This window comes from Rhizobium sp. N324 (genome assembly GCF_001664485.1).
In the GTDB taxonomy this organism is placed as follows: Bacteria; Pseudomonadota; Alphaproteobacteria; order Rhizobiales; family Rhizobiaceae; genus Rhizobium.
On the sequence record NZ_CP013630.1, the window covers coordinates 4364345 to 4475661 of the forward strand.

The 111317-nt window shown below is 62.3% G+C and carries 111 protein-coding genes, 1 tRNA gene and 1 pseudogene (1 of these 113 cut by a window edge); 51 read left to right on the forward strand and 62 right to left on the reverse strand.

What is annotated here, in order from left to right:
* Nucleotides 1–154: 154 nt before the first annotated feature.
* From AMK05_RS20995 to AMK05_RS21020, 6 genes are all read right to left on the reverse strand, one after another.
* Nucleotides 155–508 (reverse strand): RidA family protein, encoded by a 354-nt coding sequence (locus AMK05_RS20995; protein ID WP_049733447.1) that lies wholly within the window; start codon nucleotides 506–508, stop codon nucleotides 155–157.
* A gap of 128 nt (nucleotides 509–636) precedes the next feature.
* Nucleotides 637–1506, reverse strand: coding sequence for a LysR family transcriptional regulator (locus AMK05_RS21000; RefSeq protein ID WP_171899838.1), 870 nt, complete (start codon nucleotides 1504–1506; stop codon nucleotides 637–639).
* Between the two features lie 130 nt (nucleotides 1507–1636).
* The gene (locus tag AMK05_RS21005) at nucleotides 1637–2701 is read right to left on the reverse strand and encodes an ABC transporter ATP-binding protein (protein ID WP_049733446.1); all 1065 of its coding nucleotides are present in this window, start codon (nucleotides 2699–2701) and stop codon (nucleotides 1637–1639) included.
* A gap of 10 nt (nucleotides 2702–2711) precedes the next feature.
* Nucleotides 2712–3551 (reverse strand): ABC transporter permease, encoded by an 840-nt coding sequence (locus tag AMK05_RS21010; RefSeq protein ID WP_049733445.1) that lies wholly within the window; start codon nucleotides 3549–3551, stop codon nucleotides 2712–2714.
* Entirely contained in the window at nucleotides 3548–4432 is an 885-nt protein-coding gene (locus AMK05_RS21015) for an ABC transporter permease (RefSeq protein ID WP_064840983.1), read from the reverse strand. The genes AMK05_RS21010 and AMK05_RS21015 overlap by 4 nt, the downstream gene beginning before the upstream one ends.
* Before the next feature lie 92 nt (nucleotides 4433–4524).
* Nucleotides 4525–5601 carry an extracellular solute-binding protein gene (locus AMK05_RS21020; protein WP_064840984.1) on the reverse strand — a complete coding sequence of 359 codons (1077 nt, stop codon included), beginning with the start codon at nucleotides 5599–5601 and terminating at the stop codon, nucleotides 4525–4527.
* A 261-nt stretch (nucleotides 5602–5862) separates the two neighbouring features.
* Here AMK05_RS21020 and speB point away from each other — a divergent pair, with 261 nt between their 5' ends.
* From speB to AMK05_RS21045, 5 genes are all read left to right on the forward strand, one after another.
* On the forward strand, nucleotides 5863–6924 hold the full coding sequence (gene speB / locus AMK05_RS21025) for an agmatinase (protein WP_171899812.1): 1062 nt from the start codon (nucleotides 5863–5865) through the stop codon (nucleotides 6922–6924).
* 84 nt (nucleotides 6925–7008) lie between these two features.
* Complete coding sequence (locus tag AMK05_RS21030) at nucleotides 7009–7806, forward strand: transporter substrate-binding domain-containing protein (protein WP_049733442.1); 798 nt, start codon at nucleotides 7009–7011, stop codon at nucleotides 7804–7806.
* 144 nt (nucleotides 7807–7950) lie between these two features.
* Complete coding sequence (locus AMK05_RS21035) at nucleotides 7951–8619, forward strand: amino acid ABC transporter permease (RefSeq protein ID WP_049733441.1); 669 nt, start codon at nucleotides 7951–7953, stop codon at nucleotides 8617–8619.
* A complete protein-coding gene (locus AMK05_RS21040) occupies nucleotides 8616–9263 on the forward strand; it encodes an amino acid ABC transporter permease (RefSeq protein ID WP_049733440.1) in 648 nt (215 codons plus the stop codon). Before AMK05_RS21035 ends, AMK05_RS21040 begins: the two co-directional genes overlap by 4 nt.
* A 169-nt stretch (nucleotides 9264–9432) precedes the next feature.
* Entirely contained in the window at nucleotides 9433–10404 is a 972-nt protein-coding gene (locus AMK05_RS21045) for an ornithine cyclodeaminase family protein (protein ID WP_064840985.1), read from the forward strand.
* A gap of 53 nt (nucleotides 10405–10457) precedes the next feature.
* On the opposite strand, the gene AMK05_RS21050 is transcribed toward AMK05_RS21045, so the two are convergent.
* The 5 genes from AMK05_RS21050 to tsaD are packed head-to-tail and all read right to left on the reverse strand — an operon-like array spanning nucleotide 10458 to nucleotide 13917.
* The gene (locus AMK05_RS21050; protein ID WP_064840986.1) at nucleotides 10458–11105 is read right to left on the reverse strand and encodes a class I SAM-dependent methyltransferase; all 648 of its coding nucleotides are present in this window, start codon (nucleotides 11103–11105) and stop codon (nucleotides 10458–10460) included.
* Nucleotides 11102–11533, reverse strand: coding sequence for an EVE domain-containing protein (locus AMK05_RS21055; protein WP_049733437.1), 432 nt, complete (start codon nucleotides 11531–11533; stop codon nucleotides 11102–11104). The genes AMK05_RS21050 and AMK05_RS21055 overlap by 4 nt, the downstream gene beginning before the upstream one ends.
* Before the next feature lie 3 nt (nucleotides 11534–11536).
* A complete protein-coding gene (locus AMK05_RS21060; protein WP_064840987.1) occupies nucleotides 11537–11830 on the reverse strand; it encodes a YciI-like protein in 294 nt (97 codons plus the stop codon).
* A gap of 9 nt (nucleotides 11831–11839) precedes the next feature.
* Nucleotides 11840–12823 carry an NAD(P)H-dependent glycerol-3-phosphate dehydrogenase gene (locus AMK05_RS21065; protein WP_064840988.1) on the reverse strand — a complete coding sequence of 328 codons (984 nt, stop codon included), beginning with the start codon at nucleotides 12821–12823 and terminating at the stop codon, nucleotides 11840–11842.
* A complete protein-coding gene (tsaD, locus tag AMK05_RS21070) occupies nucleotides 12820–13917 on the reverse strand; it encodes a tRNA (adenosine(37)-N6)-threonylcarbamoyltransferase complex transferase subunit TsaD (RefSeq protein ID WP_064840989.1) in 1098 nt (365 codons plus the stop codon). Before tsaD ends, AMK05_RS21065 begins: the two co-directional genes overlap by 4 nt.
* 72 nt (nucleotides 13918–13989) lie before the next feature.
* Here tsaD and hemC point away from each other — a divergent pair, with 72 nt between their 5' ends.
* From hemC to AMK05_RS21100, 6 genes are all read left to right on the forward strand, one after another.
* A complete protein-coding gene (gene hemC, locus AMK05_RS21075; protein ID WP_064840990.1) occupies nucleotides 13990–14919 on the forward strand; it encodes a hydroxymethylbilane synthase in 930 nt (309 codons plus the stop codon).
* A 7-nt stretch (nucleotides 14920–14926) separates the two neighbouring features.
* Complete coding sequence (locus tag AMK05_RS21080; protein WP_064840991.1) at nucleotides 14927–15634, forward strand: uroporphyrinogen-III synthase; 708 nt, start codon at nucleotides 14927–14929, stop codon at nucleotides 15632–15634.
* 68 nt (nucleotides 15635–15702) lie between these two features.
* Nucleotides 15703–16992, forward strand: a complete 1290-nt coding sequence (locus tag AMK05_RS21085) for a COG4223 family protein (RefSeq protein WP_171899813.1) — start codon at nucleotides 15703–15705, stop codon at nucleotides 16990–16992.
* Nucleotides 16993–16996: 4 nt separating this feature from the next.
* The gene (locus AMK05_RS21090) at nucleotides 16997–18607 is read left to right on the forward strand and encodes a heme biosynthesis protein HemY (protein ID WP_064840993.1); all 1611 of its coding nucleotides are present in this window, start codon (nucleotides 16997–16999) and stop codon (nucleotides 18605–18607) included.
* 17 nt (nucleotides 18608–18624) lie between these two features.
* Entirely contained in the window at nucleotides 18625–19110 is a 486-nt protein-coding gene (locus tag AMK05_RS21095) for a tellurite resistance TerB family protein (protein ID WP_064840994.1), read from the forward strand.
* On the forward strand, nucleotides 19079–19852 hold the full coding sequence (locus AMK05_RS21100) for a glutamine amidotransferase (RefSeq protein ID WP_064840995.1): 774 nt from the start codon (nucleotides 19079–19081) through the stop codon (nucleotides 19850–19852). Before AMK05_RS21095 ends, AMK05_RS21100 begins: the two co-directional genes overlap by 32 nt.
* A 30-nt stretch (nucleotides 19853–19882) precedes the next feature.
* Here the strand turns inward: AMK05_RS21100 and AMK05_RS21105 are convergent, their stop codons facing one another.
* Nucleotides 19883–21118 (reverse strand): MFS transporter, encoded by a 1236-nt coding sequence (locus tag AMK05_RS21105; RefSeq protein WP_064840996.1) that lies wholly within the window; start codon nucleotides 21116–21118, stop codon nucleotides 19883–19885.
* Nucleotides 21119–21257: 139 nt separating this feature from the next.
* On the opposite strand from AMK05_RS21105, the gene AMK05_RS21110 reads away from it, so the two are divergent.
* Both AMK05_RS21110 and AMK05_RS21115 read left to right on the forward strand, forming a co-directional pair.
* Nucleotides 21258–21548, forward strand: coding sequence for a YggT family protein (locus AMK05_RS21110; protein WP_003543619.1), 291 nt, complete (start codon nucleotides 21258–21260; stop codon nucleotides 21546–21548).
* Entirely contained in the window at nucleotides 21545–21856 is a 312-nt protein-coding gene (locus tag AMK05_RS21115) for a DUF167 domain-containing protein (protein WP_064840997.1), read from the forward strand. The genes AMK05_RS21110 and AMK05_RS21115 overlap by 4 nt, the downstream gene beginning before the upstream one ends.
* A 4-nt stretch (nucleotides 21857–21860) precedes the next feature.
* On the opposite strand, the gene ppa is transcribed toward AMK05_RS21115, so the two are convergent.
* From ppa to AMK05_RS21135, 4 genes are all read right to left on the reverse strand, one after another.
* Nucleotides 21861–22397 carry an inorganic diphosphatase gene (ppa, locus tag AMK05_RS21120; RefSeq protein ID WP_064840998.1) on the reverse strand — a complete coding sequence of 179 codons (537 nt, stop codon included), beginning with the start codon at nucleotides 22395–22397 and terminating at the stop codon, nucleotides 21861–21863.
* Nucleotides 22398–22543: 146 nt separating this feature from the next.
* On the reverse strand, nucleotides 22544–23050 hold the full coding sequence (locus AMK05_RS21125; RefSeq protein ID WP_003582861.1) for a GNAT family N-acetyltransferase: 507 nt from the start codon (nucleotides 23048–23050) through the stop codon (nucleotides 22544–22546).
* Between the two features lie 198 nt (nucleotides 23051–23248).
* Nucleotides 23249–25069, reverse strand: coding sequence for a translational GTPase TypA (gene typA / locus AMK05_RS21130; protein WP_064840999.1), 1821 nt, complete (start codon nucleotides 25067–25069; stop codon nucleotides 23249–23251).
* Nucleotides 25070–25226: 157 nt separating this feature from the next.
* Nucleotides 25227–27314, reverse strand: coding sequence for a M3 family metallopeptidase (locus AMK05_RS21135; protein WP_064841000.1), 2088 nt, complete (start codon nucleotides 27312–27314; stop codon nucleotides 25227–25229).
* A gap of 212 nt (nucleotides 27315–27526) precedes the next feature.
* Here AMK05_RS21135 and AMK05_RS21140 point away from each other — a divergent pair, with 212 nt between their 5' ends.
* Nucleotides 27527–27958, forward strand: a complete 432-nt coding sequence (locus tag AMK05_RS21140; RefSeq protein WP_064841477.1) for a hypothetical protein — start codon at nucleotides 27527–27529, stop codon at nucleotides 27956–27958.
* A gap of 105 nt (nucleotides 27959–28063) precedes the next feature.
* On the opposite strand, the gene AMK05_RS21145 is transcribed toward AMK05_RS21140, so the two are convergent.
* The 3 genes from AMK05_RS21145 to AMK05_RS21155 form a co-directional block, all read right to left on the reverse strand.
* Nucleotides 28064–28705 (reverse strand): LysE family translocator, encoded by a 642-nt coding sequence (locus AMK05_RS21145; protein ID WP_064841001.1) that lies wholly within the window; start codon nucleotides 28703–28705, stop codon nucleotides 28064–28066.
* A 124-nt stretch (nucleotides 28706–28829) separates the two neighbouring features.
* Complete coding sequence (locus AMK05_RS21150; RefSeq protein WP_064841002.1) at nucleotides 28830–29282, reverse strand: DUF6130 family protein; 453 nt, start codon at nucleotides 29280–29282, stop codon at nucleotides 28830–28832.
* 92 nt (nucleotides 29283–29374) lie between these two features.
* On the reverse strand, nucleotides 29375–29782 hold the full coding sequence (locus tag AMK05_RS21155; protein WP_064841003.1) for an organic hydroperoxide resistance protein: 408 nt from the start codon (nucleotides 29780–29782) through the stop codon (nucleotides 29375–29377).
* Nucleotides 29783–30178: 396 nt separating this feature from the next.
* Here AMK05_RS21155 and AMK05_RS21160 point away from each other — a divergent pair, with 396 nt between their 5' ends.
* Nucleotides 30179–30400, forward strand: coding sequence for a DUF2798 domain-containing protein (locus AMK05_RS21160; protein WP_064841004.1), 222 nt, complete (start codon nucleotides 30179–30181; stop codon nucleotides 30398–30400).
* 15 nt (nucleotides 30401–30415) lie between these two features.
* On the opposite strand, the gene AMK05_RS21165 is transcribed toward AMK05_RS21160, so the two are convergent.
* A complete protein-coding gene (locus AMK05_RS21165; RefSeq protein WP_064841005.1) occupies nucleotides 30416–31330 on the reverse strand; it encodes a LysR family transcriptional regulator in 915 nt (304 codons plus the stop codon).
* 278 nt (nucleotides 31331–31608) lie between these two features.
* Between AMK05_RS21165 and AMK05_RS21170 the strand changes: the two genes are divergently transcribed.
* The gene (locus AMK05_RS21170; RefSeq protein ID WP_064841006.1) at nucleotides 31609–32577 is read left to right on the forward strand and encodes a DMT family transporter; all 969 of its coding nucleotides are present in this window, start codon (nucleotides 31609–31611) and stop codon (nucleotides 32575–32577) included.
* 50 nt (nucleotides 32578–32627) lie between these two features.
* Here AMK05_RS21170 and AMK05_RS21175 read toward each other — a convergent pair whose 3' ends face one another.
* Nucleotides 32628–33296 carry an NUDIX hydrolase gene (locus tag AMK05_RS21175; RefSeq protein ID WP_064841007.1) on the reverse strand — a complete coding sequence of 223 codons (669 nt, stop codon included), beginning with the start codon at nucleotides 33294–33296 and terminating at the stop codon, nucleotides 32628–32630.
* Between the two features lie 172 nt (nucleotides 33297–33468).
* On the opposite strand from AMK05_RS21175, the gene AMK05_RS21180 reads away from it, so the two are divergent.
* On the forward strand, nucleotides 33469–34371 hold the full coding sequence (locus AMK05_RS21180) for a VWA domain-containing protein (RefSeq protein ID WP_064841008.1): 903 nt from the start codon (nucleotides 33469–33471) through the stop codon (nucleotides 34369–34371).
* Between the two features lie 56 nt (nucleotides 34372–34427).
* Nucleotides 34428–35651: an adenylosuccinate synthetase gene (locus AMK05_RS21185; protein WP_064841009.1), complete on the forward strand. Its 1224-nt coding sequence runs from the start codon at nucleotides 34428–34430 to the stop codon at nucleotides 35649–35651.
* Nucleotides 35652–35709: 58 nt separating this feature from the next.
* Here AMK05_RS21185 and AMK05_RS21190 read toward each other — a convergent pair whose 3' ends face one another.
* Nucleotides 35710–36933 (reverse strand): argininosuccinate synthase, encoded by a 1224-nt coding sequence (locus AMK05_RS21190; protein WP_003567353.1) that lies wholly within the window; start codon nucleotides 36931–36933, stop codon nucleotides 35710–35712.
* Nucleotides 36934–37110: 177 nt separating this feature from the next.
* On the opposite strand from AMK05_RS21190, the gene AMK05_RS21195 reads away from it, so the two are divergent.
* Nucleotides 37111–37962 carry an SDR family NAD(P)-dependent oxidoreductase gene (locus tag AMK05_RS21195; RefSeq protein ID WP_064841478.1) on the forward strand — a complete coding sequence of 284 codons (852 nt, stop codon included), beginning with the start codon at nucleotides 37111–37113 and terminating at the stop codon, nucleotides 37960–37962.
* A gap of 84 nt (nucleotides 37963–38046) precedes the next feature.
* Nucleotides 38047–38688 (forward strand): LysE family translocator, encoded by a 642-nt coding sequence (locus tag AMK05_RS21200; RefSeq protein ID WP_064841010.1) that lies wholly within the window; start codon nucleotides 38047–38049, stop codon nucleotides 38686–38688.
* Between the two features lie 55 nt (nucleotides 38689–38743).
* Here AMK05_RS21200 and AMK05_RS21205 read toward each other — a convergent pair whose 3' ends face one another.
* The 5 genes from AMK05_RS21205 to AMK05_RS21225 form a co-directional block, all read right to left on the reverse strand.
* A complete protein-coding gene (locus tag AMK05_RS21205; protein WP_064841011.1) occupies nucleotides 38744–39538 on the reverse strand; it encodes an ABC transporter ATP-binding protein in 795 nt (264 codons plus the stop codon).
* The gene (locus AMK05_RS21210; RefSeq protein WP_012559241.1) at nucleotides 39535–40413 is read right to left on the reverse strand and encodes an ABC transporter permease; all 879 of its coding nucleotides are present in this window, start codon (nucleotides 40411–40413) and stop codon (nucleotides 39535–39537) included. Before AMK05_RS21210 ends, AMK05_RS21205 begins: the two co-directional genes overlap by 4 nt.
* A gap of 121 nt (nucleotides 40414–40534) precedes the next feature.
* Nucleotides 40535–41488 (reverse strand): ABC transporter substrate-binding protein, encoded by a 954-nt coding sequence (locus AMK05_RS21215; protein ID WP_064841012.1) that lies wholly within the window; start codon nucleotides 41486–41488, stop codon nucleotides 40535–40537.
* 93 nt (nucleotides 41489–41581) lie between these two features.
* Nucleotides 41582–42808 (reverse strand): 23S rRNA (adenine(2503)-C(2))-methyltransferase RlmN, encoded by a 1227-nt coding sequence (rlmN, locus tag AMK05_RS21220; protein ID WP_064841013.1) that lies wholly within the window; start codon nucleotides 42806–42808, stop codon nucleotides 41582–41584.
* A gap of 247 nt (nucleotides 42809–43055) precedes the next feature.
* On the reverse strand, nucleotides 43056–43568 hold the full coding sequence (locus tag AMK05_RS21225) for an invasion associated locus B family protein (protein WP_064841479.1): 513 nt from the start codon (nucleotides 43566–43568) through the stop codon (nucleotides 43056–43058).
* Between the two features lie 335 nt (nucleotides 43569–43903).
* Here AMK05_RS21225 and AMK05_RS21230 point away from each other — a divergent pair, with 335 nt between their 5' ends.
* Nucleotides 43904–44464, forward strand: coding sequence for a sigma-70 family RNA polymerase sigma factor (locus AMK05_RS21230; RefSeq protein ID WP_064841014.1), 561 nt, complete (start codon nucleotides 43904–43906; stop codon nucleotides 44462–44464).
* Here the strand turns inward: AMK05_RS21230 and AMK05_RS21235 are convergent.
* Together AMK05_RS21235 and AMK05_RS21240 are read right to left on the reverse strand one after the other, a co-directional pair.
* Complete coding sequence (locus AMK05_RS21235) at nucleotides 44461–44853, reverse strand: YkvA family protein (protein ID WP_054182404.1); 393 nt, start codon at nucleotides 44851–44853, stop codon at nucleotides 44461–44463. The genes AMK05_RS21230 and AMK05_RS21235 overlap by 4 nt on opposite strands.
* A gap of 66 nt (nucleotides 44854–44919) precedes the next feature.
* A complete protein-coding gene (locus AMK05_RS21240; protein ID WP_064841015.1) occupies nucleotides 44920–45225 on the reverse strand; it encodes a 4a-hydroxytetrahydrobiopterin dehydratase in 306 nt (101 codons plus the stop codon).
* Between the two features lie 201 nt (nucleotides 45226–45426).
* On the opposite strand from AMK05_RS21240, the pseudogene AMK05_RS35615 reads away from it, so the two are divergent.
* A pseudogene (locus tag AMK05_RS35615) lies at nucleotides 45427–45872 on the forward strand (low molecular weight protein-tyrosine-phosphatase).
* Here the strand turns inward: AMK05_RS35615 and thpR are convergent.
* Nucleotides 45779–46372 carry an RNA 2',3'-cyclic phosphodiesterase gene (thpR, locus tag AMK05_RS21250; protein WP_064841016.1) on the reverse strand — a complete coding sequence of 198 codons (594 nt, stop codon included), beginning with the start codon at nucleotides 46370–46372 and terminating at the stop codon, nucleotides 45779–45781. The pseudogene AMK05_RS35615 and the gene thpR sit on opposite strands and share 94 nt — an antisense overlap.
* 67 nt (nucleotides 46373–46439) lie before the next feature.
* Nucleotides 46440–47084 carry an arylesterase gene (locus AMK05_RS21255; protein ID WP_064841017.1) on the reverse strand — a complete coding sequence of 215 codons (645 nt, stop codon included), beginning with the start codon at nucleotides 47082–47084 and terminating at the stop codon, nucleotides 46440–46442.
* Between the two features lie 72 nt (nucleotides 47085–47156).
* Here AMK05_RS21255 and AMK05_RS21260 point away from each other — a divergent pair, with 72 nt between their 5' ends.
* The 4 genes from AMK05_RS21260 (at nucleotide 47157) to AMK05_RS21275 (ending at nucleotide 51976) form a co-directional block, all read left to right on the forward strand.
* Complete coding sequence (locus tag AMK05_RS21260) at nucleotides 47157–47864, forward strand: ABC transporter ATP-binding protein (RefSeq protein WP_064841018.1); 708 nt, start codon at nucleotides 47157–47159, stop codon at nucleotides 47862–47864.
* Nucleotides 47861–50404 carry an ABC transporter permease gene (locus AMK05_RS21265; protein ID WP_064841019.1) on the forward strand — a complete coding sequence of 848 codons (2544 nt, stop codon included), beginning with the start codon at nucleotides 47861–47863 and terminating at the stop codon, nucleotides 50402–50404. The genes AMK05_RS21260 and AMK05_RS21265 overlap by 4 nt, the downstream gene beginning before the upstream one ends.
* 179 nt (nucleotides 50405–50583) lie before the next feature.
* Nucleotides 50584–51312: a Bax inhibitor-1/YccA family protein gene (locus AMK05_RS21270; RefSeq protein WP_064841020.1), complete on the forward strand. Its 729-nt coding sequence runs from the start codon at nucleotides 50584–50586 to the stop codon at nucleotides 51310–51312.
* Nucleotides 51313–51418: 106 nt separating this feature from the next.
* Nucleotides 51419–51976, forward strand: coding sequence for a GNAT family N-acetyltransferase (locus AMK05_RS21275; RefSeq protein ID WP_064841021.1), 558 nt, complete (start codon nucleotides 51419–51421; stop codon nucleotides 51974–51976).
* A 57-nt stretch (nucleotides 51977–52033) separates the two neighbouring features.
* Here the strand turns inward: AMK05_RS21275 and AMK05_RS21280 are convergent, their stop codons facing one another.
* From AMK05_RS21280 to acnA, 3 genes are all read right to left on the reverse strand, one after another.
* Nucleotides 52034–52435: a DUF2794 domain-containing protein gene (locus tag AMK05_RS21280; RefSeq protein ID WP_064841022.1), complete on the reverse strand. Its 402-nt coding sequence runs from the start codon at nucleotides 52433–52435 to the stop codon at nucleotides 52034–52036.
* A 348-nt stretch (nucleotides 52436–52783) separates the two neighbouring features.
* Nucleotides 52784–53524 carry a DUF1223 domain-containing protein gene (locus AMK05_RS21285; RefSeq protein WP_064841023.1) on the reverse strand — a complete coding sequence of 247 codons (741 nt, stop codon included), beginning with the start codon at nucleotides 53522–53524 and terminating at the stop codon, nucleotides 52784–52786.
* A 233-nt stretch (nucleotides 53525–53757) separates the two neighbouring features.
* Nucleotides 53758–56448 (reverse strand): aconitate hydratase AcnA, encoded by a 2691-nt coding sequence (gene acnA, locus AMK05_RS21290; RefSeq protein WP_064841024.1) that lies wholly within the window; start codon nucleotides 56446–56448, stop codon nucleotides 53758–53760.
* Between the two features lie 262 nt (nucleotides 56449–56710).
* Here acnA and ccmA point away from each other — a divergent pair, with 262 nt between their 5' ends.
* The 5 genes from ccmA (at nucleotide 56711) to AMK05_RS21315 (ending at nucleotide 59855) form a co-directional block, all read left to right on the forward strand.
* The gene (ccmA, locus tag AMK05_RS21295; RefSeq protein ID WP_064841025.1) at nucleotides 56711–57346 is read left to right on the forward strand and encodes a heme ABC exporter ATP-binding protein CcmA; all 636 of its coding nucleotides are present in this window, start codon (nucleotides 56711–56713) and stop codon (nucleotides 57344–57346) included.
* Between the two features lie 265 nt (nucleotides 57347–57611).
* Nucleotides 57612–58271 carry a heme exporter protein CcmB gene (gene ccmB / locus AMK05_RS21300; protein WP_064841026.1) on the forward strand — a complete coding sequence of 220 codons (660 nt, stop codon included), beginning with the start codon at nucleotides 57612–57614 and terminating at the stop codon, nucleotides 58269–58271.
* Nucleotides 58272–58318: 47 nt separating this feature from the next.
* Nucleotides 58319–59086: a heme ABC transporter permease gene (locus tag AMK05_RS21305; RefSeq protein WP_064841027.1), complete on the forward strand. Its 768-nt coding sequence runs from the start codon at nucleotides 58319–58321 to the stop codon at nucleotides 59084–59086.
* Nucleotides 59083–59250, forward strand: a complete 168-nt coding sequence (gene ccmD, locus AMK05_RS21310; RefSeq protein ID WP_064841028.1) for a heme exporter protein CcmD — start codon at nucleotides 59083–59085, stop codon at nucleotides 59248–59250. The genes AMK05_RS21305 and ccmD overlap by 4 nt, the downstream gene beginning before the upstream one ends.
* Nucleotides 59247–59855, forward strand: a complete 609-nt coding sequence (locus AMK05_RS21315) for a DsbE family thiol:disulfide interchange protein (RefSeq protein ID WP_064841029.1) — start codon at nucleotides 59247–59249, stop codon at nucleotides 59853–59855. The genes ccmD and AMK05_RS21315 overlap by 4 nt, the downstream gene beginning before the upstream one ends.
* A gap of 190 nt (nucleotides 59856–60045) precedes the next feature.
* Here the strand turns inward: AMK05_RS21315 and AMK05_RS21320 are convergent, their stop codons facing one another.
* The 6 genes from AMK05_RS21320 to AMK05_RS21345 form a co-directional block, all read right to left on the reverse strand.
* On the reverse strand, nucleotides 60046–60633 hold the full coding sequence (locus AMK05_RS21320; RefSeq protein ID WP_064841030.1) for a DUF2585 domain-containing protein: 588 nt from the start codon (nucleotides 60631–60633) through the stop codon (nucleotides 60046–60048).
* The gene (locus tag AMK05_RS21325; protein ID WP_064841031.1) at nucleotides 60630–61304 is read right to left on the reverse strand and encodes a septation protein A; all 675 of its coding nucleotides are present in this window, start codon (nucleotides 61302–61304) and stop codon (nucleotides 60630–60632) included. The genes AMK05_RS21320 and AMK05_RS21325 overlap by 4 nt, the downstream gene beginning before the upstream one ends.
* Nucleotides 61305–61382: 78 nt before the next feature.
* Nucleotides 61383–62954: a signal recognition particle-docking protein FtsY gene (gene ftsY / locus AMK05_RS21330; RefSeq protein WP_064841032.1), complete on the reverse strand. Its 1572-nt coding sequence runs from the start codon at nucleotides 62952–62954 to the stop codon at nucleotides 61383–61385.
* 17 nt (nucleotides 62955–62971) lie between these two features.
* Complete coding sequence (gene mtaB / locus AMK05_RS21335; RefSeq protein ID WP_064841033.1) at nucleotides 62972–64243, reverse strand: tRNA (N(6)-L-threonylcarbamoyladenosine(37)-C(2))-methylthiotransferase MtaB; 1272 nt, start codon at nucleotides 64241–64243, stop codon at nucleotides 62972–62974.
* Entirely contained in the window at nucleotides 64240–65145 is a 906-nt protein-coding gene (dapF, locus tag AMK05_RS21340; protein WP_064841034.1) for a diaminopimelate epimerase, read from the reverse strand. Before dapF ends, mtaB begins: the two co-directional genes overlap by 4 nt.
* A gap of 111 nt (nucleotides 65146–65256) precedes the next feature.
* Nucleotides 65257–65460 (reverse strand): hypothetical protein, encoded by a 204-nt coding sequence (locus tag AMK05_RS21345; protein WP_041683802.1) that lies wholly within the window; start codon nucleotides 65458–65460, stop codon nucleotides 65257–65259.
* Between the two features lie 419 nt (nucleotides 65461–65879).
* Here AMK05_RS21345 and ffh point away from each other — a divergent pair, with 419 nt between their 5' ends.
* The 11 genes from ffh to AMK05_RS21395 all read left to right on the forward strand — a co-directional run bounded on the left by ffh (nucleotide 65880) and on the right by AMK05_RS21395 (nucleotide 74428).
* The gene (ffh, locus tag AMK05_RS21350; protein WP_064841035.1) at nucleotides 65880–67454 is read left to right on the forward strand and encodes a signal recognition particle protein; all 1575 of its coding nucleotides are present in this window, start codon (nucleotides 65880–65882) and stop codon (nucleotides 67452–67454) included.
* 16 nt (nucleotides 67455–67470) lie between these two features.
* Nucleotides 67471–67791, forward strand: a complete 321-nt coding sequence (locus AMK05_RS21355) for a chorismate mutase (RefSeq protein ID WP_064841036.1) — start codon at nucleotides 67471–67473, stop codon at nucleotides 67789–67791.
* A 52-nt stretch (nucleotides 67792–67843) separates the two neighbouring features.
* A complete protein-coding gene (rpsP, locus tag AMK05_RS21360; protein WP_064841037.1) occupies nucleotides 67844–68212 on the forward strand; it encodes a 30S ribosomal protein S16 in 369 nt (122 codons plus the stop codon).
* Between the two features lie 116 nt (nucleotides 68213–68328).
* A complete protein-coding gene (gene rimM, locus AMK05_RS21365; protein ID WP_064841480.1) occupies nucleotides 68329–68898 on the forward strand; it encodes a ribosome maturation factor RimM in 570 nt (189 codons plus the stop codon).
* Nucleotides 68898–69599: a tRNA (guanosine(37)-N1)-methyltransferase TrmD gene (gene trmD, locus AMK05_RS21370; protein WP_064841038.1), complete on the forward strand. Its 702-nt coding sequence runs from the start codon at nucleotides 68898–68900 to the stop codon at nucleotides 69597–69599. Before rimM ends, trmD begins: the two co-directional genes overlap by 1 nt.
* Before the next feature lie 213 nt (nucleotides 69600–69812).
* The gene (gene rplS / locus AMK05_RS21375) at nucleotides 69813–70358 is read left to right on the forward strand and encodes a 50S ribosomal protein L19 (RefSeq protein WP_064841039.1); all 546 of its coding nucleotides are present in this window, start codon (nucleotides 69813–69815) and stop codon (nucleotides 70356–70358) included.
* A 145-nt stretch (nucleotides 70359–70503) separates the two neighbouring features.
* Entirely contained in the window at nucleotides 70504–71301 is a 798-nt protein-coding gene (locus tag AMK05_RS21380) for a transporter substrate-binding domain-containing protein (protein WP_064841040.1), read from the forward strand.
* Nucleotides 71302–71317: 16 nt separating this feature from the next.
* Nucleotides 71318–72130, forward strand: coding sequence for an amino acid ABC transporter permease (locus tag AMK05_RS21385; RefSeq protein ID WP_064841041.1), 813 nt, complete (start codon nucleotides 71318–71320; stop codon nucleotides 72128–72130).
* A 38-nt stretch (nucleotides 72131–72168) separates the two neighbouring features.
* Nucleotides 72169–72330 carry a hypothetical protein gene (locus AMK05_RS34715; RefSeq protein ID WP_003589725.1) on the forward strand — a complete coding sequence of 54 codons (162 nt, stop codon included), beginning with the start codon at nucleotides 72169–72171 and terminating at the stop codon, nucleotides 72328–72330.
* Between the two features lie 75 nt (nucleotides 72331–72405).
* A complete protein-coding gene (gene leuC / locus AMK05_RS21390; RefSeq protein ID WP_064841042.1) occupies nucleotides 72406–73815 on the forward strand; it encodes a 3-isopropylmalate dehydratase large subunit in 1410 nt (469 codons plus the stop codon).
* 259 nt (nucleotides 73816–74074) lie between these two features.
* Nucleotides 74075–74428 (forward strand): hypothetical protein, encoded by a 354-nt coding sequence (locus AMK05_RS21395; RefSeq protein ID WP_064841043.1) that lies wholly within the window; start codon nucleotides 74075–74077, stop codon nucleotides 74426–74428.
* A gap of 95 nt (nucleotides 74429–74523) precedes the next feature.
* Here the strand turns inward: AMK05_RS21395 and AMK05_RS21400 are convergent, their stop codons facing one another.
* Together AMK05_RS21400 and AMK05_RS21405 are read right to left on the reverse strand one after the other, a co-directional pair.
* Nucleotides 74524–75354: an aldo/keto reductase gene (locus AMK05_RS21400; protein ID WP_064841044.1), complete on the reverse strand. Its 831-nt coding sequence runs from the start codon at nucleotides 75352–75354 to the stop codon at nucleotides 74524–74526.
* A gap of 131 nt (nucleotides 75355–75485) precedes the next feature.
* Nucleotides 75486–76007 carry a L,D-transpeptidase family protein gene (locus tag AMK05_RS21405; RefSeq protein WP_064841045.1) on the reverse strand — a complete coding sequence of 174 codons (522 nt, stop codon included), beginning with the start codon at nucleotides 76005–76007 and terminating at the stop codon, nucleotides 75486–75488.
* 167 nt (nucleotides 76008–76174) lie between these two features.
* Here AMK05_RS21405 and AMK05_RS21410 point away from each other — a divergent pair, with 167 nt between their 5' ends.
* The gene (locus AMK05_RS21410; RefSeq protein WP_003582964.1) at nucleotides 76175–76858 is read left to right on the forward strand and encodes a response regulator transcription factor; all 684 of its coding nucleotides are present in this window, start codon (nucleotides 76175–76177) and stop codon (nucleotides 76856–76858) included.
* A 113-nt stretch (nucleotides 76859–76971) separates the two neighbouring features.
* A complete protein-coding gene (locus AMK05_RS21415; protein ID WP_064841046.1) occupies nucleotides 76972–77427 on the forward strand; it encodes a cyclic nucleotide-binding domain-containing protein in 456 nt (151 codons plus the stop codon).
* 6 nt (nucleotides 77428–77433) lie between these two features.
* Here AMK05_RS21415 and AMK05_RS21420 read toward each other — a convergent pair whose 3' ends face one another.
* The 6 genes from AMK05_RS21420 to tesB all read right to left on the reverse strand — a co-directional run bounded on the left by AMK05_RS21420 (nucleotide 77434) and on the right by tesB (nucleotide 85035).
* A complete protein-coding gene (locus AMK05_RS21420; RefSeq protein ID WP_064841047.1) occupies nucleotides 77434–78237 on the reverse strand; it encodes an exodeoxyribonuclease III in 804 nt (267 codons plus the stop codon).
* 102 nt (nucleotides 78238–78339) lie between these two features.
* Nucleotides 78340–79008 (reverse strand): outer membrane lipoprotein carrier protein LolA, encoded by a 669-nt coding sequence (locus AMK05_RS21425; RefSeq protein ID WP_064841048.1) that lies wholly within the window; start codon nucleotides 79006–79008, stop codon nucleotides 78340–78342.
* A 140-nt stretch (nucleotides 79009–79148) separates the two neighbouring features.
* Entirely contained in the window at nucleotides 79149–81836 is a 2688-nt protein-coding gene (locus AMK05_RS21430) for an FtsK/SpoIIIE family DNA translocase (RefSeq protein WP_064841049.1), read from the reverse strand.
* Nucleotides 81837–82117: 281 nt separating this feature from the next.
* Nucleotides 82118–83554 (reverse strand): ammonium transporter, encoded by a 1437-nt coding sequence (locus AMK05_RS21435; RefSeq protein WP_064841050.1) that lies wholly within the window; start codon nucleotides 83552–83554, stop codon nucleotides 82118–82120.
* A gap of 24 nt (nucleotides 83555–83578) precedes the next feature.
* Nucleotides 83579–83929, reverse strand: coding sequence for a P-II family nitrogen regulator (locus tag AMK05_RS21440; RefSeq protein ID WP_003543684.1), 351 nt, complete (start codon nucleotides 83927–83929; stop codon nucleotides 83579–83581).
* Between the two features lie 221 nt (nucleotides 83930–84150).
* A complete protein-coding gene (gene tesB / locus AMK05_RS21445; RefSeq protein WP_064841051.1) occupies nucleotides 84151–85035 on the reverse strand; it encodes an acyl-CoA thioesterase II in 885 nt (294 codons plus the stop codon).
* Between the two features lie 83 nt (nucleotides 85036–85118).
* Here tesB and AMK05_RS21450 point away from each other — a divergent pair, with 83 nt between their 5' ends.
* A complete protein-coding gene (locus AMK05_RS21450; RefSeq protein ID WP_064841052.1) occupies nucleotides 85119–86333 on the forward strand; it encodes a ubiquinone biosynthesis hydroxylase in 1215 nt (404 codons plus the stop codon).
* 17 nt (nucleotides 86334–86350) lie between these two features.
* On the opposite strand, the gene AMK05_RS21455 is transcribed toward AMK05_RS21450, so the two are convergent.
* The 4 genes from AMK05_RS21455 to AMK05_RS21470 form a co-directional block, all read right to left on the reverse strand.
* A complete protein-coding gene (locus AMK05_RS21455; protein ID WP_003589705.1) occupies nucleotides 86351–86539 on the reverse strand; it encodes a Trm112 family protein in 189 nt (62 codons plus the stop codon).
* A gap of 9 nt (nucleotides 86540–86548) precedes the next feature.
* Nucleotides 86549–87235, reverse strand: coding sequence for an LON peptidase substrate-binding domain-containing protein (locus tag AMK05_RS21460; protein WP_171899839.1), 687 nt, complete (start codon nucleotides 87233–87235; stop codon nucleotides 86549–86551).
* 173 nt (nucleotides 87236–87408) lie between these two features.
* Entirely contained in the window at nucleotides 87409–88383 is a 975-nt protein-coding gene (gene trxA, locus AMK05_RS21465) for a thioredoxin (protein ID WP_064841053.1), read from the reverse strand.
* A 56-nt stretch (nucleotides 88384–88439) separates the two neighbouring features.
* A complete protein-coding gene (locus AMK05_RS21470) occupies nucleotides 88440–88949 on the reverse strand; it encodes a prolyl-tRNA synthetase associated domain-containing protein (RefSeq protein WP_064841481.1) in 510 nt (169 codons plus the stop codon).
* 256 nt (nucleotides 88950–89205) lie between these two features.
* Here AMK05_RS21470 and AMK05_RS21475 point away from each other — a divergent pair.
* Nucleotides 89206–89280, forward strand: a tRNA-Gly gene (locus tag AMK05_RS21475).
* A 127-nt stretch (nucleotides 89281–89407) separates the two neighbouring features.
* Here AMK05_RS21475 and AMK05_RS21480 read toward each other — a convergent pair.
* Nucleotides 89408–90307, reverse strand: a complete 900-nt coding sequence (locus AMK05_RS21480; protein ID WP_064841054.1) for an HNH endonuclease — start codon at nucleotides 90305–90307, stop codon at nucleotides 89408–89410.
* Nucleotides 90308–90562: 255 nt separating this feature from the next.
* Between AMK05_RS21480 and AMK05_RS21485 the strand changes: the two genes are divergently transcribed.
* Nucleotides 90563–92005, forward strand: a complete 1443-nt coding sequence (locus tag AMK05_RS21485) for a M81 family metallopeptidase (RefSeq protein ID WP_064841055.1) — start codon at nucleotides 90563–90565, stop codon at nucleotides 92003–92005.
* Nucleotides 92006–92290: 285 nt separating this feature from the next.
* Nucleotides 92291–93625 (forward strand): glucoamylase family protein, encoded by a 1335-nt coding sequence (locus AMK05_RS21490; RefSeq protein ID WP_064841056.1) that lies wholly within the window; start codon nucleotides 92291–92293, stop codon nucleotides 93623–93625.
* A gap of 2 nt (nucleotides 93626–93627) precedes the next feature.
* Here AMK05_RS21490 and AMK05_RS21495 read toward each other — a convergent pair whose 3' ends face one another.
* The 6 genes from AMK05_RS21495 to hglS form a co-directional block, all read right to left on the reverse strand.
* Nucleotides 93628–94665, reverse strand: coding sequence for an ABC transporter ATP-binding protein (locus AMK05_RS21495; protein ID WP_064841057.1), 1038 nt, complete (start codon nucleotides 94663–94665; stop codon nucleotides 93628–93630).
* Nucleotides 94662–96242, reverse strand: a complete 1581-nt coding sequence (locus AMK05_RS21500; RefSeq protein WP_237352151.1) for an ABC transporter permease — start codon at nucleotides 96240–96242, stop codon at nucleotides 94662–94664. The genes AMK05_RS21495 and AMK05_RS21500 overlap by 4 nt, the downstream gene beginning before the upstream one ends.
* Before the next feature lie 152 nt (nucleotides 96243–96394).
* Nucleotides 96395–97417 (reverse strand): iron ABC transporter substrate-binding protein, encoded by a 1023-nt coding sequence (locus AMK05_RS21505; protein ID WP_064841059.1) that lies wholly within the window; start codon nucleotides 97415–97417, stop codon nucleotides 96395–96397.
* A gap of 200 nt (nucleotides 97418–97617) precedes the next feature.
* A complete protein-coding gene (gene amaB, locus AMK05_RS21510) occupies nucleotides 97618–99156 on the reverse strand; it encodes an L-piperidine-6-carboxylate dehydrogenase (protein WP_064841060.1) in 1539 nt (512 codons plus the stop codon).
* A gap of 65 nt (nucleotides 99157–99221) precedes the next feature.
* Nucleotides 99222–100505 (reverse strand): NAD(P)/FAD-dependent oxidoreductase, encoded by a 1284-nt coding sequence (locus tag AMK05_RS21515; RefSeq protein WP_064841061.1) that lies wholly within the window; start codon nucleotides 100503–100505, stop codon nucleotides 99222–99224.
* Between the two features lie 67 nt (nucleotides 100506–100572).
* Complete coding sequence (hglS, locus tag AMK05_RS21520; protein ID WP_064841482.1) at nucleotides 100573–101985, reverse strand: 2-oxoadipate dioxygenase/decarboxylase HglS; 1413 nt, start codon at nucleotides 101983–101985, stop codon at nucleotides 100573–100575.
* 101 nt (nucleotides 101986–102086) lie between these two features.
* On the opposite strand from hglS, the gene AMK05_RS21525 reads away from it, so the two are divergent.
* The 3 genes from AMK05_RS21525 (at nucleotide 102087) to AMK05_RS21535 (ending at nucleotide 104622) form a co-directional block, all read left to right on the forward strand.
* On the forward strand, nucleotides 102087–102995 hold the full coding sequence (locus tag AMK05_RS21525) for a LysR family transcriptional regulator (RefSeq protein ID WP_064841062.1): 909 nt from the start codon (nucleotides 102087–102089) through the stop codon (nucleotides 102993–102995).
* 68 nt (nucleotides 102996–103063) lie between these two features.
* Entirely contained in the window at nucleotides 103064–103300 is a 237-nt protein-coding gene (locus tag AMK05_RS21530) for an Lrp/AsnC ligand binding domain-containing protein (RefSeq protein WP_003567502.1), read from the forward strand.
* A gap of 146 nt (nucleotides 103301–103446) precedes the next feature.
* Entirely contained in the window at nucleotides 103447–104622 is a 1176-nt protein-coding gene (locus AMK05_RS21535; RefSeq protein WP_064841063.1) for a glycosyltransferase family 4 protein, read from the forward strand.
* Nucleotides 104623–104641: 19 nt separating this feature from the next.
* Here the strand turns inward: AMK05_RS21535 and AMK05_RS21540 are convergent, their stop codons facing one another.
* The 3 genes from AMK05_RS21540 to AMK05_RS21550 form a co-directional block, all read right to left on the reverse strand.
* Nucleotides 104642–107953 carry an oligosaccharide flippase family protein gene (locus AMK05_RS21540; RefSeq protein WP_064841064.1) on the reverse strand — a complete coding sequence of 1104 codons (3312 nt, stop codon included), beginning with the start codon at nucleotides 107951–107953 and terminating at the stop codon, nucleotides 104642–104644.
* A gap of 90 nt (nucleotides 107954–108043) precedes the next feature.
* A complete protein-coding gene (locus AMK05_RS21545) occupies nucleotides 108044–109222 on the reverse strand; it encodes a glycosyltransferase family 4 protein (RefSeq protein ID WP_064841065.1) in 1179 nt (392 codons plus the stop codon).
* Between the two features lie 46 nt (nucleotides 109223–109268).
* Nucleotides 109269–111317: the 3' portion of a glycoside hydrolase family 2 protein gene (locus tag AMK05_RS21550; RefSeq protein ID WP_064841066.1), read on the reverse strand. Its footprint extends 432 nt past the window's final position; the window shows 2049 of its 2481 coding nt (coding positions 433–2481); the start codon falls outside the window, past its right edge — the gene reads right to left on this strand; its stop codon occupies nucleotides 109269–109271.

Sequence of the window (111317 nt, forward strand, 5' to 3'; positions counted from 1 at the left end):
TGTGATTTCTTGAGCCACAAAAGGTCGTAACGCATCCGCAATCTTTGCCCCTAGCAAGACATATCGTTCTTCGACGAAATGTGGGCCATCCGGCTTCAAGAGCACTTCCGGTCCGGCTTCGCTGACAAGGTATGAAGATGACGAATGCCGCGCCTCAAATTTGCCCGGCCTCACTCTTTCGCGACGCGGCTACGTCAATACGGATGGCGCACATCGGCGGGAGATTCTTGTCCTCAAACGTTGCCCGCCGTGGCGTTCCGCTATCCGGCATCCAAGCATCCCAGGCTCTGTTCATTTCCTCGAATGAGGCAAGGTCCCTGAGCCAAATGTTGGCGAGAATGATCTCTGACTTGTCGGTACCTTCGCGTAGCAGCATGTCATTGATGCGCTCCAGTATTTCGTTGGTTTGCGCCGTCACGCTCGCTCCCCTCGTGAGGTTTGCGACCTGGCCGGGCAGATAGGCGGCATCTGCGAGGAGAGTTTCGTCAACTTTGGCTTGCCCCATCATCGTATTCGCAGACTTCCATGAATGCTTGAGATTGGGTCGTCGACCCTTCATCCGATCACTGTGGTGCTTCGCTCGCCATCGCGGTAGAGGGAATTAAATTGACCCGATATAATGGAAGCTGAACGCTCCTAGCTGGACAATATGGCCGTATGCCGCGAAATGAAGTCCACAAGGTAGCGCGCGCCTTCGGCCGTCTCGGACTGAGAATACAGACCGATCTCGATGCGCACCGGACCGGGCAGATCCGCCGATCGGTCAAGTGTCCGGCAGCCCTCCGGTTTTGTCGTGAGCATCATTGGCGCGATACCAATACCGACGCGAACCGCAGTCGCCATGGCCACGAGAGTCGATGCGACGCACGCCGTCTTCCACTTGATGTTCCGCTGAGACAGAGCCGCAAGCGTCGGAAGCGTCCAGGGACACTCCTCCTCGAACATAATGATGGGAAGCGGTTTTTCCGCATCCACCACGAAGTCGGATCTGACCGTCCACATCAAATATTCGGTCCAGATTAGGGTCGGTTTTCGCGACAGACAGGTGATGTCGCAAACCACCAGATCCAGCTTCCTGTCTTCAAACAGGCTGGCGAGGCGGCGATTCGGCTCGACAATGATGTCGATCTCGACCTTCGGGTTCTGGGCTCTGAAGTCACTAAGAATGTCGATCAGGTGGCCGGCTGCGAAGTCCTCAACGACGCCGAGGCGAATGCGGTCCTCGATCATCTTGCCTGTCAGCCTTTTCTCGACCTCGTCGCTGAGGGCGACCATTTCGCGGGCATAAGCCAGCATGATCTGCCCATGGCTCGTGAGTTCGAGGCCTTTTGACGAACGCGAAAACAGCGTAACACCGACAAGCTCCTCCAGCTTGCGAATCTGCATGCTCACCGCCGCCTGCGTTCTATTCAGCTTGACGGCAGCGCCATTGACGGTGCCGATCTCCGCGACGGTCAGAAATGCACGAAGCAGATAGGAATCGAGATCAAGCATCAGAAGCCGCATTCCATAGTTTGGGCGTTCGAGTGCTGAGGGCCTCTCTGCCGACAAGCGGATATTGGACGAACCATGTTCTTCCGGCAACTGGCGATCCTTAGACGGGGCGCAGTGCAAGCTGCGCCCCGTCAATACCAACTTATCGCGCGAAGAGAACGCATGCCGTGGGGGGAATGGAAACGCTGATCTCCTGCCCTCGCGCGAAGGCTATGTCTGGACGGTTCGGGCAAGCCGAGATTATGCGGTCGCCACTGACGAGGTCCAGAACGATATGCCTGAAGGCACCGAGTGTCACAACGTCGGCAACGCGTCCGGGCATGGCCCCAGCACCCGGAGCACCAGATGATATCTCGACGCTTTCCGGCCTCACGCAAATCTCGGCGGCACCTGAAAGGCTTCCGGTGGACGCGACCGGAAACTCCCAGCCGGATTCGGAGCGAAATTTGCGAGCCGTTCCGCCCGCGGCCGAAATCGAACCATGAATCCAATTCGTCCGCCCCATGAAATCCGCGACGAAACGCGAGTCTGGACGCCAATACACATCATCCGGCCTGCCGGATTGCATGATTTCTCCACGGTTCATCACGAATATGCGCTCTCCCAGGCTCATCGCCTCCTCCTGGTCGTGGGTTACCACGATCGCGGTCGAGCCGACCGCGGCGAGCACATCTTTCAATTCGGTGCGCAGCTCATGGCGAAGTTTGGCGTCGAGGGCCGACAGAGGCTCATCCAGAAGAACAAGGCTTGGATGGGTGGCGAGCGCCCGCGCAAGCGCAACACGCTGCTGCTGGCCGCCGCTCAACTGATGCGGCCGCCGCTGCCCGAAACCGACGAGCCGGACGAGCTCAAGCATCTCGGCAATGCGGCGAGGTATTTGCCCCGGCGGGTGGTTGCGATGGCGAAGTCCGTAGCCGATGTTCTGTTCGACGGTCATATGCGGGAAAAGAGCGTAGTGCTGGAACAGCAGCCCGACATTGCGCTCATAGGGTTTCAATCCGGCCATCGGCTCGCCGTCGATCAAGATCGAGCCTTTGTCGGGCCGCTCGAATCCGGCAATGAGCCGAAGAATAGTGGTCTTGCCGCAGCCGCTCGGTCCAAGCAGTGCGATTGTTTCTCCTGGGTTCACCGAGAAGGAGATATTACCGAGGGCGATCGTTTCACCGAAGCGCTTGCTGACCCCTTGAAATTCCACGGCAGAAATCATCGTATTGTCCTCATGAACGAAACAAACCCTGACCGACGACGGTGTCGAAGCCGACGACACGGTCCAGCACAACGATCAGCAACGCGGTGACGGCAATCAGGACCACGGCCGCCGCAGCGATCGTCAGATCGAAAGCCGCGCGCATGTTGCTGACCAGCGTAACAGGCAAGGTCGTTGCGGACGGATCGCTCAGAAAGAGACTGATCGATACGTCATCTATAGAAATTGCGAAGGCGAAGATCGCACCGGTGACAACGCCCGTCCGCATGAGCGGTAGGGTAATGGTCCAGAAGGCCTGGCGCTCGGTGGCGCCGAGAACCATCGCGGCTTCCGTCAATCGTTGGTCGCTGCCGAGAAGGCTGGCGAGACTGGTCCTTATGCAATAGGGCAACGTCACGATCACGTGGCCGAGGAGCAGGCGCGCCATACCATTTGTAATACCGGCCTTGGAAAGGAAAAGCAGCAGGCCGAATCCGATGACGACCGGAGGAACGATGAGTGGCGAGAGAAAGGCCGAAGTCAGCGCTGCCTTTCCTGGAAAATTGCCACGGGCAAGGCCGACAGCCGCTGCAGTTCCGATCGTGACGGACAGAACCGTCGTGAGTACCGCCAAGATGAGGCTGGTGCGTAGGCTGGTAAGGATATCCGCCTGGGAGACGAGCCGTTCGAACCAGTGAAGCGACAAGGCAGGTGGCGGCAGTGGACCGAGGTAGGTCCTGGCGTCGAAAGCCATGAGGCATGTTATCACCAACGGGATGGCGAGGAACGCCAATCCAAGGCCGATGACACCGTCGGCGAGGGAAACGGCGATCCGGTCTGCGGTTCGCGCTGCAAAAGATTGTCTGCTCATCGGGAAACCTTCCAGGCCTGCGCAAACGTTATGACAGCGACGACCGCCAAGGCCGCGGCAAGCATGACGAGCGAGATCGCCGCGCCGCTCGGATAGTTGGCGATATCGCTGAACCGGGTGTAGATGACGTTCGATATGAAAAGCACCCGGCCCCTCCCGAGCACCATGGGAATGACGAAGGCGCTGATCGCGAAAGTCAGCGAGACAAGCGTACTTGAGATCAGAGCCGGGAAGCTCAGGGGAAGCGTGATCGACAGATGGGCTTTCCATCCCGGCGCGCCGAGCGACTGGGCTGCATCGAGCAAACGCGGATCGATCGATTGCATCGCGCCAATCAGCGTTAGCGTTGCGACCGGTATGATCGAGTGAACCAGACCCACAGTAACGACGATATTGATATATTCGCGGCTGTTGGGCGAAAGGCCAAGTGTCAAGAGGAGGGGTCGGAAGATGCCAACCGACCCGAAGGTCAGTTCGATCGCGTATGTCTTGATCAGGACGCTGGATAGAACAAGCGTAATCAAAAAGCCGAGGGTGAGCGCGCGCATCCGCGGGGAAATGCGCCGCACGACAAAGTAGGCCAGCGGGAATGCCACAAGCTGACCGATGATCGCGGCAACTCCACCGATCCAGAAAGTCGTCAGCAGGACGCTCGCAAACGCCTGGTTTGCAAGCTCGTAATAATTTTGGACCGTTGCCGCGGCATTTTCAACGGAGCCGACGCGCCCCGGCGTAAACTCCTTCAAGCTTTCGATTGCCAGATTGATTAACGGTGACAGAAAACCGAATGCGAACACCAGCAGGGCTGGCCCGAGTGTCAGGGCCGCATCTCGGCGATCAGGAAGAGAAATGGCAACGGGTTGCCGCCTTACTTTGATCATGGTGGAACAGCCTTTTCCTCGCCCTTACGGGCCACGAGAAAGGGAGGTTATCGAAGCCCATGCGCGCCCTCGATAACCTGCCGCGAGGTGCCTTAGAGCAACGGGGCGATGTCCTGTTCCCAGCGTTTGGACCAGGCATCCTGCTGTTCGAGAACGACATTGTAGTCCGGCACATAAACGAAGCTCGAAAACTCGTCCGACGTGAAGGACAGATGCTTGAGATTGTCGGGCGTGACCGCCTTGCTGTTCAACGGCGCTTCGCCCGCCACCTTGGCGTAGAGTGAATTCATGTCCGGGCTGATTGCGAAGTTGACGAAGTCGAGCGTTGCCTTGGTGTTCGGTCTATTCTTCAGTACGCCGAAACCGCTCTGGTAGAGGAAGGCCCTGAAGTTGCTGTCCTTGGTGAAACGAGTAACCGGGAAGGTTTTCGCCACGGCCGCCCAGCCGGGCTCAGCGAAGAAGCCGACGGATGTCTCGCCCGACGTCAGCGAATTGGTGAAATCGATATCAGTGATGGCGACGCGGCCGATATTGCCGGATTTCGCCAATTCCGTCATGAGCTTCCATCCGGGTTCCATATTCGTTTCGCTGCCGCCAGCGTGAAGGGCGAGCGCGACAATCTGGAGCATCATGCTCTGTGTCGGGCCCGGCCAGCAGATCGCGCCCTTAAGATCGGGGCTGAGCAGATCATCGATGGTCTTCACAGCGATCGGAGCCGTATCGGTTCGGGCACCGAAATACATGCCGCCAACTGCGCGTGGGACCGCTTTGATATTGCCCTTGCCATCACGAATGATGATTTTCTCGGGAATATTCGCAAGGTTGGGAACATCGGCGGGATTAATGGTCTCGAGCCAATCTTCCTTCACCATACTGTTGAATGAGCCTTCCCAGCCGGCGACATAGTCGTAGTCGACATTCGGCCAGACGGCCTTGATCTTTGGCAGGATCGCGCCCGCGCCACCCTGATGAAGAACCCAGGCGAACGTCGCCGCATTCTGGTCGGCGGCGATCTGCTTCATGGCTTCGACGACATCGCCGCCCCATTCAACGGCGGTGAGATTGCCGCTGCCGGCTGCGGCGGATCTCGCAAACCCGCTCATTGTGCCGGCAATCCCCGCGGCAGCGGCGGATCCGAGGAAGCGGCGGCGTGTCATATCGTGCAACATGGTAGGTCCCCTTTGTTGTCGGCCCTCTGCTGGACCGTTCGCGTCGGAGACTGCTTGGAGGTTGCCAACCGCGGTAGTGGGAAAATTCTCGCCGGGTTATAAAGTTTTCTGAATATCCCGATGAACGCATTACCCGCATTGCGGAGCCCTGGCGGATCCGAGCTATCAAGAATCGTTATATCCCCTCTCGAATTTTCGCGGTTCCAAGAAAAGCGGGTGGCGCCGATGATGATGGCAGCATCAATACCCTGGGAGCCTGCCTTGACCATTGACCGGGATTTTCTGGAAGACTTGAGAAAGCGCTTCGGCAGCGCTGCAGGCGGTGAGATGGAAGATCCACACTTCCGCGCCGTGGCGGCGAGCGTATTCAAGGACGGCGACAGCCGCAAATGGCCCTTCGCCGATCCTGCGACCTTTCTGGACGCCCGTTTCATCGAGAACGGCTTGCGGCCCGAGGTCCTTGAGGCGCTTGAGGTAGCTCTGATCGGCGTGCCGATGGATCTCGGCGTCACCAATCGCGCCGGCGCGCGGCTGGGGCCGCGGGCCGTCCGGGCGATCGAGCGTGTAGGCCCCTACGAGCATGTTCTGCGTGTCGCGCCAATGGGAGGGCTAAAGGTCGCCGATGTCGGCGACGTGCCGATGCGCAGCCGGTTCGGCCTGGCCGAGTGCCATGTCGACATCGAGGCCTGCTACCGGATGATCGCGGCAACCGGGGTTATCCCACTGTCGGTCGGCGGCGACCATTCGATCTCCGGCGCCATTCTCAAGGGCCTGGCGGCCAGCCAGCCGGTTGGCATGATCCACATCGACGCTCATTGCGACACCGCCGGTCCCTATGAGGGCTCTAAGTTCCACCACGGCGCGCCCTTCCGCGAGGCGGTCCTGGCGGGCGTGCTAGATCCGAAGCGTACGATCCAGATCGGCATCCGCGGCGGCGGCGAATATCTCTGGGAGTTCTCCTTTGCCTCCGGCATGACCGTCATCCACGCGGAAGAGGTGGCGGAGATGGGCCTCAAGGCTGTGATCGCAAAGGCTCTGGAGGTTGTCGGCGCTGGTCCAACCTATCTCAGTTTCGACGTGGACAGCCTCGATCCGGCCTTCGCTCCGGGAACCGGCACGCCAGAAGTCGGCGGGCTTCAGCCGAGGGAGGTCCTGACCCTACTGCGCGGTTTCAAAGGCATCAACCTCATCGGCGGCGACGTCGTGGAAATCGCGCCGCAATACGACAACACCACCAACACCGCGCAGATCGCCGCGCAGGTCCTGTTCGAACTCCTGTGCCTCGCGATGTTCAGTCCCGCGGTCAGGACAAAGGCGACCTGAGAACCAACTCCGCAACGGCAGCGTGCTTCGTGCCCGCTGCCATCCATCACCTGTCGCACAACACATCTCAAAAAGGGGAACGACATGACTGCTCTTACGAAATTACGCTACACCGCCACCACGGCAATTGCCGTATTCGGCATCCTGGCAGGGGCCGCGCAGGCCGACGAACTTGCTGATATAAAAGCCGCAGGCGAGATTAACATCGGCATCTTCTCCGATTTCCCGCCCTTCTCTTCGGCAAGCGCCGATATGAGCATCAAGGGCTATGACGTCGACGTCGCCCAGAAGATCGCCGACGGGCTCGGCGTGAAACTTAATCTCGTGAGCGTTACTGGCCAGAACAGGATCGCCTACCTGAACGACGACCGTGTCGACCTGCTGATGAGCGTCGGTTATTCGAAGGAGCGTGCCGAGGTTATCGATTTTGCCGCCCCATACGCCCCCTACTATATCGCCGTCATCGGTCCGGCTGCGCTGAAGGTGAGCGGTAAGGAAGACCTTGTCGACAAGACCGTTGCCGTCAATCGTGGGACGCTCGAAGACACGTCGCTGACGGCCGCCGCCCCTGCCTCCGCTGCGATCCAGCGCTTCGAGAACTACAATTCGGTCATCCAGGCTTTCATATCCGGCCAGACCCAATTGATGGTCGTCGGCAACGATGTCGGTGCGCAGGTTCTGGCACGACAGGACGAGCTGAAGCCGGAGCAGAAGTTCCAGCTCCTTAGCTCCCCCTCGCACATCGCGCTCCGAAAGGGCGAGGAAGGCCTAAAGAAGGCTGTCAACGACAGCGTCGCCGCAATGATCTCCGATGGTTCTCTCGACGCAAGCTCGAAGAGCTGGCTGAAAGCGCCGCTCAACCCTGAAAACCTGAAGGACTGACGAAGACGGCCTCCCACTCACCAGAGCGTGATGCCGAAAGCTGTAAGCGATTCCGGTGGCGTCATGCTCCAATTCTTTGATTGAGAGACGGATCGAGATTTCGGGCCGACCCGGCCCAGATCATTCGGCCCCAAAGGACAACCGATGAGATACAGCCTCGATTTCAATTGGCTTTGGGACGGAATGGGAGCTCTGGCTTATGGTGCAGGCACGACGCTTGCATTGACGGCCTCCACATCGGTCCTTGGGATCGTTCTCAGCATTCTCGGCGCGGCCGCGCGCCGGGGACCTTATCCATGGTTGCGCAAGGTCGTCGGCCTGTATGTGGAAGTCATGCGTAATACGCCATTCCTGGTACAGCTGTTCTTCATCTTTTTTGGCTTGCCTAGCCTCGGCATTCGCCTCGATCCGATCTCTGCCGCAGTTCTTGCCATGACCCTCAACATGGCCGCCTACACGATCGAGGTGGTCGGGGCCGGGCTCGATGCCATACCGAGAGGCCAGAAGGAGGCGGCGCAGGCACTCGGCCTGAGGCCCCGGCTGGTGTTCTTCAAAATCATCCTGCCGCAAGCGATTGCCATCATTTTCCCGGCGCTGACGAGCCAGATCATCATCATGATGCTGGAATCGGCGGTGGTTTCGCAAATATCCGTCCGCGAGCTGGCGCAGGAGGCCGATCTGCTTCAATCGCGCACCTTCCGCTCCTTCGAGACCTATCTGGTGGCGACGTTGATCTACCTTTCGATGTCCGCCGCACTTCGCCGGCTCCTTTTCGCCGGGAAACGCCGTTTTCTGGGAGCCGGTCTGGCATGATTGAGTTCACCTTCTGGGACATTCTGCGCAATCTTGTCTTCGCGACACGCTGGACCCTGCTGCTTTCGCTCGCAGCCTTTGCCGGCGGCGCCATCATTGGCTTGGCGATCCTGTCGGCACGGATATCGAAAACGCGCTGGTCGCGCAGCTTCGCGTCCGGCTATATTGCCCTGTTTCAGGGAACGCCGCTCCTCATGCAGCTCTTTTTGATGTTCTTCGGCCTGCCGATGCTCGGCTTCCGGATCGAGTCATGGACCGCCGCCGTCTGCGGCCTGACGTTCTATGCTAGCGCTTATCTTGCGGAAATCTGGCGGAGCGGCGTCGAAGCGGTGCCACGCGGGCAATGGGACGCCGCAGCCAGCCTGGGCTTGCATCGTCTCCTCGAACTTCGCCTTGTCATCCTGCCGCAGGCTTTCCGGATCACGCGCGCGCCGACTGTCGGGTTCTTGGTCCAGTTGATCAAGAGCACCGCACTGGCTTCGATCCTCGGCTTCGAAGAACTGCTGAAAACCGCGAACGCCATCAACAACGCGACCTTCGAACCTTTTAAGGTCTACGGCCTCGTCGCGGTGATCTTCTTCGCCCTGTGCTATCCGCTTACGCAATACGCCAGAATTCTGGAGAAGAAAGCTGCGTTTGGCTGAGCGGTGCCGAGTTTCTCCGCATTCCGATCGCAACGGAGTGTCCAAAGAGCCGATGCCGGTTGAAAAGATAGCGCGCCGCGCAGCAGCGACGCAGCTCAGGCGCTACTCTGGTTCAGTCAAACAGAACTCGCTTTATCCAGCAGTCAAAACCTACTGAGAGATCGCTTCAATGACCGACACAAAAATCCGTATTCTCGATGCCCAGACAACGGGCGAGTTCCTGCCATTCAGCGCGCTGGTCGCGACCCTGCGGCAAGCATTTGTCGAAGGCTGTGTTGTGCCGGTGCGGCATCACCACACGCTAGCCAATAGCGGCGAGCCGGATGCGACGCTGCTTCTGATGCCGGCCTGGCATGAAACGCACCGGTCGGAACGCTACCTTGGCATCAAGATCGTTACCGTCTTTCCCGGCAACACGGTATACGGCATTCCCGGTTTGACCTCGACTTACATACTCTATGACGGCCGGACCGGGACGCAGCTTGCGCTACTTGACGGCAACACGATCACCACGCGCCGCACGGTAGCGGCATCGGCCCTTGCTGCGGACTATCTTGCCCGGCAGGACGCACGCCGTCTGCTGGTGATCGGAGCAGGCCGCGTCGCGAGCCTCATACCCGATGCCTACCGCGCCGTCCGGCCGATCGCGCATGTCGATGTTTGGGATATCGATCCCGCCAATGCGGAACGGCTGGCGCAGAACCTGCGGCAAAAGGGGCTCCAGGCCACTGCCGTCACGAATCTGGAAATCGCGGCGCGGCAAGCCGATATCGTCAGCGCAGCGACGCTGGCGACGGCACCGCTTATCCGGGGCGAATGGCTGCGGCCGGGCACCCATATCGATCTCATCGGCGGCTTCACCCCGGCGATGCGCGAGGCCGATGACGAGGCTCTTCGACGCTCATCGGTCTACATCGACACTCACGAAGCCCTTCACGAAGCAGGCGATCTGGTTCAGCCGATCAGGGCCGGCGTCATTTCTACGGATGCGGTGCTTGCGACACTTGACGAGCTGTGTCGTCGGGATATTCCAGCACGGGCGTCCAACGATGAAATCACTCTCTACAAGGCAGTCGGAACGGCGTTGGCTGATCTTGCCGCCGCGACGATGGTGTATGAAGCCGCTTTGATCGCCGGCTGATTTCTTTTGGTCCGGGCGATCGCGAAAGATCGAATCCTGAATGTCGATCCGATTTAGGGAGCGAACCGCCACACCGTCGTCTTCTTGATTTCGCTGTCCTCAAGCGCACGCGTCACCGGCACCTCGTAAACCGCGCAGAATTCCAACCGGTCTCGCGGCAGATAACTGCGGCCGGGATCGCCGACCAGCACCAATTTGCAGTCGGCCGCCAGCGTCGCGAGCCAGGGAACGAGCGCAGCGGCGAAAGCGCTGTCGTAGAAGACGTCGCCGGCAAGCACGATATCCGCATCGACGGCCTGGCCGATCAGGTCGGCGCCGGTAAACCCGAGCGAAACGTGATTGACCTGCGCATTCAGCCGGACTGCGGCCTCCGCCCAGGGATCAATATCACAGGCCGTGACCTCAAGGGCGCCGGCCATGACGGCCGCAATGCCGACGAGGCCGGAGCCGCTGGCGAAATCCAGCACGCGCCGGCCGTGCACCATCTCCCGGTGATCGAGGATGTAGCGCGCCAGTCCCTGGCCGCCCGCCCAGGCGAAGGCCCAGAAGGGCGGCGGCAGGCCGATCGCCTCCAGCTCCTCCTCCGTCTTCAGCCAGAGTTCATGCGCTTCGCTGGCCAGATGGAGTGAAATCTCCGGCACGTGCGGCGGCGCCATCACGCTGGTGTTGGCGCGGATGAAGGCTTCCGGGTCGGTCTTCAACGCGGCGGATTGTCCAGCCCGCCCATGCGGCAGACTTCGGCCCATTCGTCATCCGTCACCGGCTGCACCGAAAGGCGCATGGAGGTGACGAGCGACATCTTGGCGAGCTTTTCGCTCGCCTTGACATCCTTCAGCGTCACTGGCTTCGGCATGTCCATGACGGCGCGAATATGGACGCAATCCCACTTCGGGTCGCCCTTGGCGGTGGAATCGGGCTGCGACAGGGCGGAGACTTCGACAATACCGACGATCTCCAGCCCGTCATTGGAGTGGTAGAAGAAGCCTTTGTCGCCGATCTGCATCGCCCGCATGTTGTTGCGCGCCAGATAGTTACGCACGCCGGTCCATTCCGTGCCCTTTTCGCCGGCAGCCTTCTGCTGCTCCCAGGACCAGGAGGCGGGTTCGGATTTGTAGAGCCAGTGCGCCATGCCTCACGCCTCCGGCTTATTGAAGACCCAGTTGTAGGCCTTCACCTCGACGCTTTCGAACAGCCCGGCCTTGGCATAAGGATCGGCATCGGCCAGCGCCCGCGCCGCCTCCTTCGTCTCCGCTTCGACAATGATCAGGCTGCCGCAGGCTTTGCCCTCGTCATCGAGAAACGGGCCGGCGATCTTCAGCGTTCCCTCGGCATTCAGGCTGTTTAAATATTCGAGATGCGTCGGACGCGTCTCCATGCGCACGTTCAGATGGCCCGGCTTGTCCTTGCAGAGAAGGGCGAAAAGCATGTCTGTCTCCTATTCGGTGGTGATTGGGCGCGTCATCAGCTGCTCGATCGCTTCGGCTATATCGAGCCTGCCGTCGATGATGGCGGAAACGGCGTCGGTGATCGGCATGATGATCGAAAGCTCGGCGGCAAGCCGCGAGGCGACGGAGGCGGCAAGCGCGCCTTCCACCAGCGCGCCCTGCAGCGGATCGACCTTTTCGCCGCGCCCGAGCGCAATGCCGAAGCGCAGGTTTCGCGATTGGTGGCTGGTCGCCGTCAGCACCAGATCGCCGAGACCGGAAAGCCCGCGCACCGTATCGGCCTGCCCGCCCTTGGCGACGACGAAGCGCGACATTTCCGCCAGCCCGCGCGCAATCAGCGCCGCACGGGCGGAATCGCCGATGCCGCCACCCTCGACGATGCCGCAGGCGATCGCCAGCACATTCTTCAGCGCGCCGCCGAGCTGCACGCCGATGCGGTCGCTGGACGCATAGAGCCGGAAGGTGCGGCCGGATATCGCCTGGGCGAGCCGCTCGGCGACCTCGATATCCTCAGCCGCAATCGCCATCGCCGTCGGCAGACCCTTGGCGATATCGGCGGCAAAACCCGGGCCGGAGAGCACGGCGATGGGATGGTCGGGCAGTTCCCGTTCCAGCATGTCGGTCAGAAGGTTGCCGGTCGCCCGCTCGATGCCCTTGGCGCAGGTGACGACTACGGCATCCTTGGAGAGATAGGGGCCGTATTGCCGGGCCGCATCGGCCTGCGCCTGCGACGGCATCGCAAATAGCACGATCGAGGCGCCGGCGATCGCCTCCGCCTCGGCGGCAAATTCCAGCGTATCGGGCAGGTAGATGCCGGGCAGCGCCGCATCATGCAGCCGTTCGGCCTTCAGATCTGAAATCAGCGACGGATTGCGCCCGACAAGCGTCACCGCGCTGCGGCCGGCAAGGGCGATGACGGCGGCGAGCGCCGTTCCGAAAGCCCCGGATCCGACCACGGCGATCTTTTCGCTCATGCCTTGGCTCCCCTCTTTCCGAAACCGATCAGCGTTTCCGCATTGGAATCGAGCGGCCAGCGCGAGCGCGGCTGGACGTCGAGCGGATCAGGCGCAATACCGATAGCCATCCGCTCCAGTCCCGCCCAGGCGATCATCACCGCATTGTCGGTGCAGAGGCTGAGCGGCGGCGCGATGAAGCGGAAGCCGTTCTTGTCGCAGAGCGCCTGCAGCGTGCCGCGCAGTTCGAGATTGGCGGCGACACCGCCGGCAACGACGAGCGCCGGCTTTTCACCAGTCGCTGCAAATTCCGCCTTGAAACGCTGCAGGCCGCGGCCGATGCGGTCCTTCAGCGTCCGCGAGATCGCCTTCTGGAACGAGGCGCAGATATCCGCCACGTCCTGATCGCTGAGCGGCGCGATATCCTGTGCCGCCTGCCGCACCGCCGTCTTCAGGCCGGAGAAGGAGAAATCGAGCCGCGCCTCGCCGACCAGCGGCCGCGGGAAGGCGAAGCGGTCTGGATTGCCGTCGCGCGCCATGCGTTCCACCGCCGGACCGCCGGGATAGGGCAGACCGAGCAGCTTTGCCGTCTTGTCGAAGGCCTCGCCGAGCGCATCGTCGATCGTCGTGCCCCAGCGTTCATATTCGCCGACGCCGCGCACCAGGATGAGCTGGGTATGGCCGCCGGAGACGAGCAGCATCAGATAGGGAAAGGCAAGTCCGTCGGTCAGCCGCGCCGTCAGCGCATGGCCTTCGAGATGGTTGACTGCATAGAGCGGCTTGCCGGCGGCCTTGGCGATCGCCTTGCCGGTCATCAAGCCCACCAGCAGCCCGCCGATCAGCCCCGGCCCCGACGTGGCGGCGATGGCGTCGACCTCATCAAGCGACACATTGGCGCGCTTCAGCGCCTCCTCGATCAGCTCATCCAGCGCCTCGACATGGGCGCGTGCGGCAATCTCAGGCACCACGCCGCCATAGGCGCTATGCTCGTCGAGCTGGGACAGCACCACGTCGGACAGCACGTTGGAATGCCCCTCAGCATCGCGTTCGACGACGGCGGCGGCGGTCTCGTCGCAGCTCGTTTCGATGCCAAGGATGCGCATAAAGGGAACCATGAGGCCTGTTCGTTGATTGCGATGGGATGGAAACCCGTTTACGAGAACTCCGGTAACAACGGAACTGAGCGGATGCAAACAAAACCTTTTCGGATCGGCACGCGGGGCAGCCCGCTGGCGCTTGCCCAGGCGCATGAGGCCCGCGACAGGCTGATGGCGGCGCATCATCTGCCTGAGGAGATGTTCGAGATCGTCGTGCTGACGACCAAGGGCGACCGCATCACCGACCGATCGCTTTCCGAGATCGGCGGCAAGGGCCTGTTCACCGAGGAGCTTGAACAGCAGCTTGTGTCAGGCGAGCTGGATTTTGCCGTGCACTCCGCCAAGGATATGCCGACCCACCTGCCGGACGGCCTTCATCTCTCCGCCTATCTGCCTCGCGAAGATATCCGCGATGCCGTCATCGGCCGCACCGCGCCCAAACTGATCGACCTGCCGCATGGCGCCACCGTCGGTTCCTCGTCGCTGCGCCGTCAGGCGCTGATCCGCCGCATGCGGCCCGATATCAATGTCGTGACCTTCCGCGGCCTGGTGGAAACGCGCCTGCGCAAGCTCGAAGAGGGCCAGGTCGACGCGACCTTGCTGGCCCTTGCCGGCCTGAAACGGCTCGGGAAGGTCGAGGTTATCACGGATATCCTCGACCCCGATACCTTCCCGCCGGCGCCGGCGCAGGGGGCGATCTGCATCGAAAGCCGCATCGGCGACACCCGGGTCGACGATCTGCTGGCGCCGGTCAACGATCTCGCGACCTTCGACACCGTCTCCTGCGAACGCGCCTTCCTCGCCGCGCTCGACGGCTCCTGCCGCACGCCGATTGGCGGTTATGCCGTCTGCGAAGGCGATCTGATCCGTTTCTCCGGCCTCATCATCACCCCCGACGGCCGCAGCCAGCATGCGGTGACGACCGACGGCCACCGCCGCGATGCGGCGGCACTCGGCACCCGCGCCGGCCAGGACGTGCGCGCCAGGGCCGGCAGCGCCTTTTTCGACGACTGGCACTGACGCGGCCATGCGCGTGCTCGTCACCCGCCCCGCGCATTCGGCTGAGAAAACCGCACAACATTTGCGCGATATGGGCCACGAGCCCTTGCTGCTGCCACTGCGCCAGCCGCTGCACGACAGCGCCGCAGCCGCAACAGCACTTGCGGGAACCAGCGGCGCAATCGCGGTGACCAGCGCCGAAGCCGTCCGGGTCCTTTCCGCGCTCGGCGAGCGCCTTCGTCCGCATCTTGCCCGCCCGCTTTTCGCCGTCGGCGAGACGACGGCGGATGCTGCGCGCCGCCTCGGCTTCCGATCGGTCGCTTCATCCCGGGGCAACGGGGGCGATCTCGCCGGGCTCGTCGCCGCGCAGGCAGCGGACGGCTTGCTCTACCTTGCCGGCACGCCGCGTGCGGAAACATTCGAGGCAGGATTGCGTGAACATGGCATCCGCTTTTCGGTCGCCGAATGTTATCGCATGCAGCCTGTCGCCCCCAACCCGGCCGAGATCGAGGCGATCTTCGCAGCCACGCCGCCGCAGGCCGTTCTCTTCTATTCCCGGCAGACGGCCGAGGATTTTTTCAGCGTGGCGGAACTTCGCTCGGCCCTGTCGGTAGGAAGCGGAATCCGCCTTCTCTGCCTCAGCGAGGCGGTGGCGCAGGCCATCCCGGCGGCGCTGAAAAAAAATGCGGCGATTGCGCCGATGCCGGATGAGAAAAGTCTTTTGTCGCTGCTTTGAATGCTTTAGCCGCCCAAATTTGATCTAACCTCTTCCCTTAATTGGCATCACTGTCTAGTTTCGTTGCAATGCAGGATAAAGAGGACCTCATGGTATCCGGAAACCCGCCACGCCATTCGAAGAGCGCCGACGAGCCGGTCACGATCGACCTCGAAGCACAGGATTTCGCCTCTGCAGCCGATACCGAAAAGCCGGTCGAGAATGATGTCGGCGACGCCGACAACAGCCCCGCCGATGCCGGCGTGACACCTGAAGCCGACGCTGCGCCGCAGGTCGAAGATGAGCGGATCGAACAGGAAAAAGCCGAAGACGAGAACCAGCCCGGAACGGATGTGCACGAGAAGAAGCCCGCCCCCGAGCCTGCCTTCACGCCTCCTCCCGAACAGCCGCGGCGAGCTGGCACCTCCGGTCTCATCGCTGCCGGCATCTTCGGCGGCCTGGTGGCGCTGCTTGGCGCCGGCGCCATTCAATATGCCGGCTATCTCCCGGGCTCCTCCGTGCAGCAGACAGCCTCGCCTGACATCGCCGATCTTTCCGGCGAGATCGATGGCCTGAAACAGACCGTCGCCAACCTCGCCGCCAATCCGGCGAGCGCAGATGACAGCGCGCTTGAAAAGCGTATCGCCGCGCTGGAAACGACAGCCAAGGCGCCCACCGCCGCCGCACCGGCCGATTCGGCAAATGTCGAGGCACTCAACCAGAAAATTGCCGAGCTGACCGGTCAGGTCGACCAGCTGCGCGCCACGCTCGCCCAGTCTTCCGAGCAGCAGACGACGAGCGGCGCCGATATCGCCAAGCGTCTCGACGAGGCTGAGAAGAAACTGAACGAGCCACGCGAGGATGTCGCCGTCGCCCGGGCGATCGCGGCGGCCGCCCTCAAGGCCGCGATCGATCGCGGCGGGCCGTTCCTGGCCGAACTCGATACTTTCGCCGGCGTCGCCCCCGACGATCCCGCCGTTGCCGACCTCCGCGGCTTTGCCGAGACCGGCATTCCCTCGCGCGCCGAACTCACGCGCCAGGTTCCCGATGTCGCCACCGCGATCGTCGAAGCCGTCAATCAGCCGGATCCGAACGAGAGCTGGTCGGACCGGCTAATGTCGAGCGCCAAGTCGCTGGTGTCAGTCCGCCCCGTCGGCAATATCGAGGGCGACAGCGTCGAAGCCATCGCCGCCCGCATGGAGGACAAAGTGAAGAGCGGCGATCTGCCCGGTGCTTCCGCCGAATGGAACAATCTGCCGGCTCCCGGCAAGCAGGCGTCCGCCGCCTTCAAGCAATCGCTCGAGGCGCGTATCCGCGTCGAGGAACTGGTCGGCGGGGCGCTGTCGAAAGCCGTTTCCGGCACCGGCAAGGAGGGATGAGACCATGCTGATCCGCCTTGTCGCCTTCGCCCTCTTCGTGCTGCTTCTCGCCTATGGCTTCTCCTGGTTCGCCGATCGCCCAGGCGACCTCTCGCTGATCTGGGAGGGTCAGATCTACCAGACGAAGCTGATCGTGGCGGTCAGCGCGATCATCGCTCTGATCGCCGCCGTGATGATCGTCTGGTGGTTCATCCGCCTGGTCTGGACCTCGCCGCATTCGGTCACCCGCTATTTCCGCGCCCGCAAGCGCGACCGCGGTTATCAGGCGCTGTCGACCGGCCTGATCGCCGCCGGCGCCGGCAATGCGCTGCTCGCCCGCAAGATGGCCGCCCGCTCGCGCGGCCTCATCCGCGCCGATCAGGAGCCGCTGATCAACCTGCTCGAGGCCCAGGCCGCCCTGATCGAAGGCCGCCATGACGAGGCGCGCGCCAAATTCGAGGCGATGGCCAACGATCCCGAGACACGCGAGCTCGGCCTTCGCGGCCTTTATCTGGAGGCCCGCCGCCTCGGCGCCAACGAGGCCGCCCGCCAATATGCCGAAAAGGCTGCCGACAACGCCCCCTATCTGCCCTGGGCCGCGCAGGCGACGCTCGAATATCGCAGCCAGGCCGGCCGCTGGGACGATGCGATCCGCCTGCTCGAACAGCAGAAGGCCGCCCGTGTCGTCGAAAAGGCCGACGCCAACCGTCTGCACGCCGTCCTCCTGACGGCGCGCGCCGGCGAGAAGCTGGAAGGCAACCCGACGGGTGCCCGCGACGACGCGCAGCAGGCGCTGAAGCTTGCCGCCGATTTCATTCCGGCCGCCCTCATTGCCGCAAAGGCGCTGTTTCGCGAAGGCGGCGTGCGCAAGGCCGCCTCGATCCTCGAACAGGCATGGAGATCGGCACCGCATCCCGAGATCGGCCAGGCCTATGTCCGAGCCCGCAGCGGCGATTCCACCCTCGACCGGCTGAAACGCGCCGAGCGTCTGGAAGCGTTGCGCCCGAACAATGTCGAATCCCTTCTCGTCGTCGCCCAGGCCGCACTCGACGCGCAGGAATTCGCCAAGGCCCGCACCAAGGCGGAAGCCGCGGCGCGCATGCAGCCGCGCGAAGCCGCTTTCCTGCTTTTGGCCGACATCGAGGAGGCCGAGACCGGAGACCAGGGCCGCGTGCGCCACTGGCTGGCCCAGGCGCTGAAAGCCCCGCGTGATCCGGCCTGGGTGGCGGATGGTTTCGTGTCGGACACATGGCTGCCGGTATCGCCGGTGACCGGCCGCCTTGACGCCTTCGAATGGAAGGCGCCCTTCGGCCAGATCGAGGGGCCGCTCGAAGACGGCTCAGTGCCGCCCATCGAAACCGCTCTGAAGACCTTGCCGCCACTGCGCGACGTCAGGCCGGAAAGCCCGGTCAACGACCATCGCATCATCGAACTGGAACGCGCCGCAACGATTGCCGAGGCTGTGCGCCCGACGCCGGCACCAGCACCGGCAAAACCGAAGCCCGCCGAACCCGTCAGCGACAAGGCGCCGGCACCGGGCGAAGCGAAACCTTTCTTTGGCGGCCTGCCGGATGATCCCGGCGTTCGCGACCCCAGGGTGGAACCGGAACCCAAGACACGGCTCCGCCTTTTCTGAAATGGAACGAAAACCGCATGTTCGAACGCTTTCAGGCATTCTTCCAGAATCTCACCGCCGACCGCCCAAAGAAAGGTTTCGCCCCGGATGATCCGCGCATCGCGGTGGCAGCGCTCTGCATGCAGGTCATGGAGGCCGACGGGCAGATCAAGGCCAGCGAGAAGAAGCGGCTGCGCAAGCTGTTGAAGGAGCAATATGCGCTCGACGGCAAGCAGCTCGATGCCCTGATGGCTGCCGGCCTGGAGGCCGAAAGCACTGCCGTCGATTATTACCGCTTCACCGCCGACCTGAAACGCCATCTCAATACCGAGCAGCGGCTGGAGCTGATCGGCATTCTCTGGGACATCGTCTATGCCGATGGCGAACGCAGCGAAATGGAGGACCATGTGATCTGGCGTATCGCCGATCTGCTCGGCGTCTCCTCGCGCGAACGCATCCAGAAGCGGCAGGAGGCCGCCGCCAGGGTGACGGATGTTCGGGTTGCGCAAGATGACAGCGACTGAGCAAAAGCCGGAACGCGACAGCCGCCCGATCCTCATCGTTCTACATCAGGAACGGTCGAGCCCCGGCCGTGTCGGCCAATTGCTCGTCGAAAAGGGCTACCGCCTCGATATCCGCCGCCCGGTTCTCGGTGAGCCGCTGCCGACGACGCTCGAAGACCATGCTGGCGCCGTCGTCTTCGGCGGGCCGATGAGCGCCAACGATCCCGACGACTTCGTTAAGAAGGAGATCGGTTGGCTCGACATCCCCTTGCGGGAAAAACGCCCCTATCTCGGTATCTGCCTCGGCGCGCAGCTGCTGGTGCGTCATCTCGGCGGCAAAGTTCAGCCGAATGCCGACGGCTCGACGGAGATCGGCTGGTATCCGTTAAGGCCGACAGAGCGGGGCCGTCTGCTGATGCATTGGCCGAAGATGGTGTATCATTTCCACCGCGAAGGCTTCGACCTGCCGCACGGCGCCGAGCTGCTCGCAGAAGGCGATGCCTACCCGAACCAAGCTTTCCGCTATGACGGCAATGCCTGGGGCCTGCAATTCCATGCCGAACTGACCCGGGTGATGATGCATCGCTGGGTGGTGCACGGCGCGCATCGCTTCATCCTGCCGAACGCCCAGCAGGGCCGCGAACACCTCGAAGGCCGCATGCTGTTCGACGCGCCGCTGAAAGCCTGGCTGACCGAATTCCTCGATATCGTCTTCGAAGGCAAGACGGCGAAAACAGCCTCGCCGATCACACTTCCCGCGTAGAGTTCTGCGTATCCGGCAGCACGCGCGATCTCACGTGCTGGGCGCGTCGAGCGTATCGATCCGCCGCAATTTCGGGAAACTCGAAGCCCAGATCGCCGCGACCGCCAAAGTCCCGATACCGCCGATAACGACCGCCGGCACCGCGCCGAAGATCGAGGCCATCGTGCCGGCTCTGAATTCGCCGAGTTCGTTCGAAGCGCCGACGAAGACCATGTTGACCGCATTGACGCGGCCGCGCAGCTGATCGGGCGTCCAGAGCGCAATCAGGCTTTCGCGCACATAGACCGACACCATGTCGGCTGCCCCCATCAGCGCCAGCGCCGCGATCGAAACTTCGGTGTTGGTCGAGATGCCGAAGATGATCGTTCCCAGTCCGAACAGCGCAACCCCGATGAACATGTAAATGCCGGCGCGGTGCTTCAGCGGATAGGCGGCGAGGAAGATCGCCATGACGATGGCGCCGAGCCCCGGTGCGGCACGCAGCAGGCCGAGCCCCCAGGGGCCGAGCGTCAGGATATCGCGGGCAAAGATCGGCATCAGCGCCGTCGCGCCGCCGAGCAGCACCGCGAAGAGATCGAGCGAGATCGCCCCGAGCACCACTTTTTCGGCGCGGATGAAACTGAAGCCGCCAAGGATCATCGCCCAGCTCTTGGTCTCGCCCGTCATCTTCTGCTCCGGCTTCGGGATCATGTAGAGAAGAGCCGCGCCGAGCACGGAAAAGATCACCGCCACCGTATAGGCGGTCGTGGCGCTGACGCCGTATAGCAGACCGCCGATCACCGGCCCGGTGATTGCCGCGAGCTGCCAGGACGAAGAATTCCAGGCGATCGCATTGGAAAGATCCTGCTCCGGCACCAGATTGGGAGCCAGCGACTGCACCGCCGGCGACATGAAGGCGCGCTCGATGCCGAAGACCAGAAGCACCGCGAAAACCGGCAGCGGCGTGAAGGTCCCCATTACAGTCATGACCAGCAGCGCCAGCGTGCAGAGCGCGCTGACCAGCGAGCAGAGCGCTGCGATCGCCCGGCGATTGTACCGGTCGGCCACCGAACCGGTGACCAGCATGAGCAGCAGCGACGGCAGGAATTGCACAAGACCGATCAGGCCGAGATAGATCGCCTTGCCCGTCTGGTCGTACATCTGCCATCCCACCGCGACGCTGACGATCTGCTGCGAGAAGGACAGCAGGAAGCGCGCGAAAAAGAACCGCGTGTAGGACGAATGCCGGAACGCGGCAAAACGGTCTCCGGTGGGCGAGAACGACATGGGCGTTGTCCGAGGAAGCGGAGGCCGGAATGGTTGCGGGCCGCCCGTTAAACAAGATTTGCCATGCGTCTGCACACGGCACTTGCTCGTTTAGTCGCCAATGTCTACATGTCTGTCAACAACGAATTTGGAGAAGACGATGTTTGCGCTGTTTCAAACCATTGATTTGGCTTTGAATATTTACACCTGGATCCTGATTGCCAGTGCCATTTTTTCCTGGCTCTATGCCTTCAACGTTATCAACTCCAGCAATCAGTTCGTCAATTCGGTCGGCACATTCCTCTATAACGTCACCGAACCCGTGTTGAAGCCGATCCGCAGCCGGTTGCCGAACCTTGGCGGCATCGACATTTCGCCGATTATCCTGCTGCTGATTATCTTCTTCCTGCGCACCTTGCTTTGGACAACGCTGTACCCGCTGGTCGCTTGAGCCGTCCCTGGAGGCAGTTCGATGACCATCTCCGTCTCGCCGTTCGGCTGACCCCGAATGGCGGGCGTGACGCGATCGACGGCATCGAGGCCGACGGCGAGGGCGAAACGCACCTGAAGGCGCGCGTCACCGCGGTCCCGGAAAAGGGCAAGGCCAACAAGGCCCTGATCCTTCTTGTCGCCCAATCGCTGCGCATCCCCAAATCCAGCATCAGCCTCGTCGCCGGCGACACCGCGCGTAAAAAAATCCTCCGGATCGAGGGCGACCCGGAGGATTTGGCAAAAAAGCTCGAAACCTTGTTAGGCTGAACAATCAGCCTTTCGTCTTCTTGGCGCGCTCGACCGCTTCGAGGATGAGCTGGCCGGCTTCCTGGGAATCGCCCCAGCCGAAAATCTTCACCCACTTGCCGGGTTCCAGATCCTTGTAGTGCTCGAAGAAGTGCTCGATCTGCTTCAGCGTGATCTCGGGAAGGTCGGTATAGTCCTTCACCTTCTCATAGCGCAGCGTCAGCTTCGGCGACGGCACGGCGATGATCTTCTCGTCCTTGCCGGAATTGTCTTCCATCTTCAGCACGCCGATCGGGCGCACATTGATGACGCAGCCCGGAACCAGCGGGCGGGTGCTAGCGATCAGCACGTCGATCGGGTCGCCATCCTCAGACAGCGTGTGCGGCACGAAACCATAATTGCCCGGATAGGTCATCGGCGTATAGAGGAAACGATCGACGACCAGCGTGCCGGCTTCCTTGTCCATTTCATACTTGATGGGATGGCCGCCGACCGGAACCTCGACGATAACGTTGACGTCCTCAGGTGGATTATTACCGATGGAAATGGCGTCGATGCGCATAGGAACTCCCGCGAGGTTGAATTGCTCGCAGCCAGATAATCAGTTTCATGCGGCAACGCAACATTTGACATCACCAATGCGTGATGGCATCGGCGCAAACAGATCGAAACTTTCGAATAGGGACAGGCGACTGCCGACCAGGCCGGTCAGTTCCAGATGAAGCCGATCTTCTTCAGCTGCTTGTGGTCGAAATTTTCCATGCCTTCGCAGAAATCGACACCGCCGTGATGGCGGTAGAAGCGGCCGGCAGTCTCGTTTTCCTCAAGGCACCAGACGACCAGCCCGTTGCAGCCGAGCGACTTCAGCAGCCGGCGCGCCTCGCCGAACAGCATCCGGCCGAGACCGATGCCCTGATATTCCGGCCGAAGATAGAGCTCGTAGATTTCGCCTTCCTGCGGCAAAGCGCGGGCGCGGTTGAGGCCGAGCGTCGCGTAGCCGGCAACCGTTCCGGCGACATCGAGAACCAGGAGCGTCGCCGGTCCGCGCGTCGCCTTGCGCCACCAGTTTTCACCGCGGCGTTCGATCATCTGCGTCAGGGCGCGATGCGGAATGATGCCTGCGTAAGTGTGCTGCCAGGCGAGCCTGTGCGTTTCCGATATGGCTCGGGCATCGTGCGGTTCGGCCCGCCGAACATCGATCGACAACGTCTTCATAACGTTTACTCTGGTCCCGCCAAAGGCAATTAACCATATGCGGCCAGCGCATCGTGATCGATTGCCCACAGACTTGATATGTGGACGACAGATAAAATTTAACGCTTTTTTAACGATTGTCACAAGTCGGAATCAGCGCAGCGCACAATAAAAAACCCCGGCGCCAAGGCCGGGGTTTTAAGGGAAGGCTTCAAACTCTTAGAGGGCCGCCTTGGACTTTTCGAAACGCTTGCGGTCGTTTGCGTCGAGATACATCTTGCGCAGACGAATATTCTTCGGCGTCACTTCCATCAGCTCGTCTTCCTGGATCCAGGAAAGCGCGCGATCGAGCGTCATGCGGATCGGCGGCGTCAGCTTCACCGCTTCGTCCTTGCCGGCGGCGCGGATGTTGGTCAGCTGCTTGCCCTTCAGGACGTTCACTTCAAGGTCATTATCGCGCGTATGGATGCCGATGATCATGCCGGCATAGACCTTTTCGCCCGGCTCGATGATCATCGGGCCGCGATCTTCCAGGTTGAACATCGCGTAGGCGACGGCTTCGCCGGAAGCATTGGCGAGCAGCACGCCGTTGACGCGGCCGCCGATCACACCCTTATAGGGCTGGTAGTCGTGGAACAGCCGGTTCATGATCGCCGTGCCGCGGGTGTCCGTCAGCAGTTCCGACTGGTAGCCGATCAGGCCACGGGTCGGTGCGTAGAAACGCAGGCGAAGACGGTTGCCGCCCGACGGACGCAGCTCGACCATTTCGGCCTTGCGCTCCGACATCTTCTGCACGACGACACCGGAATGTTCTTCGTCGACGTCGACGACGACTTCCTCGATCGGCTCCAGAAGCTGGCCGCTTTCATCCTTGTGCATCACGACGCGCGGACGCGACACGGCAAGCTCGAAGCCTTCGCGACGCATGGTTTCGATGAGAACGGCGAGCTGAAGTTCGCCGCGGCCGGAGACGTAAAACGAATCCTTGCCTTCGGCTTCTTCGATCTTCAGGGCTACGTTGCCTTCCGCTTCCTTGAAGAGACGGTCGCGGATGACGCGCGAGGTCACCTTGTCGCCTTCGGTGCCCGCCAGCGGGCTGTCGTTGACGATGAAGGACATGGTGACGGTCGGCGGGTCGATCGGCTGCGCCTTCATGGCTTCCGAGACGGAAGGATCGCAGAAGGTGTCGGCGACGGTGCCCTTGGAGAGGCCGGCGATCGCGACGATGTCGCCCGCATGGGCTTCGTCGATCGCCGTGCGCTCGATGCCGCGGAAGGCGAGGATCTTGGAGATGCGGCCGGTTTCGATCAGCTTGCCGTCCTGGCCGAGAACCTTGACGGCCTGGTTCGGCTTGATCGAGCCCGATGCGATGCGGCCGGTGATGATGCGGCCGAGGAAGGGGTTGGCTTCGAGGATCGTGCCGATCATCCGGAACGGGCCTTCTTCGACGGTCGGCTCCGGAACATGCTTGAGCACCAGGTCGAGAAGCGGCGCAAGACCCTCGTCCTTCGGCCCTTCCGGATTGACGTTCATCCAGCCGTCGCGGCCCGAACCGTAAAGGATCGGGAAGTCGAGCTGCTCGTCGGTCGCATCGAGATTGGCGAACAGATCGAAGACTTCGTTGATGACTTCTTCGTGGCGGCCGTCCGGACGGTCGATCTTGTTGATCGCGACGATCGGGCGAAGGCCGACCTTCAGCGCCTTGGAGACGACGAACTTGGTCTGCGGCATCGGGCCTTCGGAGGAGTCGACGAGAACGATCGCGCCATCCACCATCGAGAGGATACGCTCGACCTCACCGCCGAAGTCGGCGTGGCCGGGGGTATCGACGATGTTGATGCGGACACCCTTCCACTCGACCGAGGTCGCCTTGGCGAGAATGGTGATGCCGCGTTCTTTTTCGAGATCGTTCGAGTCCATCACGCGTTCGGCTACGCGCTGATTTTCGCGGAACGAGCCGGACTGCTTGAGAAGCTCATCCACCAGGGTCGTCTTGCCATGGTCGACGTGCGCGATGATCGCGATATTGCGAAGTGCCATATGTGAAATCTCTGAGGCTGCGGCGCACGCTCTTGAGGACGCGCCTATTGGTTTGGGGCGTCCATACAGTTTTTTTTGCGTTTGCGAAAGAGGGGAACGCGCAAAAGCTGCGGCATGGCTGCCGCCATGCCGCATCGAAGCGTGTCATCAAATTGTCTTAGGCGTCGCTGCCTGTCAATTCCTCGAAGGTCGAAAGTCCCTTTTTGACCAGCATCGCATCCGGGCTCGGCAGCTTGCCGCGGAAGGCCTTGTAGGCATCTTCCGGATCGATCGAGCCGCCGACGGAATAGATGTTTTCCTTGAGTTTGCGCGCCATCTCGCCGTTGAAGGCGTCGCCCGTCTCCTCGAAGGCGGCAAAGGCGTCGGCATCGAGCACCTCCGACCACATGTAGGAGTAATAACCGGCCGAATAACCGCCGGAAAAGATGTGCTGGAAGTGCGGCGTCGCATGGCGCATGACGATCGATTTCGGCATGCCGATCTCGGCCAGCACCTCCGCCTGCACCGCCATCGGGTCGGCGACTGCCTCCCGCGTGTGAAAGGCCATATCGACAAGCGCCGACGAGGTGAACTCGACGGTGTTGAAGCCGGCATTGAAGGTCCGCGCCGCCAGCACCTTGTCGAGCAGCGCCTGCGGCATCGGCTCGCCGGTTTCGACATGCACGGCATAACGCTTCAGTATATCGGGCACCGTCAGCCAATGCTCGTAGAGCTGCGACGGCAGTTCGACGAAATCGCGCGAGACGCCGGTGCCGGACACGGAAGGATAGGTGACGTTCGACAGCATGCCGTGCAGCGCATGGCCGAATTCGTGGAACAGCGTGCGGGCATCGTCGAGCGACAGCAGCGCCGGTTTGCCCTCGGCCGGCTTGGCGAAGTTGCAGACATTGTAGATGATCGGCAGCTCGCCGTGGCGGCCATTCTTCAGTTGGAGCTTGTGCTGCGATTGCAGCGAGCTCATCCAGGCGCCTGATCGTTTCGAGCCGCGGGCGAAATAATCGCCGAGGAACAGCGCGACCAGCCGGTCTTCGCGATCCCTGATTTCGAACACCCTGACATCCGGGTGATAGGCGGCCACGTCCTTCTTCTCGACGGCGCGGATATCGAACAGCCGTTGGGCCACGTCGAAGCAGGCCTCGATGATCTTCTCCAGCTGCAGATAGGGCTTGAGTTCGGCTTCGGAGAAATCGAACTTCCGCGCCCGGATCTTTTCGGCGTAGTGGCGCCAGTCCCAGGGCATCACCTCGTGGTTACGCCCCTCCTCGGCGATCAGCGCTGATATACCGGCCTCCTCCTCGCCGGCGCGTTTCACCGCACGCGCCCAGACGGCCTTGAGCAGGTCGTTCACCGCATCCGCCGTCTTCGCCATCGTATTGTCGAGCTTCAGCTCGGCGAAATTGCCGTAACCGAGCAGGCTCGCCACCTGATGGCGCAGCGCCAACGTTTGCTTGATGACGCCGCGATTGTCCGTCTCGCCGTCATTTTCGCCGCGCGCCACCCACGCTTTGAAAGCCTGTTCCCGCAGATCGCGGCGCTCCGAAAAGGTGAGGAACGGCTCGATGATCGAGCGCGACAGCGTCACCGCATATTTGCCCTCGTCGCCGCGTTCGCGCGCCGCCGCGGCCATTGCGTCGCGCAGGAATTCCGGCAGCCCGTCGAGTTCGGCCCCATCGGAAAGTACCAGGGCCCAGGCCTTCTCGTCGGCCAGCACGTTCTGGCCGAATTGCGTGCCGAGACCGGCAAGCTTTTCATTGATCGCGGCGAGTTTCTCCTGCTCGGCCTTCTCGAGCTTGGCGCCCGATTTGACGAAACCTTTCCAGTGGCGCTCCAACACGCGTGTCTGTTCGAGCGTCAGGCCGAGGCTCTCGCGTTTTTCCCAGAGCGTGTCGATGCGCGCAAAGAGCGCGGCATTCATGCCGATCTTCGAATAGTGGCGCGACATCTTCGGCGAGATCTCCCGCTCCAGCGCCTGGATCACATCATTGGTATGCGCGCCGGCCTTGTTCCAGAACAGCGCCGAAACGCGCGACAGCGCATCGCCGGCAATCTCCAGCGCCGTGACGGTATTATCGAATGTCGGCGCCTCACCGTTTCCGGCGATCTCGTCGATCTCCCTTTCATGGGCGGCGAGCGCCGCTTCGAAGGCGGCGGCGAAATCGCCGTCATCGAGAGCATCGAAACGTGGCAGGCCGTGAAGACCGTCCCAGTTGACCAGCGCCGGATTGAAATCACGGGGAGAAGACATCGGAGAAATTCCTTTTTGGCATGCAGGTGGATCGTCAATATAGGAGAGCGGCCGTGGAATTGGTATGTTGCAGGCAAGCGCCTTTCGCCCCACCCGCCAAATCTGGTGGACAAAAATTGACGCGCTAGAATTAACCACTTGTTAACGATTGACGCGAATCACGCGCAAGCGCTAGTTTCCCCATATTCTTCCTGTAAGGGGACATGCGCGCCATGGAAATTTTTTCTGTGCGGTCTTGTCAGAGTTTGCTATTTAAAAACAATCCCAATAACTCGAAAACTTCGAAGAGCTCTGATATTGAAATCGAGACCAGAGCTCCGGCCCCGGCCTCGTTCCAGATCGACGACAATAGTGACGAAGGCCCGGATTTCACCGCGGTCAGCCCTGGTGAACTGCGCAATTACGCGCGTCAGAGTTTCGACAGCGGCCTGATCGATCAGAACACCTACGCTGCGATCTCCGAGCCTCTGCCGATGCACGCGATCGATCCGCTTGGCAACGTCATCGATCTCTCCAGCGTCACCGACGGCACGAGCTTCAATTTTCTCGATTATTACAAAAGTCAGTTGCAGATCGCCACGTCGATCGGCGATCCCGATGAGGTCCAGACGCTGAAATCGATCGTCGATTTCCTGGATAGTTGAATTAAAGCATGTCGCCCAAAAGTGTGCAGCGGTTTTGGGTGAACGACATGCGTAAAAACAAAGAGCTAAAGCGCAAAGAGCGAATCTGAAAGATCGCGACGCGCTTTAGGCTTTGCGCCAGCCGATGAGGCCGGGCGTTGCGTGCCAGAGTGCCTGAGCGGCAAACCCCATGAAGAGGACGCCGGAGCAGCGCACGATCAGCCGCTCATGGGCGCGATAGAAGCGGCGAACCGCGCCGGCGCCGATGATGCCGATCAGGATGATGTCGGCCGTCACGAAACCGACGAAGGACACGCAGAGAAGCATCGGCAATGCCTCGAAATCAAGCGCCCCGGCCGAACCCGCGACCAGCGCGGTGAAGGTGGCGAGCGCCACCGGATATCCCTTGGGATTGGTGACGCCGAAGATCAGCCCGCGGCGAAACGGCCGCTCGACCACCATCAGAGCCTGTCCCGCCGCTTTCGGCTTGGCATTGACCGCACTCCAGCCGATCCAGGCGAGATAGAAGCCGCAGGCAAGGCCGAGCAGGTCGAAGACGAAGGTTCCGATGGTCTTTGCCCCGACGATCGCGATCAGCGCCAGCGACGACCAGATGAGATCCCCGACCAGATGCCCCATCATGAAAAAAGCGCCGGCTTTGCGCCCCTGCCCGGCGCCGATGCCGAGCAGTTGCAGAAAGGCGGGTCCGGGAATGAGCACGTAGAAAAGCGCCGCCAGAAAGGCGCCGAAGACCAGGGACTGCGTCATGGACATACTCCGGAGGATGATTTGGCAGACTAAGCGATGGCAGGCACCCGTCAAGAGCTGTGAGAAAACGGGATCAGGTCGCAAACGCCACTGGCGGCAGCTTCCGGCTCAACATAATAGACCTCTAAGGATGCGCGCTGTCGATCGCCGGCACGGTGAACTTCACGACCTCTCCGCCCAGCACTTCGTGTTCCGGCGTGGCGATTTCGATGAGCACCTTGTGTTCACCAGTCGGCAGGCCGGTCAGGACGATAGCGCCGGTACCGCCGGCATCGGCCCAGCGCCAAGGCAGGTCGTCAATGCTGACATGAAGGTGACCGGCCCTCGGCGAGACCTCGCTGGCGCTGGCGCCGAAGATTGGCAGGATGCGGAAGTTTTCGGTTCGATAGGGAATGATGGCCACCGCTCTCTTCGCGAGCGGTCCCGGAAGCGGCTGATCCACGAAGAGTTTGGGTGCAGGCTCGTTCTGGATGGGAAGAAACGGCGTGGCTGCATGATGCGGCGTTTGCGCGTGGATGGGCGTGCCGGCGGCAAGCAGTAAAACTGCCGTTGCGAGGGCTCTTGCGATCGTGGTCATGACAAAATCCTTTGGAAGTCGCGCCTGAGACCACCGACATATGCCGGGACGCTGGCGCGACGTGGGGTGAACGGCCCTTGATCGGAGCCCGATCAAGCGACCTTGAGTTCGACGGCAATGTTGCCGCGGGTGGCCTTGGAATAAGGGCAGAGCTGGTGAGCACGCTCGACCAGCGCCTTGGCGAGATCCGCCTCGATGCCCGGCAGCTTCGCATTCAGCCGCGCCTGCAGCACATAGCCGTCGTCATTCGAGACCAGGTCGATCTCGGCATCGATGGCGGCGTCGGCGGGCACACGGAGCTGGCGCTCGGCCGCGGCTCTTCCGATCGCGCCGAGGAAACAGGCCGACCAGCCCGCAGCAAAGAGCTGCTCGGGATTTGTGCCTGGGCCCGAGGAACCGGGCGGGGACAGTTTCACATCGAGGCGCCCATCGGAACTGCGAGACGCGCCGTCACGGCCGCCGGTGGTGTTGGTGGTGCCGGTGTAGATGATTGTCGACATTCAGATACTCCTTGTCGGTTTGTTCGACGCCGCCCGGGATCAAGGGAATTGGGCTGCGATGACGGAAAAATGAGCTCTGCAAGTCCGGTCCGGTAGCGGGCAGAAACGAGAGTGAGCCTCTCGTTTTCGATCAGCGGCGCCTCCGGCAACGAGAAGCGGGATCGCTGCGACAATGTCGAAAAGTCTCGTGTTGCGTCCTCATATCCGCGGCGCGCCAGGCGACCGGGTAGACAGGCCTAACGGTTCCCCGACCGTTGAGAACTTGCAGGATTCGGGAGGCTGCCTCTCGGGTTCTCTCGCTACCGCCGGTGCCGGAATTGCGCGACTTTCAAAGCGCTAACCAGGGATCGTCACCACTGAAGCGGTCCCGCTTTCACATCCAGCCGGGAGACCGACATGAACACGGATTTCAAACGCAAGATCGTCTTCGCTCTATCGATGGGCATCGTAACGACAGGGCTGATCTCTTTTACACTGCTTGCGCTCAACCTGGGCTTCTCGAAGGGGTTCGCCCTGACATGGCTCCGCTCGTGGAGCATCGCCTATCTCATCGTCATCCCCGCCATCCTGCTGGTCGGCCCTCGCCTTCAGGCGCAGATCGATCGCGTCGTTCGTTGAAGGCAGGGGCCAGCTTCATTCCGATGAAGGCGCATCGCCGTAGTTGCTGCAAACCGCGCGAAGGCGGGGGAGCGCCCAATCGATGAAGGCACGCACCTTGAGGGCAAGCAGGCCCTGACGCGAATAGACGATGTTGACCGGCTTGGGCCCGCCGCCATAGTCCTTCAGGATCTGCACAAGCGCGCCCGAGGACACTTCCTCCGGAACTTGATAGTCGAAGAGGCGGGCAATGCCGGCCCCCTTTAGCGCGGCGGCGACGCAATTGGCCGCCGTGTTCACCTCGATCCGGCTACGCGGCAGGATTTCGACGGGCTTCCCGTCGATCTCGAAACTCCAAAAGAACGACCGCTTGTGGAACATGATCCCATCGTGATTGGCAAGTTCGGTCGGATGTTGGGGAAGGCCATGCCGCTCCAGATAGGCCGGACTTGCGCAGGTCAACAGACGGAACTCACCGGCCTTGACGGCGTGGAGCGAACTGTCTTCCAACTCACCAAGTCGGATGGCGACATCGACCTGCTCATTGACCAGATGAACAGAGCGGTCGATTGAAAGAACGTTCAATATCACCTGCGGATGCTCGTTCATGAAATCAAGTGCGATCGGCAGGACATACCGGTGGCCAAACTCGATCGGCATTGTGATGGTCAGCAGTCCCCGCGGCGTCTGGTACTCGCCAGACGCCCTGCGTTCGACCTCTTCCAGATCGGCGATAATCTTGCGTGCCGCGTCGACATAGTCGCGACCGGCATCGGTGAGCTGCAGGTTGCGGCTTGTTCGGATGATGAGGTTTGTGCCGAGATATCGCTCCAGATCGGCGACCTTGCGGCTGACGCTCGGCAGCGGTGCGTTCAGCTTCCGGCTACCCGCCGACAAGCTCCCGGCATCAACCACCGCAAGCAGAACCCGCATTGCATCAAGCCGATCCATATTGCCCCGATGGTTGGAAGCCTCTCTGTTTAGGATATGAGAAATCGGTTCTGCTGAATAGGCGGTTCCGCCGTTCACCTCGGGCCTCGACGACGCAGATCGCCTGACGATCCCAGGCGTATCGAGAGGGTGGCTCTCATTTTCACCGGGTACCGGCCAAGGCCCGTAGCCGGTAAATTTTACCCATTCGATCCCATATCCCGCCCGATTGGCCGATCGAAGCGGCCGGGCGTCACGACGATCAAGGTCCAGCAACCAACGCCAAAAGGGTGAACATTATGGACAGACTCTTCTATGTCGGCGTGTCGGCCGCGCTCTTTGCGGCCTTTGCCTTTTCGCTCAACTTTGTTGTGCCGTTCATCATCGGTGACTATTCCACCTTTGATTTTGCCCTCATCCGTCATGTCGTCTCGGCCCTCATTGGGCTTTGCATTCTGTTTTCGCAGAAAGGTGCGATGCGCCATCTCACGCTTCGGAACTGTCTGCAGGCCATCTGGCTCGCCTTCGTCGGATATGTCGGCTACTTCCTGACCGTGACCGGAGCGGCCGTCTTTGCCGGCCCCGTCATCGCTCCGGCCTTTCTCGGTCTGGTGCCGATCGTATTGATGATCATTGGCAATCAGCGTCAGGGATCATTGCCGTGGCGATCCCTTATGATGCCTCTGGCGCTGGTGCTGGTCGGCCTTGTTCTCGTCAATGGCACGGCATTCACGGCTGAAGGATTGGGCTCCGTCGAATCCCTGTGGGTTGGCGTGCTGCTGGCGCTTGCTGCCGTGGGACTTTGGGTCTGGTTCGCTCTTGCCAATCAGGCCGCCCTCGCTGCCCGACCAGAAATGCCCTCCGGCGTGTGGTCGGCCCTGATCTTGGTCGGAGGTGGCGTCTTGATGCTGGTCTTCTATCCCGTCGGCGCCGCGATGGACCTGTTCCAGCTTCCGGTATTGGGATTCGGCTGGGATGCCGCCGGCAGCCTATATGTTTGGGGCGCGTCTTTCGCGCTGCTGGCAACCGTAGGCGGCGTCTGGGCCTGGAACATCGCATCACGGAGCCTGCCCGTTGCCCTGGCCGCACAGTTGATCGTTTCGGAAACGGCCTTCGGCGTCATCGGAGGACTGGTTGTCCATGCTCGCTGGCCGACCCCGATCGAAATCGCTGGGGTGGCTGTCCTGATCGCCGGCGTTGTTCTGTCGGTGCGGATTTTCTACGATCGCCAATTTGCATCGGGAAAGATATCGCTTGCGCACGAGTGACCCTCCCACGTTCAGCGCATCGCTCCGGCGAGACAGAGCAACCGATGCGTTCAAATTCTTCGGTCGAACACAGCAACCGGCGTCTTCAGACGATAGAGCGTCGTCGGCCGCCGGGCCCGCTCGGTCTGCCGTTTTTCGCCTTCGACCACCTCGAGCAGATCCAGATCATTGATCTTGCGGCGAAAGGCGCTTTGGTCCAGCCGTTCGCCCATCACCGTTTCATAGATTGCCTGCAGTTCCGACATCGTGAAGACCTCGGGAAGCAGCCTTGCCGGGATGGTCGAATAGGCGCCCTTGCCGCGCAGCCGCGCCAGCGCGGCGGTGACGATCTCATGATGGTCGAAGGGCAGTTCGCCAGCGGCCTCGACCGGCCGCAATTCCAGCGGGCCGGCGCCGCCCTCCAACGCTCCCTGCGGGACCAGCGCAAAATAGGCAATCGATACCGACCAGTCGCGAGGATCGCGCCGCGCCGAAGCGAAGGTCGCCAGCTGTTCGAAGAAAATGCCCTCAAGCCCTGCCTTGGCCTTGAGGATGCGCCGCACCGCCGCCTCCGCATCGGCGTCCTCGTCAATGTGCAGATAGCCGCCGATCAGCGCCGGAACGCCGGCAAAGGGCTCGGCGGGCCGCGGCAGCAAGGCCACGCATAATCGTCCTTGGTGCAGCGTCAGCAAGACGATGTCGACCGTCACGATCGGCCGCGCGAATTCAGCCTCTGCCATTGGCATCTTCCTGGTGAGCGTTCCGGGCTCTCATAACGGCCAATCATAAAAATAACAATTTGCAAATAGCAACTTGCAAAGTGCAATTTGCAAGTCTATATGATAGATAGCGAAGGCAGCGGGCAGGACGCCCGGGCCTGATCGCCAAGGCAACAAGCAAAGGAGTGATGCCATGGGTATGGGACGTTTCAGCACAGCCGACTGGGCGGCCTACAATGCACGCCATGTGGATGGCCGCAGCCGGTCCGAAGTATTCGGCGCCACCGGCATCGACCCCCGGTTCGATCCGGCGCGCTTTGCCACCCGCGAGAGCCGCGACAGCGCCTACAATCCGCAGTCGACGCCGATCATTCTCGCCTCGGATGTGACCGGCTCGATGGGCATGATCGCCCACGAGCTGATGCGCGGCGGGCTCATCACCCTGACATCGGAAATCTATGACCGCCGGCCGGTATCCGATCCGCATATCATGGTGGCAGCGATCGGAGATGCGTATACCGATACCGCACCGCTGCAGGCCACCCAGTTCGAGGCCGACATCTCGCTTGCCAACCAGATCCGCGCGCTGTGGCTCGAAGGCAAGGGCGGCGGCAATGATGGCGAAAGCTACAGCGCCGCCCACCTTCTGGCAGCCCTCAAAACGTCGACCGATGCCTTCGAAAGGCGCGGCCGCAAAGGCTATCTCTTCACCATCGGCGACGAGCCGGTTCATAATGGCCTGACTGCCGACCAGATCGCTCGCATCTTCGGCATCGAACCGCCGCGCGGTCTGAGCGCCCGGGAATGCCTTGCGATGGCACAGAGATCCTATGAGGTCTTCCACATCGTCATCCGCGAGGGTTATGCAGCCGCGTGGCTCGACCGGGTGCTGCAGAGCTGGCAGCCCTTGCTGCCAGGCAGGACCTTCGTGCTCGACGACCACAGGCGCATTGCCGAGCTGGTGGTCTCGATCATCGAGATCACCGAGGGTCGGGACGCCGGCGACGTGGCCGCCAGCTGGCCGGGTGCGGCTGCCGCAGTCGTCGCCAAGGCCATCGGCGAACGCCCGAAGCGGCGCCTGCTGCCTTTCTTTTGATACGGTATTCTAACTGCCCCGGCGCGGTCGCGCCGGGGCCATTGAGGAGCAGAATGATGGGTATCCAAGCACAGGCCGTGATCGGCGCGCTTTATGGCGACGAAGGCAAGGGACTGATGGTCGATCGCCTTGCCGCAGCGACGCCGAGGGCCGTGGTGGTTCGCAGCAATGGCGGCGCTCAGGCGGGCCACACCGTGGTCGATTCCGCCGGCCGCCGCCATGTCTTCCATCATATCGGCTCGGGCAGCTTTGCCGGGGCCGCCACGCATTTCAGCCGCTTTTTCGTCGCCCATCCGATGCTGCTGCTCGGCGAGCTGACGGATCTCAGCCAGCTCGGGGTGAGGCCTGAGATCAGCAGCGACCCGCGGGCACCGGTCACCACGCCCTTCGACGTCATCATCAACCAGGCCTTGGAGCTGGCGCGCGGCACTGCCCGTCACGGCAGCTGCGGCCTCGGCTTCGGCGAAACCATCGAACGCAATCTGCGCCCGGAATTCGCCCTCTCGACCAAGGATCTGTTCCGCCCCGATCTGCACGCCCGCCTTGTTTCCATCCGCGATGCCTGGGTGCCCGTCCGGCTGGCCGCACTCGGCATGACCGCCCTGCCCGCAGAGCTGGCCGCCGCGCTGGCCGACGACACCACCATCGCCCGCTTCGAGGCCGATTGCGCCGCCTATCTCGACCGCGTCACGCTCTGGCCCGACCGGCGGCTGTGCGAACGCGGCGCCGTCATCTTCGAGGCGGCGCAGGGCCTCGGGCTCGATCCGGACTGTGGCGCCTTCCCCCATGTTACCCGCTCGAATACCGGGCTCGCCAACATGTTCGCTATTGCAGCCGAAGCCGGCATCACCGCGCTCGACGCAACATATGCGACGCGCTGCTACACCACCCGGCACGGCGCCGGCCCCCTCAAGGGCGAAGTTGCCGCACTGCCCGGCATCACTGTCGTCGATCCCACCAATGCGCCGAACGAGTGGCAGGGCAGCCTGAGGCTCGCGCCGCTCGATCTCGGCACGTTGCGCGAGGCGATAACACGCGATCTGACGTTGGACCGCAGCGGCATCACCGTCAAAGCCGGACTGGCGGTCACCTGCCTCGATCAGGCGGAGGATGGTTTTGCCGTAACGGATGACGGAGAGGCGATACGGCTTGATCCTGCCAAGGCGGCGTCTGACATAGCCGAACGCGTCGGCCTGCTGCTCTGGGCCGAAAGCTGGGGACCGCGCCGCGGTGATGTCAGGCTGTATGCAGATGCAGCCGCCGCGAAAGTCGCTGAATAACAAAGAGCCCGCGCGGCAATGCCGGCGGGCTCATATTCCGCGTAAACGCGAACGGCGATTACTTCACGAGGTTGCGCTTGCCGAGCGTGCGCAGACGCAGCGCATTGAGCTTGATGAAGCCGGCCGCGTCCTTCTGGTCGTAGGCGCCCTGATCGTCCTCGAAGGTGACGAGCTTGTCGGAATAGAGCGACTTTTCGCTTTCGCGGCCGATGACCATGACATTGCCCTTGTAGAGCTTCAGCGTCACTTCGCCTTCGACATGCTCCTGGCTCTTGTCGATCAGTGCCTGCAGCATCTCGCGCTCCGGCGAGAACCAGAAGCCGTAATAGATCAGCTCGGCGTAACGCGGCATGATCTCGTCCTTGAGATGGGCAGCCCCGCGATCGAGGGTGATCGATTCGATGGCGCGATGCGCCGAGAGCAGGATCGTGCCGCCGGGTGTTTCGTAGACGCCGCGCGACTTCATGCCGACGAAGCGGTTCTCGACGAGGTCGAGACGGCCGATGCCGTTGTCGCGGCCGTAATTGTTGAGCGTCGCCAGCAGAGTCGCCGGCGACATCTCGACGCCGTTGATCGAGACGGCATCGCCCTTGCGGAAGCCGACCTTGATCACCGTCGCCTTGTCGGGCGCGGCTTCCGGGGAAATGGTGCGCATATGCACATATTCCGGCGCCTCCTGGGCGGGGTCCTCGAGAACCTTGCCCTCGGAGGAGGAATGCAGAAGGTTGGCGTCCACGGAGAACGGCGCCTCGCCCTTCTTGTCCTTGGCGACCGGGATCTGATGCTGCTCGGCGAAGGCGAGCAGGTCGGTGCGGCTCTTGAACGCCCAGTCGCGCCACGGCGCGATGATCTTGATGTCGGGGTTCAAAGCATAAGCGGACAGCTCGAAACGAACCTGGTCGTTGCCCTTGCCGGTGGCGCCGTGGGCGATCGCATCCGCCCCCGTCTTGCGGGCGATGTCGATCAGATGCTTGGAGATCAACGGACGGGCGATCGAGGTGCCGAGCAGATAGACGCCTTCATAGACGGCATTGGCGCGGAACATCGGGAAGACGAAATCGCGCACGAATTCCTCGCGCACATCCTCGATGTAGATCTCCTTGATGCCGAGCATCTCGGCCTTCTTGCGCGCCGGCTCCAGCTCTTCGCCCTGGCCGAGATCGGCGGTGAAGGTGACGACTTCGGCGCCGAGCTCGGTCTGCAGCCACTTCAGGATGATCGAGGTGTCGAGACCGCCGGAATAGGCGAGAACGACTTTCTTCACGTCTTTGTATGATGCCATGATGATGAGGTCCGTTGCATAAAAGGCCGGCGAAAACCCGGTGTCGCGGCACTTTTAGCGAGATTGACGCGTGACGCAAGGGCAAGTGTGACGCCACCGGCGGCAATAGCGTTTGACAGCGGCAAAGCGGAGCCCATATTCGCCAACGTCCGAGCAATGATCGAGGAGGGGCTCCCCGTGACCAATATTCAAGAGATTTTCAAGAAATCCAATGTTGCCGTCATCACCGGCGGCGCGTCCGGCATCGGCCTGGCGGCAGCGAAATATTTCGCCGGGCGCGGCATGAGCGTCGCCATCGCCGATCTCGGCGGCGATCGGCTGGCCGAGGCCGCCGACCAACTCAAGACCATTGCCGGCGAGGAAAATGTGATGGCGGTCGAAACCGACGTCGCATCCCGGGAGTCGCTGGAGGCGCTCGAACGCGCCGTGCTCCAGCGTTTCGGCCGCGTGCACGTGCTGATGAACAATGCCGGCATCGGCCCGGAAACCTCGATCTTCAGCCCGCAGGCCAACTGGGACCATATCTTCGCCGTCAACCTGATGGGCGTCATCAACGGCACGCGCACCTTCGGCCCGAAGATGCTGTCGCACGGCGAACCCGGCCTGATCATCAACACCGGTTCGAAACAGGGCATCACCACGCCGCCCGGCAATCCCGCCTACAATATCTCCAAATCGGGCGTGAAGGTCTTTACCGAAGCGCTCGAGCATGAGCTTCGCAACATCGACGGCGGAAAGATCTCCGCCCATCTTCTGATCCCCGGCTTCGTCTTCACCGGCCTCACCAAGGGCGACCGCGCGGAAAAGCCGGCCGCCGCCTGGACACCGGAGCAGACGGTCGACTTCATGGTCGAGAGCATCGAGCGCGGCGATTTCTATATCCTCTGCCCCGACAACGACGTGGCCCGGCCGGTCGACGAACGCCGCATGGCCTGGGCGGCCGGCGACATCATCGAGAATCGCCCGCCGCTGTCACGCTGGCACAAGGACTATGCCGACAAGTTCAAGGCCTTCCTCGACCAGAAGTGATCGGCACTATGAGAAGGTTTGATTGGTAATTTTCTGAAAGCCGGGTAGAAAATCGCCCGATCTTCCCGGCTTTCAGAGCGTGCCATGGATTTCCTGCCGAGCCTCTCGACCCTTGTGGCCTTTGCCGCCGCGACGCTGCTGCTCGCGGCGACGCCCGGTCCCGACATGACGCTGTCGATCAGCCGTTCGCTGACTCAGGGCAAAAAAGCGGCTCTTTTCGTCGTCATCGGCACCAGCCTCGGCATCGTCGTCCACACCATGCTGGTCGCCTTCGGCATTTCGGCGCTGATCATCGCCTCGCCGACGGCCTTCCTGATCCTGAAGACCGGTGGCGCTGCCTATCTGTTCTGGCTCGCCGTGCAGGCGATCCGCTTCGGCTCGAAGCTCACTGTCGCCAAGGTCGAGGAGCAGAAGGGGACGGCGCTTTCGAACATCTCGTCCGGCTTCTGGGTCAATCTTCTGAACCCGAAGGTCATCATCTTCTTCATGACCTTCCTGCCGCAGTTCGTCAGCGCCGGCGATCCCGCCGTCACGCAGAAGCTGCTTTTCCTTGGGCTTTGTTTCATCCTGTTCGCCATGCCGGTCAATGCCGCCGTGGTCCTTGCCGCCGATCGGCTGGCCTCCTGGCTGCAGAACAACAGGAAGGTGCTGCGCGGCATGGACTATACCTTCGCTGGCGTCTTCTCGATCTTCGCCGCGAAGATCCTGCTCGCGCAGGCGAGATGATCGGGCTTAGCCGATCAGCACGCTGTTGGTTTAGCCAATCAGCACGCTGTCGGGTTCATCCGATCAGCAAAGCATCGTCATCGAGCGTCTGGCCGCGCATCTTGCGGAACATCGCGATCAGATCCTCGACCTGCAGGTTCTTTCTGTTGTCGCCCGCGACATCGAGAACGATCTCGCCGCCATGCAGCATGATCGTGCGGTGGCCGTAATCCAGCGCCTGGCGCATGGAATGCGTCACCATCATCGTCGTCAGCTTGCGCTCGGAGACGATCCTCTGCGTCAGGTTCATCACGAATTCGGCCATCCCGGGATCGAGCGCCGCCGTATGTTCGTCAAGCAGGAGCACCTCCGAGCCGGCAAGGGTTGCCATGACGAGCGAAACCGCCTGACGCTGCCCGCCGGAGAGCAGATCCATGCGGTCCTGCAGCCGGTTCTCCAGCCCGAGATTGAGTTCGGCGATCCGCTCCTTGAAATAAAGGCGCCTCTTGCCGGCGAGCGCCGGCGCAAGCCCGCGCCTTTCGCCGCGTCGGGCGGCGAGAGCGAGATTTTCCTCGATCGACAGCGAACCGCAGCTTCCCGTCAGCGGATCCTGGAAGACGCGCGCAACCAGACCGGCGCGTGATGCCGTCGACTTGCGCGTCACCTCGTTCTTGCCGATCAGCACCTGTCCCTCGCTCGGCAGGACGTCGCCGGCGAGCACGCCGAGCAGCGTCGATTTGCCGGCACCGTTGGAGCCGATGACGGTAACGAAGGAGCCCTGCTCGATGGTCAGGCTGACGCCGTTCAGCGCCTGCTTCTGCAGCGGCGTGCCGCGCCCGAAAACGACCTGGATGTCCTTGACGCTGATCATGATGCGGCACCTCCGCGAAGACGGGGAAGGATGAGCGCCACGGTGACCAGCACCGCCGTCACGAAATTGAGGTCGGAGGCCTGCAGGCCGATGACGTCGCTGGACAGCGCCAGCTGGATCGCGATGCGATAGAGGATCGAGCCGAGCACGCAGCCGATCAACGCGATCAACAGGCCGCGGCGACCAAGCAGCGTCTCGCCGATGATGACGGCGGCCAGACCGACGACGATCGTGCCGACACCCGAGGTGACGTCGGCAAAACCGTTCGTCTGGGCAAATAGCGCGCCGCCGAACGCCACCAGCGCATTCGAGATCGCCATGCCGAGATAGATCTGCCGGCTGGTATCGACGCCCTGGGCCCGCGCCATTCGCGCATTGGCGCCGGTCGCCCGCATCGCAAGCCCCGCATCACTTTCCAGGAAGCGCCAGACCAGGACGAGGGCGACGATCACGAGAACGCCGACAAACAGCGGCCGTACGTAGAAATCGCGCAGGCCATGCCCGAAGAACGGGCTGATCATCGTATCGGCATTGATGAGGGCGACGTTGGGTTTGCCCATCACGCGCAGATTGACGGAAAACAGCGCGATCATCGTCAGGATCGAGGCGAGCAGATTGAGGATCTTGAAGCGCACGTTGAGCAGCGCCGTCACCATGCCCGCGGCCGCACCCGCCGCCATGGCGACCACTGCCGCAAGCCAGGCATTGACGCCGGCAATGATCAGCACCGCGGTCACCGCAGCACCAAGCGGGAACGAGCCGTCGACCGTCAGATCGGGAAAGTCGAGAATGCGGAAGGCGAGATAGACGCCAAGGGCGACGAAGGAATAGACCAGTCCGAGTTCGACGGCCCCCCAGAATGCAATTTGGCTCAAGGCTTTTAGCCCCTTTTTGTTACCGTTCCGCCCGTCGCGAAACCGCAGCCTTTTAATACTTCAGCCGCCCCCGTGCAAACGGGAGCGGCTGAATGTGAACGGTCGATGGCACCACAGCCGATTATTCGATGACCTTGTTGGCGCGGGAAAGCACGCTCTGCGGCAGGGTGACGCCCATCTTGGCGGCCGCTGCCTTGTTGACGACGAGATCGCTGCCGGCAGCGGTCTTGACCGCGATATCGCCGGGGTTTTCGCCCTTCAGCACCCGCACGACAATGTCGCCCGTCTGCTTGCCGACATCGTAATAGTTGAAGCCGAGGGCGGCGACCGAACCGCGCGAAACCGAATCCGTATCGGCGGTGAAGAGCGGCAGCTTGCTCTCTTCGGCAACCGCGACGGCGCCTTCGAGCGCCGAGATGATCGTATTGTCAGTCGGGATGTAGATCGCGTCGGCACGGCCGACGAGGGCGCGGGCCGCACCCTGGACCTCGGCCGATTTGGTGGCCGCCGATTCCACAACCTTCAGGCCGGCCTTGTCGGCTTCGGCCTTCAGCACGGCGAGCAGCGAAACGGAATTCGCCTCGCCGGAGTTGTAGAGATAACCGATGGTTTTCACATCGGGCAGGATTTCCTTGATCAGCGCCAGATGCTCGGCGACCGGCGACATGTCGGAGAGGCCGGTGACGTTGCCGCCTGGTTTGTCCATGTTCTTGACGAGCTGGGCGCCGAGCGGATCGGAGACCGCGGTGAAGACGACCGGAATGTCGCGCGTCGAGGAGACGACTGCCTGGGCTGAGGGCGTGGAGATCGGCACGATGACATTCGGCTCGTCGCCGGCGAACTGGCGGGCGATCTGAGCCGCCGTCGCCGGATTGCCCTGCGCCGACTCGAACACGAATTTCAGGTTCTCGCCCTCCTTGTAGCCGGCCGCCGTCAGCGCATCGAGAACGCCCTTGCGGGCTGCATCCAGCGCCGGGTGCTCGACGATCGCCGTCACGGCAACCGTGACGTTGTCAGCCTTCGCGGGCAGGGAAAGGGCCAAACTGGCGGCAAGTGCGAGAAAAATCGGGCGCATGGGTGTCCTCCTGAATGATTTTGAGGGCACTTTTAGGAAAAGCGCCCCCTGAAATCAATCGCGGAGAATTGTAGCAAGGATCAAACTTGCTGATCAGTCGTCGGCCCCGTGATTGGCGATCATCATCGCTTCGAAGGCCAGACGCTCGGTCTTGCGCATGCGTTCGGACTCTGATTTCAGCTGGCCGCAGGCGGCAAGAATATCGCGGCCGCGCGGCGTACGGATCGGCGAAGCGTAACCGGCCGAATTGATGAAATCGGCGAACTTCTCGATCTGCTCCCAGTCGGAACACTGGTAGTTGGTGCCCGGCCAGGGATTGAACGGAATGAGGTTGATCTTCGCCGGCACGCCCTTCAACAGCTTGATCAGCCCCTTGGCGTCTTCCAGGCTGTCGTTGACGTCCTTCAGCATCACATATTCGAAGGTAATGCGCCGCGCATTGGAGAGACCGGGATAGGCCTTGCACGCCTCGATCAGCTCCTTCAACGGATACTTCTTGTTGATCGGCACCAGAATGTCGCGCAGGTCGTCGCGCACCGCATGCAGCGAGATCGCCAGCATGACGCCAATCTCATCGCCGGTGCGGAAGATTTCCGGCACGACACCGGAGGTGGACAGCGTCACCCGACGCCTGGAGAGCGACAGGCCGTCACCGTCCGTGGCGATCAGCAACGCCTGCTTGACGGCATCGAAATTATAGAGCGGTTCGCCCATGCCCATCATCACGATGTTGCTGACCTTGCGGCCCTCGGCAGGCATGATCGTACCCTGCGGCGCTTCACGATCCGGGAAGTCGCCGAGCCGGTCGCGGGCAAGCAGCAGCTGCGACAGAATTTCCTCAGCCGTCAGGTTGCGCACCAGCCGCTGCGTGCCCGTATGACAGAAGGAACAGGTGAGCGTGCAGCCGACCTGGCTGGAGATGCAGAGCGTGCCGCGGCCCTCTTCCGGGATATAGACGGCTTCGATCTCGACCGGGCGGCCGGCGCCCCGCGGGGGGAAACGCAGCAGCCATTTGCGCGTGCCGTCATTGGAGACCTGCTCCTCGACGATCTCCGGACGCGCGATGGTGAAATGCTGCTTCAGCATCTCGCGCATGTCCTTGGCGACATTCGTCATATGGTCGAAATCGGAGACGCCGCGCACATAGATCCAGTTCCACAGCTGCGCGACGCGCATCTTGATCTGCTTCTCGGCCACGCCCTTTTCCCGAAGCGTCGCCCCCATCTCCTCACGTGAAAGCCCGATCAGGGACGGCTTTTCGACGCTGGCAGACGTGTGCGCCTGCGGCTTGGTGACAACGATCGCATCCATGACGGACATAGTCTTTAGATCCCGAATTCAAACACGTAACCGCCCCGCAAGCCCGCGGACTTCAGGTGCAAACCGGAAGAGGTGAGGCGCATGACGGCACATTGGCAGAAAATGAATGGCGGAACGGCGACTGATATCGCGATCTGTCCGCTGTTGCGCGCCCTTTAGCATCATTTTGTCCGCGCGTCACTATAGATGGAAAACAGCAAAGGCCGGCGCAAGGCCGGCCTCTTGAAACTCTGCGGCTGGAGACCGCTTACTTGCAGCTTTCGATCTGCTTCAGCGCAGCCGAGATGCCGGAGAGCGAATAGCTGTAGGACGTGCCGGTGCCCTTGCGCGAGACGGCATTCACCGTCATCGAATGACCGGTCTTCATCGCAGCGACGAGGGCGGGCTCCTGCGCCGCATTCTCGACCCAGCCGGCCTTGTCCTTGGTGAACATCACGAAGGTCTTATTGTCGATGACGACATTGATCTTCGAATTTTCCTTCACCGTGTAACCCATCATCGCCTGCGGTTCGTAGGAGATGTTCTGGCCCGGGCGCTGCGAGACGATGAAAAAGTTATCGCCATGGTCGACGCTTGCCGGCTGCTTTGCCGTCGGAACGGACAGCACGTAGCAGACGGTGCTGCTGCCCGACTTGTAAGAATAGGCGCCCCATGCCTGGAACTGCTGGATGCGGTTCGGCGCGGCGGCCTGCTGCGCTGCCGCAACTCCGGCCATGGCAAGGGTGAGTGCGAGAGCGGATACGATACTTTTTACAAACATGGATTCCTGCCGGTTCTTGCGATCAAGGCCCGAAGCGATCATAGCGGGCGCCGCATAATCACGATCTGCTTTATTTTGACTTAATTCAGGTTACCAAATGGTCAACAATGGCTGCGATTTGTATCTGCCTGTGTCATTTCAGCTCGGGTATCAATTTTCGCCCCTTTGACGGTATCGGCCGCGACACCGTGCCCCGATGGCACTGGCCGTCCGTTCGGCTGAATTTAAGACACAAAGATTCAGGCAAGAGTTTGACCTTTCCCAAATCCGTTGTACCTCAGTAAGACTTGGAAATCCGATACGAAATTATTGCCGCAGGGGGCTCGTGAGGGGACATGGATGCCGAGGAAAGACAGCGTTTCGCTGCCCTCGCGAAGGCCGTCGCCAGGGATCGCGACCAGCAGGCCTTTTCCATCCTGTTCGACTATTTCGCACCCCGGCTGAAAGCCTGGCTGATGCGCCAGAAGATGACGAATGCCGAGGCCGAGGAGCTGGTGCAGGAGATCATGATCGTGCTTTGGCACAAGGCGGATCTCTACGATGCGACGCGATCCTCACTCTCGACCTGGCTTTTCCGCATTGCCCGCAATCGCCGCATCGACCAGCAGCGCCGTGCCAACACCCGCATCTTCGACGAAACCGACCCGGCCCTGCAGCCGCCGGCCGAGATCGGCGCCGAAGAAATCGTCGCCAATGACGATCGCGACGCCAGGATACGCGCCGCCGTCGGCCAATTGCCGGAAGAGCAGCGCGACATGCTGCGCGCCGCCTTCTTCCTCGGTCAATCGCATTCGGAGATCGCCGAAGCGACCGGGCTGCCGCTCGGCACGGTGAAATCGCGTATCCGGCTCGCCTTCGGCAAACTCCGCAAGGTGCTGGAGCGCGAAAACGCTTAAATGGTTTTCATCGTTTCCTCAGTCCGGTCGGCCAGAACGCGGTCGGCCGCCTCATAATGGCCCGGGCGGATATGGCCGCGCACCATGGCGAAGGCGGCCGAGAGCACGGCGATGTCGTCGGAGAAGCCGATGACGGCGAAAACATCCGGGATCATGTCGATCGGCATGACGAAATAAGCGAGTGCCGCAAGCAGCACGCCGCGCACCTTCGTCGGCGTCTGCGGATCGAGCGCGCAGTAGAAACCGGCAACGACATCGCGTGAGAACGGAATTTGCCGCACGGCGCGGCGGAAGGTCGGCCAGAATTTCTGCCTGACCGTCTTCTCCCGCCGGCTCTGGGTGTCCTCGTCGCCTGGCAACAGGATTTCCCCGAATTTGACCTCGTCCATCCCTTCCATCCTTTCGTCCCTGCGAACATATGGTGATGGCGCAGGCTCTTTCAATCGGCCCCGCTTTTAGACGCCGCGTCGGGCCGCGGCCTTGTCCATCGCCTTGGCGAGCTTGAAATCCAGCTGCGTCAGGCCGCCGGCATCATGCGTATTCAGCGTCACATCCACCCTGGAATAGACGTTGAACCATTCAGGATGGTGGTTGAGCTTCTCCGCCCTAATCGCTGCTTCGGTCATGAAGCCGAAAGCCTCGACAAAGTTTGCAAACTTGAACGTCTTCGATATCGAGGAAGCCGCATCGTTGAGCGCCCAGCCTGTAAGCCCAGCCATTTCAGCCTCGATCGGTGCCCGTTCCAGTCTTTCCATTTTCATGCCATGGTCCTCTCATCTGTCGACAGGCTTACCGATGAAACACATCAGCGTCCTCTTCGTTTGCATGGGCAATATATGCCGTTCTCCGCTAGAACAGGATGATTTTAGGCCGGGTCGGCCTAAAATCTGAATCCTGTTCTACATTAAAGAGTTAGAGCATGATGCCGTCCGAAAACCGCTTACACTTTTCGGCATCATGCTCTGGCCCAGAGAATTTTTCGCCATCGCGTCGCCGAGGCAGGTTTGACCGGCCGTTTCACGATCGATTCCGCCGGCACCGGCGGTTGGCATGAAGGCGAGCCGCCCGACCGGCGGTCGATCGCCACGGCGAAAAGCCATGGTATCGACATATCCGGGCAACGCGCCCACCGGATCTGCTCCAGCGATTTAGGGATTTCGATCTGATCTTGGCCATGGGTCGAGACAATGTGGCGGCGCTCGAAACGATCGCGCCGCCTGAGGCGACCATCCGCCTCTTCGGCGATATCGCGCTGGGAACGGGAGAGGATATTCCCGATCCCTATTATGGCGGTCCCGCAGGTTTCGAGCTGGTCTATACCAGGCTCTTGACCGGCTGCAGCAGCCTGCTCGAAGCGCTGGGCACCGAGCGCGCCTCGTGCAGCGGGAACACTTCCTCGGTGAGGTAGGGCCCGCCGCCGACCGATTCGCGCGACGACAGCAGCACAAAACGCGGCGCCGTGAAGGTTGACGTGTGGAAATTGCCGCGTCCGGCGAGATATTGCACGACATCGTCGAGCCGCGAGGATTTGAGCCGTGCCAGCGTGACATGCGGCGTGAATTTGCGGGGATCCGGCGGCAGCCCGATGCGCTGGCAGATCCGCTCGATCTCGCCCTGCAGGGCATACATCTCCGGCGATTGAGAAACGCCGGCCCAGACCGAATGCGGTTTCTTCGAGCCGAAGGAACCGATGCCTTCAAGCCGGAATTGGAATTCCGGCCGATCGATCCGGTCGAGGCGTTCTACTATTTCATCGGCCGTGCGGCCGTCGACATCACCGATAAAGCGCAGGGTGATGTGGTAATTCTCCACATCGATCCATCGTGCTCCGGGGAGGCCACCGCGCAGCAATGAAAGGCTCATCGCCGCATTGCGCGGAATTTCGAGGGCGGTAAACAGTCTCGGCATAACGAGCACTCCCCGAATCTTTTGCAGTGCTTACACGGAATCATGCAATCAATAACCGCGCAAGCCCCTATTTCTTCACAGAAGAAATCGTCCCGACGAAATTTGTGACATCGGCTTCCATCTTCTGAACCATGACATCCACGCCCTTCGCATTCGGATGCATGCCGTCGTCGAGTTTAAGCCCCGCATCGAGCGCCACGCCGTCGAGAAAGAAGGCATATAGCTGAACTCCGTGTTTCTCCGAAAGTTTCCGATAAATCGGATTGAAGCGTGCAGCATAATCCGCCCCCATGTTGGGCGGCGCCATCATGCCGACCAGCAGCACGGCAATGCCGCGCTCCTTCAGCCGCGTTATCATCTGGTCGAGATTTTTCTCGCTTTCTTCAGGCGGGATACCACGCAGCGCATCGTTGGCGCCGAGCTCCAGGATGACGCCGTCGGTGCCGTCGGGCACCGACCAGTCGATGCGCGCAAGCCCGCCTGCCGTCGTGTCGCCGGAGACCCCGGCATTGGCAATAGTGACGTCGAGACCCTTCGCCTTCAGGGCGACCTGCAGCTTTTCCGGAAAGCCGTCGCCGGGCGGCAATTGGTAGCCCGCCATCAAACTGTCCCCAAAACCGACGAGATTGATCGTCCGGGCATTGGCTGTGGCGGCAAAGATCAGCGAGACGGCAATGACGGTGAATTGAAGCGCGGCAACTTTAAATCTCATTCTGGCTTCCCTAGATTGGCGAAGTGCCGTTATGCGGCTGTTTCGTTATGGATTTATATAGGGCGATTTCTGTTGGCAAAAACCATCATCGAGTTGAAGGGCGCCGATCTGACGCTTGGCAGTGCGGCCGCTTCCGTGCATGTGCTGAAGGGCATCGATCTCGATATCACGGCGGGTGAATCCGTCGGCATCGTCGGTCCCTCCGGCTCCGGCAAGTCGACCCTGCTGATGGTGCTTGCCGGGCTGGAGAAGCTCGACAGCGGCGAAATCAACATCAACGACACACCGCTCCACGCGCTGAGCGAGGATCAGGTCGCCGATTTCCGCGGCCGCAACATCGGCATCGTCTTCCAGTCCTTCCACCTGATCGCCAACATGACGGCGCTGGAAAACGTTGCCGTGCCGCTCGAGCTCGCCAATGTCGGCAACGCCTTCGAGATCGCCCACCGCGAGCTGAAATCGGTCGGCCTCGGCGAACGGCTGAACCACTATCCCGGCCAGCTTTCCGGCGGCGAACAGCAGCGCGTGGCGATCGCCAGGGCGCTCGCCCCCTCGCCCGCCTTGCTGATCGCCGACGAGCCGACAGGCAATCTCGATACCGAGACCGGCCGCCAGATCGCCGACCTGCTGTTTTCGAAGCAGGCCGAGCGCGGCATGACGCTGCTGCTTGTCACCCACGACGTCTCGCTGGCAAACCGCTGCTCGCGCCAGATTCGCGTCCGTTCCGGCAGGATCGAAGGCGACAGCACCGCCCGCCGCAGCGAGGCGGCCATCGCATGAGCATCATCACGCCGCGCGTTTCGCTCGCTTTTCGCCTGGCGCTGCGCGAGCTGCGCGGCGGCATTGCCGGCTTCTACATCTTCCTCGCCTGCATCGCGCTCGGCACCGGGGCGATTGCCGCCGTCAATTCCGTCTCCCAGTCGATCACCGATACGATCGCCTCGCAGGGTCAGGAACTTCTGGCCGGCGACGTCCGCTTCGAACTCAACAACCGCGAAGCCACACCTGAGGAAATGCGGTTCCTCGAAGGCCTGGGCACCGTTTCGGTGTCGACGGGGCTGCGCTCGATGGCCCGCAAGCCTGACGGTTCCGATCAGGCTCTGGTCGAGGTCAAGGCCGTCGACGACGCCTACCCGCTCTACGGCAGCTTCAAAGCCGAGCCGGACTATCCGCTCGCAGCCCTGCTTTCGGGCCAGGGCGGCACCTATGGCGCCGTCGCAGCACCCCTCCTTCTCGATCGGCTCGGGCTGGCGGTCGGCGACGAATTGCTGCTCGGCAATGTCAAGCTCAGCATCACCGGCACTGTCAAAACCGAGCCGGATGCACTGTCGGAAGGTTTCGGCTTTGCGCCGCGCCTGCTCGTCAGCCGCCGGGCGCTCGAAGCCTCCGGGCTGATCCAGACGGGAAGCCTGGTCGAACATGCCTATAAGATCCGGCTGGAAGACAAGGGCGCCATGTCGGGCATCCAGGCGCGCGCCGCCAAGGAATTCCCTTCCGCCGGCTGGGCTGTCCGCACCAGCGACCGCGCCGCGCCCTCGCTCACCGAAAACATCACCCGCTTCTCGCAGTTCCTGACGCTGGTCGGCCTCACCGCGCTGATCGTCGGCGGCGTCGGCGTCGCCAATGCCGTGCGCGCCTTCCTCGATTCCAAGCGCACCACCATCGCCACCTTCAAATGCCTGGGTGCGCCGGCCCAGGTCGTCGTTCTGATCTATCTCTTCCAGATCGCCATCATCGCCCTTGGCGGCATTATGATCGGCCTTGTGATCGGCGCCCTGTCGCCGATCTTCGCCGCCCAGTTCCTGGCACAGTTCCTGCCGGTCTCCACCGCGCCGGCGCTCTATCCCGGCGCCCTGCTGCTGGCGACGCTGTTCGGCATCCTGACGACGCTCGCCTTCGCCATCCTGCCGCTCGGCCATGCCCGCGAAGTGCCGGCAACCGCACTCTTCCGCGAGCAGGGTTTCGAAGCCCGCCACCTGCCGTCCTGGCCCTATATCCTGCTGGCCGCCCTGTTCATGGCCGGCCTTGCCGGCCTTGCCATCCTCACCGCCTATGACCGCTTCATCGCCGTCGTCTTTGTCGGCGCGATCGTCTTTGCCTTCGTCGTGCTGCGCCTCGTCGCAGCCGTGATCGCCTGGCTTGCGCGCCGCAGCCCGCGCGTCAACTCGCCGGCACTGCGGCTGGCGATCGGCAACATCCACCGCCCCGGCGCGCTGACACCCTCGGTCGTGCTGTCGCTCGGCCTCGGCCTGGCCTTGCTGGTGACGCTGACCCTGATCGACGGCAACTTGCGCCAGCAGCTGACCGGCCGCATGAACGAGGGCGCGCCGAACTTCTTCTTCGTCGATATCCAGAGCGCCGAGGTCGGTGCTTTCCGCGATCTCGTCCAGGCGCGGGCGCCGAAGGGCAAGCTCATGGAGGTGCCGATGCTGCGTGGCCGCATCGTCGCCTTCAACGGCGAAGACGTCACCAAGATGAAGGTGCCGGCCGCCGGCCGCTGGGTGCTGAACGGCGACCGCGGCATCACCTATGCCGACACCCTGCCGGAAAATGCCGCTCTCACCGAAGGCAGCTGGTGGGACAAGGATTACAGCGGCGAGCCGCTCGTCTCCTTCTCCTCGGAAGAGGCCCATGAACTCGGCCTGAAGATCGGCGACAAGGTCACGGTCAACGTGCTCGGCCGCAACATCACCGCCAAGATCGCCAATCTGCGCCGCGTCCAGTGGGAATCGCTGTCGATCAACTTCGTCATGGTCTTCTCGCCGAACACTTTTCGCGGCGCGCCGCACGCGTGGCTGGCGACGCTCACCGATCCTTCCTCGACGCCGGCCGAAGATGCGGCGATCCTGAAATCCGTCACCAACACCTATCCGACGATCACCAGCGTCCGCGTCAAGGACGCCATCGACATCGTCAACCAGCTGGTGGCGCAGCTTGCGACCGCGATCCGCGCCGCCGCCTCCGTCGCCCTCATCGCCTCGATCCTCGTCCTGGCCGGGGCGCTTGCCGCCGGAAACCGGGCGCGCACCCACGATGCGGTGGTGCTGAAGACGCTCGGCGCCACCCGCGCCATGCTGATCCGCGCCTTCAGCTACGAATATCTGATCCTGGGGCTGGCGACCGCGATCTTCGCGCTCGCCGCCGGCGGCGTTGCCGCCTGGTTCATCGTCGCCCGCATCATGCGCCTGCCCTCGACCTTCCTGCCCGACGTGGCGGGGCTGACACTCGTCACGGCCCTCGTCCTGACGGTCGGCATCGGCCTGATCGGCACCTGGCGCATCCTCGGCCAGAAGGCGGCGCCCGTCCTGCGCGAGCTTTGACCGGGCAGCGGCAGCCAAACCCTTCACCTTACGGCGATTTAACCGGCCGGGCCGTTGCAACCCTCTTGTTTGCGATGAACGAAAGCCTCATATTGTCGGCAGGCATGCTGGAGCTCCGCAGCGGCGCCCGGGTCGAAAACCCGACACCGTATCTCCATCGGAGCTTTTAAGAGGAAACTATGGCTGACCTTCGTAACTATCAAAGCCGCGCGCAGACCGGCGAGATGATTGATCAAGGCCTGCGCGCTTATATGCTCAAGGTTTACAACCTGATGGCGCTGGGTCTGGCGATCACCGGTGTGGCCGCATATCTCGGATTCAACTTCGCTGTTCAGGACGGACAACTCACCCAGTTCGGCGTGCTGCTGTTCCAGTCGCCCTTGCGCTGGGTCGTGATCCTCGCGCCTCTCGCGGCTGTCTTCTTCCTGAGCTTCCGCATCAACAGCATGAGCGTGGCCGCCGCACAGACGACCTTCTGGGTCTATGCCGGCCTAGTCGGCCTGTCGCTCTCGTCGATCTTCCTGGTCTACACCGGCCAGAGCGTCGTGCAGACCTTCTTCGTCACCGCCGCCTCCTTCGGTGCGCTGTCGCTTTACGGCTACACGACGAAACGTGATCTGTCGGCGATGGGCTCGTTCCTGGTCATGGGTCTTTTCGGCCTGATCATCGCTATGATCGTCAACGCCTTCCTGGCTTCGTCGGCCATGCAGTTCGCGATCTCGGTGATCGGCGTTCTGATCTTCGCAGGCCTCACCGCCTACGACACGCAACGGATCAAGGAGCTGTACCTGGAAGCCGATGACGTCACTGTTGCCGGCCGCAAGGCGATCATGGGCGCGCTGACGCTCTATCTCGACTTCATCAACCTCTTCATGTTCCTGCTGCAGTTCATGGGCAACCGCAAATAAGCAGGCGGACAGAGATCGAAAAGGCGGCTTCGGCCGCCTTTTTTGTTGCGCTGATTTTGCCGGGATGGTTTTAGAGGAGCCCTGCCTCCTGCTGGACCAGCCGCCAATGTCATTCCTTCTGCGCGATGCGTCGCAAGCCGATATTCCCGCCATCACCGGTATCTACCGGGAATCCGTGCTGAACGGCACGTCGAGCTACGAGATCACGCCGCCGTCCGAGGCCGAGATGGCGCAGCGTTTTTCGGCAATCGTCGGCCAGCAATACCCCTATATCGCCGCAGCCGGTGCGGATGGGATTTTGCTCGGCTATGCCTATGCCTCGGCCTTTCGCGTCCGCCCGGCCTATCGCTGGATGGTCGAGGATTCGATCTATCTGGCGCCCGAAGCCCGCGGCCGCGGCATCGGCAAAGCATTGATGGCCGAGCTGATCGAGCGCTGCACCAATCTCGGTTTTCGTCAGATGATCGCCGTCATCGGCGGCGCCAGCCCCGCCTCGATCGCGCTTCATCTCAAGACGGGCTTCGTGGAGGTCGGCCTGATGCGGGGCGCCGGCTACAAACACGGCCGCTGGCTGGATACGATGCTCATGCAGCGCGTCCTCGGCGAGGGCATGACGACCGATCCGGATCCCTCCGCCTATCCCGGCACGCTGTTTGCCGGCTGATGGATGTGCCCGGAAGCGTGAAGCGGTTCCGGGATAACGACATGCAGAAAAAGCGTCCTACTTGTCGACGAGCTTCAGCGCCTTGTCGAACACCTTCAGCACCTGGTTCAGCTCGTGACCGCGCTTCAGGATCGTGCCGTGGACATTGATCACGGAATAGGCGCCCTGCTTGGCGGCGAGCTTGGGATTTTTCTCGATGCGGAAGAGCGGCATTTCACCGGAGCGTTTGAAAACGGAGAACACCGCCTTGTCCTTCAGGTGATCGATGGCGTAGTCGCGCCATTCGCCGTCACCGACCATACGACCGTAGATCCACAGGATGGCATCCAGTTCGCGCCGATGAAAGGTCACCGGAAGCGGGTCCTTGCTCTGCTTGTATTCCCTGAGATCGACGACGACTGAGGAACTATTGTCGACGGAACGGCTTTCGCCGTGTCGCAAATCCGGCTGTTCTGTCATTCAGTCTCCAAGGCCTCTGCATGTGACAGGAGAGTGACAGTGTGCCCGAGCCGCCGCAAATTGCAAGAGCGCCGGCCGTCACATTCGGTCGCACCACCGCGCGCGCATCAGCGCGCATGGACGCTGGAGCACTTTGAATCGGCGCATCGTCCGATGCGCGTGACAGCGCTGTCGCTTTCTCGGCAGCGCCGCATTTCAGTCAAAACAGCGCCTCATTTGCAGGGGATTTATGAATCCCGGTTTGGCGCCAGCGCGCCAAAGGGCCCGGCGGAGCGTATCGACCTTAACCCCAGCCCCGAATACGCTCAGCCGGGCCGCCCGGTACTTCACCCGCAAGCGGATGAAATCTCAGATATTTTTTCCCGCCATCACCACGGTCGCCCCGAGGATCGCCGCCGGATCGCCGTTGTCGTTCGCCGATTGCAGCAGAATCGCGCAACCCTCGAGCTGCGGCCGCTGCAGCACACTGGCCGGCAGCGTCAGACTGGTCGCCTTGCCGTCCCACATGCCGACCGTCTCGACATTGGTGACGCTGTGCAGATAGGAGAGCTTCTTGCCGCTGTTCTCGCCTTTTTCGACCTCGATGGTCTTTTCCTTGTCGAAATAGACCATCACGACATTGGCTTTGCCCTGTCCCGCGCCGATCTTGATTTCCAGCTCGTCGCCGCGCATCGACGCGCTGATGGGAACCGTCAGCCCGTTGCCTTCGCCGCTATAGGTGTCGATCTTGTTGTTGATGCCGCTGAGATCGGCGCCGGCCAGATGGCCGCGCCCGTTGACGATCGCCTGCGGCGTATAGACGTTGCTGCGGCCCATAGTCCTGGCATAGCCGTATTGCCGCTCGGTGTTTTCCTTGGAGCTCAGCGTATCGGCCCAGCCGAGGTAGTTCCAGTAATCGACATGATAGGCGAGCGCGATGACATCGCCCTGGCTCACCAGCTTGCGGAAAGCCGCGTCAGCCGGCGGGCAGGAAGAGCAGCCCTGTGCCGTGAAGAGTTCGACGACACCTTTCGGCGTGCCGTCTTCGGCCTGCAGTGGACCTGAGAGAACAACGCCGGTTATCAGCGGAATCAAAAAACGGGGGGACATTCACCTGCACCTCTTTTTCAGCGCCGACGGCGTGTTCCAACCGGAGGCCCTGACATATGAACGTACGAATAATCCTTCCGGGTCCAAACGAAAAGTCACGAACGGGTGAGACGCAGCGCAACCGGAACCCGCAGAAAACAAATCATTGTGAGCCCCCTCAAATACCGCCGCCGCAAAGAAAAGCCGCCGGAAACTGCTCTCCGGCGGCCATTATCATACGAGGCTATTAACAATCAGGCAGCCAGATCGCGCAGAACCGTCTGCAGGATACCGCCATTGTTGAGGTAGACCACCTCGTCGAGCGTATCGACGCGCGACAGCAGCGGAACTTCCTTCACGGTGCCGTCGCCATAGGTGATTTTGGCGATCTTCTTCTCACGCGGCTTGATCTTGTCGAGACCCTCGATGGTGACGAGTTCGTCGCCCTTGAGGCCGAGGCTCTGCCAGGTCGTGCCCTCTTCGAAGACGAAGGGGATGACGCCCATGCCGACCAGGTTCGAGCGATGAATGCGCTCGAAGGACTGGGCGATCACGGCCTTGACGCCGAGCAGGTTGGTGCCCTTGGCCGCCCAGTCGCGCGAGGAGCCGTTGCCGTATTCGACACCGGCGAAGATGACGAGCGGCACGCCTTCGGCCTTGTACTGCATCGCGCCGTCGTAGATCGACGTCTCTTCCTTCGACGGGTAGTGGATGGTGTAACCACCTTCCTTGCCGTTCGGGCCGAGCATGTGGTTGCGGATGCGGATATTGGCGAAGGTACCGCGCATCATCACTTCATGGTTACCGCGGCGCGTGCCGTACTGGTTGAAGTCGGCAACCGCGACCTCGTGGCCGATGAGGTAAGCACCGGCCGGCGATGCCGCCTTGATCGAACCGGCCGGCGAAATGTGGTCGGTGGTGATCTTGTCGCCGAACAGGCCGAGGACGCGGGCGCCCTTGATGTCGGACACGCCGGTGCCCTTCTTGCCCATGCCGACGAAATAAGGCGGGTTCTGGACATAGGTCGAATCGTCGTCCCAGGCATAGGTCTGGCCCGGCGGAACCTGAACGGCCTGCCAGTTGACGTCGCCCTTGAAGACGTCGGCATACTTGCTTTCGTAAAGTTCGCGGGTGACGTATTTCTGGATGAACTCCTGCACCTCGTGCGAAGTCGGCCAGATGTCCTTGAGATAGACCGGATTGCCGTTCTGGTCCTCGCCGATCGGCTCCTTGGTCAGATCCTTCTGAACCGTGCCGGCGAGCGCATAGGCGACGACGAGCGGCGGCGAAGCCAGGTAATTCGCCTGCACGTCGGGCGAAATGCGGCCTTCGAAGTTACGGTTGCCGGAGAGCACGCCGGATACGATCAGGCCCTTGTCGTTGATCGTCTTTGAGATCGGCGCCGGCAGCGGGCCGGAATTGCCGATGCAGGTGGTGCAGCCGAAGCCGACCAGATTGAAGCCGAGCTTGTCGAGATCGGCCTGCAGGCCCGACTTGGCGAGATATTCGCCGACGACCTGCGATCCCGGCGCCAGCGAGGTCTTGACCCACGGCTTGGTCTTCAGCCCCTTGGCAACAGCGTTGCGGGCAAGAAGGCCGGCAGCGATCAGCACCGACGGGTTGGAGGTGTTGGTGCAGGAGGTGATGGCGGCGATCGCCACGTCGCCATGGCCGAGATCGAAATCCGTTCCTTCGACCGCATAGCGATTGTTGAGCTGGCCGGGCTTCTTGTAGTCGGCATCCATCGAGCCGGCGAAACCGGAAGCGATGTTTTCGAGCGCGATGCGGCCTTCCGGGCGCTTCGGGCCGGCCATCGACGGCACGACGTCGCCGAGATCGAGTTCCAGCGTATCGGTGAAGACGAGGTCGGAACCGTCGCCGTCACGCCACATGCCCTGGGCCTTCGAATAGGCTTCGACCAGCGCGATCCGGTCATGCGTGCGGCCGGACATGGTGAGATAGTTGATGGTTTCGCCGTCGACCGGGAAGAAGCCGCAGGTGGCGCCGTATTCCGGACCCATGTTGCCGATCGTCGCGCGGTCGGCGAGCGGCATGTTGTCCATGCCCGGGCCGAAGAATTCGACGAACTTCGACACGACGCCCTTCTTGCGCAGCATCTGCACGACGGTCAGAACGAGGTCGGTCGCGGTGACGCCTTCCTTGAGCTTGCCGGTCAGCTTGAAGCCGATGACTTCAGGCAGCAGCATCGAGACCGGCTGGCCGAGCATCGCCGCTTCAGCTTCGATACCGCCCACGCCCCAGCCGAGAACGCCGAGACCGTTGATCATCGTCGTGTGGCTGTCGGTGCCGACGCAAGTATCCGGATAAGCGATCGTCTCGCCGTCCTCTTCCTTGGTCCAGACGGTCTGGCCGAGATATTCGAGGTTGACCTGGTGACAGATGCCGGTGCCGGGAGGCACGACGCGGAAATTCTTGAATGCCTGCTGGCCCCACTTCAGGAAGCGGTAGCGCTCGCCGTTGCGCTGATATTCCAGCTCGACGTTCTTGGCGAAAGCCTGCGGCGTGCCGAATTCATCGACGATGACGGAGTGGTCGATGACGAGGTCGACGGGAACCAGCGGGTTGATCTTCTCGGGATCTCCGCCGAGCGACACCATCGCGTCGCGCATCGCGGCAAGATCGACGACGGCCGGAACGCCGGTGAAGTCCTGCATCAGCACGCGCGCCGGGCGATAGGCGATCTCGTTTTCGACCGCACCCTTGTTGTTCAGCCATTCGGCAACGGCCAGGATGTGCTCCTTGGTGACCGACTGGCCGTCTTCGAAGCGCAGCAGGTTTTCGAGCAGCACCTTCATCGAATAGGGAAGCTTCGAGACGCCGGGCAGACCGTTTGCCTCAGCCTTGGGCAGGCTGTAATAGACATAATCCTTTCCACCAACGGAAAGCGTGGAACGACAATTGAAACTGTCAAGAGATTTAGACACGAGAGACCCCGTTTCTGATAGCCAACACAGTCGTGCGAACGCCTATGCACTTAATGCACATCAGGATGCGGGTACGGCCATTTCCGCTGTCCGCACGTGGAACGGACGCTCCAAGTTCGGCGCAAGGATGAAATTCACGCCGACCGCTGGCGTGGTTGCCGGTCTTATAGATAATTTCCTAAAAACTTGCCATACCCGAGCACGGTCAAAATCGGAGATTTTTTGACCCCTCCGGAAGCCGAAACCAAGAAAGAGCCGATGCATGCATCTCACCGCCGAAAATCTGGCCGCAAGGCGCGGTGAGGATCTGATTTTCGTTAACATTTCCTTTCACTTGGCGTCCGGCGAGGCGCTCATTCTGACCGGCAGAAATGGATCGGGAAAGTCCACTTTACTGCGCGTCGTCGCCGGCCTCCTGAGACCGGAGAAGGGCACTGTCATCTTCCGCGACGGAGAGGGCCGGGAAGACAGGCATCCCGGCGAGGCCAGCCACTACCTTGGCCATCGGAATGCAATGAAGAATGAACTTACGGTTGCAGAGAACCTCGATTTCTGGCGTAGCTTTCTCGGAAATACAGGCTTCTCCGTCGAGGATGCGGCTAACGCCGTCGGCCTGTCGGGGATAACCCATCTTCCCTTCGGTTACCTCTCCGCCGGCCAGCAGCGCCGGATAGCTTTCGCCAAATTGCTCGTCGCCCACCGCCCCGTCTGGATCCTCGACGAACCCACGGCGGCACTCGATGCCAGCGCCGACCGGCTGTTCGCCAGCTTGATCGAAGCGCATCTGGCCGAAGGCGGCATCGTGCTGGCGGCGACGCACCAGCCGCTGGGATTGAAGAATGCGCAGGAGTTGAAGATGACGGGTTTTGCCGGTGTGGATGCGGGGGTATGGGGATGATGGTTTGCGGTTGTTTGCAAGGACATGACGTGAAAACCCCACCCCAACCCCTCCCCACAAGGGGGAGGGGCTACCGTGCGGCGCTGCCTCATACTAACCGCATCGTCGCAATCTGCAGAACGGCAACAACGTACACCCCGCTTGCGTTTGGCCGTCGTCGGAGACCGCAGCTTAGCCCCTCCCCCTTGTGGGGAGGGGTTGGGGAGGGGTTTTCCTCTACCGCTTGGAACAGGTTTTCCTCACCCATCAGGGAAAAGCACCCCGAATGACCGCCCTCTTCCTCCGCGATCTCAAACTCTCGATCCGCGCCGGCGGCGGTGCGCTGATCGGGGTGCTGTTCTTCCTCACGATCGTCGCCGTTATTCCCTTCGGCGTCGGTCCCGATCTCAAACTTCTCTCCCGCATCGGCCCCGCCATCGTTTGGATCGGCGCGCTGCTTGCCGCCCTCCTCGGCCTCGACCGCCTGTTCCAGGCCGAGCGCGACGACGGATCGCTCGACCTGATGCTCATGCAGGACACGCCGCTTGTCCTGACCGTGCTGGTCAAATGCTTCGCCCACTGGACGGCGACCAGCCTGCCGCTGGTGATTGCCTCGCCGTTGCTCGGCCTGTTCATGAACATGGACGAGACGGCGATTGCTGCCACTATGCTGACGCTGCTCGTCGGCTCGCCAGCCATCACCTTCATTGGCGCCGTCGGCGCCGCCGTCGCCGTCGCCCTGCCCCGCGGCGGCCTGCTGGTCTCGATCCTGGTGTTGCCGCTGACCATACCGGTGCTGATCTTCGGCGTCAGCGCCACCTATGCCGCCGTCGAGGATCCCGCTCCGTTCCTGCCACCCTTCCTCATCCTCATCGCGCTGACCCTGTTCTTCGCGGTCATCGGTCCGGCCGCTGCCGCCGTTGCACTGCGAAACACGACGGATTGATTGGCATTCGATTGCGGGAAAAGCCGGATCAAGATAAGGAAGCGGACATGAGCGAAACGAGCCTTGCCATCAGCAAATTCAGCGACCTCGCCAACCCGACGCGGTTCCTGGCGCTGGCGGCGCGCATCATTCCGTGGCTGGCCGGCATTACCGCCCTCTGTTTTGCGGTCGGCCTCTATCTCAGCTTCTCCACGGAAGGCGATTACCAGCAGGGCGAGACCGTGCGCATCATGTATATCCATGTGCCCTCGGCCTGGCTGTCGATGATGTGCTATACGATCATGAGCTGCTCTGCGATCGGCACGCTGGTCTGGCGCCATCCGCTGGCCGACGTCTCCGCCAAGGCCGCGGCCCCGCTCGGCGCCGCCTTCACCCTGCTCGCCCTCGTCACCGGCTCGCTCTGGGGCAAGCCGATGTGGGGCACCTGGTGGGTGTGGGATGCGCGGCTGACCTCCGTTTTCGTTCTCTTCCTGATGTATCTCGGTCTGATCGCGCTCAGCCGTGCTATCGACGATCCGTCGAAGGCCGCGCGCGTTTCCGCCGTGCTCATCCTCGTCGGCTTCGTCAATATCCCGATCATCAAATTCTCGGTCGAGTGGTGGAACACGCTGCATCAGTCGGCAAGCGTGATGCGCCTTGATGGCCCGGCGATCGATCCGGAATTCCTGCGGCCGCTCTTCGTCATGGCGATCGCCTTCACCCTGCTCTTCTTCACGCTGCATATCATGGCGATGAGGAACGAGATCTGGCGCCGCCGCATCGCCGCCCAGCGCCGTCTCGCCGCCCGTATGGCCAGCCGCGAGGAACAGATTTGACGCACACCTTCTACGTCTACGCATCCTATGGCTTTGCCGCTCTCGTGACGATCGCTGTCACGCTCTGGACCTGGGCCGACGGCCAGGCGCGTCGCCGTGAGCTCGCAGCCTTGGAAGCCGCCGGCATCCGCCGCCGCTCGGCGCGTGCAAAGGACGGCGAATGAGCGAAGCGCCTGAAACCACGACCGCCACATCGCGCGGACTTGGCCGTTATGCGCTGGCGCTTCTGCCGCTGATCGTCTTCGGCGGCATTGCGGCGACGGCGGCAAAGATGCTCTACGACCAGGATTTCCACGGCAAGAACATCACCGAAATCCCCTCCGCCCTGATCGGCACCAAGGCACCGGCACTGAACCTGCCGCCGCTCGACGGCGCCAATCTGCCGGCGCTGACCGATGCGGCCATCAAGGGCAAGCTGACCCTCGTCAACGTCTTCGCCTCCTGGTGCGTGCCCTGCCGCGCCGAACATCCCGTGTTGAAGGAACTGGCGAAAGACGGACGGCTGAACATCGTCGCCATCAATTACAAGGACCAGAACGACAACGCCCTGCGTTTCCTCGGCGAACTCGGCAATCCTTATCAGGCGATCGGCATCGACCCGAACGGCAAGGCGGCGATCGACTGGGGCGTCTACGGCATTCCGGAAAGCTACCTCGTCAGCCCCGACGGCACGATCCTCTACAAACGCGTCGGCCCCTTCGACGATATCAGCCTGAAGGAAGGGCTGTTTCCGGCGATGGAAAAGGCGCTGGAGAAGCCGGGTTCGTAAGTTTCATCTCGGGTGAAGACCCCTCCCCAACCCCTCCCCACAAGGGGGAGGGACTTATATGACGCGCTGTATGGCGCCAAGCAGCAGCCTTTCCGCGGATGAAACGGTGAAGTGGAATAAGACGGGCGCCGCACTCAAGCCCCTCCCACCTGTGGGGAGGGGTTGGGGAGGGGTTTTCTTCTGACCTGGCCTAAACCCCGCCCTGCCAGACCTTGATCGCCTCCACCGGCCAGATCAGCATCACCACATTGAGCGTCAGATTATCGCGGATCACATAGCCGGTGAAAATCTCGAAGAAGAGGGCGATCGCCACCGTCAGCGCCACCGGCGCGCGCGATGCGAAGAAGAAGCCGATGCACATGAACACGGTGTCCATTGCCGAATTCAGGATGCTGTCGCCGTAATAGTCGAGTGCGATCGTCGCCGTGCGGTAGCGGTCGATGATCAGCGGTGAATTTTCCAGCAGCTCCCAGCCGGATTCGATGACGAGCGCCAGCAGCAGCTTTGCCGCCAGCGGCTTGCGGCGCAGGACGAGATGGCCGAGCCCGTAGAACAGGAAGCCGTGGATGATATGCGACGGCGTGTACCAGTCCGACAGATGCTGCGAATTGCCGCTGGTGTTGACCCCGCCCTCCCATAGCTTGACATAACCGCAGGCGCAGATCGGCACGCGGCCCATCATATATTCGGCAACGATCTGGGCGACCAGCACTGCTAGGCAGGCGACGAACCAGAAACTTTGGTGTCCGACACGATATTCGGCCTCTGTAGCGCTCACTTTTCGCCATCCGTTTCCACATTGATGCTATGCTTCAGAATGAGCGGCATCTGTGACATGGTGAAAATGAGGGTGATCGGAATATTGCCCCACACCTTGAAGACCACCCAAGCATTGTCTGCTGCTTTCATATCAGGCTGATAGTACCAGTTAAAACCACGCCAGACGACCTCGTTAAGGACCGCGCAGAATAGAAAGAAAATGCCCCAGCGAATGGTAAGCTTACGCCAGCCCTCAGCATCGAGTTCGAAGGCGGTGTTGAACACGTAGCCGAGCAGCGATTTCCCAAAGACAAGTCCCCCGAGCAACACAACGCCAAAGAGCCCGTTGATGATCGTGGGCTTCATCTTGATGAAGGTTTCGTTCTGCAGGTAGATTGCCAGCGCGCCGACGATAACCACCACCAGACCGGAGACGAAAGGCATCACCGGTAAGTGCCCAAGCACAATCTTCGAAACGACAAGCGAGACGATCGTCGCTGTCATAAAGAGCGCAGTAGCAATGAAAAGCGGCCCTCCGAGCGCAACCAGGGCCGGAAACTTTCCCGCCAGCCACTCAGCACGCAGGTTGGCAAAGAAGAAGATCAGCAGCGGCCCGAGTTCCAGCGCCAGCTTCAGCAGCGGATGATGCCGGTCGGCCGGGGTCGGGGTGATATCGCTTTCGGTGCTCATGCGTTCGTCAAACCTGCTATTCCTGACAATCTGGTTGCCGGCCGTGCCTTGCAGGCTCTCGGCGGCATATCTGTGGCATCATTGCGGAAGTCCGGCAATGGCATGGGCGAAATCCTCGGCTTCGAATGGCTCCAGATCGTCGACGCCCTCGCCGATCCCGATGAAATAGACCGGCAGCTTGTGCTTGGCGGAGATAGCGACGAGGATGCCGCCGCGTGCCGTGCCGTCGAGCTTGGTCATGATCAGCCCGTTGACGCCGGCGACGTTGCGGAAGATCTCGACTTGGCTTAGCGCATTCTGTCCCGTCGTCGCGTCGAGCGTCTGCAGCACGGTGTGCGGCGCATCGGGATCGAGCTTGCCGAGCACGCGCACAATCTTCTCGAGCTCGGCCATCAGCTCGGCCTTGTTCTGCAGGCGGCCGGCGGTATCGACGATCAGCACGTCGCATTTTTTCGCCTTGGCCTGTTCGAAGGCGTCATAGGCAAGGCCGGCGGCATCGGCGCCAAGCTTGGTGCCGACGAATTCCGAGTTCGTCCGCTCGGCCCAGATCTTCAGCTGCTCGATCGCTGCCGCGCGGAACGTATCGCCGGCCGCCAGCATCACCTTCAACCCGGCACCGGATAGCTTCGCCGCCAGCTTGCCGATCGTCGTCGTCTTGCCGGTACCGTTGACGCCGACGACGAGGATGACATGTGGCTTGTGCGAGAGATCGAGCTGCAGCGGCTTGGCGACCGGCTTCAGGACCTTGGCGATTTCGGACGCCATGATCCGGCTGACATCCTCGCCGGTGACATCCTTGCCATAGCGCTCGGACGCCAGCGTATCGGTGACGCGCAGCGCGGTCTCGACGCCGAGATCGGCCTGGATCAACAGGTCTTCGAGATCCTGCAGCGTCTCGTCGTCGAGCTTGCGCTTGGTGAAGAGCGCGGTGATCTGGCCGGTCAGCTGCGAGGAGGTGCGCGCCAGACCGTTGCGCAGCCGCTGGAACCAGCTGAGTTTCGGCTGCGGGGTGATGGGCTGCGGTTCGACGATTGCCGGGCCGGTGGCGAAGCCTTTGGGGAGGATGGGCTCAACGGCTGGCGCCGGCTCCATCTCCGATGACGGCAGGGGCGTTTCGGCGGAAAGCTCGCGATCGGCGGCTTCCCCCCCTACCCTGCCGGGCATCCCCCCCACAGGTGGGGGGAAACTCGCGGCGATGTCTTCCGCCGCATTGACTGCATCATCCGCAGCGACGGGTTCACTCTCCACATCTGCAGGAGCACTCTCCGCATCTATTGATTGGCGAGCGGCATCCAACTGTTCAGTCCCCCCACCTGTGGGGGGGACGCCCGGCAGGGTAGGGGGGGTATCTTCCTTCGCTTCCTCTTCGGCCTCCAGCAGCGACAACGGCACGACACCCATATCGCCGAGCTGATCGGCCGGCAGCAACACGTCCGTTTCAGCCTCGACTGGCTCCTCTATCTCACCCTCGCCGATATCCGCCGCCGGCCCGCCGGCCGTATCCATTTCCTCGGGCAGCACCGGATCATCGGCGACCGGCAGATCTTCGGCGCGCGAACGCCGCTCCAGCTCCTTGTCGACCGCCTCGGGCACGGACTCTTCAGCCGGCTTGCCGAAGGTGAAGACCTTTTTGATGAAACTGAGCGCCATGGGGATTCCGTGAAAAGTCAGGCCGCCGCGGCCGTCAATTGCATGTCGAGGTGCTTGCCATTGTGGCCGGTGATCGTGGCCGGCACAAGTTCGCCGGGACGAAGGCCGGGTGCTGCCACCAGCGTGAAGTTTTCCGTATGCGCCAGGCCATTGTTTTCGACAAGCAGCCATTGCCGGGTTCCGATCATGCGATCGAGATGGGATAGATGCAGCCTATGTCCAGCGGCGCGCAGCCTGGCGGCGCGCTCCTTGACCAGCGACCGGTCGAGCTGCGGCATGCGGGCAGCCGGCGTGCCGGGACGCGGGCTGTAGGGAAAGACGTGCAGATGCGCGATGTCGGCCTCTTCGGCCAGTTGCACCGCATTGCCGAACATCTCTTCCGTCTCCGTCGGGAAACCGGCGATGATATCGGCGCCGAAGCTCATCTCGGGACGCAGACGGCGCGCCTCCTCGATGAAACGCAGTGCATCGGCGCGTGAATGCCGGCGCTTCATCCGCTTCAGGATCATGTCGTCGCCATGCTGCAGCGACAGATGCAGATGCGGCATGAAGCGCGGCTCGTCGGCAATGAGATCCATCAGATGCACATCGGCCTCGATGCTGTCGATCGAGGAAAGCCTAAGGCGGCGGATATCGGGGAGCTGCTTCAAAAGCGTCTTCGCCAGCAGCCCGAGCGTCGGCGCCCCCGGCAGATCGCCGCCATAGCTGGTGGCATCGACCCCGGTCAGCACGATCTCGCGATAGCCGCTGTCGGCGAGCTTGCGGGCCTGGTCGACGACCGCCCCCATCGGCACGGAGCGGGAATTGCCGCGGCCATAGGGAATGATGCAGAAGGTACAGCGGTGGTCGCAGCCGTTCTGCACCTGGATGAAGGCGCGCACATGGCCGTCGATGTGCCTCACCATCTGCGGCGCCGTCGCCTTGACGCTCATGATATCGTTGACGCGGAGCTTCTCCTGAGCCGAAACGCCGAAATCCGGCAGGCCGCGATAGGAGGCGCTCGAAAGCTTCTCCTCGTTGCCGAGCACGGCATCGACCTCCGCCATTTCGGCGAAGGTCTCTTTCTCAGTCTGCGCGGCACAGCCGGTGACGATAATGCGGGCATGCGGGTTGTCGCGCCGGACCCGGCGGATCGCTTGGCGAGCCTGGCGAACGGCCTCGCCGGTCACGGCACAGGTATTGACCAGAATGGCATTGTTGAGCCCGGCCTTCTCAGCCTGCGCCTTCATCACTTCGGATTCATATGTGTTGAGGCGGCAGCCGAAGGTAATGACTTCGATGCCGCTCACTGCGCCCCCACCTCTCGGGTACCGTCGCGCGACCACGAACCCGTCGAGGGATCGAGCCTGCCCGACCATTCCCATTCGGCCGGGCCGGTCATGATGACGTGATCGTCGCGCTCGCGCCATTCGATCGAAAGCACAGCCGGCGGCTTGGCGCTTGCCACATTGATCGTCACCTTGCGGCCGGTGCGCCCGGTGCGCGCGGCGCTGACTGCGGCAGAACAGGCGGCCGAGCCGCAGGCGAGCGTCAGTCCGGCGCCGCGCTCCCAGGTCCGCGTCGTCATCGATGCCGGCGAGGTCACCTGCGCCAGCGTGATATTGGCGCGCTCGGGAAACATCGGATGGTTTTCGAGCAGCGGCCCGAAGCGGGCGAGATCATAGGACATCACGTCCCGGTCCACCCAGAAGATCGCATGCGGATTGCCCATCGACATGACAGACGGCGAATGCAGCACCGGATTGTCGATCGGGCCGATCTGCAGTTCGATGCGGCTGGTGTCGTGGAATTCTTCCGCCAGCGGGATCTTCTGCCAATCGAACACCGGCCGGCCCATATCGACGGAGATCGTCCCGTCCTCGTGTTCGACGGCGTTGAGAATGCCGGCGACCGTCTGGAAGGTGAAGGCCTTGCGGCCGGTCTCGGCGGCCAGCGCCTGCACGACACAACGCGTGCCGTTGCCGCAGGCCTGCGCCTTCGAGCCGTCGGAATTCAGGATATCGATGAAGGCATCGGTGCCGTCGGCCTTCGGATCATGGATCGCCATGATCTGGTCGAACTCGGTCGCAGGATCGGCATTAAGTGCCACCGCCGCAGCTGGCGTCACCTTATCCGGCCGGCCGCGCATATCGACGACCAGGATCTTGTTGCCAAGCCCGTTCATCCTCGCGAATTCGACCGTTGCGCTCATGATATCTTCCGTCCGTGTTTCCGCTGTATATGGCGGAAATGCGAAGGAATTACCAGTGGGTGAGTGCCGCGCAGCTATAGCCGCCGGCCGCCCTTTGGAGGCCGTCCGGTTTTACCGCTCAACACCGTCGGAAGCAAAAGACGCCGCATGCGCTTCGACGATGGCGGCGGTAATGACTTTTCTCAGCTCGTAGACCAGCGAACGGGACCGTTTGCGATCCAGATCCTGTGCTGCTTTTGCAAGACTAAGGCCTTCGTTCAGAACAATATGATGGGCCCGTGCCAGTGCCCAGCTTTCAATATCAGGATTGATCATTCGTATCTCCGCCGGATCATCCGGCATCAAGGATATTCACGAATCATTTTACACGATGCACTTAAGTAGAAAGTAGAATCATAAGCGCAATATTTTGCAACTGGCCTCTATGGCGTTTGGACTGTTCGCGGGAAATTTAGCCGGCCGTGCCCGACCGCGCAGGTTTGCGCAACCCCCGCTATGCGGCCTTTAGTCCGCATTCGCTTGACTTTCGCGCCGCTTTCCTGTTTATCGCGCCCAATCCGCGACGAGCCGCATGACTCCGAGCCGCCGACCGGGACCTGAGATCCCGGAGGTCAACACCCGACAGCGCGATGCGCCCTCGGGTGCTTTTTGGCTTTGCGTCTTGTTTTCGTCAAGGAAAAGCACGACGTTTCCGGGCATATCGAACCCGCCCGAAACGTATCAAGGAAGAGCCCATGTTTGAAAACCTCCAGGACCGTCTTGGATCCATTCTGAATGGACTGACAGGCCGTGGCGCGCTTTCGGAAGCCGATGTTTCCGCAGCGCTGCGCGAGGTTCGCCGTGCGCTGCTGGAGGCCGACGTCGCGCTCGACGTCGTGCGTTCCTTCACCGACCGCGTGCGGGAAAAGGCCGTCGGCGCCGAGATCCTGAAGTCGATCAAACCCGGTCAGATGGTCGTCAAGATCGTCCATGACGAACTGATCGAAATGCTGGGCGGCGAAGGCGTCGGCATCGACCTGCATGCGGCCGCCCCCGTCGTCGTCATGATGGTCGGCCTGCAGGGCTCGGGCAAGACGACGACGACAGCCAAAATCGCCCATCGCCTGTCGACGCGCGATAAGAAGAAGGTGCTGATGGCGTCGCTCGACACGCGTCGTCCGGCAGCCCAGGAGCAGCTTCGCCAGCTCGGCGCCCAGGCCAGCATAGACACACTGCCCATTATTTCAGGCCAGTCGCCGACCGATATCGCCGCCCGCGCCGTGCAGGCGGCGAGACTCGGCGGCCATGACGTCGTCATCCTCGACACTGCCGGCCGCACGCATATCGACGAGCCCTTGATGGTCGAGATGGCCGACATCAAGAAGCGCTCGAACCCGCATGAAATCCTGCTGGTCGCCGACTCGCTCACCGGTCAGGACGCCGTCAACCTCGCCCGCAACTTCGACGACCGTGTCGGCATCACCGGCCTGGTGCTGACCCGCATGGACGGCGACGGCCGCGGCGGTGCCGCCCTTTCGATGCGCGCCGTCACCGGCAAGCCGATCAAGCTGATCGGCGTCGGCGAGAAGATGAGCGAGCTGGAGGAGTTTCATCCCCGCCGTATCGCCGACCGCATCCTCGGCATGGGCGACATCGTCTCGCTCGTCGAGCGCGCGGCCGAGAATATCGACGCCGAGAAGGCGGCCGCCATGGCCGCCAAGATGGCCAAGGGCAAATTCGATCTCGACGACCTCGCCGATCAGCTGCGCCAGATGCAGAAGATGGGCGGCATGGGCGGCATCATGGGGATGATGCCCGGCATGGCCGGGATGAAGGACAAGATGGCCGCAGCCGGCCTCGACGACAAGCTTTTCGGCCGTCAGATCGCCATCATCCAGTCGATGACCAGGGCCGAGCGCGCCAACCCCGACCTGCTCAAGCATTCGCGCAAGAAGCGCATCGCCGCCGGTTCCGGCACCGATGCCGCCGCCATCAATAAGCTTCTGAAGATGCACCGCCAGATGGCCGACATGATGAAGATGATGGGCGGCAAGGGCAAAGGCGGCATGATGAAGCAGATGATGGGCGGCCTTGCCGGCAAGATGGGGCTTGGCGGCGGCCTAGGCGGCATGCCCGATCTCTCCAATATCGATCCCCGGCAGCTCGAGGCCTTGCAGAAGCAGGCGGAAGCGGCGGGGCTTGGAAAGCCGGGTGGGGGTATGCCCGGTCTCGGCGGCCTGCCGGGTGGTTTGCCTGGCCTCGGCGGCGCCAAGCTGCCGGGTCTCGGCGGTGGTTTCCCGGGATTGCCCGGCTTGCCGAAGAAGAAGTGAAAGGATCGCTTGCCCCATGATTGATCCGAACGTCAAAGCCCAGCTCGCGAGCTATCGTCAGTCGATCGACAATATCGACGCCGCGCTCGTGCACATGCTGGCCGAACGCTTCCGGTGCACCAAAGAGGTCGGCGTGCTGAAGGCCAAATACAATCTGCCGCCGGCCGATCCGGCGCGCGAGGAATACCAGATCGAACGCCTTCGCCAGTTGGCGAAAGCCGCCAATCTGGACCCGGATTTCGCCGAGAAGTTCCTGAACTTCGTCATCAAGGAAGTCATCCGGCATCATGAGCAGATCGCTGCGGATCACGCTGAACAGAGCGCCACAGCCCGATAACCCGCCTGATCACTGATCAGGCGATCAAAGAAAAGCCTAAGGAGTAAAGAACATGGCACTGAAAATTCGTCTCGCCCGCGGTGGCTCCAAGAAGCGCCCGTATTACCACGTCGTTCTCGCCGATGCGCGCAGCCCGCGTGACGGCCGCTTCCTGGAAAACCTCGGCTCCTGGAACCCGATGCTCGCCAAGGACGACGAGAAGCGCGTTCAGCTGAACGCCGAGCGCATCAAGCACTGGATCGAAAACGGCGCCCAGCCGACCGACCGCGTTCTGCGCTTCCTCAATGAAGCCGGCGTTGCCAAGCGCGAAGCCAAGAACAACCCGGTCAAGGCAAAGCCGGGCAAGCGCGCTCAGGAACGCGCCGCTGAAAAGGCTCAGAAGATCGCTGACGCCGCCGCTGCTGCCGACGCCGCGGAATAATCGGGACAATTCCCTGATCGGACGGGCGGCATGGCGACATGCCGCCCGTTTTCGTTTCCAATTGATCGCACTTCGTTTATGAGAAACCTGTCTTTCGGCTTCACATGAAGGAACCCATGACAAAGCTTGAAAACCCCGTTCTGATGGCGACGATCGGCGGCGCGCAAGGTCTCCGTGGAGAGGTGCGCGCCAAGGCCTACACGGCCGATCCGAGCGCCCTTGGCGATTACGGCCATCTGCACAGCATGGACGGCCGCAGCTTCGAAGTCCTCGAAATCCGCGAGACGAAGAATGTCGTCGTCGTCCGTTTCCGCGGCGTCAACGACCGCAATGCCGCCGAGGCGCTGAACGGGCTCGAACTCTATATCGAGCGCGACAATCTGCCGGACGAGGAGCTTGAAGACGACGAGTTCTACTATGCCGATCTCGAAGGCCTGGAAGCACGCGACGACAAGGGTGCCAGCTATGGCACGGTCACCGGCGTCTTCGATTTCGGCGCCGGCGATTTGCTGGAACTCAAGGGTCCGGGCAAGCGACCGGTGCTGATCCCCTTCTCCGAAGCCTCGGTGCTGGAAATCGACCTCGAGGCCGGCACGCTGCTGATCGACCCGCTGGCGGCGGGATTGGTCGACGATGCCGAAGAGCTTTCGAAATTCACCGCGGACAAGCCGAAAAAGAAGAAGTGATGGCTTTCCGGGCGAGCGTGCTGACACTCTATCCGGAAATGTTTCCGGGACATCTGGGCTTCTCGCTCGCCGGCAAGGCGATGGAGCGCGGGCAATGGTCGCTGGATGCGGTGCAGATCCGCGATTTCACCACCGACAAGCACCGCACCGTCGACGACACCCCGGCCGGCGGCGGCGCCGGCATGGTGCTGAAACCTGACGTTCTCGCGCGTGCGATCGACAGCACCGCGGAAAACGATACCCGCCCGCGCCTGCTGATGAGCCCGCGCGGCCGGCCGCTGACGCAGGAGCGCGTGCGCGCGCTTGCTTCGGGCGATGGCGTCATCATAGTCTGTGGCCGCTTCGAGGGCGTCGACCAGCGGGTGATCGAGGCGCGCGGGCTGGAGGAGGTCTCGATCGGCGACTACGTGCTGTCAGGCGGCGAGCCGGCGGCGCTGATCGTGCTCGACGCGATCATCCGCATCCTGCCCGGCGTCATGGGCAACGATCTTTCCGGCCTGCACGAAAGCTTCGAAGGCGGGCTGCTGGAACATCCGCATTATACCAGGCCGCAGGCGTGGGAAGGCCGGGAAATTCCGGCGATCCTGACCTCTGGCAATCACGGCGCCATCGAGAAATGGCGGCACCAGGAAGCGGTGCGGCTGACGCGGGAGCGGCGGCCGGACCTTCTGGAAAAGGCGAAAACCGAGAAAAACGGCTGATACCAGCCTCCCTTTCACAAAAATGTCGTGCGAGGGATGACAAGCCCCGGCCTTTCGTGTATTGGCGCACGCGGAAATGGGGTTATCCCCGTCTGCCAGCAAACAAAGAATGGCGAACCCGCTCCCGCCCTGAAGGGCAAAGTCCTGAGGCCAGTTCCAAAGGATTCAGTGTCGAGCGCTCTGGCTGTTTCAGAAGAACCAAAGGTTAAGACGATGAACATCATTCAGCAGCTTGAGGCCGAACAGGCCGCCAAGATCGAAGCCAAGCGCACGCTTCCCGAATTTTCCCCGGGCGATACCGTCCGTGTCAACGTGAAGGTCACGGAAGGCAACCGTACCCGCGTTCAGGCCTATGAAGGCGTCTGCATCGCCCGCTCCGGCGGCGGCCTGCAGGAAAACTTCACGGTCCGCAAGATCTCCTACGGTGAAGGCGTCGAGCGCGTATTCCCGGTCTACTCGCCGATGATCGAAAGCGTCGACGTCGTTCGCCGCGGTAAGGTCCGCCGCGCCAAGCTCTATTACCTGCGTGATCGTCGTGGCAAGTCTGCCCGTATCGTTGAAGACACCGGCGTGCGCGCCCGCAAGCTCAACGACGCCGAGCGCGCCGCCATCGCCGAGGAAAAGGCACGCATCGAAGCTGAAAAGATTGCAGCAGCTCAGGCGCTCGCCGCCGAGAAGGCAGCAGCCGAAGCAGCAGAAGCCAAGGCCGCTGCTGAAGCAGCAGCCGCTGCCGCCGCAGCGGAACCGGCAGCAGAATAAGATCTGCGCACGCAAAATTCTTTCGCTTGGAAAGGCGGCCTTCGGGTCGCCTTTTCTCTTTTTTGCTTGGGCACGCAGCCGGCGGCCTTGCCTTCGGCACGTTTTCCGTGACAATTTTCGCCGTTCAATCCCGGAGAGCCGTTCCATGCTGTTTCGTCGTACTGTCCTTGCGAGCTTCGCCGCCCTTGCGCTTGCACCCTTGGCCGCATCGGCTGCTGAGCTGCCCAATCTTGGCGGAAAGAACGTCGTCGTCGTGACCGAGAACGCCTACCCGCCGCTGCAGTTCGTCGACCCGAAATCCGGCAAGCCGATCGGCTGGGAATATGATGCGATGAGCGAAATCGCCAAGCGGCTGAATTTCAAGGTCGAATACCAGAACACCAGCTGGGACGCGATGATCCAGGCGGTGTCCGACGGCCAGTACAATATCGGCATGACCGGCATCACCATCAAGGACGATCGCAAGCAGAAGGTGGATTTCTCCGATCCCTATATGCGTTCGCAGCAGTTCATGCTGGTGCGCGGCGACGAGAAACGTTTCACCGATGGAAAGTCCTTCGCCGCATTCAAGGATGGCCTGGTCGGCGCCCAGCCCGGCACCACGCCCTTCTACACCGCCGTTTACGAGGTGCTCGACGGCAATGAGCAGAACCCGCGCATCAAGCTCTTCGAAACCTTCGGCGCCACCGTTCAGGCGCTGAAGGCCGGCGACGTCGATGTGGTGCTGACCGACGGCACCGCCGGCAAGGGTTATGTCGATGCCTCGAACGGCGCCCTGAAGCTGATCGGCGGGCCGCTCGGCACCGAGGATTTCGGCTTCATCTTCCCGAAGGGCTCCGATCTCGTCGCCCCCGTCAACGCCGCCATTTCAGTCCTCAAGGCCGACGGCACGCTGGATGCGCTGAACAAGAAGTGGTTCCTCGACTACAAGATGGGCGAATGACGCCGAGCCATAGCTGATGGCTTTGCGACCATCTCCCGACAGACACGTCAAGGACGACTATCCATGGTGGCTGGTCGCGCTCGTTGCGATCGGCATCGTCCTTGCCGCGGTCATCGTCACCAACGACATCTACGCCCAGGTCTTCCGCACCGTCGTCAACGGTGTCGGTATCACCGTCTTCGTGACGCTGGTCGCTTTCGTGCTCGCCACCCTGCTCGGCCTCGGAATCTGCCTGCTCGGCATGGCCGATAGCCCGGTGCTGCGCCAGATCGCACGCTTCTACATCGAGATCATCCGCGGTATCCCGATCCTGGTGCTCCTGTTCTACGTCGCCTTCGTCGGCGCTCCGGCCCTGGTTGCCGGCTATAATTTTCTGATTTCGCCGCTGGTGAGTTCAGGCATGGCCGAACCCATCCTGGTGCGCGATCTGTCGCTGATGTGGCGGGCGATCATCGCGCTGACGATCGGTTATTCCTCCTTCATCGCCGAAATCTTCCGGGCCGGCTTCCAGTCGGTCGATCTCGGCCAGATCGAGGCCGCCAAAGCACTCGGCCTTTCCCGCTACCGGCGTTTCCGCTCCGTCGTCTTCCCGCAGGCGATCCGGGTGATCTTCCCGCCGCTTTCCAACGATTTCGTCTCGATGGTCAAGGATTCATCACTCGTCTCCGTTCTCGGCGTCGCCGACATCACCCAGATGGGCAAGGTCTATGCCGCCGGCTCCTTCCGCTTCTTCGAGACCTATTCGATCGTCACCTATATCTACCTGATCCTGACGATCGGCCTGTCGCTGGCGCTACGGCGGACAGAGAAATGGATGAAGTCGCGGTAAAGCCGTGACACGCCGAGGAGACCGCGGAAGGGCTGTTGATGATTCAAATTGAAGCCGCCGCGAAAAATCGCTATATGCAGGCGATGGAATCCAAGTTCAGATGCACAGGCGCGCATATTTTCGTGCTGCAGGACCATTATCGCCTGCCGGCGCGGTTCTTTGCATGCGTGTCCGGTGCGCTCAACAGCCGACTTCGTTGATCGAATGACGGCCGGCGGAGCTTGATCCGCTTTTTACTCGATTTCCCAAAAGCATCCAAAAACGGACTTAACGCCATGAGCGCACCGCGTACCCTCTACGACAAGATCTGGGACGATCATCTGGTCGACGAACAGAAAGACGGCACCTGTCTTCTCTACATCGACCGCCACCTGGTCCACGAAGTCACCTCGCCGCAGGCGTTCGAAGGCCTGCGGATGACCGGCCGCAAGGTTCGCGCCCCGGAAAAGACGCTCGCCGTCGTCGACCATAACGTTCCGACCTCGCCCGACCGCCATCTCGGCATCAAGAACGAGGAAAGCCGCATCCAGGTGGAAGCGCTGGCGACCAACGCCGCCGAATTCGGCGTCGAATATTATTCGGCAAACGACAAGCGCCAGGGCATCGTTCACATCGTCGGTCCGGAACAGGGCTTCACCCTGCCCGGCATGACGATCGTCTGCGGCGACAGCCACACCTCGACGCACGGCGCCTTCGGCGCGCTGGCGCACGGCATCGGCACCTCCGAAGTCGAGCATGTGCTGGCGACCCAGACGCTGATCCAGAAGAAGGCGAAGAACATGCTGGTGCGGGTCGATGGCCTGCTGCCGCCGCACGTTACCGCCAAGGACATCATCCTCGCCATCATCGGCGAAATCGGCACCGCCGGCGGCACCGGCCACGTCATCGAATTTGCCGGCGAAGCGATCCGCTCGCTGTCGATGGAAGGCCGCATGACCATCTGCAACATGACCATCGAAGGCGGCGCCCGCGCCGGCCTGATCGCCCCTGACGAAAAGACCTTCGAATACATCAAGGGCAAGCCGCGCGCGCCGAAGGGCGAGGCGCTGGAGCAGGCGATCGCCTACTGGAAGACGCTGCAGACCGACGAGGGTGCGCATTACGACCGCGTCGTCGTGCTCGATGCCGCCAGCCTGCCGCCGATCGTCTCCTGGGGCTCCTCGCCCGAGGACGTCATCTCCGTCCAGGGCATCGTTCCCAATCCCGACGATATCCAGGACGAGACCAAGCGCACCTCCAAATGGCGCGCGCTCGACTATATGGGCCTGAAGCCCGGCACCAAAATGACCGACATCACGCTTGATCGCGTCTTCATCGGCTCCTGCACCAACGGCCGCATCGAGGATCTGCGCGAAGTCGCCAAGGTGGTCGAAGGCAAGACGGTTGCCGCAACCGTCGATGCGATGATCGTTCCGGGCTCCGGCCTCGTCAAGGAACAGGCGGAAGCAGAGGGCCTCGACAAGATCTTCAAGGCCGCCGGCTTCGACTGGCGCGAGCCGGGCTGCTCCATGTGCCTTGCCATGAACGACGACCGCCTGAAGCCGGGCGAGCGCTGCGCCTCGACCTCGAACCGCAACTTCGAAGGCCGCCAGGGCTTCAAAGGCCGCACGCACCTCGTCTCGCCGGCAATGGCGGCGGCGGCGGCGATTGCCGGTCATTTCGTCGATATCCGCGAGTGGAACTGATCCCTCGTCCGACGGGAAGAGTATGAAAACCGCCCGATGCGCTCCGCGCGCATCGGGCGGTTTTGCTTTCTATGGCGGCTGCGCCCTATCCCGCTGTAATTCAACGGGTAAGCCCGTTTGTGGATGGCCCGCTTTGCCAATTTCATCCTTTCGGGCAATCGACATCGGAAAACGCCTGTGGCCTCATCGATATGGGGCGCGATACACGACAGATCCCGTTCAGGCCTTCGGCGAACACCGCGCCATCGAGGGAAGGGCCATGAGGCAGAAAATAGTACGGAGTTTACTGCAAGCCAGCCTGTTCGTGTTTGCATCCCTGACATCGATCGACACCGCCGGCGCCGGGACCCTCCATCCCGCGATCGCAGTTATGGCGCCGTCCGGCCTGCTGCAGCAGGTCGCGCAAAACGAGATCCCATCCCTCAACGGATATCGCGGCTATGGCAGCCCCCGGCCCGGCTATATCAAGAGCTCGAACGGCTATTGGTATCCCGCGCGGGCTTTCAACACTTCTGACGAATATACCGGCTCGATCGGACGGCCACAGCGCATGAACAATAGCTGTGACTTCGGCTTTGCCCCGACGAACGGATCGTCGAACTGCAATTACTGATCGAAGTCCGCATTCTCCGTCATGCGGCAGTCGCCGCGGGTAGTTTACCCGGAAGACCGCCGCAGCAATTGTTTTAGCGCTGATCGCAACGGTGATCAGAAAGTTGCCGTCATCGGGTCCGGCCCCATGCGGGCGCCGGCGCTGTCGAGCCTGGCAATCGCCGCCATATCGTCGGCATCGAGCTTGAAGTCGAACACCTGGAAATTCTCCTCGATGCGCGACGGCGTCACCGACTTCGGGATGACGACGAGGCCGGTGTCGAGGTGCCAGCGGATGATGACCTGAGCCGGCGTCTTGCTATGTTTCCGGGCGATCTCACCGATAACGGGGTTCGAGATGAACTTGCCCTGGCCGAGCGGGCTCCAGGATTCAGTGGCGATACCAAGTTTCCTGTGCGCCTCCTGCGCCGCTTTCTGCTGAAAGTCGGGATGCAGCTCGATCTGGTTGATGACCGGAACGACGCCGGTTTCGCCGATGATGCGCTCCAGATGTTCGGGACAGAAATTCGACACGCCGATCGAGCGGGCGCGGCCCTCTTCGCGGATGCGCACGAAGGCCTTCCAGGTTTCGGTGTAGAGGCCGCGATGCGGCGACGGCCAGTGAACGAGATAGAGGTCGACATAGTCGGAACCGAGCTTCTTCAGACTGCCGTCGAAGGCGCTGAGCGTATTGTCGTAGCCCTGGTCGGTGTTTCTGAGCTTGGTGGTGACGAAGATGTCCTTGCGGTCGAGGCCGGAGGCGCGGATGCCTTCGCCGACACCCTCTTCGTTGTCGTAGCCGGACGCCGTATCGATATGGCGATAGCCGGCGGCAATCGCCGCGCGCACCGTCGGAGCGGCGATCTCCTGCGGCGTCTGCCAGACACCGAGGCCGACCTGGGGAATGGAATGTCCGTCATGGAAAGTGATGATGGGTTGAGCGGTCACACTATATCTCCGGGAGTTTGAAGAATTGGACGAGGCATGAATTGCGCCCGCACTTTGGAGCGTCCCGGAGCGCATTTCAGCCTGAGCGCTCGGTCACCGGAAAGATATAGGCAGCCGGATCCGGATGACAATCAGAGGACCCGGACAATCGTCCCCTTCCGAAGATGCGGCAGAAGCCGGCGCATGTCGCGCAGGCTGACCGCCACGCAACCGGCCGTCGGCTCGTAGCCTGGGCGGATGAGATGGAAGAAGATCGCCGAGCCGCGATTGCGCACCCGCGAGGAGATGTTCCAGTCCATCACCAGGCAGATGTCGTAAAGCCCGTCGCTGCGCCGCATCTCCTCATGGCTTGCGCCGAACGGCGCCCGGACGAGGCGGTTATAGCTGGCGTTGCCGGGCTGATCACACCAGAGCATGTCGGCGCGGATTCGGCGGATGGGAAGCGGGGTAGCAAGCCGGCCGTTGCGCTCACCGCGCCGGAAGCCGGATATCAGCCGCATCGAGGCGATCGGCGTGGCGCCGTCGCCCTCGCGTTTGATCACGCTGCGGCCGGAGCGGCCGATCGCGGCAGGGACGGTGATCGCGCCGAGCCGGACGATCGCCCGGCTCTTGCGCCCGGGCGCCGGCCGCACCACGATCGTCGACGGCTTCACCCCCGGCGCCCGCCTTGTTTTTTCCATTTTTCTCGCATGTCTTGCATTGTCTGGGGCTCCGATTGAAATCATATCAAAACCTGCGCTGCAACGGCCCGCCGCGCGATCCTTGCCAAATGAGGAATTTGGCGTAGGACTAGGGGACTTAACATGAGGAAAGCAAGGGCATGACCGCACGCACCATTCTTTTGGTGGATGACGACGATGACCTTCGTCAGACGCTGACGGAGCAATTGTCGCTGTATGAGGAATTTTCGGTTCTGCAGGAAGCCAACGCCGGCAAGGGTGTTGCCACCGCCCGCTCGACGCCGGTCGACCTCTTGATCATGGATGTCGGCCTGCCCGATATGGATGGCCGCGAGGCGGTCAAGCTGCTGCGCAAGGGCGGCTTCAAGGCGCCGATCATCATGCTGACCGGCCACGATACCGATTCGGATACGATCCTCGGCCTCGAAGCCGGCGCCAACGATTATGTCACCAAGCCTTTCCGCTTCGCCGTGCTGCTCGCGCGCATCCGGGTGCAGCTGCGCCAGCACGAGCAGAGCGAGGACGCCACCTTCACCGTCGGCCCCTACCTGTTCAAACCGAGCCAGAAGCTGCTGACCACCGACAACGGCCAGAAGATCCGGCTGACGGAAAAGGAGGCGGCGATCATCCGCTATCTCTACCGGGCCGAACAGAAGGTCGTCACCCGCGACGTGCTTCTCGAAGAGGTCTGGGGCTATAACTCGGGCGTCACCACGCATACGCTGGAAACCCATGTCTATCGGCTGCGCCAGAAGATCGAGCGCGATCCCTCCAATGCCGAAATCCTGGTGACGGAAAACGGCGGCTACAAGATCATACCCTAGAGCAATTCCATTTTTCTCCGAATCACGGAAATGCTCCATCTCTTTGTTTTCACCCAATTCCAGCAAAACCACGACGCAGTTTTGCTGGAATCGCTCTAAGGCGAAAAGCTCGCATGGCGCTGACCGACGACATCCGCATGCTCGCGCAGCTTCCTCTGTTCAAGGACATGAACGAGGATCAGCTGCGGCTGATTGCCTTCGGCGCCGACCGGCGCATGATCGCCGCCGGCCAGATGCTGTTTCGCCAGGGCTCGCCCGCCGAGAGCGCCTATGTCGTCCTCAGCGGCAGCCTGGAGCTGAGTGCAACGAGCAGTGACGGCATACAGAGGACGGGGGGGATCGCCGGCCCGGGAACGCTGGTTTCCGAGCTGGCGCTGGTGACGCTGGTGGAGCGCAAATTCACCGCGGTCGCGCGCGAGGACACCAGCATCATCCGCATTACCCGTGCCCTTTTCCACCGGCTGATCGAAGAATATCCGGAAGCAGCCCGGCCGATCGAGAACCGCATCCGCGACAATCTCGCCGAACTTGCGGCAAAGGCCGCAAGCCAGTTCTACCGCTTCAGCTGAGCGCTGTCACAGATCGAAATGCGCCGTGACCGGCACATGGTCCGAGGGCCGATCCCAGCCGCGCGCCTCCTTCAGGATCTCGATGCGCCGGAGATGCGGCCCGAGATCCGATGACGACCAGATATGGTCGAGACGGCGGCCGCGGTCGGCCGCCTCCCAGTCCTTGGCGCGGTAGCTCCACCAGGTATAAAGCTTCTCGCTCTCCGGCACATGATGGCGCATGAGATCGAGCCAGGCGCCGCGCTTCATCACCTCGAGCAAGCCGTCGGTTTCGACGGGCGTATGGCTGACGATTTTCAGCAGCTGTTTGTGCGACCAGACATCGTGCTCCAGCGGCGCGATGTTCAGGTCGCCGACCAGGATCGCCGACGTATTCGCCTCGCCATTGGCTTTCAGATGCTTCATCTCCTCGATGAAATCGAGCTTGTGGCCGAATTTCGGATTGATCGTGCGATCCGGCTCGTCGCCACCGGCCGGGACGTAGAAATTGTGCAGCCGGATACGGCGGTTGCCATGTTCGAAGATCGCCGAGATATGGCGGGCATCGCCGACCCCGCAATAATCCTGCCGGTGATCCTCCGTCAGCGGAATGCGCGAGGCGATCGCCACGCCATGATAGCCCTTCTGGCCGTGGATGATGATGTGATCGTAGCCCATGGCCCGCAGCGGGGCCGCCGGGAAGAGCTCGTTCGTCACCTTGGTTTCCTGCAGGCAGAGAATATCCGGCCGCTGCTTGAGAACGAGCTGCTCGACGATCGGCATGCGCAGCCGCACCGAGTTGATGTTCCAGGTGGTGATCGACAAGCCCATATGCCCAGCCCTTTCATGCTTTCATGAAAGGGCTTTAGAACAAAGGCGGACAGGAGGAAACCGGCCGCGTGCAAAAGCCGCGGGCGATCAACCGAAAAGGCCTCAGTCGCGCGACTGCGGCGTGCCCGGAATGGTCTCATAGGGCACGCGGAAGACGCGATCGTCGAACTGCACGCCTGTCTTGACGTTGAAAATCATCACCGACGTGTCCTTGCCCTGATTGTCGGTGATCGTCCACTGGCGCAGATCGTAGGTCTTCGGGTCGAACATCATGGTGATGGTCGAGTTTCCGAACACCGTATTGTTGCCGAGCGCGATCGTCGTCAGATCGGACTCTTCCTTCACGCCCTTCACCATGCCGGCCGACAGGTCGATGCGCTGCGCCAGCAGCAGGCTGAGCGGCGTCTTGGAAAGCGGATAGAGATCCCAGGTTTTCAGCTTGGTATTGCCGATGGCGACGTTCTTGCCGTCGGCGATCACCCGCATCGGCGACGGATCGTCATAGTTGAAGCGCAGCTTGCCGGGACGCTGGATGAAGAACTTGCCGCCGGTCTGCTCGCCGCGCGGACCGAACTGCACGAATTCGCCCTGCATCGTCGTGACGCCGGAGAAATGGTCGGCGATCGCCTGCGCCGTGCCGGAGGCCGGAGCCGCCGCCTGCGCATGCGCGCCGAAAGGAATGGCGCTTGCCATCGCAGCGAGAGCAAAGGCGCCGAGAAGATCGCGGCGCGTTACCGTCAGGCCGGAGAGGAAGGTGTCGGAGTTACTCATCTAAATCTCCTTTATGCGATCTGCATGCTGCCGAAAGGCGGCGTCTTCAAGGCGTTGCGATCCTGCCTGCGTGAGGTAACGGCTTGGCTGCCGTCAGGTTTCCGCAAAAGCGGTCCCATCGGAAATATATGCCGATTATTTCAGCGGTCGAGGATGTCGCCTTCTGTGGGAACGAGAATTTCGCGTTTGCCGGCATGGTTGGCCGGCCCGATGATGCCCTCCTTCTCCATCCGCTCGATGAGCGAGGCGGCCCGGTTGTAGCCGATGCCGAGTCGGCGCTGGACGTAGGAGGTCGAAGCCTTGCCGTCGCGCAGCACGATGGCGACGGCCTGGTCATAGGGATCTTCCGAATCCGAAAGATTCGACGTGCCGGCGGGGCCGCCGCCACCGCCGCCGTAATCGCCATCGTCGTCGTCATCGGCAGTGATGGCATCGAGATACTGCGGCGAGCCCTGGGTCTTCAGATAGGAGACGATCTCCTCAACCTCGACATCCGAGACGAACGGGCCGTGCACGCGCTGGATACGCCCGCCGCCCGCCATATAGAGCATGTCGCCCTGGCCGAGCAGCTGTTCGGCACCCTGTTCGCCGAGAATGGTGCGGCTGTCGATCTTCGAGGTCACCTGGAAGGAAATGCGGGTCGGGAAGTTCGCCTTGATCGTGCCGGTGATGACGTCGACCGACGGGCGCTGCGTCGCCATGATCACGTGGATGCCGGCGGCACGCGCCATCTGCGCCAGACGCTGCACGGCGCCTTCGATATCCTTGCCGGCGACCATCATCAGGTCGGCCATTTCGTCGATGATGACGACGATATAGGGCATCGGCCTCAGGTCGAATTCTTCGGTCTCGTACATTGCCTCGCCGGTGTGGCGGTCGAAGCCGGTCTGCACCGTGCGCGAAATCGCCTCGCCCTTCGACAGGGCCTGCTCGACGCGGGTGTTGAAGCCGTCGATGTTGCGCACACCGATCTTCGACATCTTCTTGTAGCGCTCTTCCATCTCGCGCACCGTCCATTTGAGCGCGACGACGGCCTTCTTCGGATCGGTGACGACGGGCGAAAGCAGATGCGGAATGCCGTCATAGACGGAGAGTTCGAGCATCTTCGGGTCGATCATGATCAGCCGGCACTGTTCCGGCGTCATGCGATAGAGCAGCGACAGGATCATCGTGTTGATGGCGACCGACTTGCCCGAGCCGGTGGTGCCGGCGACGAGCAGATGCGGCATCTTGGCAAGGTCGGCAATGACGGCTTCGCCGCCGATCGTCTTGCCGAGCGCCATGGCGAGCTTGGCCTTGCTGCCGTCGAAATCGCGGGACGCGATGAGTTCGCGCAGATAGACGGTCTCGCGCGTCTGGTTCGGCAATTCGATGCCGATCGCGTTGCGGCCGGGCACGACGGCGACGCGGGCGGCAATGGCGCTCATCGAGCGGGCGATATCGTCGGCAAGGCCGATGACCCGCGACGACTTGATGCCGGGCGCCGGCTCCAGTTCATAAAGCGTGACGACGGGACCGGGGCGGACATGGATGATCTCGCCCTTGACGCCGAAATCCTCGAGCACGCCTTCGAGCATGCGGGCGTTCTGCTCCAGCGCATCGGCCGAAAGCGTCGAATCGCGCACGACATTCTTCGGTTCGGCAAGCAGATGCATCGAGGGAAGCTGGAAACCTTCCGGACGAATGAACGAGCCCTGCGCCTCCCGCTCGACACGGGCGCCGGGCTTCGGACGTGAGACGGCGGGAACGACACGCGGCTCCGGCTTGCCGGCGGCTTTCGCCGGCGCGCGGATCATCCAGTCGTCGTCATCGTCATCCGGCAGGATATCGGCCGGGCGCGGCGGCATATCGCGGTCGAACGGCAGATCGTCGTCATCATCTTCGTCGTCGATGGAAAGCGACGGCGGCGCGACGATGCGGCGCGGCGAAGCCGCCCGTGCTCCCATCGATGGCTCCATCGACGGTTCCATCCGCTCGCCGCGCGTCGCCGGCGCCTTGGCGCGAACCGGTTCGTTCAGCGTGCCGAACTCGTCATCGTTGAAATCATAGGGCGATTCGAAATCGCCCTGGCGGCGCTTGCGCGGCCCCATGCCGAGAAGGCGGCGCAGCCGCCCCTGGCTCATGTACCAGGCATGCGTCACCGCACCGCTGAGAGCGACCCAGCGCGACTCGTCCTCCTCGTCCTCGTCTCCGACGACGCGGGCCTTGCTTGTCGTTCCGACGTAATCTTCCTCGATCTCCTCCTCGGCCTCGCTGCGGCCGACCAAACCTGAGGCAAACAGCATCATCCAGGCGGTCGGCGCGGCAAAGATGCAGCCGACGACCATGGCGAAGGTACCGGTGGGATAAGCGCCGACGAAGAGGGCGGGAAAGCGCAGGATCATATCGCCGACGACGCCGCCGATGCCGTTCGGGATCGGCCAGGTGAGCGGCGGCGGAAAGCAGCCGATCACCGCGCAGGACAGCACCGTGCCGGCGAGCCAGGCGCCGGCACGGGCGGGGATGCGGCTGAAGCGGCGGCCCGAGATCAGCGCCAGCGCCCAGGCGACGATCGGCAGCATCGAAACGACGCTGGCAAGGCCGAGAAACTGCATGACGAGATCGGCAAAGGCAGCACCGCTGTAGCCGAGGATGTTGGTCGGCAGGTTGGCCGTGGCATAGGAATAGCTTGGATCGGCGACGTTCCACGTCGCCAGGGCCGCGACGCAGAGTGCCAGCAGCAGAAAGATCGCAAAGCCGATGAGCGCCTGGATCTGCCGCAGCATGAATGCCGAGAAGGAGAACCGATCCGGACGGCCATCCATCGCCGGCGACGTGCTTCTTGCCATGTGTCTAACCCGTCCAATGCCTGAGGGCATGCGAATCACCGAAGCTTCGCCATGCCAAAATGCGTCCGCTCTACCTAATCAGAGCCGGGTTAAAGCGATGTTAACCATGCATGCCGGGACGTGCATTCCGGACGGGGAAATCAAAAAAGCCCGAACCTGGAAAGGGTTCGGGCCAAATGCGGTCTATGACAGCTTTTCCGGGTCTAACCCGGAAAAGCTCTAGATAGGCCGCGACGGGCCGTGAAGCGGCGCCCGTCTGCCGGGCGCCGCAAACCCTGTGATCAGGAAGCGTGGTAGGCGGCTTCGCCGTGGGTCGAAAGGTCGAGGCCTTCGCGCTCGGCTTCGACGCTGACGCGCAGGCCGATGACGACGTCGACGATCTTGTAGAGGATCGCCGAACCGATGCCCGACCACAGCAGCGTCGTCAGCACGCCCTTGGCCTGGGCGAGCACCTGGGTTGCGGTGCCGGCATAGGAAGCAGCGAAATCGGCCGTCGAATAATCGACGATGCCTGCACCGCCGAGCGCCGGGTTGACGAGGATACCGGTGCCGAGAGCGCCGAGGATGCCGCCGACGCAATGCACGCCGAAGACGTCAAGGCTGTCGTCGTAGTTGAACTTGTTCTTCACGACGTCGACGAAGAAGTAGCAGACCGGCGAGACGACGAGGCCGAGAACGATCGAGCCCATCGGGCCGGCAAATCCGGCGGCCGGGGTGATGGCGACGAGACCGGCAACCGCACCCGAAGCGCCGCCGAGCATCGACGCCTTGCCACGGGTCAGGCTTTCGACGACGCACCAGGAGACGGCGGCAGCAGCCGTCGCGACGAAGGTGTTGATAAAGGCAAGCGAGGCGTAGCCATTGGCTTCGAGGTTGGAGCCGGCATTGAAGCCGAACCAGCCGACCCAGAGCAGCGATGCGCCGACCATGGTCAGGGTCATCGAATGCGGAGCCATGATTTCCTTCTTATAGCCGGTGCGCTTGCCGAGCATGATGGCGCCGACGAGACCGGCGATACCGGCATTGATGTGGACGACCGTGCCGCCGGCGAAGTCGATTGCGCCGTAGGAGAAGATCAGGCCGGCCGGCGAGGTGTAGGAGCTAGGACCGCCCCAGAACCAGACCATATGCGCCATCGGGAAGTAGATGAAGGTGACCCAGAGCACGACGAAGAGCATGACGGCCGAGAACTTGACGCGCTCGGCGAAGGCGCCGACGATCAGGCCGGGCGTGATGCAGGCGAAGGTCATCTGGAAGACGATGAAGGTATATTCCGGAATGGCGACGCCCTTCGAGAAGGTTTCGGCGAGCGATGAGGTGTTGACGCCGGCCAGGAACGCCTTCGAGAAGCCGCCGACGAAGCTGTTCAGCGAGCCGCCGTCTGTGAAGGCGAGCGAATAACCGTAGGTCACCCAGAGCAGCGCCACGACGGCGGTGATCATGAACACCTGCATCAGCACGGAGAGCATGTTCTTGGCGCGGACGAGGCCGCCGTAGAACAGCGCAAGGCCGGGGATGGTCATCAGCAGGACGAGCGCCGAGGAGATGAGCATCCAGGCATTGTCACCCTTGTCCATGGTGAAGGCCGGAGCGGCGGCAGCGGTAGTGGCGGCTGCGGCGGGCGCAGCCTCCTGCGCGAAAGCGACAACCGGCGCCAGCAACGCGGCCGAAGTTGCGCAGATCAGCGCAAAGGGGGAAGAAAACTTCGAAGTCGACATTGAAAAAAGCTCCTTGTCTGCCGCTTACAGCGCTTCTGAATCGGTTTCGCCCGTACGGATGCGCACGGCATGATCGATCGAATAGACGAAAATCTTGCCGTCGCCGATCTGACCGGTTTTGGCCGACGCCGCGATGGCTTCAACCGCCCGGTCGACGAGTTCCGATGCAACGGCGATTTCGATCTTGAGCTTCGGCAGGAAGCTGACCGCATATTCGGTGCCGCGATAGATTTCGGTATGCCCCTTCTGGCGCCCGTAACCCTTCACTTCGGTTACGGTCAGTCCCTGAATACCGATCGCCGTAAGAGCTTCGCGGACCTCATCGAGCTTGAACGGCTTGATAATAGCCATCACAATTTTCATCTGGTTTCCCATCCTTCGTTATCCTCGGCACGGAGCCGACTCTCCTTGCCGCTGACATTCCTGGACAGCGACCGGCGATATACATTCAAAGGACGTGCCAGATTCGAGGCGGGATATAACTTATTGAAAAACAACGACTATAATATAGGACGCCAATAAAGAGGCAAATGACCGGCAAATAACCGCCCAACAAGCGCACAAATAATGCGCAAATTTTTAAAGATGCATATTATTTATTCATTTGCCTTTTTCCGAATCAGACCTTCCTGCGCAACGGAGGCGATCAGCACGCCTGATCGGGTAAAGAGGCTGCCGCGGGTCAGCCCTCTGGCGCCCGAAGCCGAAGGGCTGTCCTGCGTATAGAGCAGCCAGTCGTCGAGCCTGCAGGGTCTGTGGAACCACATGGAATGATCGAGGCTCGCCACCTGCAGGCTCTGATCGAAGATGGAGGTGCCATGCGCATAGAGCGACGTATCGAGCAGCGTCATGTCCGAGAGATAGGCAAGTACCGCCGCCTGATAGAGCCGGTCGTCGGGAACCGGGCCGGTGGCGCGGACCCAGACGTCCTGTTTGGGGTCGAGCTTCTTGTCGGAAAAATAATGCGTCAGCGAGACGGGACGGATCTCGATCGGTCGCTCGCGCTGCCAGTATTTTCGGATCGCCTCCGGCGCATGCGTCAGATACTGATCCTTGATCTGCTGTTCGCCGAGCAGCGCTTCGGGCATCTGCACCTCGGGCATGGCGATCTGGTGGTCGAAGCCCGGCTCCTCCACCTGGAAGGAAGCCGACAGCGTGAAGATCGCCTTGCCGTGCTGGATGGCGACGACGCGCCGCGTATTGAAGCTTGATCCGTCGCGGATGCGCTCCGCCTGGTAGATGATCGGCACCGAGGGATCGCCGGGGCGCATGAAATAAGCATGCAGCGAATGGACGAAACGCGCGCCCTCGATGGTGCGCTGCGCCGCCATCAGCGCCTGGCCGATCACCTGGCCGCCGAAGACCCGCTGCCAGCCCGCCTGCGGGCTGCGCCCACGGAAGATATCGACCTCGATCGGCTCCAGGTCGAGCGTCGCAAGCAGCGTCTCCATCGCCGAAGGCCCTGATATTTCGCGCGTCATTTTGTATGCCTCCCGGCGGTAGGAAGTGAAGTTGCGATGATCTATATAGGTCACATCTGAGGCACAAGGTACGGGAGCGCGCGATGCTGGATATGCTGGTTGTGGGCGGGGGTTATGTCGGCCTTTCCGCCGCTGTCGCGGTCAAGCAGGCAGCACCGCATCTGAATGTCGCGGTCGTCGAGGCGGCCCCGGAACATGTCTGGAAAAACGATACGCGCGCTTCGGCCGTCATCGCGGCGGCAGCGAAAATGCTCGAAATCTTCGGCGTCTGGAACGAGATCGAGCCGGAGGCTCAGCCGATCACCAAGATGATCGTCACCGACTCGAAAACCGCCGATCCGGTGCGACCGGTGTTTCTCACCTTCGACGGCGAAGTGGCCGAAGGCCGGCCTTTCGCCCATATGATCCCGAATGTGGCGATGGTCGCAGCGCTGCGCGGCGTCTGCGAGCGCCTCGGCATCGACATCCGCCATGGCCTCGGCGCCACGGAGCTGAAGACGCACGACAGCCACGTCACCGTCACGCTTTCCGACGGCAGCACGCTGGAGAGCCGGCTGCTGGTGGCCTGCGACGGTGTGCGCTCAAAACTGCGCGACCTCGCCGGCATCAAGACCGTCACCTGGGACTACGGCCAGTCCGGCATCGTTGCGACAGTCGAGCATGAACGGCCGCATGAGGGCTGCGCCGAGGAGCATTTCCTGCCGGCCGGACCCTTCGCCATCCTGCCGCTCAGAAACAACCGCTCCTCGCTGGTCTGGACGGAGCGCACACATGACGCCGACCGGTTGGTCGCCGCCGACGATCTGGTTTTCGAGGAGGAGCTCGAACGCCGCTTCGGCCACAAGCTCGGGGCGCTGAAGATCATCGGCGACAAACGCGCCTTCCCGCTCGGCCTGACACTCGCCCGCGCCTTCGTCGCGCCGCGTTTTGCGCTGGCCGGCGACGCCGCCCATGGCATTCACCCGATTTCGGGACAGGGCCTCAACCTCGGCTTCAAGGATGTGGCGGCCCTTGCCGAAACCATCGTCGAGGCCGATCGCCTCGGCCTCGATATCGGCTCGATCAACATTCTCGAACGCTACCAGACCTGGCGGCGCTTCGACACCTTCCGCATGGGCATGACGACCGACGTGCTGAACCGGCTGTTCTCCAACGACGCAACACCGATCCGCATCGCCCGCGACGTCGGCCTCGGCATTGTCGACCGGCTGCCGCGCCTCAAATCCTTCTTGATCGGCCAGGCGGCCGGAACGACCGCCAAGGACAATCCGCGGCTGCTGGCCGGCCAAGCAATTTGAGCTCGATTTGAAGAGCGTTATTCGTCGAGGCGGCGGGCTTCGGAGACCAGCATGATCGGAATGCCGTCGCGGATCGGATAGGCAAGCCGCGCTTTTTCCGAGACAAGCTCATTGTGCTCGCGATCATAGGAAAGCCGGCCCTTGGAGAGCGGGCAGACCAGGAGATCGAGCAGTTTCGGATCGACGCGGCTGAGTTTTTCGTCCATGGCCGAAGTCTACTGCAGAACCGTGTCGGAGTCACCGAAGACACGCGCCAGTACGATCTCGGTAATGGCGATCAGCGTTTCGGCCCGCGTCTTCAGATCGGGCGCCTCTAACAGCGCCTGTTTTTCCGCCGGCCCGAACGGCGACATCATCGCCAGCGAATTGACGAGCGTCAGATTGCTCGCCCGCTCGACGCTCTCCCAATCGGCTTCCAGCTTGTTGGCATCGAGATAGGCCTTGAAGGCGGTCAGAAGTGCTGCGCGGTCGACCGCCTCCTCCTCGTTGGCGGCCGAGAGATCGGCGATGAACGGGGCGATACGGAAGGTACGGAAGGGATCGCTGGTGGTTTTCTCCTCCAGCAACCGAAAGCGGCAGACGCCGGTCAGCGAGACGATATAGCGCCCATCGCCGGTCTCGGCGAAGGAGGTGATGCGGCCGAGGCAGCCGACAGCGGCAAGGTTGGGATCGCCGCCTTTGTCTTCGTGTTCGCCGAGCGCCGGCTGGACCATGCCGATCAGCCGGTTTCCCGTCAGTGCCGCATCCAGCATCGCCAGATAACGCGGTTCGAAAATGTTGAGCGGAAGCTGCCCGGCCGGCAGAAGGAGGGCACCGGTCAGGGGGAAGACGGCGATCGTATCAGGCAGATCGCCCGGCTTCAGGTATCTGGCATTCCCGACTTGCATGTAACCGTCCCGCATTCTTGTAACGGGCATGCCCGTCCTGACGAGAATGTGGTGCCCCCGCTCGAAAACGCAAGGGCAGATGCTCGAAACTTAGCCCATACCCCGGAAAATCGGAATCGGCTTTCAACGGGATTGGACACCGATTCAAGCGATCCGGCGCCTTGCCGTCCTGTTGGAGCCGCAACGCGCTACGAAAACAGCATCGCCGAAAGCTTGCGCCGGGCCGACACCGTCGCCGGATCCTTGAAGCCCCAGACCTCGAAGAACTGCAGCAGCTGGCGGCGGGCGCCGTCATCGTCGAAGGCGCGGTCCTTGCGCATGATCAGCAGCAGGTGCTCGGCCGCTTCGTCGCGCCGGCCTTCGACATTGAGGATCTTGGCAAGCTTCAGCCGTGCCTCGTGGTCGTCGGGGTTTGCGGCAAGGTCGCGTTCGAGCGCAACCGGATCGCCGAGCTTGCGGGCTTCCTCGATCTGTTCGAGCTTTTTCAGCACCGCCTGGATGCCGGCGTCTTTCGAGAGCTCCTCCGGCAGATCCGTCAGGGTTTGGCGCGCCCGCTCATGCTGGTTGGCGGCGATCATGCATTCGGCCATCCCGGCAATCGCCTTGGCATTTTCGGGATCGGCCTGCATCACGGCGGCGTAGAGCTGAGCGGCCTCATTGAGATTGCCGGCGGCCAGCAATTCTGCCGCTTCGGTGACCACGGCCTCGATCTCGGCCGCCTCGTCGGCGCCGGCCGGACCGGCGATGCGGTCGATGAACTGCTGGATCTGGCTTTCCGGCACGGCGCCCATGAAGCCGTCGGCGGGACGGCCGTTGACGAAGGCGATGACGGCGGGGATCGACTGGATGCCGAGCTGGCCGGCGATCGAGGGATGGTCGTCGATGTTCATCTTGACCAGCCGGACGCGGCCCTTGGCGTCGTTGACCACCTTTTCCAGCACCGGCGTCAGCTGTTTGCACGGCCCGCACCAAGGCGCCCAGAAATCGACCAGCACCGGCTGCTTGCGCGACTCCTCGATGACGTCCTTGCCGAAATTCGCGGTCGTCGTGTCGGTGATGTAGCTGCCTGCCGCAGCCGCGGGTGCCGGCTGAGCGCCGAAGCTTGTCGTCGCCGTCATCTGATTTCCGAAGGAACCATTATAGGGGTTGTCGCTGCCGCTCATAGGTATCTCCCGCCGCGCCGATCCTGCCGGCCTCATTGTAGCGCTAAAATCGTATGTCAGGACGTCACTTTCAAGACAAGCGGCTTATGTCCGGTCGCTTCCATGAAACGGATGAGGTCGCCGCTCGCAATCGATGTCGTCGCATCGTTGGACAGCGGATGGCAGTTGACGATTTCCTCGCGCATCAGATCAGCATCGAGCACGAAAGTGACATTGCCCGCGGCATCGTTGATCGCGCCGAATGCCGTGACCGCGCCGGGGATAACGCCGAGATAGTCCATCAGCTTCTCCGCCCTGCCGAAGGAAACCCGGCCGGAGCCGCCGATAAGGGTGTGAACCTGCTTCAGGTCGACCTCGGCATGTTCCTCCACGGTCAGCAGAAAATACCTGTCCTTCTTATCCTTGATGAAAAGGTTCTTGGTGTGGCCGCCGGGGATCTGGTCGCGTAGCGCAACCGATTCGGCCACGGTGAAAACAGGGGCGTGATCAACCGTCTTGTGCGGGATGCCGAGCCCGTCGAGGAAAGCAAACAGATCTTCTCTTGTCTTGGGGGCGTTTTCGGGCATCGGGCAATCCATTGCGCAGGAGGGACAAAGTCGAGGCGTCCTGATTAAATCCGTCCCCATCATTTGGCAATCTTCGCCACCGACGCTCTACCCCCGCATTTGCGGCCTTTCCGCCTGCCTCATGCGACCTTGCGAATTTTTCTTCGCCTCTCCGTCATTTCCCTGTTGCATTTGAAAATCCGTTAGGCCATATAGCGCCCGTCGCCACAAGGCGGCGCCCACGGTCCAACAACTACCCCGGACCGATGCGGATTGAGCGGGTGTAGCTCAGGGGTAGAGCACAACCTTGCCAAGGTTGGGGTCGAGGGTTCGAATCCCTTCGCCCGCTCCAGTTTCTCTCTTGTCCATGCCGAAGACATAGGTACCGGAACGTCCCTGAGACGGGGTGACGGCTTCGCGTGCCGCGGCTTGGGTATTTCGTTCTGCAATCCCTGAGAAAAATATAATTGCCGACGCATCTACTGCTTGAAGCAGTGTTCGCGGTGCCACTGCAGGAAATGCGCGTGCGGTCGTTCAAATGCTCGGCGGGGCATTATCGCGCGGCCGGTTTTGTTGATCAGATCGCGCACCGCGTCGGGATCGTTAACGTGTCGGGAGATGAGAATCTCCAGATCATCCGTCAGGCCTATAAATCCTCGATCGAACATCCAATGGGCCGTACCGGATAGAGCAATTCCGTTGCTGACGATATCGGGACCGCTCGCCTCGACCGGTCGGATATGCGCTGCATCGACCTCTGCCCGGCCTCCACCGTTGATCAGTTTGAGCCCGGTAATCGCGCAACGTTTGTCATAGGCGCGCAAGACGACCTGCCGGAACACTCGATCTCGAACGATCCGTGACGCGACAAAACTCACACGGTCGCGGCTCTGCTCGAATTGGAACGGTGCCTGCTCTTCCTCAAAGCCCGAAGAGGATGCATTGGCGTCGACGCGCGGCAGCAATGGCTCGCTGTTATCGAGGCCCAACGCAATGATCCGGCTGAAGTCGTCCGACGAAATCGGGCGAACAGCCGACTGCGCACGGCCGGAAATCCGGTCTTGCGTGTTCAGCACGCTACGCTCGACAACGCCGTCGGCTCCACTGAAGGGAATAGGGTTTACGAAGTCGAGATAACTTCCGGGTTCAATCAGTGCCAGATACATGCCCGGCGCAGCGGGATCAGGAATGACCCGCTCAACCCTTGCCACAGCGAAGTAACCTCGGGTCTCTGTGACCTTTCGAGGTTCGTAGTAGATGATCCAGTCGCCGAGGCAGCCTTGGACACGCTGGAGATACTGGCTAGGAAACTGATATCGCTCAGCGGGGCTGTCGTCGTAAATCGAATCTGAGCGGTGGATGAAGACCCCGAATCCCATGATCGTCGTATAACATATCCATTTTGGCTGCATAGGGCGCCGGCTGGTGCGACACCGGAGCTTGATCAAGTTTTTGATTTATTGGTTGATTGCTTCGTCTGTAAACTTATTGTCGAGACAAAGTGAACACGTCTTCGGATCGAAACCTTCATGTTCAGTTCAGCCCCTTCTGCCGCCGCCGACCCTAAGCTGACGCATTGGCGCAGACATCGTCCATAAAATTCTGATTCCTCCCAACATCACCTGAGGTTTCCCATGCGCATCGCCGTCGGTGGCATTCATATCGAGTGCAGCACATACAATCCCGTCCTGAACGAGGAGAGGGATTTTCGCGTGTTGCGCGGGGAAGCACTGCTGGCATCCCCTTACTTCGGCTTCCTCAAGGATTACGACGCCGAATTCCTGCCGACGATCCATGCCCGCGCCATTGCCGGCGGCCCGGTGTCGCGCGTCACCTACGAGGCCTTCAAGAGCGAATTCCTCGAGCGGCTGAAGCCGCTGCTGCCGCTCGACGGTCTCTACCTCGCCATGCATGGTGCCATGTATGTCGAGGGCATGGAGGATGCCGAGGGCGACTGGATCGGTGCTGCCCGCGCGCTTGTCGGCGAGAATTGCACGGTTGCTGCAAGCTACGACCTGCACGGCAACGTCACCCAGCGCATCATCGATGCGCTCGACATCTTTTCCACCTATCGCACCGCGCCGCATATCGATGTCGAGGAGACGATGCGCCGCTCGGTCTTCATGCTGGTGAAGAGCCTGAAAACCGGCGTGAGGCCGGCCGTCCTCTGGGCGCCGATTCCGGTCGTGCTGCCCGGCGAGCGCACCAGCACCGTCGATGAGCCGGCTAAAGGCCTCTATGGAATGCTGCCGGAAATCGACGCGATCGACGGCGTCTGGGACGCATCCCTGATGGTCGGTTACGTCTGGGCCGACGAGCCGCGCGCCACGGCTGCGGCCATCATGACCGGCACCGACCGCGCCGTGCTGGAGCGTGAAGCCACACACCTCGCGAGCGCCTATTGGGATGCGCGCGAAGATTTCGTCTTCGGTTGCGAGACCGGCTCGGTCGAGGAATGTGTTGCGAAAGCCATCGCAAGCCCGACCGCCCCTGTCGTGCTTGCCGAATCCGGCGACAACCCAACCGGCGGCGGCGTCGGCGACCGGGCCGAGGTGCTGGCGGAGCTGATCGCCAAGGGTGCGACAGGCGTCGTCTTCGCCGGCATCACCGACAAGGCGGCGACCGAGGCCTGTTATGCCGGCGGCATCGGCGCGGCACTCAATCTCAGCGTCGGCGCCTCGCTCGACACTAAGGGCAGCAAGCCGGTCGCGGCCCGCTTCACGGTCAAATTCCTGCACGAAACGCCGGACCCCTCGGACCGTCAGGCAGTGGTTTCGATCGGTGGTATCGACCTCGTGCTCGCGGCCAAGCGCCGGCCCTACCACAATATCGCCGATTTCACCCGGCTCGGGCTCGATCCGCACGGCGCCAGGATCGTCGTCGTCAAATCGGGTTATCTCTCGCCCGAGCTGGCGCCGATCGCCAATCCGAACCTGATGGCGCTCTCGACAGGGGTTGTCGACCAGTTCGTCGAGCGCCTGCCAAGGCTGTGCAAGGTGCATCCGACCTACCCGTTCGACAAGGACTTTGCCTTCGAGCCGCAGGTCTTCCTCTCCGCGCGCGCAACGCGCGCCTGAGCTTCGAGCCATCCGGCTTTCCAGAAAAGGGCTTCGTCGGCCAGTTCCTAAAGGGGCGGAGGAAACAAGTATTGCGGGAAAATAACCCGGGCCGGCTGTACGCGGCCTCCGCTTTTTGCTGCGCTGCTTATATGACTTCTGCTAGATATTATTTCACCAATAATTATTAACGACCACTTCCGCCCATTTGTGTTCTCTTATCCCTGCGAATCAAAAAGGTTTGATTTGCCCGGGAACGGTCGCCATGTTCAAGCATGGGGCGATGCAACAGTTGGGTAGGAGCCTATGCTGCAACGGATTGAAGACATTGATGCAGCACTCGTCGACAGGCTGCAGCATTCGGCATTCAAGTACTTCCTGAAATATTCCAATCCCGAAAATGGCCTGGTGGCCGATACCTCGATCGGCGGCGTGCCGGCGAGCATCGCAGCCGTCGGCTTTGCGCTTTCCTCCTATCCCGTTGCAGTCGAACGTTGCTGGATCACCCGCAAGGAAGCAGCCGAACGGACGGTCAATACGCTGCGTTTCTTTGCCGAGGCGCGTCAGGGCGAGGAACGTCACGCAACGGGCCACCGCGGCTTTTTCTATCATTTCCTGCACATGGATACCGGCAATCGCGCCTGGAACAGCGAACTCTCGACCATCGACACGGCGCTGCTTATCGCCGGCATCCTGACGGCAGCGCAATATTTCGATCGCGAAGACGACGAGACGGAAACGGAAATCCGCGCGCTCGCGACCTTCATCTACGAGCGCGTCGACTGGCGCTGGGCGCTGAACAAGGGCGATACCATTGCCATGGGCTGGAAGCCCTCTTCCGGCTTCCTGCGCTGGCGCTATCACGGCTTCGACGAGGCGATCATCCTCTATGCGCTGGCGCTCGCCTCGCCGACGCACGCCATTCCGCAATCGTGCTACGACGCCTTCACGTCGAGCTATTCCTGGATGCTGCACGGCGAACAGTCCTATCTCTATGCCGGACCGCTGTTCATCCACCTCTTCTCGCATGCCTGGATCGACTTCCGCGGCATTCAGGACAAGCCGATGGCGGAGCGGAACTGGGATTACTTCCGCAACACCCAGGTGATGATCAACGTCCAGCGTGATTATGCCGAGCGCAATCCCGGCCAGTTCGTTGGCTACAACCGGAATATCTGGGGTTTCTCCGCCTGCGACGGCCCGCCGCCGACACGGCGCATGCGCGGCGGCCGCCAGCCGAAGGTGCTGGGCTACGCCGCCCGCGGCGCGCCTCTCGGCCCGGATGACGGCACGATCGCGCCCTGGGCGGCCCTTGCCTGCCTGCCCTACGACCGGCAGGCGGCTCTCGACGGCACCAAGGCGCTGCTGACCAGCTATCCGAACCTGCTCCTGGAAGGCGGCTTTCCCGGCGGCTTCAACCCGACCGTCAAGACCAAGCGGCCGGAAGGCTGGGTCGACGACCGCACCGTCGGCATCGACCAGGGTCTTGTCGTCATGACCATCGAGAACGAGCGCTCCGACTTCATCTGGAAACTGATGCGGCAATCGCCGGCCATCCGCCTCGGGCTCGAGCGTGCCGGCTTCACCGGCGGCTGGCTCGAAGGCATCGAGCCGGAAGAAGTGGTGCGCAAGTTCGGCTGAGTTTAGCTTTCGAAAATATGCGCCTTGCCCGCGATATCGAGGCGAACGAGATCGCCGCGTGAGGGAAGCGCGACGCTTGAGGTCTTGATCAGGATCGGCGGCAGGGCGACACCGTCGAGCGACACCGCAACGGTGCAGACCGCGCCGCCGAACTCCACCTCGACGACACGCCCGCCATAGCGACGATCGCCTTCATCGGCAACGACGCGGATCTGCTCCGGCCGCAGCATGATCTCCGCCTTGCCCTGACGATTGCCTTCGACGGCGACGCGGCCGAGCGCACAGTCGGCGAGGCCGTTGCGGATGATGGCCGGAAGCAGCACGGCGTCGCCGAGAAACAGCGCCGTCTCGCGATCCCGCGGATGCAGATACAATGACTGCGGCGACCCCGCCTGGATCAACCGCCCCTCTCTCAGAACCGCAACCTGATCGGCAAAGGTCAGCGCCTCTTCCTGATCATGCGTGACGAGCACAGCGGTGATGCCGGCCGCCTGCAGCACGCGCGCCACCGCCTTGCGCATATTCTCGCGCAATCCGGTATCGAGTGCCGAGAAAGGTTCGTCGAGCAACATCAGCCGCGGCTTGCGGCCGAGCGCACGGGCGAGCGCCACGCGCTGCTGCTGGCCGCCGGACAGCTGGTGCGGGCGCCGCACCAGCATGCCGCGGTCGAGCTCGACCATGTCGAGCAGCTCGACGATGCGCTTCTCCCGATCCGCTGCCCCCCGCTCGAAGCCGAAGCCGATATTCTCGGCGACGCTCAGGTGCGGAAACAGCGCGCCGTCCTGCGAAACGATGCCGATGCCGCGCTTATGGGCCGGCACCGTCGCGAGCCCATCGGCAAGGACTTCGCCATCGAGCGTCACCCTGCCGACATCGGGTTGCTCGAAGCCGGCAATGATGCGCAGCAGCGTCGTCTTGCCCGAACCGGACGGGCCGACGACCGCCGTGCGGCTGCCCGCCTGGACATCCAGCGAAATATCCTTCAGCGCCTGCACAGGCCCATAGCGCTTGCTGATGTTTTCGATCGTAAGCAGCGTCATTGGCCGGCGGTCCGTTTCGATTGCGTATAGAGCATGAGGGTGAGCGGCAGCGACAGCACGACCATCATGAAGGCATAGGGTGCGGCCGAGACATAGTCGATCTCGCTGGTCAGCGACCAGAATTTGGTCGCCAGCGTATCGACGCCGTTGGGCGACAGCATCAGGGTCGCCGTCAGTTCGTTGGTGATGCCGAGCGCGGCAAGCGCCACGCTGGCGGCCGCGCCTGGTGCGGCAAGCCGCATGGTGATCTGCCGCACCGCCTGGCCGGGCGTGCGGCCAAGCCCCATCGCGGCGCGCTCCAGCTCCACCGGCGCCTGGGCGATGCTGGCGCGCAGCCCGACCATGGCCCGCGGCAGGAAAAGCATCACATAGGCGACGAGCAGGGTTGCGAAGGTCTGATAGAGCGGCAGCACGAGGCGCACGGTGATCGTCACCAGCGCCAGCGCCACGACGACGCCAGGCAGCGAGCCGACATAATAATGACAGGCTTCGAGCAGGCGCTGGAAGCGGCCGGGCGCTCGCACGGAAAGCCAGGCCATCGGCGCTGCGGCAATCGTCGCCAATACGCCGCCGCCGATGGCAAGCACGATCGTCTGCAGGAAGGCGCTGCCGACCTCGATGTGCCAGATCCCGGCGCCGCCGAGATAAAGCCAGCGGCCAAGCGTCATCAGCGGCACGCCGAGTGTCAGCACCGCCAGGAGGACGGGCAGCAGAACGGCCGGCACCACGAACCAGCCGAGCCGCCGGCGAGCCGCCGGGCGGGGAGAGCCGGAGCCGACGCGGGCATAACGTTCGTTGCCGCGCACCAGCACCTCGAAGCCGAGCAGAAAGAGACAGCAGGCAACGAGCACGCCGCCGAGCATGTTGGAGGCAGGGCTGTTGTAGGAGGACTGGAACTGATCGACGATCGCCGTCGCGAAGGTGTCGAAGCGGATCATCACGAACAGGCCGTATTCCGAAAGCAGATGCAACCCGATCAGCAGCGAGCCGCCGCAGATGGCGAGCCGGAGCTGCGGCAGCACCGCCCGGAAGAAGACCCGCCAGGGATTGAGACCGAGCGAGGCCGCGGCATCCTCGATCGCCGGGTCGAGACGGCGCAAGGCGGCCGCGACCGGCAGGTAGAGGAAGGGATAATAGGCGATCACCGAGATGAAGACGCCGCTCTGCAGGCCGCGCATGCCGGGGACGAGGCTGACCCAGGCATAGCTGTGCACGAAGGCGGGCACGGCGAGCGGGGCGATGGCAAGCCAGGCCCAGAGCCGGGCGAAGGGAATGTCGGTCCGCTCGGTCAGCCAGGCGAGCGTCACGGCAAGCGCGATCGACAGCGGAATGGTGATTGTCTCAAGCAGGACCGTATTGACGAGCAGTTCGCCGACCCGCGGCCGGAAGACCAGGGTCTTCACCGTTTCCCAGCCGACGTCATAGGTGACCCAGCCGATGAAGCCGAGCGGCACGAGACTGAAGACTGCGACGACGGTGGCAAACAGCACCACGGTCGCGTGGGGCATACGCCCGCGCGGCAAAACCATGCGCGCGGCCCTCGGCGTCACCGGCGCTTCGTTGCCGGATGCGAGCAATCTATTGTCCTGCAGCAAGGCCGATGCCTTCATACGCCGAAAAAGGAAGGCAACCGCCCTTTAAAGGGCGGTTGCCGGATATCGTCATGCCCTAAGGTTTTCTTGAGCCAAAAGCAATAGTTTTGGCCGCTGCAAGCCTGCGGCAGAAAGGTTTAGATCAGGCCGGCTGCTGTCATCAGCTCGACGACCTTCTTGCTGTCCAGGGTCGAAGCTTCGACTTTCGGCGCGTTGAGATCGGCGAGCGGCGTCAGCTTGTCGTTGGAAGCGGCATCCTTGCCGATGGCATATTCGTAGGACGTGCCGTCCTTCAGAACCGCCTGGCCGGCCTTGCTGGTGATGAACTTCAGGAAAGCCTGAGCGTCCTTCATATGCTGAGTGGACTTCAGAACGCCGCCGCCCGAGACGCTGACGAAAGCGCCCGGATCTTGGTTCTTGAAGTAGTGCAGGCCGACATTCTTGCTGTTTTCACCGGTTTTGGCCTGATCGCCGAACCAATAATAGTGATAGATGACAGCGCCTTCGACTTCGCCTGCGTTGACGGCCTTCATGGCGACGCTGTTGCCCTTGTAGGGCGTGGCGTTGTCCTTGAGGCCCTTCAGCCATGCCTTGGTAGCGTCTTCACCCTTGAGTTGCAGCAGCGAGGCGACGATGGCCTGGAAGTCTGCGCCGGCAGGTGCCGCGCCCCAGCGGCCCTTCCAGGTCGGATCGGCGAGGTCGAGCATCGACTTCGGCAGCTTGTCTTCGGTGAGCTTGGTCTTGTCATAGGCAAAGACGGTGGTGCGGGCGGCGATACCGGTCCACATGCCGTCGGCCGGGCGGTACTGATCCGGTACCTGGTCTAGCGTGTCCTTTTCGATGGGGGCGAAGAGGCCGGCGCCGTCGACCAGCGTCATCGCCGGTGAATTCTCGGTCAGGAATACATCCGCCGGCGAGGCATCGCCTTCCTGGATAAGCTGGTTGGCGAACTGCATGTCGCCGCCCTGGCGCATGGTGACCTTGATGCCGGTCTCCTTGGTGAAGGCATCGATCCATTCGCGGCCCAGGCTTTCGTGCTGGGCATTGTAGACGACGAGGCCTTCATCCTGCGCGCTGGCACTGCCTGCGAGCGCGGTGGCGGAGAGAAGCGAAGCGGTAAACGCAAACGCAAGGGAAAAACGATTCAGTGCAATGGTCATGATGGCCTCCGTGGCGATGTCACCCGAGGTCTCCAAGGGCGATGAGAGGCGTATATTTTTCCTGACTGAAGATTTCAAGTTTGGCTTCGCCGGAAAAGCAATCACAATATCTTGACTAAATATTTCATATTACAGAGGGAATAAATCTCGATCTGGCTAAAAAGGCGACGCTCTCAAGCGCCGCCTTTTTGTGGGCCGACCTATTCGACGTCGAACTTGACGCCCTGAGCAAGCGGCAGCGTCTTGCCATAGTTGATCGTGTTGGTGGAGCGGCGCATATAGGCCTTCCAGGCATCCGAGCCGGATTCGCGGCCGCCGCCGGTCTCCTTCTCGCCGCCGAAGGCACCGCCGATTTCCGCGCCCGACGGACCAAGGTTGACGTTGGCGATGCCGCAATCCGAACCGCTGGCGGAGACGAAGGTTTCGGCCTCGCGCATGTCGTTGGTGAAGATCGACGACGACAGACCCTGCGGCACGGCATTGTGCAGCGCCAGCACTTCGTCGAAATCGCTGTATTTCATCACGTAGAGGATCGGCGCGAAGGTCTCGTGCTCGACCGGTCCGGTCTGATCGGGCATTTCGACCAGCGCCGGGCGAACATAGAAGGCATCGGTCAAACCGTTGCCGACACGGTCGCCGCCGGTGACCTTGCCGCCAGCCGACGTCGCCTCGCCAAGCGCTGCCTGCATCCTCTCGAAGGCCTGACCGTCGATCAGCGGCCCCACAAGCGTGCCGGTCTCCAGCGGATTGCCGATGGTGACGGAACCGTAAGCCTTCTGCAGGCGCGGCACCAGCTGGTCGTAGACGCTGTCATGTACGAAGAGACGGCGCAGCGTGGTGCAGCGCTGGCCGGCCGTGCCCATGGCGGAGAAGGCGACGCCGCGCAGCGTCAGGTCGAGATCGGCGCTCGGGCAGACGATCGCCGCATTGTTGCCGCCGAGTTCGAGGATGGCGCGGGCAAAACGCTGCGACAGGCGCGGGCCGACGGCGCGGCCCATGGCAGTGGAGCCGGTGGCGGATACGAGCGGGATCTTCGGATGATCGACCAGCACTTCGCCGACCTCGCGGCCGCCGATGATCAAGGTCGACAGATTGGCCGGTGCCATGCCGCCCTCGGCGACGAAACGCTTCAGCGCCTTTTCGAACAGCGCCTGCACGGCAAGTGCGGTCAACGGCGTCTTTTCCGAGGGCTTCCAGACGGTGGAATTGCCGCAGACCATCGCAAGGGCTGCATTCCACGACCAAACGGCGACGGGGAAGTTGAAGGCGGAGATGATGCCGACCACGCCGAGCGGATGCCAGCTTTCCATCATCCGGTGTTCGGAGCGCTCGGTGGCGATCGTCAGGCCATAGAGCTGACGGGACAGGCCGACGGCGAAATCGCAAATGTCGATCATCTCCTGCACTTCACCGAGGCCTTCAGAGGTGATCTTGCCGACCTCGATCGAGACGAGACGGCCAAGCGCCGTCTTTGCCGCACGCAGTTCCTCGCCGAGCAGGCGGACCAGCTCGCCGCGCTTCGGCGCGGGCACGGAACGCCATTCGAGGAAAGCCTTGTGCGCCTCTTCGATCGCCGCCTTCGTCTCGGAAACGGTGTGCTCTTTAAGCTTGCCGATTTCCTTGCCCGTCACCGGCGAGGTGACGGAAAGCGTGCCGTCGTGATAGCGGCCGGCATCGACGCCGAGTTCGGCGAGCAGCTTGGCGGTTTCGGTGGCGAGATCGAGGACGGCGATAGTCATTGTCGTGGTTCCAATCTTGTTGTTCTCAGAAGCGAGTTTCGCTTCCCGGAAGCGCTTGTCGGTTCTCAAAAGCGGGCATCGGCGAAATGGGCGACCTGAGCGCCGGCTTCGTACCATAGTTCCTTGAGCGCCCGGAAGCTCGGTTCGGTGGGTGAGGTCAGTGGCAGCGGCAGATTGGCTTCCGACAGCCGGCCGAGAATATGCTCGGCCAGTGTCCGGCCGAAAACCGTGCCGGGGGCAATGCCGCGGCCGTTATAACCCGAAAAGCCGATGACGCCGGGGGCGAATTTGTGAAAGCGCGGCAGTGCATTGTCGGTCATGCCGATCTGGCCGTACCACTCGCATTCGAATTCGACATCGCCGATAATCGGGAACAGCCGCTTCAAGGCGCGCTTGGCCCAGCCCTTGTGCACGGCAAGCCCGGTATTGCGCAACGCCCCGACACTGCCGAAAACGAGACGGCCGGCCTGGTCCATGCGGAAGGAGGACAGGATGTCCTTGGTATCCCAGGCGCCTTCCCGTCCCGGCAGGATCGACTGGCGCAGATTGTGGCCGAGCGGCACGGTGGCGAAGTTGAAATAGGGCAGATAGACCTGTTCGTTGCGCACCTGCTCGAAGGGGCCGGTGCTGTAGGCATCGGTCGCGACGATGATCCAGTCGGCGCTGACCTCGCCCTTCGCCGTCTTCACGGTCCAGCGGCTGCCGTTGCGCTCCGTTGCGATGACCGGGCTCGACGTGTGGATGGCGACACCCGCTTTGACGGCGGCATGGGCAAGGCCGCGCGCATAGGCCAGCGGCTGCAGCGTGCCGGCGCGCATGTCGAGCAGCGAACCCGTATAGGCTTCGCTGCCGATGCGTCTGGCTGTCTCCGCCGCATCGAGCAGCGTCACGGGCGCGCCGCGCGCAGCCCATTGCGCCGCGCGCGCCTCGATCTCCCTCAGCCCGTCGGCGCCGACCGCGCAGTGCAGCGTGCCGTTGCGTTCGAGTTCGCAGGCGATCCCGTGCCTGTCGATCAGTTCCATGACAAGCTTCGGGGCATTGCCGAGCAGCTCGAGCAGGCGTTCACCATGCAGCGGGCCGAGCACGCCGGGCAGGTCGTCGGGCATCACCCACATGCCGGCATTGATCAGGCCGACATTGCGTCCTGCACCGCCGAAACCGATCTCCTTCGCCTCCAGCAGCACCACCTTCGAGCCGGCTTCGGCAAGATGCAGGGCGGAGGAAAGACCGGTGTAACCGCCGCCGACGATGACGACGTCGGCCGAAACCGCGCCTGCGAGCGGCGAGGTAACAGGCGGTTCGGCTGCGGTCTTTTCCCAGAGGCCGTGGGAGCGCGGATCATTCAGCATGGCTCAGTCCGATCGGAACGAAATCGCGGTACTTTAACGCATATGATCAAGTGTTGAAGCGAGCATTTCAGGCAACGGTCTTCAGCGGCAGGCCCGTAACGCCGAGCACTTCCATCGCGGCATCCAGCGAGGCGGCCTGGCGCTCGGCATAAAGCGCCAGCTCATCCTCAACGCTGGCGCCGAGCGCGGCCTCGAAGGCATCACGGTTCGAATGCGTCGCATAGTTCTGCTGCTGATCGGTGCCGAGATTCGACTGGAAGATGCCGGCCGCGCTCACGGGCAGGAAGTCTTCGTAGACGATCGGGGAGAAGGCAAGGTACCCCTTGGCGATCAGCGCTTCCGGATCGCCGGACAGTGGGGCGGCCACGGCCGCGGCAATGCCTGCAGGCGTCACGTAGTAATGGAAGAAGGCGAGATCTTGCCGGCGCAGCTCGTCCCAGCTGTCCGGCAGCGCCTTGAAACGCTCGGCAAGTTCCTGATCGTAGGCGCCGGCCTTGGCGCCACCGGCGCCGACCTGCACTTCGCCGCGAACCGAGGCGAGCAGCCGGTCATAGAGCGCCCGGCCCTTGGCTGTCAGCGCCACGCCGCGCTGCTCGATCTCGCCGAAGCGGGCGGTGTGCGTTCCCTGAACTGCCGCCGCGTCACCGGCGAAGATGATCGTTTCTTCAAGCGCCTTGAAGCTCGTCTGTCGCAGCAGGATATTGCACTGACGACGCGGCGGCCCTTCGATGACGGCCTTCGGCGTGATGCCGCGCTCCGGCATGCGGGCCTGCACCGCGTCGATATCGAGCGTGCGCGGCGTCAGATGATTGATGTGCGGGCCTTTGAAGCTGACGACGTCGGCGATCAGCCGGTGCGCATCGTGCAGGCGCTTGTAAGTCTCGGCGCTGACTGTCGCCTCGCCGTGCCAGCGGAAGGTTTCGAGCGCCTCGGCGACGAATTCCGTTGCTTCGGCGTCCGTCAGGCCGCCCTTCTGTTCGTGGCGCTCGATTAGCGCGATGGCGCGCGGCGTATAGATGCGCCGCTTTGCCAGAATGGCCTCAGCTTCGCCGCGCAGCCCTTCGTCCTCGATCAGCTCCAATCGCAGCAGCGAGGTAAAGACGCGGAACGGATTGATGTTCAGTGCGGCCTCGTCGATCGGCCGGAAGCAAGTGGAATGCACTGGCACACCGGCAACCGAAAGATCGTAGTAGCCGACCGCCTCCATGCCCATGACGGAAAACAGCCGGCGGATAGTGAAAAGCTCGTCCGCCGTGCCGAGCCGGATGGCGCCGTGGCGTTCGACATCGATACGCTCCAGCTCGCCGGCGCGGGCCAGCCGCTCGCGCAGTTCCGGATCGTTGTCGAGACAGCCGGCATTCACATCCGCCACCAGTTCGATCAGCGTGCCGTATTGCGGCACCTCCGTCCGGTACATCTGCGACATCGCCTCGGTGAAGAGCGAGCGGATACGGTCTGTGGACACGACGGCTTGCGGCATTTGGAACTCCGGCTCATTCCGTTTTTGCAGGATGAACCTCTTTACTTCGGCAGCAAAGGCGGAAACATCGACATTTTGGAAATAGCTCATTCTGAAATGGAATGAACATGTTCGCTTCGAGACGTTTTCTGCCATCGATTTCACATCTCGCCGCTTTCGAGGCGGTTGCCCGCACCGGCAGCGTCACGGCGGCCGCGCGCGAGCTCGATCTGACCCAGAGCGCCGTCAGCCGCCAGGTGAGCGCGCTGGAGGAACAGCTTGGCGTCGAGCTCTTCCTGCGCGAACGCCAGACCATGCGGCTGACGCTGGCCGGCGACAGTTATGCCCGCGAGATCCGCGAGGCGCTGCGGCGGATATCGAGCGCTTCGCTCAACCTGCGCGCCAATCCGCATGGCGGCACGCTCAATCTCGCCATCCTGCCGACCTTCGGCACCCGCTGGCTGGCACCGCGCCTCGGGCGCTTTCTCGCCGCCAATCCCGGTGTGACAATCAATCTGGTGACCCGGCTTTCACCTTTCGATTTCCGCCTCGATTCGATTGACGCCGCCATCCATTTCGGCCATCCGCACTGGCCGGGCGCCGAACTTACCTTTCTGATGTCGGAGCGCACGGTGCCGGCCTGCAGCCCGGATTTTCTCAGGCGATACGCAATCGCCGGGCCGCAGGATCTGCTCGCCGTTCCGCTGCTGCATCTGACGACCCGGCCCGACGCCTGGGAGCAATGGTTCGCCGGCAACGGCGTTTCCTTCGAAAGCGTGCACGGCATGCTCTTCGACCAGTTCGCCACCGCCGCGCAGGCGGCGATCGCCGGCCTCGGCATCGCCCTGCTGCCGACATTTCTGATGCAGGAGGAGATCAGCCGCGGCGATCTCGTCGCCGCCGTCGATCAGGAGATGGAAAGCCGCGAGCGCTATTATCTCGCCTTTCCGCCCGAACGCGCCGACTATGCGCCGCTTGCCGCCTTTCGCGATTGGATCGTCGCGGAAGCGGCCGCCGACCGGGCCGCGTGACGAACGGCTTGCATCGGCATGGCGCTTTCGACCATTATATCAGCCAAACAAACATTGCAGGAAATCCCATGAAGCCGATCTTCGTCCAGCTCCAATGCGCCCCTGGCAAAACCTATGAGGTCGCCGACGCCATCTACCAGACCGAACTGGTCTCGGAGCTCTATTCCACCAGCGGCGACTACGACCTGCTGCTGAAGGTCTATATCGAGGAAGGCCAGGATATCGGCAAATTCATCAACGACAATATCGCCAATATTCCCGGCATCGTCCGCTCGCTGACGACCCTGACCTTCAAAGCCTTCTGAACTTCCGTCAGACGCGGTTAACCTTTTTTACGAAGAATCGCCTCTTGGGATGCCGCTTAAACCACGGCTTAACGCCTGAGATATCTGGTCGTTGCTATAAGAGTCCCGTCTCGGCATGAGGCGGCGCGTGCAACGATAGGTGGAAAATGGCGATCGTCGAGGCGGACAGGGTGCGCGAGAGGCCGCAGCCGGAAACGGCGCCGCTGATCGTCCATGTCGTGCGCCAGTTCCTGCCCAATCGCGGCGGCCTGGAAGACGTGGTCGCCAATCTTGCCCGCCAGACCCTTCGCCGGGGTTATCGCGTCCGCGTCGTCACCCTCGATTCGCTGTTCACCGCGCCTGGGGACAAGCTGCCGGCCCGCGAAGATATCGACGGCATCGAGGTGGTGCGTATTCCCTGGTCCGGCAGCAGCCGCTATCCGCTGGCGCCTGCGGTTTTCCGTCATCTCGCCGATGCCGATCTTGTCCATGTCCATGCTATCGACTTCTTCTTCGACGCGCTCGCCTGGGGCCGGCTGCTGCATCGCAAGCCGATGATCGTCACCACCCATGGCGGCTTCTTTCACACGCGAAAATACGCGGCGATCAAGAGGATCTGGTTCCGGATGCTGACCCGCGCTTCGGCACTGGCCTATCGGCGCGTCGTCTGCTGCAGCGCCTCCGATCTCAGGCAGTTTTCCGAAATCGCGCCCGACAGCCTGCTGATCGAAAACGGCGCCGATATCGGCAAGTTCGCCGACACCGCTTCGCGCCGGGCAAGGCGCCGCGTCGTCACCATTGGCCGCTTCTCGGTGAACAAGCGGCTGGACCATCTGCTCGATGCGATGGCCGTGCTGAAGAGCCGTGATCCGGAATGGCATTTGGATATCGTCGGCGCCGAATCCGACCTGAACCGGGCCGATGTCGAAGCCGCGATCGAAGGCCGCAACCTTTCCGGCCGCGTCACCCTGCACGTTTCGCCTGACAACGGCGCCATCCGGCGCATCATCACGGATGCCTCGCTGTTTGCCTCCGCCTCGGAATATGAAGGTTTCGGCCTGGTGGCTCTGGAGGCGTTGAGCGCCGGCCTGCTGCCGGTGCTGAACGCCAACGATGCCTTTACCACGCTTGCCGACCGGCACCCCGTCATCACGCTTGCCGATTTCACCAATCCCGAGACTGCCGCGACAGCGGTCGAGGTGGCCTATGAAACCCTCGCACGCCAACCGGACGCCGTCCGCGCCGGGCTTCTCGACGCCGCGCGCGGTTATTCCTGGGACATCGTCGCCGGGCGCTACATCGATCTCTACCGGTCGCTGAACGTCGTCGCAGACAATATCTAAACTACCTGCCTGAGATTCCTCACGCTCTTGCCAGGCGAATGATCTCGTCGAGCACGAATTTGCGCGATTGCGGCGGCGTCAGATTGTGGTCGGCATCCGGCAGCATCAGCAGCCGCACGTTCGGATAGCGCGAAAGCTTGGCGCCGCGCGGCCCGAAATGGAAATAGACGTGGTCGAGCCCGACATCGCCCTCGCTGTAGATCAGCGTCAGCGGCACCTTGCGCTTGCCGAATAGCGCGAAGGAATGCCGAACCTCGCGGGCAATATGGCGCCGGTCGGGCAGCAGTTCGATGAGCGGCGCGATCCACGGCGACAGGCGCCGGCCGCCGGCGATGACGATATTCTGCAGCGCCGCCACCACATCCACCTGCCCGCTGATGAGCCGCTTCAGCGTATCCACCCGCGCCAGGCGCTGACCGTAATCATCGAGGCTGCGGGGGACGGAGACGACATGCTCCCGGCGCACCGGTATCTCCGGATCCCAGTAATAGACGAAGGGATTGATCGAGACGACGGCCTTCAACCGCTCATCGGCAACGCCGGCGCGGAAGGCGACATAACCACCGCTGCAGCGGCCGGCCACCATGATCGGGCCTGCGACGACGCTTTCGAGCAGATCGAGGGCGGCGACCGCGTCCTCGGTCTGCGTGCTGGAATAGAGCACCTGTTCCGGCGCATCCGGCCGCGGCGGGCTATCGCCGACATTGGCGGAATCGAAACGCAGCGAAACGACGCCTTGGCGTGCGAGCTCGCGCGCCATATCCACGGTCGTCCGTCCCCAGCCGGCATGCCGGTCATAGGCAGTCGACAGGAACAGCACGGCATTGCCCTCGATCGCGCCGAGCGGCCGGCTGACGACGCCGACCAGATGATTGTGGCTGCCGAAACGCACCGGCGTTTCGACAAAACCCTCGCCGGCAAGCGGCGGATTGTCGATCGCCTCAGGTGAGCCGACCGCGGATGTCTCCATCGTCGCCCTCTCCAACCACGTCTTCAGCAGCCCGACGACCTCGGTCGGCGTCTTGGCAAACAGCGGATTGGTGGCGAGCTCGTCATAACCTTCGAAAACCGTCTGTTCGACCTCGGCGCCGAGCGCCTTCAGCGCATCGGCAAAGCCGGTATCGTCGGCCTTGGCGGGCCGTTCGAGGATCAGATATCGCGATGCTGCAAGCGCCTGCGGCGCAGCGATGTTGAGCTTGCCGAGTTCGGCGGCGATCTCTTCGGGCATGACGAGCCCGGCGATCTGCACCTTCGCGGTCTGGACATGCTCCTTGCCGAGGCCGAGATCGGCATCGATGATCTTGGACCACATGTTGAGTTCGCGCAGATAGGCCCGGCCGCTCAGCACCGGCGCCAGCATCACCAGGCTGTCGACGCCGTCGATCGAGGCGCCGATGCGGTGGGCAAGCGTTGCGCCGAGGCCCTGTCCGATAAGGATGATACGGTCGCAACCGGAGAGCGATTTCAGCTTGGCGGCGGCCGCGCGAATCGAGTTTTCCCAGGTTTCCAGCCTTGCCGGCAGTGCGCCGAAATCGAGCGCATCGCCAGTGCCGCGATAGTCGAAGCGCAGGCTCGCCACGCCGATATCGGAGAAATGCTCGGCCGCGACACGGAAGAATTTGCGGCTGCACATCTCCTCGAAACCCCAGGGGCTGACGAAGAGCACGGCGGCCGAACGTTTCTGGACCGTGGGATTTTCAGGCATGAACAGGCCGATCGTGCCGTCGAAGACGACAGGCAGGGCAGCGCTACGGCCGGCACCCTCGGCCGGTTCCAGCGAGAATTCACCGGGCGCGACCTTGGCGCGGTCGGGATCGCCCGGAAGCCGCGGCGCAATGAAATTGATCGCGTACCCCACCGGGCGCTGCAGCACGCGCGGCATCTTGCCGAGAATGGAACGCATGACCTCGACATCTTCGGCCGGCATGACGCGCAGCACGCGGAGTGCCGCGAAATAGCAGAGTGTGCCGGCAAGGATTGCAACGACGAGGCCGATCGGACCCCGGATGAATTCCAGCGCCGAAATCGCCCCGCAGGCACAGAGCACGGCGGCGAGCGTCACCTTCGTCAGGCTCGTGTAGAGGCCCGAAAGCTGGGATCCGAATCCTGTCTGCCTGATCATCATCACCGACATCGCAACGAAGACGAGGATGCGCACGAGTGCAGCACCCTCGGCGGCAAGCGTAGGTACGATCAGTAAACAACCGACTACCATCAGAAGGCCACCTATCACACTGATGTTCAGGCGGGAGCGAGCCCTGTCCATCGACAGGAGGTAGAGGCTGAGGATCTGCATGAAGGTATAGGCGGGCGCCACCAGCGCCAGCAGCGCCACCACCGTGCCGCTGCGGCGGAACGCTTCGCCGAACACCACGAGCACGAGTTCGCTGGAGATCGCCGCCAGCCCGAGGCTCATCGGCAAAACGATATAGGCCATGCTGCGGGTGACCGCGGCGAAGACCTCGACCGGCAAGGTCGAATCATCGCTGTTATGCCGACGCTCGGAATAATAGGGCAGCAGGCTGCCGGTCATCTGGATCGGCAATTGCAGCGCGATATTGGCGATCGACAGGCCGACGGCGTAGTAACCGACCATCTCGACCGACCAGAACTGCTGCAGGAAGAGCAGCTCAAGCCGATTGAGGAAGATCGAATCGATGATGAACTGGATCGACAGGATGACCGAGGAAGAGGCGAGAGCTTTCAGCGAAACCCCGCACCAGTCGCGCCGTGCAAGCAAGATCGGCAGCGTGGCGAAGAACAGCACGAGCTGGCCGAGCGCATAACCGACGAGAACGCCTTCGACGCCGTAGAAAACGGCGCCGGCGGCAACACCGGCAAGCTGCAAAATCGAGACGGCCACCGTCAGCCGGAAAAAGGCGCCCAGCTTTTTTTCGCCGATCAGATAGAATTTGACGAAGGATCCGATCGCCTGGACGAAGAACAGCACGCCGGTGACCAGAGCGACGGACGGCGCCGTGTCGGCCCAGTGCATCTCCTCCGACGTCAGGAAGAACAGGGCGTAGAGCGCCAGCAGCACGACGGTCGAAAACATCATGAAGCTGACGAGGATGGCGGCAAAACCCCGCCGGCGGCGCATGTCGTAACCTTCCGCCGAAAGCTGCGGCAGGGTCTTCAACAGCGTGATGCTCGAGCCGAGTTCGGCGATCGAGGCGCCCGTGACCACCAGCCAGAGCGAGAAGGCGACGATGCCGTTGGCCTCCGGCCCGAGCAGCCGCGCGGTTATGATCGATGACACGAAACCCGTCAGCAGCAGCAGCATGCCGGCCGCCGCATTCATCACCGAATTTGCGATAATACCCTTCGACATCTACCCATCCGCAAGGTTCGGCCCTCTCGGCCGGACACTCGCCATCTCTACTGCGAAAATGTTAAAATAAAGCGGAGTGGCGACCTCACCTTAGCTCGCCTGCATCGCCGCCAGCGCCTGAAGCGCCTTCTCGTAGCTATTCTCGGCGAGATAACGCAGCAGGAATTCCCGGGCTTTCTCCGCCTTCTCAAGCGCCCGCTCGGGCGCGCGAAAGATGTCGCGCAGATGCGCCGCCGCAACTGCCGGGGAAGGATCCGCCCAGACCGCGCCCGCAAGCCCGGCAAATTCGGGATGAGTATCGACGACCGGAATGAGGGAAGATCCGACCTGCCATGTATTCTCAGGGTCGCAGAAATCCGCCGTGCCCGACCAGGCGGTGGAGATAACCGGCGTGCCCTGCATGATCGCCTCGGCCACCGTCAGCCCGAAACCCTCGGAACGATGCAGCGAAAGATAGGCGTCGGACGACCGGATGAGGCCGTTGATATCGGCGTTCGACAGCCTGTCGGTGACGATCCTGATCCGGGCGTCGCCTGCGACCGAAGCAACCAGTTCACGCAGGCCTTCATCCTTGTTCACATCGCCGCTGGCCTTCATCAGCAGGAAGGCGCTTGGGGCTTCGGCGGCGAATATCCTGAAAGCCTCGATGACGGCCTGCGGATTCTTCCGGTTGATCGAGGAGCCGGCGCTGAAGATGAAGCTGACGAGAAAGGCGTCCTTCTCGATGCCGAACTTTTCCCGCATGCCATCGGTCGCCGGGGCCCCGGTCACCGGATGCGGAACGACGATGACCGGCGCCCTGGTGAGCGGCGCAATCGCCCGCCGGGTGAATTCCGACGGCACGAAGACGGCGTTCATATAATGCATTGCATGGCGCCACTCCGCCGGCACGACTTCCAGCTCCCAGGCGAAATAGCCGATATTGAAGGCGCGCGTGAAATTCGCGACACCCTTCTTCAGGATGGCGCGCGGCAGCATCGGCGGATTGAGGTGCCAGATCCGGCTTCCCGGCGCCTCGGCGGAAAGACGCGACGACGTCCATCCGGCGAAGGACGTCTCGTCTGGATGGGTGCTGACATCGGAGAGCGAAATCGCCCTTCCTGCTTCGGAGAGCGCGCCGGCACAGAGCCTTGCCGACTCACCGACGCCGACAGCCATCGAGAGATAGCCGACGATTTCCACCGGCCTGCGGGGATTGAAGGCAAGACGCGACCGCGGGATCAGCCGTTGCAGGACATGGGCGCGCAAAAAGCGGTATGTCGTTCTCAAATCACGGTCTTTCTCAATGGATGGGCATCATTTTTCGCGGGGAGCTTCAACCCGAGAACACGACACGATGCGAACTGCCGAGGCTTCTGATTTCGCCTGCGGGCGGAAGATCGCTCTCGGTGCCAGAGAGCGCGTGGAGTTTCACGCGCCGCATCGCGCCGGGCGCCAGATGGAACCAGTCGTCGTCAGGCCGGTAGCCTTCGACATCGATATGCACCGATTGCGCCAGCCGGTCGGTCCTGAGATCGACGAACCAGTCGTCGCCGTCTCTGGCGAGCGATGCCTCGATGCCGGCATCATGCAGCGCCTTCCCCCGTCCGCACGGAAAGTGGAAGCTTTCCGCCAAAATGGCGCCGTCGGCCAGCGAACGCAGGCGGGCAACACTGGCATCATGCGCCGGCGGCCCGAAACGGAAGGCATAGGTCGTATCGAAAAAGGCGCCGAACAGTGAAGTCGCGGCAAGACGCTCGGTATCCCTTGCCGCCAGCTTGAAAGCCCTGCTGCCGCTGACGACCTGCTGCTTTCCGTCGCGCAGGCAGGCGACCTCGAGCTCCACGTCGAGCGCTGTATCCGTCTCGTTGACGACGTGCACGTCGAGACCGTTGGTCCCCTCGTCGGTGAACAGCGCCTGCACCGGCCGGAAGGCGCGGCGCATCGCATACCAGACCGGCTTCGGCTCGCCGGTGGAATCGATCACCCCCCAGCCGGGGCCGGGCAGCAGGTCCTGCAATGTCCAGACGAGCGCACCGTTGCAGGCCGAGCCCTTGCGCCGCCACTCGGCGAAAGTCTCCTCGATCACCTCGCCGGTGACGGCGCGGGAGAGATCGAGATAGCGGCCCGGATCTTCGCGGCGCAGCCCGGCCGGATCGAGGTCGTAGAGAAGCTGCAGGTAGAAGTCGCGAACATCCTCGAAATCCCACGAAGCGCTGCGGTCGCGCGGCACGCGGGCCTTCCAGAGCGGGCTGTGGACGGCCGGCACGTCGAGATGGCGGTGCAGCGTCCTCTGCTGCGGCACATGCGCGAAGGCAAGGCTTTCGGAGGCAAAACGCACATCGGCGCGGCGTGCATCGGCAATCGGCCGCATATAGGCGCCGACACCGTAATAATGGGCGATACCGGCATTCGGCGAAAAGGGCATCGCCCCGCCATGTGGCGAATTCGGGACATAGGGCACGTCGGGACGCATGCGCGCAGCGATGGCCGGGATGATCTCATCGGTGACCGGCCCGCTCCAGAATTCGACGGGGAGACCCAGCATCGCCGCCTGCTGGTGAATTTCGCTGCCGCCGCAGAGCACTGCCAGCGATGGTGACGCCTGAACGCCATGCAGGAATTCCTCGACCTCCGCATGCACATGGCCGAGAAACGCCTTGTCGGCGCGCGGATAATCGAAATTGGCGAACATGAAATCCTGCCATACGAGCAGGCCGAGTTCGTCGCAGAGCGCAAAGAAATCAGGCGTCTCGTAGGCCATGGTGCCGCCGATGCGGATCATGTTCATGCCGGCTTGAGCGGCAAGCCGCAGTAACGGTTCATAATCCGCCCGCCCGCCCGGCAGACGCGCGATATCGGCCGTCGTCCACACCGCGCCGCGGCAGAAGATACGTTCGCCGTTGACAGTGAGCGCGAAATCGTCGCCGTCGGCGCCGCGCTCGACCTCGATCCGCCGGAAGCCGGTCGTGCCGAGCGAATACTCCACGTCGTCGGAAACGAGCGTCAGCTCATAGAGACGCGGAGCGCCATGCGTGTGCGGCCACCAGGGCTCGATGTCGGAAAGCTTGAGGATAGAAGAGTAATGGTTGTCGCCGATCTTCTCAAAAGGCTGCTCCATGCCGCCGCAGTGCAGCAGCATCTTGGGATGCTCGGCATTGCTGTGCAGGGAGACGCTGAGACGGCCGGCGCCATTCTCGTCCAACACGGCGCGGATGGAGACATTGTCGATCGAGACGGGATTGCGCCGCACCAGCGAAATCGGCCGCCATGGCCCGACCGCATGGATATCGGGGCACCAGCCCGGCATATGGCCGAGCAGCGTCGTGCGGAAATTCTTCAGCCCCGCCGGCGTGATCATCTGAGGCCGCCAGCGTGCCCGCGG

Bases quoted from the DNA above. Each gene is read 5' to 3' on its own strand.
- AMK05_RS20995 (WP_049733447.1), bottom strand. From the start codon at position 508: ATGATGGGGCAAGCCAAAGTTGACGAAACTCTCCTCGCAGATGCCGCC.
- AMK05_RS21000 (WP_171899838.1), bottom strand. From the start codon at position 1,506: ATGCGGCTTCTGATGCTTGATCTCGATTCCTATCTGCTTCGTGCATTT.
- AMK05_RS21005 (WP_049733446.1), bottom strand. From the start codon at position 2,701: ATGATTTCTGCCGTGGAATTTCAAGGGGTCAGCAAGCGCTTCGGTGAA.
- AMK05_RS21010 (WP_049733445.1), bottom strand. From the start codon at position 3,551: ATGAGCAGACAATCTTTTGCAGCGCGAACCGCAGACCGGATCGCCGTT.
- AMK05_RS21015 (WP_064840983.1), bottom strand. From the start codon at position 4,432: ATGATCAAAGTAAGGCGGCAACCCGTTGCCATTTCTCTTCCTGATCGC.
- AMK05_RS21020 (WP_064840984.1), bottom strand. From the start codon at position 5,601: ATGTTGCACGATATGACACGCCGCCGCTTCCTCGGATCCGCCGCTGCC.
- AMK05_RS21030 (WP_049733442.1), top strand. From the start codon at position 7,009: ATGACTGCTCTTACGAAATTACGCTACACCGCCACCACGGCAATTGCC.
- AMK05_RS21035 (WP_049733441.1), top strand. From the start codon at position 7,951: ATGAGATACAGCCTCGATTTCAATTGGCTTTGGGACGGAATGGGAGCT.
- AMK05_RS21040 (WP_049733440.1), top strand. From the start codon at position 8,616: ATGATTGAGTTCACCTTCTGGGACATTCTGCGCAATCTTGTCTTCGCG.
- AMK05_RS21045 (WP_064840985.1), top strand. From the start codon at position 9,433: ATGACCGACACAAAAATCCGTATTCTCGATGCCCAGACAACGGGCGAG.
- AMK05_RS21055 (WP_049733437.1), bottom strand. From the start codon at position 11,533: ATGGCGCACTGGCTCTACAAATCCGAACCCGCCTCCTGGTCCTGGGAG.
- AMK05_RS21060 (WP_064840987.1), bottom strand. From the start codon at position 11,830: ATGCTTTTCGCCCTTCTCTGCAAGGACAAGCCGGGCCATCTGAACGTG.
- AMK05_RS21065 (WP_064840988.1), bottom strand. From the start codon at position 12,823: ATGAGCGAAAAGATCGCCGTGGTCGGATCCGGGGCTTTCGGAACGGCG.
- tsaD (WP_064840989.1), bottom strand. From the start codon at position 13,917: ATGGTTCCCTTTATGCGCATCCTTGGCATCGAAACGAGCTGCGACGAG.
- hemC (WP_064840990.1), top strand. From the start codon at position 13,990: ATGCAAACAAAACCTTTTCGGATCGGCACGCGGGGCAGCCCGCTGGCG.
- AMK05_RS21080 (WP_064840991.1), top strand. From the start codon at position 14,927: ATGCGCGTGCTCGTCACCCGCCCCGCGCATTCGGCTGAGAAAACCGCA.
- AMK05_RS21085 (WP_171899813.1), top strand. From the start codon at position 15,703: ATGCAGGATAAAGAGGACCTCATGGTATCCGGAAACCCGCCACGCCAT.
- AMK05_RS21090 (WP_064840993.1), top strand. From the start codon at position 16,997: ATGCTGATCCGCCTTGTCGCCTTCGCCCTCTTCGTGCTGCTTCTCGCC.
- AMK05_RS21095 (WP_064840994.1), top strand. From the start codon at position 18,625: ATGTTCGAACGCTTTCAGGCATTCTTCCAGAATCTCACCGCCGACCGC.
- AMK05_RS21100 (WP_064840995.1), top strand. From the start codon at position 19,079: ATGTTCGGGTTGCGCAAGATGACAGCGACTGAGCAAAAGCCGGAACGC.
- AMK05_RS21105 (WP_064840996.1), bottom strand. From the start codon at position 21,118: ATGTCGTTCTCGCCCACCGGAGACCGTTTTGCCGCGTTCCGGCATTCG.
- AMK05_RS21110 (WP_003543619.1), top strand. From the start codon at position 21,258: ATGTTTGCGCTGTTTCAAACCATTGATTTGGCTTTGAATATTTACACC.
- ppa (WP_064840998.1), bottom strand. From the start codon at position 22,397: ATGCGCATCGACGCCATTTCCATCGGTAATAATCCACCTGAGGACGTC.
- AMK05_RS21125 (WP_003582861.1), bottom strand. From the start codon at position 23,050: ATGAAGACGTTGTCGATCGATGTTCGGCGGGCCGAACCGCACGATGCC.
- typA (WP_064840999.1), bottom strand. From the start codon at position 25,069: ATGGCACTTCGCAATATCGCGATCATCGCGCACGTCGACCATGGCAAG.
- AMK05_RS21135 (WP_064841000.1), bottom strand. From the start codon at position 27,314: ATGTCTTCTCCCCGTGATTTCAATCCGGCGCTGGTCAACTGGGACGGT.
- AMK05_RS21140 (WP_064841477.1), top strand. From the start codon at position 27,527: ATGGAAATTTTTTCTGTGCGGTCTTGTCAGAGTTTGCTATTTAAAAAC.
- AMK05_RS21145 (WP_064841001.1), bottom strand. From the start codon at position 28,705: ATGACGCAGTCCCTGGTCTTCGGCGCCTTTCTGGCGGCGCTTTTCTAC.
- AMK05_RS21150 (WP_064841002.1), bottom strand. From the start codon at position 29,282: ATGACCACGATCGCAAGAGCCCTCGCAACGGCAGTTTTACTGCTTGCC.
- AMK05_RS21155 (WP_064841003.1), bottom strand. From the start codon at position 29,782: ATGTCGACAATCATCTACACCGGCACCACCAACACCACCGGCGGCCGT.
- AMK05_RS21160 (WP_064841004.1), top strand. From the start codon at position 30,179: ATGAACACGGATTTCAAACGCAAGATCGTCTTCGCTCTATCGATGGGC.
- AMK05_RS21165 (WP_064841005.1), bottom strand. From the start codon at position 31,330: ATGGATCGGCTTGATGCAATGCGGGTTCTGCTTGCGGTGGTTGATGCC.
- AMK05_RS21170 (WP_064841006.1), top strand. From the start codon at position 31,609: ATGGACAGACTCTTCTATGTCGGCGTGTCGGCCGCGCTCTTTGCGGCC.
- AMK05_RS21175 (WP_064841007.1), bottom strand. From the start codon at position 33,296: ATGGCAGAGGCTGAATTCGCGCGGCCGATCGTGACGGTCGACATCGTC.
- AMK05_RS21180 (WP_064841008.1), top strand. From the start codon at position 33,469: ATGGGTATGGGACGTTTCAGCACAGCCGACTGGGCGGCCTACAATGCA.
- AMK05_RS21185 (WP_064841009.1), top strand. From the start codon at position 34,428: ATGGGTATCCAAGCACAGGCCGTGATCGGCGCGCTTTATGGCGACGAA.
- AMK05_RS21190 (WP_003567353.1), bottom strand. From the start codon at position 36,933: ATGGCATCATACAAAGACGTGAAGAAAGTCGTTCTCGCCTATTCCGGC.
- AMK05_RS21200 (WP_064841010.1), top strand. From the start codon at position 38,047: ATGGATTTCCTGCCGAGCCTCTCGACCCTTGTGGCCTTTGCCGCCGCG.
- AMK05_RS21205 (WP_064841011.1), bottom strand. From the start codon at position 39,538: ATGATCAGCGTCAAGGACATCCAGGTCGTTTTCGGGCGCGGCACGCCG.
- AMK05_RS21215 (WP_064841012.1), bottom strand. From the start codon at position 41,488: ATGCGCCCGATTTTTCTCGCACTTGCCGCCAGTTTGGCCCTTTCCCTG.
- rlmN (WP_064841013.1), bottom strand. From the start codon at position 42,808: ATGTCCGTCATGGATGCGATCGTTGTCACCAAGCCGCAGGCGCACACG.
- AMK05_RS21225 (WP_064841479.1), bottom strand. From the start codon at position 43,568: ATGTTTGTAAAAAGTATCGTATCCGCTCTCGCACTCACCCTTGCCATG.
- AMK05_RS21230 (WP_064841014.1), top strand. From the start codon at position 43,904: ATGGATGCCGAGGAAAGACAGCGTTTCGCTGCCCTCGCGAAGGCCGTC.
- AMK05_RS21235 (WP_054182404.1), bottom strand. From the start codon at position 44,853: ATGGACGAGGTCAAATTCGGGGAAATCCTGTTGCCAGGCGACGAGGAC.
- AMK05_RS21240 (WP_064841015.1), bottom strand. From the start codon at position 45,225: ATGAAAATGGAAAGACTGGAACGGGCACCGATCGAGGCTGAAATGGCT.
- thpR (WP_064841016.1), bottom strand. From the start codon at position 46,372: ATGCCGAGACTGTTTACCGCCCTCGAAATTCCGCGCAATGCGGCGATG.
- AMK05_RS21255 (WP_064841017.1), bottom strand. From the start codon at position 47,084: ATGAGATTTAAAGTTGCCGCGCTTCAATTCACCGTCATTGCCGTCTCG.
- AMK05_RS21265 (WP_064841019.1), top strand. From the start codon at position 47,861: ATGAGCATCATCACGCCGCGCGTTTCGCTCGCTTTTCGCCTGGCGCTG.
- AMK05_RS21270 (WP_064841020.1), top strand. From the start codon at position 50,584: ATGGCTGACCTTCGTAACTATCAAAGCCGCGCGCAGACCGGCGAGATG.
- AMK05_RS21275 (WP_064841021.1), top strand. From the start codon at position 51,419: ATGTCATTCCTTCTGCGCGATGCGTCGCAAGCCGATATTCCCGCCATC.
- AMK05_RS21280 (WP_064841022.1), bottom strand. From the start codon at position 52,435: ATGACAGAACAGCCGGATTTGCGACACGGCGAAAGCCGTTCCGTCGAC.
- AMK05_RS21285 (WP_064841023.1), bottom strand. From the start codon at position 53,524: ATGTCCCCCCGTTTTTTGATTCCGCTGATAACCGGCGTTGTTCTCTCA.
- ccmA (WP_064841025.1), top strand. From the start codon at position 56,711: ATGCATCTCACCGCCGAAAATCTGGCCGCAAGGCGCGGTGAGGATCTG.
- ccmB (WP_064841026.1), top strand. From the start codon at position 57,612: ATGACCGCCCTCTTCCTCCGCGATCTCAAACTCTCGATCCGCGCCGGC.
- AMK05_RS21305 (WP_064841027.1), top strand. From the start codon at position 58,319: ATGAGCGAAACGAGCCTTGCCATCAGCAAATTCAGCGACCTCGCCAAC.
- AMK05_RS21315 (WP_064841029.1), top strand. From the start codon at position 59,247: ATGAGCGAAGCGCCTGAAACCACGACCGCCACATCGCGCGGACTTGGC.
- AMK05_RS21325 (WP_064841031.1), bottom strand. From the start codon at position 61,304: ATGAGCACCGAAAGCGATATCACCCCGACCCCGGCCGACCGGCATCAT.
- ftsY (WP_064841032.1), bottom strand. From the start codon at position 62,954: ATGGCGCTCAGTTTCATCAAAAAGGTCTTCACCTTCGGCAAGCCGGCT.
- dapF (WP_064841034.1), bottom strand. From the start codon at position 65,145: ATGAGCGCAACGGTCGAATTCGCGAGGATGAACGGGCTTGGCAACAAG.
- AMK05_RS21345 (WP_041683802.1), bottom strand. From the start codon at position 65,460: ATGATCAATCCTGATATTGAAAGCTGGGCACTGGCACGGGCCCATCAT.
- ffh (WP_064841035.1), top strand. From the start codon at position 65,880: ATGTTTGAAAACCTCCAGGACCGTCTTGGATCCATTCTGAATGGACTG.
- AMK05_RS21355 (WP_064841036.1), top strand. From the start codon at position 67,471: ATGATTGATCCGAACGTCAAAGCCCAGCTCGCGAGCTATCGTCAGTCG.
- rpsP (WP_064841037.1), top strand. From the start codon at position 67,844: ATGGCACTGAAAATTCGTCTCGCCCGCGGTGGCTCCAAGAAGCGCCCG.
- rimM (WP_064841480.1), top strand. From the start codon at position 68,329: ATGACAAAGCTTGAAAACCCCGTTCTGATGGCGACGATCGGCGGCGCG.
- trmD (WP_064841038.1), top strand. From the start codon at position 68,898: ATGGCTTTCCGGGCGAGCGTGCTGACACTCTATCCGGAAATGTTTCCG.
- rplS (WP_064841039.1), top strand. From the start codon at position 69,813: ATGAACATCATTCAGCAGCTTGAGGCCGAACAGGCCGCCAAGATCGAA.
- AMK05_RS21380 (WP_064841040.1), top strand. From the start codon at position 70,504: ATGCTGTTTCGTCGTACTGTCCTTGCGAGCTTCGCCGCCCTTGCGCTT.
- AMK05_RS21385 (WP_064841041.1), top strand. From the start codon at position 71,318: ATGGCTTTGCGACCATCTCCCGACAGACACGTCAAGGACGACTATCCA.
- AMK05_RS34715 (WP_003589725.1), top strand. From the start codon at position 72,169: ATGATTCAAATTGAAGCCGCCGCGAAAAATCGCTATATGCAGGCGATG.
- leuC (WP_064841042.1), top strand. From the start codon at position 72,406: ATGAGCGCACCGCGTACCCTCTACGACAAGATCTGGGACGATCATCTG.
- AMK05_RS21395 (WP_064841043.1), top strand. From the start codon at position 74,075: ATGAGGCAGAAAATAGTACGGAGTTTACTGCAAGCCAGCCTGTTCGTG.
- AMK05_RS21410 (WP_003582964.1), top strand. From the start codon at position 76,175: ATGACCGCACGCACCATTCTTTTGGTGGATGACGACGATGACCTTCGT.
- AMK05_RS21415 (WP_064841046.1), top strand. From the start codon at position 76,972: ATGGCGCTGACCGACGACATCCGCATGCTCGCGCAGCTTCCTCTGTTC.
- AMK05_RS21420 (WP_064841047.1), bottom strand. From the start codon at position 78,237: ATGGGCTTGTCGATCACCACCTGGAACATCAACTCGGTGCGGCTGCGC.
- AMK05_RS21425 (WP_064841048.1), bottom strand. From the start codon at position 79,008: ATGAGTAACTCCGACACCTTCCTCTCCGGCCTGACGGTAACGCGCCGC.
- AMK05_RS21430 (WP_064841049.1), bottom strand. From the start codon at position 81,836: ATGGCAAGAAGCACGTCGCCGGCGATGGATGGCCGTCCGGATCGGTTC.
- AMK05_RS21435 (WP_064841050.1), bottom strand. From the start codon at position 83,554: ATGTCGACTTCGAAGTTTTCTTCCCCCTTTGCGCTGATCTGCGCAACT.
- AMK05_RS21440 (WP_003543684.1), bottom strand. From the start codon at position 83,929: ATGGGAAACCAGATGAAAATTGTGATGGCTATTATCAAGCCGTTCAAG.
- tesB (WP_064841051.1), bottom strand. From the start codon at position 85,035: ATGACGCGCGAAATATCAGGGCCTTCGGCGATGGAGACGCTGCTTGCG.
- AMK05_RS21450 (WP_064841052.1), top strand. From the start codon at position 85,119: ATGCTGGATATGCTGGTTGTGGGCGGGGGTTATGTCGGCCTTTCCGCC.
- AMK05_RS21455 (WP_003589705.1), bottom strand. From the start codon at position 86,539: ATGGACGAAAAACTCAGCCGCGTCGATCCGAAACTGCTCGATCTCCTG.
- AMK05_RS21460 (WP_171899839.1), bottom strand. From the start codon at position 87,235: ATGCGGGACGGTTACATGCAAGTCGGGAATGCCAGATACCTGAAGCCG.
- trxA (WP_064841053.1), bottom strand. From the start codon at position 88,383: ATGAGCGGCAGCGACAACCCCTATAATGGTTCCTTCGGAAATCAGATG.
- AMK05_RS21470 (WP_064841481.1), bottom strand. From the start codon at position 88,949: ATGCCCGAAAACGCCCCCAAGACAAGAGAAGATCTGTTTGCTTTCCTC.
- AMK05_RS21480 (WP_064841054.1), bottom strand. From the start codon at position 90,307: ATGGGATTCGGGGTCTTCATCCACCGCTCAGATTCGATTTACGACGAC.
- AMK05_RS21485 (WP_064841055.1), top strand. From the start codon at position 90,563: ATGCGCATCGCCGTCGGTGGCATTCATATCGAGTGCAGCACATACAAT.
- AMK05_RS21490 (WP_064841056.1), top strand. From the start codon at position 92,291: ATGCTGCAACGGATTGAAGACATTGATGCAGCACTCGTCGACAGGCTG.
- AMK05_RS21495 (WP_064841057.1), bottom strand. From the start codon at position 94,665: ATGACGCTGCTTACGATCGAAAACATCAGCAAGCGCTATGGGCCTGTG.
- AMK05_RS21505 (WP_064841059.1), bottom strand. From the start codon at position 97,417: ATGACCATTGCACTGAATCGTTTTTCCCTTGCGTTTGCGTTTACCGCT.
- amaB (WP_064841060.1), bottom strand. From the start codon at position 99,156: ATGACTATCGCCGTCCTCGATCTCGCCACCGAAACCGCCAAGCTGCTC.
- AMK05_RS21515 (WP_064841061.1), bottom strand. From the start codon at position 100,505: ATGCTGAATGATCCGCGCTCCCACGGCCTCTGGGAAAAGACCGCAGCC.
- hglS (WP_064841482.1), bottom strand. From the start codon at position 101,985: ATGCCGCAAGCCGTCGTGTCCACAGACCGTATCCGCTCGCTCTTCACC.
- AMK05_RS21525 (WP_064841062.1), top strand. From the start codon at position 102,087: ATGAACATGTTCGCTTCGAGACGTTTTCTGCCATCGATTTCACATCTC.
- AMK05_RS21530 (WP_003567502.1), top strand. From the start codon at position 103,064: ATGAAGCCGATCTTCGTCCAGCTCCAATGCGCCCCTGGCAAAACCTAT.
- AMK05_RS21535 (WP_064841063.1), top strand. From the start codon at position 103,447: ATGGCGATCGTCGAGGCGGACAGGGTGCGCGAGAGGCCGCAGCCGGAA.
- AMK05_RS21540 (WP_064841064.1), bottom strand. From the start codon at position 107,953: ATGTCGAAGGGTATTATCGCAAATTCGGTGATGAATGCGGCGGCCGGC.